Below are 114,701 nucleotides of genomic sequence, written 5' to 3'. Positions count from 1 at the left end.
GGTCATTGCTGGCGCCATCTGTCCCAACTTCAACTCCTACGCGGCGCAGGACGGCGCGCCCTCGCAGGACGGCAGCTATCTGGTGGCCAGTGGCCGCTGTGGTTGCCATGGTTACAAAGCCACCGCTGGCTGGCGTTTTGGCAACCTGATTGACGGCACACAGGCCGAGTACGTGCTGGTGCCCGACGCGCAGGCTAACCTGGCGCCGATTCCCGACGGTTTGACCGATGAGCAGGTGCTGATGTGCCCGGACATCATGTCCACCGGTTTCAAAGGGGCGGAGAACGCCAACATCCGTATCGGCGACACCGTGGTGGTGTTTGCCCAGGGCCCGATTGGCCTGTGCGCCACCGCCGGTGCCCGTTTGCTGGGGGCCAGCACCATCATCGCGGTCGACGGCAACGACCACCGCCTGGGCATCGCTCAAAAAATGGGTGCGGATGTGACGCTTAATTTCAGGAACTGCGATGTGGTGGCCGAGGTTTTGAAACTCACTGGCGGGCGCGGTGTGGATGCCTCGATTGAAGCGCTGGGCACCCAGCAGACGTTCGAGTCGGCGCTGCGCGTGCTCAAACCCGGTGGTACCTTGTCGAGCCTGGGCGTGTATTCCTGTGACCTGACCATCCCGCTGTCGGCGTTTGCTGCGGGCCTGGGGGATCACAAGATCAACACCGCGCTGTGCCCAGGGGGAAAAGAGCGTATGCGCCGCTTGATGAATGTGGTGCAGTCGGGCCGCATCGACCTGGGGGCGCTGGTCACCCACCAGTACCGGTTGGACGACATCGTTGCAGCCTACGAGTTGTTTGCCAACCAGCGTGATGGTGTGCTCAAGGTCGCCATCAAACCCTGATCGGTCGCAAGGGTGTTGCTCGGCGCATGGTAACGGTGTCAGAGTGGGTTAACCTCAGGCCATGAGTACCAACGATCCCAAAAAACCTTTTCAGATGATTCGCGAGTTCACGCTGGCCGACTGGTTCACGTTGGGCAACGCAATTTGTGGCACCGGGGCCATGTTTTCGATCATGACCTACCTGCAAACCGGCCTGGTCACCCATGTCTTCTACGCCTGCTGGCTGGTGCTGGCGGCCTTCATTTTTGACGTGCTGGATGGGCGTATTGCCCGTTGGCGCCAAAAAACCTCGGTGCTCGGGCGTGAGCTCGACTCTTTGGCCGACGTGATCTCGTTTGGGGTGGCCCCCGCCTTGATTGCTTATGGTTGTGGCATGCAGGGTCTGTACGACCGCGTCATCCTGACCGCGTTTGTGGCCTGCGGTGTGTCGCGTCTGGCGCGGTACAACGTGACGGCCGAGGCCTTTTCTCAGGAAGGGCAGGGCAAGGTCAAGTATTTTGAGGGCACACCGATCCCGACGTCCTTGCTGCTGGTGGGGGTGCTGGGGCTGGCCGGTTCGCAAGGCGCCTTGCACCAGGCGCTGTGGTTTGGCAGTGTCAGCATCGCGGGCTTCACCTTGCACCCCTTGGTGTTGATGTTTGCTGTGTCGGGCTCGCTGATGGTGAGCCGCATCCGTATCCCCAAATTCTGATCCTAGCTCCCGCGCCGCTGGCTCAAGAAAAAGCGCAGCATCTCGGCGCTGGAGTCCACACCTTGCGGGTTGGTGAACGAGCCCTCAGAGCGACCGCCCGACCAGGCGTGCCCACCGCCGTGTAACTGCCAGTATTCCACCGCCGCCTGGCCAGGTTGGGCTGGCCAGATCGAGCGGGTGTAGGCCTGACCCTGGGCACTGAGCCCGTGTTCCAGCTGGGGCTGGCCTGGGACCCGACCCCGGGCACTGGCCACCAGTTGTTCACCATTGTGGGGGTGCACGGTGCTGTCGGCATCCCCATGAAAAACGATGGTGGGCAGGCTGATGGCAGGTGTGTCCGATGTGCGACCACGTTTCATGACCATCAGCGCTTGCGCCACGTTGCTTGCCGCGCCCGCTGGCAGGCCCGAATGCACACCGACAGCGGCAAAAACGTCCGGGTAGGCCACTGCCAGCAACGCCGCCATGGCGCCACCGGCCGACAGCCCGGCCACATACACACGTTGGGCATCGATGTTGTATTGCTGGGTGATGGCCTGTGTCAGGCTGGCGATCAGGGCGGGTTCACCGGCGCCGCGTTGCTGGTGCTGGTGTTGGAACCAGTTCCAGCAGGCAGACGGGTTGGCATCAGCGGCCTGCTCGGGGTACAGCACAAAAAGGCCCAGGGCCTGGGCGCACTGGTTCATGCCGGTGCCTGCGGCAAAGTCGTCCGGGTTCTGTTTGCAGCCATGCAGCATCACCACCAAGGGCAGGGTTTTGCCAAGGTGTCCGGGTGGCACATAGAGTTTGTAGCGGCGGGTCAACTGCTGGTGGCTGTGGCTGCCGCTGATGAATTCGCCCTGGTTGAGCTTGGCCGTGCCAGCGGTGTTGACCTCAATCACACCGCCATCGCGCACATCGGGTGCGGCAGCCGGGCTGGCGCTGGGTGTGAGCGCGGCCCCGGCCCCGGGCTGTCGGCCGTGTAACAGGCGCTGGATGGCCGCAGTGGCTTCTGCCAGGCGGCCGGATTGGGTCAGTTGGCTGGCTTGGCGCAGCAGGTTTTGTAAGGTGTTGTTCATGCCCTCTTTCCAAAGTGGGTTGGCACAGGGCGGTTGCTTGTAGGCCCCGGTGGGTCAGATCAGGGCCGCTCGATCAGCACAGCAGCGGCTTTGCGTTCGTGGCGCACCACATACAGACCGCTGGCGATGATGATGGCACCGCCCAGCAGGGTGTAGTGGTCGGGCAGGGTGTCCCAGATCAGCCAGTCCACACCCAGTCCCCAGGCCAAGGCGGTGTATTCAAACGGTGCCACCGCCGAGGCCTGACCATGCCGGAAGGCCTCGGTGATCGCCAACTGGCCACCAAACCCCACCACCGCCAACGCCGCCAGCAGCCAGAGGTCGTCCGTGCGGATCGTGACCCAGTTTGGCGCCGCTAAAGCACCGGCGCCCAGCGCCAATATCACCATGATCCACAACATCATGCTCTCATTGGAGTCAGTGCGGCTCGACAACCGCGCCGCCACCGCTGCCACCGCGTAACACACTGCAGCACCTAACACCGCCAGCCCGCCCCAACTCACGAGCCCATCGGCGCCCGGTCGCAGCGCCACCAGCACCCCCACCATGCCGCCCGCCACCGACCACCAGTGTGCACGCGGCACTTTTTCACGCAACACCGGAGCCGACAGCAGCGTGATCAGAATCGGGGCGATAAAAAACAAGGTGTAGGCATTGGCCAGGGGCAGCTGTTTGACGCCGAAGGTGAACAGGCTCAGCATACAAATGCCCAACACACCGCGCAGCAGGTGCAGCGGCCAGCGGATGCGCAGCAGCGTGTGCCAGCTGCCACGCCACTGGATCCAGACAAGGATCAGCGGCAGCGCCACCCAGCCGCGCAACGCGGCAACCTGCAGGGCTGGGTAATGGGTGGACAACACCTTCAAGATGGTGTCCATGAAAGCAAAAAAGCCCACAGCCACCAGCATGGCCGAAATGCTGCGAAGGTTGCCGTGGTGGGAATGGGTATGAAGGGGTGTCGAAGTAGAGCTCACCACAGGACTGTAACGCCAGATCATGACCACTTGGGGGCCGGGTCGAGCCAGGTAGCCGCTTGGGGGCAGGCGGCTAGGACAACACACGCCGCCCATGAGGTATGGTAGAGGCATGTTATCGGTCACAACCACAAAAGGAGACACGTTCGTGCCCACGCCTAAGCCTTCCATCCGTCGTTTTCTGCTCTGCAGTGTGCTGTCGATGGGGTTTGTTTCACCCTCGTCGGCTGCAGATACTGACTTCCAGACCGTCGGCATCCAGAACAACATGCCGGCTTTTTTTGAGGCCATCAAGGCCAAGCTCGACTTCAAGCTGGCCTGGACCCCGCAGGTCAAGGACCTTGCTGCATGGCGCCAGGTCGGTCGCGACAAGATGTGGGAGCTCACCCTGCAGTCGCCCGATACAACGCCGTTCAACGCTGTTGTGCTGGACGAACAGGATCGTGGCAGCTACCTGGCCCGCAAGATTGTCTTCAACATCACGGCAGAGAGCCGTGTTCAGGCCCTGCTGCTGGTGCCCAAAGGCAGCGGTCCTTTCCCCGCCGCGCTGATGCTGCATGACCACGGCTCGAAGTTTGACATCGGCAAGGAAAAACTGATCCAGACCTGGAACAACGATGCGCGCCTGGAATCCTCCAAGGCCTGGGCAAAAAAGTTTTTCAGCGAGAGATTTCCCGGCGACGAACTGTCCAAACGCGGCTATGTTGTCCTGGCTACCGATGCGTTGGGCTGGGGTGACCGCGCCGCACTGACTTTTGAGATACAGCAGGCGGTGGCAGCCAACAGCTTCAATATCGGCACCTCGCTAGCGGGAATCATGGCGCTTGAAGATACACGCGCCGCCGAGTTCCTCGCCGCACAACCGGGCGTTGACAAGAAAAAGGTCGCAGCCATTGGTTTCTCGATGGGCGCTTTCCGTGCCTGGCAAGCCGCCGCGCTGTCTGACGCCGTCACCGCCAGCATCGCCGTCAACTGGATGGCCACCACGCAGGGCTTGATGGTGCCGGGCAACAACCAGCTCAAGGGCGCGTCGGCCTGGAACATGCTGCACCCGGGCATGCATCGCCACCTCGATTTCCCCGACGTTGCCAGCCTTGCCGCCCCCAAGCCCGCGCTGTTCTTTGCGGGGGAGAAGGACGGGCTGTTCCCTGTCGACTCGGTCAACGCCTCCTTTGACAAGATGCGCAAGGTGTGGGGAGCCTGGAAAGCCGAGAGCAAATTTGACGCGCGTTTGCTGCCCGGAACACACGAATTCCTCGCCAGCACGCAGGACGCTGCCTACGACTGGCTGGACCAGCAGTTCAACGGCAAGTAGGTCACCCCGAGTGGTGTGCCCAGGCGGCTAGCCAGCCGGTGTGTGCCAGCGATAATGGCGCCATGTCTACCCCCAAAGTTCTGTTCGGCTTCCATGCCGTGGGCGTGCGCCTGAAAACCGCGCCGCAATCCATCGTCGAAATCTATTTTGAGCCGACCCGGCGTGATGCCCGCATGCGCCAGTTCATCGACCGGGTCAATGAAGCCGGTGTGCGTCTGATCGAGGCCGACGGCATGCGCCTGGCCAAGCTGGCTGGCAGCCATGGCCACCAGGGTGTGGCCGCGCGTGTGCATGAGCTGGCGCAGGTGACTTCGCTCGACGAGTTGCTGGAGCAACTGGAAGCCGCCAACCTCGACAAACCGGTGGCTGAGCGTGAACAGCCGCTGATTTTGGTGTTGGACGGTGTGACCGACCCGCACAACCTGGGCGCCTGTCTGCGTGTGGCTGACGGCGCCGGTGTGCATGCGGTGATTGCGCCCAAGGACCACGCAGCGGGCATCAACGCCACGGTGGCCAAGGTGGCAAGCGGCGCGGCTGAGACCGTGCCGTATTTCATGGTGACCAACCTGGCGCGCACCCTGAACGAACTCAAAGAACGCAACATCTGGATCATCGGCACCAGCGACGTGGCACCACGCACGCTGTACCAGACCGATTTCAAAGGCCCGGTGGCCTTGGTGCTGGGCGCCGAGGGTGACGGCATGCGGGCGCTGACCGCCAAGACCTGCGACGAGCTGGTCAGCATCCCGATGCGTGGTGCGGTCGAGAGCTTGAACGTCTCGGTGGCCAGCGGTGTCTGCCTGTACGAGGCCTTGCGCCAGCGTTCAGCCTGAGCAGAGCACTATTTTATTGATAGCTACTAGCCTTTTCTGTATAAGGGCTGGTTGCCAATTTCCCTTGTAAAACCTATTTGACCGGAATCGGCTGGTTGGCTGGCACCGGCACCGCTGTGACGCTGTTTTTGGGGCTGCCGTCAATGATCTTGTCGGAGTACACCAGATACACCAGCGTGTTGCGTTTGACATCCACCATACGCACCACGCGCACGTGTTTGAACAGGAAGGACGAGCGGGCGTTGAACACCTCGTCTTGTTTGTCGATCTTCTCTTTGAAACTGATCGGGCCAACCTGGCGGCAGGCCACGGCCGCGTCCGAGGTGTCCTCAGCCAGGCCCAGCGCACCGGCATAACCGCCGGTTTTGGCGTGGGACAGGTAACACGACACACCGTCCACCACCGGGTCGTCAAACACATCGACCACCACCTTGTCATTGGGGCTGAGCAGCTTGAAGGTGGTGCTGACATCACCAATGGTTTCGGCGCTGGTCGCCAGTGTGGTGCAGCCCAGCAGAACCGACAAGAGTAATTTTTTCATAGCAGGGTGTCCTTGTTGTAAGGGGGCTTGAGGGTGATTTGGCATCAAACCTGGGCTTGGGCCAGGCTGGCGGGTGCAAGCGCCGGGCCGACCCATTGTTCCAGCACTCGGCGCAAGTGCTCGGGCTGGATCGGTTTGCTCAGGTAATCGTCCATGCCAGCGGCCAGACAGCGTTCGCGGTCACCCTGGATCGCATTGGCGGTCATCGCGATGATGGGCAAGTGAGACAGCCCGTCGGCCTGCAAGTTGCGGATCGCTGCGGTGGCTTCAAAACCGTCCATCAACGGCATCTGGCAGTCCATCAGCACCGCGGCATAACGTGGGCCGCTGCCCGCCAATGACTCGGTCACCGCCTGCACGGCCCACTGCCCGTTGTCCACGATGTCGAGCGGGTAGCCCAGCTTGCTGAGCAGCAGCTTGGCCACACGCTGGTTGACCAGGTTGTCCTCGGCCAGCAGCAGGTGCAGCGGCGCACTTGGGGTCTCTGTGGGGGGCTGGCCCAACTCAGGGGCTGCGTCCGTGCTGGGAATGAACAGCTGCGAGTCGACAAACTGCGGCGACTCGTGTGGGTTGACCGGGTCCAGGGTCAACAGCGGCAGGCTGAACCAGAAGGTCGCGCCATGGCCGAGTTGGCTGTTGACACCAATCTCGCCGCCCATCAGTTCCACCAGGCGTTTGCAGATGGCCAGGCCCAGGCCGGTGCCGCCGTATTTGCGGGTGGTGGAGCTGTCGGCCTGGGTGAAAGATTGGAACAACCTGGCCTGGGTACTGGGGCTGATGCCGATGCCGGTGTCGGTCACCTCGATGCGCAGCTGCTGGGTGTCTTTGTCGTGGACCGGCCGGGCCGTCAGGGTCACGCTGCCAGACTCGGTGAATTTGATGCCGTTGCCCACCAGGTTGAGCACAATCTGGCGCAGCCGGGTCGGGTCGCCCAGCAGCCGGGGCGGCAGGCCGGGGTCAATCTGGCAGGACAAGCTGAGGGACTTTTCCCGCGCCTTGATGCCGAGCATCTCCACCGAACTGGTCAACACCTGGCTCAGGTCGAAGCTGGTGAGTTCGATGTCGAGTTTGCCCGCCTCGATTTTTGAGAAATCCAGGATGTCGTTGATGATGTCCATCAGCGCCTGGGCCGACTCACGCAACATGCCGGTGAAGTCGCGCTGCTCCGCATCGAGTGGGGTGTCGAGCAGGAGCTCGGTCATGCCCACAATGCCGTTCATCGGGGTGCGGATCTCGTGGCTCATGGTGGAGAGGAACTCACTCTTGAGCCGGGAGTTCTCCAGCGCCTGGTCACGCGCCTCGCGCAGTGCGGCCTCGGCCTGTTTGCGCAGCCCGATGTCGGTCAACACACCGATGAAATGGCTGACCTGCGCCCGCTCGTTGTGCACCGGTGACAGGTGCAGCTCACCCACATAACTGGTGCCGTCCTGGCGTTGGTAGTTCACCTCCTGGGTCAGGCTCAGGCCCTGGTTGATGGCTTGGCGGATGGGTTCAAGCTCGGCTTCGGTGTTGTCCGGGCTGCGCAGAAAACTCAGGCGCCTGCCGATACATTGCTGTGCTGAATACCCGGTGATGCGGCAAAAACCCGCATTCACATACAGGATCAGCGGGCCTTCGGGGTGGGGCGTGGCATCCATGATGTGGATGCCCTGGTTGGTCTCGCCAATCGCCGACTCGATCAGCTTGAGCTGGGTGCGGGTATGGACCTCGTCGGAGATGTCGCGTTTGATCGCGACAAAGTGGGTGATCTGACCGTTTTCAGTGATGGGGGTCACCGTCATCTGTTCAAGGTAAAGCGCGCCATTTTTACGGCGGTTGCTCAGCTCACCCTCCCACGGCTTGCCGCTGAGCAGGGTCTGCCACATGTGGCTGTAGAAGGCTTCGTCATGCACGCCGGAGCGCAGCATGCTGGTGGGTTGGCCGATGGCCTCAAGCGCGCTGTAGCCGGTGATCTGGGTGAAAGCCAGGTTGACGTAGTTGATCACCCCCGCGCGGTTGGCAATCACGATGGCATTGGCCGCAGCATCCAGCGCGGCTTGCTGCAGCCGCAGCTGTGAGCGTGCCGCCAGCCGCTCGGTGACGTCCTGGAACGACAGCAGTGAGCCCGCCAGCTGGCCTTTGAGTTGCAGGGGTCTGGCGCCAAAAGACACCGGGATCACATGACCGTCACGGTGCACCAGGTGGTCTTCCCCGTGCAATGTGTTGCCTTGTGTCAGCGCGGCGTACAGCGGGCACTCTGAGGCCGGGTAGGCTGAACCATCGGGCCGGGTGTGATGTAACGCAGCATGGGCATTCTGGCCCAACAGGTCGGCCGCAGGCCAGCCCAGGAGACGAACGGCGGCGGCATTGACGTAGGTGATGTTGCCGTCCAGATCGGTGGTGTACACACCGTCGGCCAGGGTGTCCAGAATGGCCGCGTTCTGTGCGCGTTGCTCGTCGGTTTCCTTGCGGGCACGGTAGGTGTCTTTCAGCGCATGGGCCAGACGGCGCATGAACAGCAGCACCAGCGCGCCGCCCAGCACCACCACCAGGGCAATCAAGCTGGTTTCCATCTGCCGCAGTTGCTGGCTTTGCCGCACCAGATCGACCTGCAGGGTGCGCAGGCGCAGGTCACCCTCTTTGAGCAGCTGGTTGGCACCGACGTTGATGCGCTCGAACTGCGGGGAAATCTGTTTGAGTTCAGCCGCCAGCACTTTTTCGGTGCCCAGAAATTCGGCGGAACGACCGGCGTTTAACGCCAGCCAGCGCATCGACAGCAGCGGCAGCAGTGCATTGGTGCGTTCGCGGATCTGGTTGATCTGCGGCCGCAAGCTGGCCAGCGCCTCGGTCATCGGCTGGCTGCCGGGCTCAGGCTGGAACGTGGTCTGGTGCGTCATTTCACCCGGCATATCGAGGGCCAAACGCTGGGTTCGGCCGCCGTTTTGCAGCACATCCAGGTTGTGCAACAGCTCGTCTAGATGCTGGTCGATGTGGTTGAGGGTGTCGGCCACACCCGCTTCATCGGGTGTGATGGCGAGCCGGTAAAACTCTTTCTCGACCTGGCTGCTGCTGCGCACAATCTCCTCACCCACCATCAGGCGGGCCCGCTCGTTGTCACCCCGCTCACGGATCTGCGTTTCCAGGTGGTCAAAATAAGCGCGCAGCCCAAACACCAGCAGCAGGCACAGCAGCGTGATGCCCACCAGCCAGCGGGTGGAGGTGTTGATCGGTGATGCTGCCCCGGCCCCAGGCGGCTGCGCCTGGGTTGCTAGATACTTTGACGAAGAGCGCGGCTGGGTCATGGCCGGATGTTAGACCAGGCCCCACCAGCCCAGCAGGGCACCTGCACCCAGCAGCCACAACAAATGCAGTTTGGTGCGCCAGACCAACAACGCACAGCTGGCGGACAGCAGCCATAGCGGCCAATGGTCTGGCGTGTTGCCCGGATTCAGGGCCAGGATCGCGCCAGTGGCCAGCAGCAGCCCCACCACCACCGGCGCCATGCCTTGTTTGAAGGCCCGTACCGCGCGCAGATCGCGGTTGTGGTGGGCCCAGCGCGAGGCCATCAGCGTGAGTGTGGTGCTGGGCAGCAGCACTCCCAGCATGGCCAGTGCCATGCCTGCCAGACCATAGGCCCAGGCCAGCTGGCTGCCCGCTGCTGCACCACTGGCGTTGAGCCCTACGTTCCAGCCCAGCAGCGCCACAAACAACACGTTCGGGCCGGGCGCGGCCTGCGCCAACGCCACCGAGGCGTTGAACTGGCTGTCGAGCAACCAATGCTGATCGTTCACCAACATGCGGTGCATGTCGGGCAGGGTGCTGACCGCACCACCAATGGCCAGCAGCGAGAGCGACAAAAAATGGGTCAGCAGCAGCAACCAGTCGGCCGCCGTCAGGGTGATGCTCATGCTGTGTCTCCCGTCTGGGCGGGCTCGGAGCCCGAGTCCGGGTCAGGTTCGGCTTGGGCGGGGCGGGGCCGGTCCAGCAGCCGGTAAGCCCACAGCGCACCCAGCCCGCCCACAATCAACAGCACCCACAACAGGCGCACATGCAGCACCGTAATTGCTACAAAAGTGAAAGCTATCATGGCCCATTGCAAAAGGGCTGGAAGCACATTTGTTTTCAACGACGGCAACAACTTCAGGCCCACGGCGGCAATCATGCCTGCAGCCACCGCACTCATGCCACGCAGCGCTCCTTGCACCTGGGGCAGGTCTGAGACACCGGCAAACAGCACCGCAACCACCAGCACCATCAGCAGCGGAAAACACAGCAGCCCGGCCAGGGCCGTCAGCCCGCCACGCCAGCCAAAATAACGGTCACCGAGCATCAGCGACAGATTGACCACATTGGCACCGGGCAACACCTGGGCCACCGCCCATTCCTCGACAAACTCCTCGCGGCTCAGCCAGCGCCGTTTGTCCACCAGTTCACGCTGCACCACCGCCAGCACACCGCCAAAACCCTGCAGCGACAGCCAGGTGAAGGCCCAGAACAGCTGGCTCAGGGACAGCGGGCGCGAGCGGCCCAGCAGGGCCAGGTCGCCGTCTTTCATGTCCGAATAGTTGGTCATGCCCCTCACGCTGTCACTCCCTCGAGCGTCTGCTTGCTCAGCTGCTTGCAGGTCCAGTCGATCACACGCGGGTGGCGGCACATTTCCAGGTGGCCGATGCCACTGAATTCGGTGACTGCCACGCCCGGCAGCACCTGCGCGGTTTGTGGAAAACAGATGTTGTCGTTGAGGTTCAAGGCAATATGCATCAGCGCGTGCTGCGCAGCACCCTCGCTGGCTTGCAAGGTCTGAATCCAGGGGCTGTGCCAGTGCATCTGCACCCCGTTGGGGGTGGCCACCGGCTGCGGGATACGGGTGCCCTGGTGTGGTGTGCCCAGTGTGAGGATACGCGCCACACGGCCCAGTTGCACCGCGTTCTGGGTGCGCAGCCAGGCCCGGATCGCCAGACCGCCCATGCTGTGGCCCACCAACGCCACCTGCGGCGCACCGGTCTCGGCCTGCAGACGCTGGACTGCAGCCTCCAGCACCACCGCGTAGTCATCGATGGAGCCAAACAGCGGCTCCAGGTCCACAGCCAGCACCGGATGCCCGGCCTGGCGCAAGGCCAGCGTCATGTCATCCCAGACGCGGTGGTTACACAGGTAACCATGCACCAGCACCACGGGCACGGCGCCAGCGCCTAGTTCGCCAGGGGGAGTGGCCAATGGCATCTGCACACCGTTGGGGCGGCGTGGCCAAGGCTGGCGCAGCATGAAGACCAGCACCGCGGAGATGTATTCGGCCCACAACACCCGCCACCACAGTGCCGCTGGCCCCCCTGTACGCGACTGGATGAGGGAGGTCAGGATTACCAAAAACTGTAGCAGCAACGGCAGGCACAGCATGGTCAAGGGCAGCCAAATCAGGGACAAGGCGCCGCCGCTTTGCTGGGTTGCCTCGATGGCCAGCCAGCTGCCCAGCACGGCACCACACAGCAGTTGAAACAGGTAAATCGCACGCAGGAGGAGAGCTAGCATGGTCAGGCAAGGGGGTGGGATGGGTCACAATTGTCTGCGATAGAACCGCCGTTCCCTGCATCGCTCCCCCTGGTCGTCCCACAAACCTCTTTCAGAACCCAGCCGAAACATGCCCCAAGTCATCAGCCTCCAGACCGGCAACGCCCGGCGCGTCTTGATCAATGGCCGTACCGTGATGACAGCGATCCACAAACAACCCGTGGCGGGCCCGCTGCCAGTGTTGCCACTGGGCTTGTCGGGCGATGAGCAGGTCGACTTGTCGGTGCACGGTGGTCTCGACAAGGCGGTGTATGCCTACCCGTCAGAGCACTACCCGCTGTGGCAGGCCGCGCGCCAGGCGGCGGGGCTCACCGGCATTGACGAGACCTTGCCCTGGGGCAGCATGGGTGAAAACCTGACGCTCTCAGGCCTGCTGGAGTCCGAGGTGTGGATTGGTGATCTGCTGTCTTTTGCCAACTGTGTGCTGCGCGTGACCAAACCACGCGAGCCCTGTTACAAGTTCAACGCGGCCATGGGTTTCAACACCGCCGCCAAAACCATGGCAAATAACGGTTTCTGCGGCTTTTATCTGGCGGTGCAAGAGCCGGGCAGCCTGCAGGCGGGTGAGTCTTTTGAAGTCATTCCCGGCCCGCGCCAGATGGGCATCCCTGAGAGTTTTCGGCTCAAGATGCGCAAACACCAGCGTGATTAAGCGGGGTCAAGCCGAAGAAGGGCGTTGACCAGTCACTTGGCCCCAGCATCCACCGGGCGCCTGCTAAACCGGCGATAAAAGTCCGCCATGTGCACCAGCCCGGCAAACGCCAGGCAAGCCAGGCTTGGGCCATGCAAGCTGTTTGGCTCTGACACCCGAAACGCCAGCATCAGCAGAAAACCCGGCGCCAAACCCAGACTGAGCTCAACCCAGTTCAAGCCGCGGCGGGTGAGTTGGTAGCGCAGTCCCAGCGCAACAAACTCCAGCACGGTGAAAAGCAAAACCGCATCCAGCACCCAGGCGGGCAGGACCAATTCACTCATGGTGTGGGCTGTTGGTTTGTTGCCAGCAGGCGGGCAATCTGCGCGTCTTTCTCAGCCCACAGCTGGTTGACCCACTGCTGAACGGTCTCGCGCAGCGCCTGCTCGTGGCTTTGCCCCGGTGTGGGCGAGTCCTCAGGCACGAGCAGGGTACGCGCCTGCACCACCACCCGGTTCACGCGCCCCATCAGGAACTGGGTGAACGTTGGGCGGCCCTGTGGGTAGACGATGGTGATGTCGAGCACCGCGCCAAATTTTTCACCCATCGCGTCCAGCGCCAGTGTGACACCCCCAGCCTTGGGTTTGAGCAGGTGTTGGTAGGGCGATTTCTGGCGCTGCTGTTTGGCCGGCGTGAAACGGGTGCCTTCCAGGAAATTCATCACGCTGGTGGGCACCAGTGCGTATTTCTCGCAGGCTTTGCGGGTGGTGGCTGCGTCTTGTCCACGCGCCTCAGGGTGTTGTTTTAAATAGGCTTCGCTGTGACGGCGCATGAACGGGAACTCCAGCGCCCACCAGGCCAGGCCCATGATGGGCACCCAGATCAGTTCCTTTTTGAGGAAAAATTTCAGCAGCGGGATGCGCCGGTTCAGCACATGCTGCAGCACCAGTATGTCGACCCAGCTCTGGTGGTTACATACCACCAGGTACCACTGGCGCGGGCTCACATCCTGGATGCCGCTGACCTGCCAGTCGAGTTTTTGCGTCAGACGCATCCAGGCGCTGTTGCCGGCAATCCAGGCCTCGGCAATACGCAGCAACAGTGGGTCAATCAGCAGACGTACCGCCTTGAAGGGCAGCAGCAGTTTGATGACGGATGCGCCCAGCAAAATGGGCACCCACAACAGGATGTTGAGCAGCATCAGGATGCTGGCCAAGGTACCAATCAGCGGTGCAGGTAAAAAGTGGAGCATGGTGCCATCCCGTGTGACTGACGCCTGCGTCGGCGTCAGGACGTCCTTGTCAGGAGATTCTCTTGCTTAACCTGCTTTGTCGGCACGCCGAGCACAAGCACGGCGCGCAACACAGCCTGGCGCTCAGTAGGCAATTCTGGGGACGTCCAGGCTGCTGGCATGGGTCATGGGGGGCAGCTTGTATTTCTCAACCAGAGCCAACAGGCGGGTTGCCTGCTCGGTGAGTGAAATCGCCGCAGCGCTGGCCTCTTCGGCCATGGCTGCGTTTTGCTGGGCCAGGTCCTCCAGCCCTTGCATGGCTTCACGGGTTTCGGTGATGGTCTGCAGCTGGGTGGCCGCATCGTGGTGGATCACGCCCATCATCTGCGACACCTGGCCGATGGATTCACTGATCTTGTGGGTGGAATCACCGGCGATGACCACCTGTTGTGAGCCTTGTTCCACTTTGGCCTGAGAGTCCTGGATCAAAGCCCGGATGTCTTTGGCGGCCACCGCACTGCGACTGGCGAGTTGGCGCACTTCGGTGGCCACCACCGCAAACCCGCGCCCTTGCTCACCCGCCCGCGCAGCTTCTACCGCCGCATTGAGCGCGAGGATGTTGGTCTGGAACGACACGCCATCGATCAGGCCGATGATCTCGGCGATTTGACGCGAGGCGGCATTGACACTGGCCATGATGGCAACAGCCCCCGAGACCACCTGTTCACCTTGCGCCGCATCGTTGCGGGCTGAGTCGGCAAGCCGGTTGGCATTGCGGGCAGATTCTGTGGTTTGTTCGACCGAGGTCACCAAGGTTCGCATGGCATGGGCGGCGCGCTGCAAATTGCTGGCGGTGTCTTCGGTGCGTGAACCCAGTTGTGTGCTGCCCTGGGAAATTTCATTGGCGCCTTGCATGATGGAGCGTGAACTTTGCACCACGTCATAGGCCAGCTCACCCTGCTTCAAACGCAAATCCTCCAGCGCCAGCAGCAACTGCCCGATTTCGTCGCGACGCCCTGAAACCACCGGCTCAGACAGGTCGTGGTCGGCCATGCGTCTGGCAGCTTGCACCGCCTGTGCTACACCTTGTGTGACATTGTGGGTGATCCACCAACCCAGGCTGGCAGCGAGCACCAGCGCAATGGCCGCACCTGTTAGCAAAATCAGATGGGTGGAGGTGCTGAGCCCTGCAGAACTCTGGGCGGTCAAGAGGCTTTGTTCTTCGTCCCAGGCGGTCAGTCGCTCGGAGCTGACTTTCCATTCTTCGAGCAGGCCTGTCCACTTGGGCAACTCCGAGATGAACATCAGACGGACATTAAAACCAACGGCATCCGGGCCACGGTCCCCCCCCTCCTGGGCGGCGAGCTTTAGCAGTTCCTGCACAGCGGCGCTGCGTTTTTCAACATCGTCAATCAAGGCAATACCTGCCGGGTCGGAGATCATGGCGCGCGCCTTGGTGGCGCTCTCGCTGAAGCTCTTGTGGATGCCGGTCAGTTGCGCGTGCCCTTTGGCATTGGCATTTTCCATCGAGGTGCCAATCATGCGCAGGGTGGTGCCGTAGTTGCTGACACTGCGCTCAATGCCTCTGACTGCCTGGCTGCGTTGTGCCCCTGTGCCCGCCGCCGCGTCCAGTGCGCTGCCCATGGTCTGGACACGCTGCATGGCAATACCTGTCAGAAACAGCAGGATCAGCAGGATCAGCCCGAAGGCCAGCATCATGCGATGAGATAAACGTAAAGAACCAAATGAGCTTGTATTTGTCGTTGACATAGAAATTTTGCCTATCCTGGACCATACAACGTGTGTTGTTGGTATGTAAATCTCATGATCCAACCTCTTCGCGGGTGTGATGATCCCTTGTGGGAAATGTAACTCAACCGTGCTATGTGTCGACCATTGTGTTGTGCCAGAGAACGCAATGTCTCGTTGCGGATCGGTGTCACACACCTATCTACCATACCAGAACTGTGCGCATCGGCGCAAGGCTTGGCCGCAGGTAAGATGGGCGGCTTTTGGGGGCTCATGGGGTGGCTGTGTTGATGACGTCAATTCTTCCGATCAGTCTGGGCGCGGCGCTGGGCGCGGTGTTGCGCTGGTTACTCAGCACCCGGCTCAACAGTCTGTGGCCGTCTTTGCCACCGGGTACCCTGGTGGCCAACTTGGTGGGGGGATACCTGATTGGGGTAGCGCTGTCCTACTTTGCGCTGCACACCGAGCTCTCACCACAATGGCGATTGCTGGTGATCACCGGCTTTCTGGGCGGGCTGACGACGTTTTCGACCTTTTCCGCCGAGGTGGTGACACAGCTGCAGCAGGGCAACCTGTTCTGGGCTTTTGCCACGATCAGCACCCATGTGCTGGGTTCACTGGCCATGACGTTCCTGGGCATGGCCACGGTGGCGGCGCTGACCTGAGGCCCGCCATCTACCGGGGAGTTTCTGATGAACGGTTACCAAGTCACTTTCTTCACCCAGCAGGACCGCCGCAACCACGGCTTGCCGCTGGCCGACTGGTTGCTCAAGGCGGCGCGTGATCTGGGCATTGCCGGTGGCACCGTGCTGGCTGCGTCGGAAGGCCTGGGCCATGACCGGCGCCTGCACTCGGCCCATTTTTTTGAACTGGCTGATCAGCCGGTCGAGGTCACCTTTGCCCTGTCCGAAGCTGAAGTCAGCGCGCTGTTTGCGTTGCTGGCGCAGGAAAACATCCGCCTGTTTTACACCAAGGTGCCGGTGGAGTACGGCGTGATCGGCGCCGCCAGCCACTGAGTTGACTGCGGGTTTGGGCCACCCGCTTGCGGTCGTCAGCCCGTTGGACCTTGGGTTTCAGGCCCTGATGGCCGTGTTGACAAGCCCAAAACCTTACACTCGTGCGCTTCCCCATCCCCTGAAGTGTGCATGAACGCCCCTGTTGACGTGTCTTTTTTCCCGCGCGCCGCCAAGCCGCTGACCAGTTACCGCAAGTTCTGGGCGGCGCGTTTTGGCACGGTACCCCATTTGCCGATGAGCCGCGCCGAGATGGACAAACTGGGCTGGGACAGCTGCGACATCGTGCTGGTGACGGGTGACGCGTATGTGGACCACCCGAGTTTTGGCATGGCGGTGATTGGTCGTATGTTGGAGGCGCAAGGTTTTCGCGTGGGCATCATCGCCCAACCCGATTGGCAAAGCGCCGAGCCATTCCGGGTCTTGGGCAAGCCCAACCTGTTCTGGGGGGTGACGGCGGGCAACATGGACAGCATGATCAACCGCTACACGGCAGATCGCAAAATCCGCACCGACGACGCCTACACCCCCGGTGATGTGGGTGGCAAGCGCCCGGACCGCGCGGCCATTGTCTATAGCCAGCGCTGCCGCGAGGCGTTCAAGGACGTGCCCATCATCTTGGGCGGCATCGAAGGCAGTCTGCGGCGCATCGCTCACTACGATTATTGGAGCGACAAGGTCAGGCGCAGCATTGTGGTGGACGCCAAATGTGATTTGCTGCTGTACGGCAACGCCGAACGCGCTTTGGTCGAGGTGGCGCACCGCCTGGCGGCGCGCGAGCCGATTGAAGCCATCACCGATGTGCGCGGCACCGCTTTTGTGCGCCGCACCGATGACGACAGCCGCCTGGGCTGGTTCGAGATCACTTCGACCAGTGTGGACGAGCCCGGTCGCATCGAGTCACATATCAACCCGTACCAGACCACCTCCGAACAAGCGGCGGGGCAGGGCAGTAGCTGTGCCAAGGAAGACGGGCAAGGTGTTACAGATTCAGTAGCTACCGGCCCTGAAGATAAAAGGGCTGCAGGCCAATTTTCCTCAAACAGTCCAGTGGCCACCGCTGCCGCTCAGCCGCTAACCTTTTACGCCAACCCGGCGCTGACCAGTGGCCGGCTCAAACTGCCGCCGCGGGAGCGCTCGGTGATCCGCCTGCCCAGTTACGAGCAGGTCAAGGCCGACCCGGTGTTGTACGCCCACGCCAACCGGGTGCTGCACCTCGAAACAAACCCCGGCAACGCGCGTGCGCTGGTGCAGGCGCACGGCGAGGGCGCCACCGCCAGAGATGTGTGGATCAACCCGCCACCGATCCCTCTCACCACGGCCGAGATGGACTATGTGTTTGACCTGCCTTACGCGCGGGCACCACACCCGAGCTACGCGGACGAGAACGGCAGCCATGACGGCGCCACCAAGATCCCGGCCTGGGAGATGATCCGCTTTTCCGTCAACATCATGCGCGGCTGTTTTGGCGGCTGCACCTTTTGCTCGATCACCGAGCACGAAGGCCGCATCATCCAAAGCCGCTCGGAAGACTCGATCATCAAAGAGATCGAAGACATCCGCGACAAGGTCAAGGGTTTTACCGGCACCATTTCCGACCTGGGCGGCCCCACGGCCAACATGTACCGCCTGGGCTGCAAAAGCCCCGAGATCGAAGCCGCCTGCCGCAAACCCAGCTGCGTCTATCCGGGTGTCTGCCAGAACCTGGGCACCGACCACCACCCGCTGGTGCAGATTTACCGCCGTGGCCGCGCCCTCAAAGGCATCAAGAAGATATTGATTGGCTCGGGTGTGCGTTACGACCTGGCTGTATTGAGCCCCGAGTACGTCAAGGAACTGGTCCAGCACCATGTCGGTGGTTACCTCAAGATCGCACCGGAACACACCGAGCAGGGCCCGCTGTCGAAGATGATGAAGCCGGGCATCGGCACCTATGACAAGTTCAAGACCTTGTTTGACAAGTTCACCGCTGAGGCGGGCAAGAAGCAGTTCCTGATCCCGTACTTCATCGCGGCCCACCCCGGCACCACCGATGAAGACATGATGAACCTGGCGATCTGGCTCAAAAAGCACGGTTTCCGCGCCGACCAAGTGCAAACCTTCTACCCCAGCCCGATGGCCACCGCCACCACGATGTACCACACCGGGCGCAACCCGCTGCGCGGTGTGCGGCGCGAGGTGCAGAGCGACGACGACACGGTTGACGTGGTACGCGGTGAAAAACGCCGGCGCCTGCATAAAGCCTTTCTGCGCTATCACGATGCGAGCAACTGGCCCTTATTGCGAGAGGCCTTGAAGGCCATGGGGCGTTCAGACCTGATTGGCAACGGCAAACACCACCTGATCCCGACCTGGCAGCCGCTGGGTGATGACGGTTACCAGAGTGCTCGCAAAAAGAACTCGACCCCGTCGGGTGCCAAACCTCAGAGCGCCGTTGCGGCCAAACCGGTCAAAGGCAGGATGCTGACCCAGCACACCGGCTTGCCGCCACGAGATACCGGCACCAGCAGCGCCAAACCGTCGCGCCGCCCGCGCTGACAGGTCGGTGGGTGGGACGATGCTGAACGCTGCGTCTTAAGCCTCACAGAGCAAGCGATAGCCCACCCCGGTTTCTGTCAGCAAGTGTTGGGGCTGGGCCGGGTCCGCTTCGAGTTTTTGCCGCAGATGGCCCATGTAAATACGCAGGTAGTGGCTTTGCTCGGCATGGGACGGGCCCCACACATCGCGCAGCAGCTGTTTGTGCGTGATCACGCGCCCGACATTGGTCATCAGCACCGTGAGCAGACGGTATTCCAGCGGTGTCAGATGCACCTCCACCCCGGCGCGGCGCACCACGCGTTCCACCCGGTTCACCTCCACTTCACCAAACACAAAGACCGGGCTGGCTGAGGCATCGGCCTCACCCTGTGTCTCGGTTGACACGGTTCTGGGCCGACGCAGGTTGGCACGCACCCGCGCCATCAGTTCCCCCAGACCAAAGGGTTTGGTCAAGTAATCGTCGGCACCGGCATCCAGCGCGGCGATCTTGTCAGCCTCGTTGCTGCGGGCCGATAACACAATGATCGGCACGTTGGTCCAGCCGCGCACATCGCGGATCAGGTCCAGGCCATCACCGTCGGGCAGGCCCAGGTCGACGATCAGCAGATCCGGCTTGCGTGTGCCGGCATCGGCCAAACCCCGCCGGGCGGTGTCGGCCTCAAACACTTGCCAGCCCTCGGCCTCCAGCGCGGCACGCACAAAACGGCGGATCTGGATTTCGTCTTCGATCAGGATGACGACGGGCTGGGTCATGGCACTTCGGGTGGTGAGTTTCTGGGCAGGCTGAAGCTGAAGATGGCACCGGCGTCAGCCGCCTGCGCCGCGCTGATCTTGCCGCGATGGGCGTCGATGATAGCTTTGCAGATCGCCAGCCCCAGGCCCACCCCGCGGGTGGACGACTCATGGTGGCCGCGTGTGAATTTGGCAAACAGTTCATCTTCCCGGCCTCTCACGTGGTGCGGCAGGCCCGGGCCAAAATCACGCACACTGACCACCAGTGTGTTGGGTGTGACGCTGGCGCTGATGTGTATGGCCGGTTTGGCAGGTGGGGAGCTCACACCGTATTTGGCGGCGTTTTCTATCAGGTTGACCAACACCCGCTCGATCAGGTGGGCATCAAAGGCCACCAGGGGCAGGTCCAACGGCAACTCGGTGCGCACCTGCAGCTCACCCAGCGCATGGCGGGCTGAGCGGATGGCGCTGCCCACAATTTCCTCCACCGACTGCCAGTCTTTGCGCAACTCGACCTGGCCACTCTCCAGGCGGGCCATCTCCAGCATGTTGGTCACCAGGGAACTCAGTTCACGGGCTTCTTCACCGATGCTCCTGGCGGAACTGCGTTGCTCGGGTGTCAAGGGGGTGGAGGAGGCCAACACCTCGGCTTGCCCGACCAGCGCGGTCAAGGGTGTGCGGATGTCGTGCGACATCGCGGCCAGCAAGGTGTTGCGCAGCCGCTCCGACTCCATCTGCACCACCGCCGCCTGCGCTACCTCTACATAATGCACCCGCTCCAGCGCGATGGCGATCTGGCGGGCCATGGTTTCCAACTGCTGGATCTGTTCGGGAATCAGCAGCCAGCGCGGTTTGGGCACCCGCACAGCCAGCACACCACGGACACGCATCGGCGCCTGCAAGGGCACAAAATGCCAGGGACTGCCAGGCAAGGTGGTGGTGGCGGCACCAGCGCGTTGCCCATGGCGAAAGGCCCAGTCCGCCACGCTGGTGTCCAGCGTCTCGGGCAAATCGGCTGCCATATCCAGCTGGTCGTTGGCATCTGGCAGCAGCACCCGCACCTCACCACCAAAAACACGGCGCACCAGACTCTCGGCACTCTCCACCACCTGGGAGGTGAGCAAAGCGCCAGACAAATCACGCGTTAACTCAAACAGCGCTTGGGCACGTTGTTCACGGCTGGCCGCCACCTGCGCGGCAAAACGCAGGTTGGCGGTCAAACGGCCAATCAGCAGGCCCACCACCAGCATCACAAGGAAGGTCATCAGGTACTGGATGTCGGTCACCGCAAACGAGAAGCGCGGCTGCACAAAAAAGAAATCAAACACCGCCACCGACAACACCGCCGCCAGCATCGACGGCCCCCGGCCCAGCTTGACCGCCACCAGCACCACACACAACAGGAACAACATGACGATGTTGGCCAGGTCAAACAAACGCGCCAAGGGCAAGGCCAGCAAGGTGGTGAGCAGACACATGCCCGCCGCCCAGGCATAAGGTGGCGCACTCTGTGCCCAGCTGTTGTCGGGTGTGTCGTCCTGCACGGGGCGTGGCAAGGCCGGTGGCAATTTGCGCACACTCTCTGCGGCCCCGACCTCGATCAGATCGATGCCCGGGGTCAGGTTGGCCAACTGACGCGCCAATGTTGGGCGCCATGTCCTGCGCAGTTGCTGCCAGAGCGAGCTGCTGGGCCGACCCAGCACCAGGGTGGCGCAGTTCAAACCCTGCGCATGGGCGATCAAGGCCTGGGCCTTGTCCTCCCCGGTCAAGACAGCGGTGCTGGCACCGAGTTCCTCGGCCAGTTTGAGCACGGTCAACACCCGATCACGCTCGGGCGCAGGGCGCCGTTGCAAGGCCGGGGTTTCCACATAGGCAGCAAACCAACGCACATTGAGCTGGCCCGCCAAACGTGCAGCGCTGCGCACCGCGTGTTCGGCACCCGCTTGTGGCCCAACACACACCAGCATCGCACCTGAAGTGTTCCAGGCCGGTGTGCCGCTGGTCTGGTTGCTGAGGGTTTTCTGGGTGTGGCGTGTGCGGTAGGTGCGTACATCGTCACCCACGTGTTCGGCGGTGCGGCGCAGGGCGATTTCGCGCAAGGCGATCAAATTGCCTTTGCGAAAGAAGTTTTGGCTGGCCCGCTGCGCTTGCTGGGGAATGTAGACCTTGCCAGCCTTCAATCTGGCCAGCAATTCCTCGGCGGTGACATCCACCAGCACCAGTTCATCGGCGTCATCCAGCACGGTGTCGGGCACCGTCTCGTTGACCCGCACGCCGGTGATGGCCCCCACGGTGCCGTTCAGGCTCTCCAGATGTTGCACATTGAGTGCACTCCAGACGTTGATACCGGCATCCAGCAGCTCCTGCACATCCTGCCAGCGTTTCGGGTGCCGCGAGCCGGGGGCATTGCTGTGCGCCAGCTCGTCCACCAGCAAGATGTCAGGCTTGGCGGCCAGAGCAGCATCCAGGTCCAGTTCCAGCAGCACTTGACCCCGGTAGGGCAGCTTGCGCAAGGGCAACAGCTTCAGATCGGTCAACAAGGCCATGGTTTCCTGACGGCCATGGGTTTCCACCACACCCACCAAGACCTTGTGCCCGGCCTGCTGCGCCTGACGCGCCGCACCGAGCAAAGCGTAGGTCTTGCCCACCCCGGCGCTGGCGCCAAAGTAGATGCGCAATGTGCCGCGCTTGACCGTCTGCTCCTCCTCGCGCAGCTGCGCCAACAGCGCGTCGGGGTCGGGTCTGGCGTCAGTTGAGAGGGGCATGTCCAGAGTGTGCATCAAGCGCGATATTCAGTTGCAGGACGTTGACCACCGGTTCACCCAGCACGCCCAACACCGGGCGCTGGGTGGCCTGGTCGATCAGGCCCCGCACCACTTGGGTGGACAGTTGGCGCGCCTTGGCCACACGACCCAGCTGGTACTGTGCGGCGGCTTGACTGATGTGCGGGTCCAACCCGCTGGCAGAAGCCGTGACCAGGTCCACCGGAACCGCTGCTGTGCTGCTGGGGTCAGCCGCACGCAGCGCCGCCACCCGGGTGGTGACAGCGTCCACCAGGGCCGGGTTCATTGGCCCCAGGTTGGAGCCACCCGATGCTGCGGCGTTGTTGGCCATGGGGCTGGTGGCAGACGGGCGACCCCAGAAATAAGCCGGGTTGGTGAAGTGCTGCCCGATCAGCGTTGAACCCACGACCTGGCCGTCACGCAGGATGAGGCTGCCGTGGGCCTGGGTCGGGAACAGGCCTTGGGCCACCCCAGTGACCAGAAGCGGGTAGGCGATACCGGTCAAAAGAGACAGCGCAAAAAGTAGCACCAGTGCGGGTCTGAGTATGTTTTTCATGAAATTTCCTGTGAAATTAGTCTTGGTAGGGTCTGGACTTAACTTGTTAACAAATTGACCTCTAGACCTTATGAATAAAGGGCAGATAGCTATTTTTTGAATAGTATTTAGTCGGGTATGCCCTATGCCATGTGCAAGCCCACCAACAACATGTCAATGAGTTTGATACCCACAAAAGGGACCACCAAGCCACCCAAACCATAAATCGCCATGTTCCGGCGCAGCAGCGCCGCCGCACCCACCGGGCGGTAGGCCACACCCTTGAGGGCCAGCGGGATCAAAAACATGATGATCAGCGCGTTAAAAATCACCGCTGACAAAATCGCTGAATTCGGGCTGCCCAGCTGCATCACATTGAGCGCACCCAATTGCGGGTAGGTCGACACAAAAATGGCCGGGATGATGGCAAAGTACTTGGCCACGTCGTTGGCAATCGAGAAGGTGGTGAGTGAGCCGCGTGTCATCAACAGTGCCTTGCCGGTCTCGACAATTTCCAGCAGCTTGGTGGGGTTGGAGTCCAGGTCCACCATGTTGCCGGCTTCTTTGGCGGCCTGGGTGCCGCTGTTCATGGCCACCGCCACATCGGCTTGCGCCAGGGCGGGCGCGTCGTTGGTGCCGTCACCGGTCATCGCCACCAGGCGGCCTTCAGACTGGTATTGGCGAATCAGCTTGAGTTTGTCTTCGGGCGTGGCCTCGGCCAAAAAGTCGTCGACACCGGCCTCGGCCGCAATCGCCGCCGCCGTGAGTTTGTTGTCCCCGGTGATCATCACCGTTTTGATGCCCATACGACGCAGTTCACCAAAACGTTCCTTGATGCCACTTTTGACAATGTCTTTGAGCTCCACAATGCCCAGCACCCGGCTGCCATCAGCCACCGCCAGCGGTGTGCTGCCGCGCCGTGACACCTCGTCCGAGGCACGTAACACTTCGGCAGGCACATGGCTACCCAGCGCCTCCACATGTTTACGAATGGCGTCCACTGCCCCTTTGCGCAGTTGGCGCGTGCTGCCATCGTGCTGTTTGGCATCCATGCCGCTCATGCGGGTTTGCGCGGTGAAAGGCACTTCCAGCGCCTCACCCGTCAAAACCTCATTGGCACCCAGGCGCTGGGCCAGCACCACAATGCTGCGCCCCTCGGGGGTTTCGTCAGCCATGGAGGATTGCGTTGCACAGTTGGCCAGTTGCACCTCAGACACGCCTGGTGCGGGCAAAAAGGCTGAGGCCTGGCGGTTGCCGTGGGTGATGGTGCCGGTTTTGTCCAGCAGCAGCACGTCCACATCCCCTGCGGCCTCCACGGCCCGGCCCGAGGTGGCGATCACGTTGGCCTGCATCATGCGGCTCATGCCGGCCACACCCACGGCCGACAACAGGCCACCAATCGTGGTTGGGATCAGGCACACCAGCAAAGCAATCAAGGCGGTGAGGCTGACCACCGTGCCAGAACCCGAAGCTTCCACGCTGAAGATGGAGAACGGCAGCAGCGTGGCGGTGACCACCAAGAACACCATCGTCAGCGCCACCAGCAAAATGGTCAAGGCAATTTCATTCGGTGTTTTCTGGCGCTTGGCACCTTCCACCATGCTGATCATGCGGTCCAGAAAAGACTCGCCCGGGCTGACGGTGATACGCACCACCAGCCAATCCGACAACACCCGGGTACCGCCCGTGACCGAGCCAAAGTCACCGCCCGACTCACGCACCACGGGCGCCGATTCACCGGTGATGGCACTTTCATCCACGGTGGCCACACCTTGGATCACTTCACCGTCCAGCGGGATCATCTCGCCGGTGTCCACCAGCACCACGTCCCCTTTGCGCAGGTTTTCGGCTTGCTCAGGCAACCAGGTCGAGCCGTGCACCGGTTCCTTCAGCTTCTTGGCCCAGGTGCTGGTTTTGAGGCCACGCAGCGATGCGGCTTGCGCCTTGCTGCGGCCTTCGGCCAGACTCTCGGCAAAGTTGGCAAACAGCACGGTGAACCATAACCAGGCCGAAATGGCCAGGTTAAAGCCTGCGCCCTGCTGCGCCTGCAGTCCCAGCAGGGTGGTCACGATGCTGCCCAGGTAGACCACAAACATCACCGGGTTGCGCCACTGCACACGCGGGCTGAGTTTGGTGAAAGAAGCCAGAACAGCGGGCTTGAGCAGGGCAGCATCCAGCAGTTTCAGAGTTGTTGTTTTCATAAGAATGACTCGCTTTTTTTTTGTATCTGCTTCACGCAGCAGGCCACAACATCAGGTGCTCGACCACCGGCCCCAGCGCCAGTGCTGGCACATAGTTCAACAAACCCACCAGCAACACCGTGCCGATCAGCAGGAAGACAAACAAAGGGCCATGCGTCGGCATGGTGCCCACGGTCACCGGCAGCCGCTTTTTGGCCGCCAGTGCACCGGCTATTGCCAGCACCGGCACGATCACACCAAAGCGGCCCAGCCACATGGCAATGCCAAGCAGCGTGTTGTAGAACGGTGTGTTGGCCGACAGGCCAGCAAACGCGCTGCCGTTGTTGTTGGCCGCCGAGCTCAGGGCGTACAACACTTCTGAAAAACCATGCGGACCCGGATTGGCAATGCCCGCCGTTCCAGCGCCTGCCATGAGTGCAATGGCGGTACCTGCCAGCACCAGGATCGGTGTCACCAGGATCGTGATCGAGGTGAGTTTCATCTCATGCACCTCGATCTTTTTGCCCAGGTATTCGGGGGTGCGCCCAATCATCAGGCCCGCGATGAACACCGCCAGGATGGCAAATACCAGCATGCCATACAACCCGCTGCCGACCCCGCCAAACACCACCTCACCGAGTTGCATCAGCACCATCGGCACCATGCCCCCCAACGGGGTGAACGAATCGTGCATGGCATTCACCGCACCACACGAAGCGGCGGTGGTGATGACGGCAAACAGGGCCGAGGCGTTGATGCCAAAACGGGCTTCTTTGCCTTCCATGTTGCCACCGGCCTGCAACAGGCTACTGGTTTGGTCCACACCCAAGGCAGAGAGCAGCGGGTTGCCTGCCTGCTCGGCCGGGGTGATGGAGATCACGGCCAGAACAAACAGCATCGTCATCGCTGCCAACACAGCCCAGCCTTGGCGACGGTCACCCACTTCACGCCCGAATGCAAAACACAGCGCGGCCGGGATCAGGAAAATGGCCAGCATTTCCAGCAAGTTGCTCAGAGCAGTCGGGTTCTCAAAAGGATGCGCCGAGTTGGCGTTAAAAAAGCCACCACCATTGGTGCCCAGCATCTTGATGGCTTCCTGCGAGGCCACCGGCCCCATGGCCAGGGTTTGTGTGCTCGTTTGGGCGGTTTCCATCACCGACTGGCCCTTGTCATCCTTCAGGGCTTGGCCGTCTGTGCTCAGCTTGGCTTGTTGGAAGGTGTTGACCTCCAGCGTGGTGGCCTCCTTGTAGGCATCCAAGTTCTGCACCACACCCTGGCTCACCAGAGCCAGAGCCAACACCAGCGACAGCGGCAACAAAACCCAGGCCGTGATGCGGGTGATGTCCACCCAGAAGTTGCCAATGACCCCGGTGGCGCGAGCAGCAAACCCTCTGATCAACGCAAACACCACGGCGATGCCGGTGGCCGCTGACAAAAAGTTCTGCACCGCCAGCGCCAGCATCTGGGTCAGGTAACTCATGGTGGACTCACCGCCGTAACCTTGCCAGTTGGTGTTGGTGACAAAACTGATGGCGGTGTTGAAAGCAGAGTCTTGCGATACCGCGGCCATACCTGCCGGGTTCAGTGGCAGCCAGATCTGCAACCTTTGCAGCGCATACACCACGATCACCCCCAGTCCATTAAAAACCAGCAAGGCCAGCGCATACTGCGCCCAGCTCATGGAGCGATCAGCCGCTGTGCCAGCCAAGCGGTAGAGCGGTGCCTCCACCCGCTGCATCCAATGTGGCAACTGGCCAGAAGCGATACGCGCCAACCAGGTTCCCAGCGGCCAGGCCGCAACCAGCAACACTCCAAGAAAAAGAGCCAACAGGCCCCAGGCAGATGGGCCCATCAGAACTCCTCGGCGCACAGCAGCGCGTAAACCAGATACACCAGCAACAAGGCCACACACAGGCCCGCCGCGCCATACAGGGTAGACAGGCTGATCATGCTGGCTGCCCCTTGCCAACCTGACCCAGTCGCTCAAAACCTTGAACGAGTAGGGCGGTCACAGCCCATAACAAGGCCACACCGGCCAGAAACACCATATCCATGCTTTTTCTCCTGTCAACAACGATGGGAGAAGCTTATTTTTGTGAGCGTAAAAACGGGGAAGAAAGGGGGGATGGCGCCGTAAAAAAGGCGTAAAAATGAGGCCCTGGAGTGGCCTCCACGGGGGTTTGCTGGCCTGTATCTGTCAAGGCCGCTCAGCCGGTTTGAAGACCCGCTGTCAGACGGCTGCCGTGCTGCTATGGGCCCGGCGCAACACGATGTTGGCGCACAGGCCGCCGCCGTTGGCGTTGCTCAGGTCAAAGGAGCCCCCCATGCGTGAGATGGTTTGCTCCACAATCGCCAGCCCCAGCCCGGTGCTGTTGGCCGCCGAGCGGGCCGAGTCACCCCGGAAAAACGGTGTGGTGAGGTGTTTGAGTTGCTCGGGAGGCACACCGTTGCCATGGTCACGCAGGCGCAGCAGCACCTTGTCGTTGCTGTAACGTGCCGAGATGTCCACCCGCGCCAGCTCTGTGCCCTCGGACTTGCCATAACGGGCGGCGTTTTCCAGCAGGTTCACCAACGCGCGTTGCAACTCCACCGGGTCGGCCAACACCATCAGGCCGTCTTGTAAGGCCAGCTTGAAGTCGAGGTCGCTGCGTTTGCGCAGTGGCTCCAGACAGCTTTCTACCGTCTGGTTGAGTGACACCGGCACCAGCCGCATGTCGCCTGGACGGGCGTAATCCAAAAATTTGCCGATGATCGCGTCGAGTTGTGCGATGTCGCCCGACATCGCCTCACGCGCTTGGGCGTCGGGCACACTCATTTCTGCCTCCAGCCGCAGCCGCGCCAGCGGGGTGCGCAGATCGTGCGAGATGCCGGCCAGCATCACCGTGCGGTCCTGTTCGATCTGCGCGAGTTTGCGTGTCATGCGGTTAAAGCCAATGTTCACTGCCCTGATTTCCTGGGTGCTGACGGTCTCGTCCAGCGTACTGGCCTCAAAGTCACCTTCGTGTACCCGGCTGGCCGCCAGCGACAGGTCTTTGAGCGGCCGGTTGATCAGGCGTGCAATACCCGCCGCGCCAGCCAGTGACAGCACCGCCGCAGTCAGCAACCAGACGGTCCAGGTCTCGCTGGTTGGCTGGTCAAACCGGTTGCGCTCGGTCTGTAACCAATAACGGTCCTTGTCGATGGAGAAGCCCACCCACAGCCCCTGCACCTGGTTGACACTGCTGGCCACAATGGTGTCCGGCCCCAGCCGCGACTGCAGTTGTGCAACCACATGGCGGTTCAGGTCGGTGGCCGCAAACACCTCAAACTCATCCCTGGGCTCACGCAGGCGGATGGTCAGGTGCTCCTGGTCCTTCATGGTCTTGAACAAGGACACCCTGGCAATCGCGTCCGAGTGCATCACCGCAGCACGGCTCAGGTTCACCACCGAGGCAATCTGATCCGCCGTTTGCACCGCACGGGGCTCAAACTCCATCTGCAGCAGGGTCTGGGTCCAGGCAATCACGCTGCCCAGCAACAGCAGCGCCAGCAGAAAAAAGGTGCGCCAGAACAGGCTCAGGGCGGGTTTGCGGGCACGTTTTGGGCCGCTGTCTTGTGGCACAGACGGACTACTAACTGTTGTCATCAGGAATGAACACGTAACCCACGCCCCACACGGTCTGGATGTAACGCGGCACCGATGCGTCTTGCTCAATGAGTTTGCGCAGGCGCGAGACCTGCACGTCCAGGCTACGGTCAAAAGGCTCGAAGTCGCGCCCGCGCGCCAGCTGTGCCAGCTTTTCGCGCGACAGCGGTTGGCGCGGGTGCCGCACCAGGGCCTTGAGCATGGCAAATTCACCGGTGGTTAAGGCCAGCTCTTCGTCACCTTTGTGCAAGGTGCGCGCACCCATGTCGAAGCTGAACGGCCCAAAAGTGACCACCGCCTTGTCGGCCGACGGTGAGCCCGGCGCCTCCACCGGCGGGCGTCGGCGCAGCACCGCATGGATACGCGCCAGCAACTCGCGCGGGTTAAAGGGTTTGCCCAGGTAATCATCGGCGCCCACCTCCAGCCCGACGATGCGGTCAATGTCTTCACCCTTGGCGGTCAGCATGATGATCGGGGTGCGGTCATTGGCGCCACGCAGACGCCGACAGACCGACAAGCCGTCCTCACCTGGCATCATCAGGTCCAGCACAATCAGGTCCACCGGCTCGCGCCCCAGCACACGGGTCAGGGCCCGCCCGTCTTCGGCCAGCAGCACCTCAAAACCTTCTTGCGTCAGATAACGGCGCAGCAGGTCGCGGATGCGGGCATCATCATCAACCACCAGGATTTTGTCGACACGGGAATTTACAGCCATACTACGATCCACTTGATTTGTAACAGCCGCAATTGTTGCGTGCGTTGTCGCTGCTGAAGCCTTTTTTGGCGCCGGATTCACACGCTGTTACAAATTCGGCAGGCTTTTTACCCGTTTTGGGCCTCTTGTTTATTGGAAAATTTACCTTGAAAAAATTATCAAAATTAGTAGCATGCTGTGCTGTGTTGACATGGGCTAGCGCTTCTTTTTCTCAAGTAACTTCGGCACCTTTGCCGATGCAGCGGGTGAATTTGGCGGCACAGGCCAGCGTACAGGTGGCGCAAGACCTGCTGACCATGTCACTGAGCACCACCCGGGAAGGCAGCGACCCGCAGCTGGTGCAGTCTCAGCTCAAAAACGCCCTGGATACCGCCCTGACCCTGGCCAAAAAGGAGGTCCGCCCGGCCGAGATGACGGTGCGCACCGGTCGCTTTGGCCTGGCACCACGTTATGACCGCAATGGCAAGATCACCGGCTGGCAAGGCAGCACCGAGCTGGTGCTCGAAGGCCAGGACTTTGCCCGCATCAGCGAAACCGCCGGCAAACTCAGCACCCTGACGGTCTCTGGCGCCAGTTTTGGCCTGACCCAGGCGCAGCGCCAGAGTGCCCAGGCGCAGGCGCAAACCCAGGCGATTGCGCTGTTTCGCCAGCGTGCCACCGAGATCGCCAAGGCCTTTGACTTCAAGAGCTACAGCTTGGGGGAAGTCTCGGTCAACTATGACGAAGGTGGGCCGATCTTCCAGCCACAAATGAAGGCGGTGCGGGCCATGGCGGCTGAGGACGCGTCGGTGCCGGTGGAGGCAGGTATGGCCTCGGTGTCGGTCAATGTGTCTGGCTCGGTCCAGCTTCAATGAATGTGGCGATAGGCCGGTTTGAGCGCCGGCGCATGTTGGGCCAGGGTGCGCAGGCCGAGGTGTGGCTGTCGTTTGACCCACGGCTTGAGCGTGAGGTGGCGATCAAGCTCATGAAACCGGCGGCCCAACCCGACAGCGGACTGGTCACCCAGTGGCTGCAGGAGGCGCGCAGCGTCAGCCGCCTGACCCACGTCAACATCGTGCCGGTGTTTGAGGCCGACGTACAAGACAACCAGCCCTACCTGGTGTTTGAATATGTGCCGGGCCTGACGCTGGCCCAGCAACTGGCCCAGCACGGCGCCCTGGCGCCGGTGCAGGCGGTGGCGGTGATGCAGGATGTGCTGGCCGCCTTGGTGGCCGCCCATGCCAGTGGTGTGGTGCACCGCGACCTCAAACCCTCCAACGTGTTGCTGGACCGCGCTGGCCGCGCCCGCGTGATGGACTTTGGTATTGCGGCGCGCATCAGCCAGCCAACGCAGCCCCCGGACCGGGTTGAGGTCGCTGGCACACCCGCCTACATGGCGCCAGAGGCGGTGCGCGGTGAGTCCATCACCCCTTTGATGGACGTCTACAGCGCGGGCTTGCTGCTGGGTGAGTTGTTGTGGGGCAAACCGATCCGCGACAAAGCCAATTTGCAGCAGACCCTGCAAAAAATCAGCATCGAGCCGCAGGCTTTTCCGCCGGACCTGATGGCGCGCCTGGATGACGGCTTGCGCTCGGCCTTGCTGACAGCCACCGCCGTGGCGGTGGACCAGCGTTACCCCAGTGCCCAGGCTTTTCTGGATGATCTGCTGGTCTGGTCGGGCCAGCACAAAGACAGCGCCGACAGCGAGCTGCCCACCCCCACCGGCAAAACCAGCAGCACGCTGGACTTTTTGTTGCGCCGCATGCGCAACAAAAGCGATTTCCCGGCACTGTCCGAATCGATTGGCCGCATCCAGAGCATGGCCAGCTCGGACAAGGAAAGCATCAACAGCGTCACCAACGAGATCCTCAAGGACGTGGCACTGACCAACAAGCTGCTGCGCCTGGTCAACAGCGTGCATTATTCACGCGGCAGCAGTGTCGGCACGGTGTCGCGGGCGGTCAGCCTGGTGGGTTTTAACGGTATCCGCAATATGGCGCTGAGCTTGGTGCTGCTGGAGCACATGCAGGACAAGGCCAACGCCCATCTGCTCAAAGAAGAGTTTTTGCGTGCGCTGATGGCTGGCGCCATTGCGGCCGCGCTGTGCCCCACCCAGACCGAAGGGGAGGACGCTTTTATTGGTGCGCTGTTCCAGAACCTGGGGCGCATGTTGTCGCAGTTTTATTTTCCAGAGGAAGCGCTGGCGGTGCGCCAGCTGGTGAGTGCACCGCGTGACGCGATCAGCGAGGAGGCCGCCGCCACCCGGGTGCTGGGCCTGAGTTACGAGGCGCTGGGCCTGGGTGTGTGCAAAGCCTGGGGCCTGCCCGAGAGCATTCAGCGTTGTGTGGTCAAACCCACGGGCACACCGCCCAGCCTGCCCATCAAAGACAGCCAGAGCCGTTTGCGCTGGAGCACCCGTGTCGCCAACGAGATGGCCGATGCGGTGTTGCACACCGATGCCAAGGTGGTCGATGTGCGCCTGGGCCAGGTGGCCAAAACCTATGGCCGGGCCCTGGGTATGACCACCGAACAGCTCAACGCCGCCACAGCGGTGGCGCGCAAGAAGCTGCTGGAGCTGGCCCAGGCCATGGAGATCACCGTGCGACCCGACTCCTTGGCCGCACACCTGCTCGATCACAAGCTGGATGCTCGGCAGCAGGAGCCCAGCAGCCTGGTGGTCGACCCTGAGGCCGACACCCTGAACGCCAACGCCTTGCATGCCACTCAGATCATGACCCAGCCGATGCCCACGCAGGTCAGCTCGGAGCCCACCGGCGCCATCCTGACGCTGGCCCAGCCCGGCACCGACAGCCGGGCGCAAACCCTGACCGCCGGTGTGCAGGACATCACCAACGCCATGGTCGACGACTTCAAGCTCAGTGATGTGCTGCGCATGATCATGGAGGCCATGTTCCGTGCGCTGGACCTCCACCGCATCGTGTTCTGCATGCGCGACCCCAAGACCGACACCCTTACCGGTCGTTTCGGTCTGGGCGTGGGGGTGGAGGCGGTGGTCAAACAGTTCAATGTGCCGCTGCGCAGCAACGGCACACCCGACCTGTTTGCCACCATTTGTCTCAAGGCGGCCGACACCCTGATCAGTGACGCCGCCGACCCCCGCATCGTGCAGCGCCTGCCTGCCTGGTACATCCAGGCCTACAACGCACCGACGTTTCTGGTGTTGCCGCTGGTGCTCAAGGGCAAACCTTTTGGTCTGATCTATGCCGACATGGCGCACAAGGGCGGCCTGTTGGTGGACGAAAAAGAACTCTCTTTGTTGCGCACGTTGCGCAACCAGGCGGTGATGGCGTTCAAGCAGTCGGCTTGATTGCTAGTGATTTTGGCCTCTGGTCCTTTTGGAATAAGGGTCTATAGCTATGTATTTGAAAGTGATTTGTGGTGTTTTGACGGGCAAGTGCACCGGTGTAATGGTGCAGGTGGGGGTTTTTCGCGCAGCGGTGATGCGCTCACACAGGAGGTTGTACCGTGACATTCAAACTCTGGTCGATTGGCTCGGCCGCTGCCAAGCACGGTGAGACCGCCGCGCCGGTATGGCGTTTGCTGGCGTTTAACGATTTACGCGTGTACGAGTTATACGAGGTGCTGCGCCTGCGCAGCGAGGTGTTTGTGGTGGAGCAGCAGTGCCTGTTCCAGGACATGGACGGTGCCGACCGACAGGCGATGCATTTGCTGGGCGTGCAACATGGTGAGTTGCAGGCCTATGCGCGCTGTTTTGAAGCCGGGGTGAAATTTCCCGAGGCCAGTTTCGGGCGGGTGCTGACGCGCCCGAGCGCCCGTGGCGGCGGTTTGGGCCACGCCCTTGTCACCCAGGCGATTGCGGCTATCAGCCAGGTCTGGGGCCCGCAGCCCATTCGCATCGGCGCCCAGTTGCAACTCACGCACTTTTATGCCCAGCACGGTTTTGTCGACACCGGTACCCACTACCTGGAAGATGGCATACCGCACCTGGAGATGCTGCGCCCCGAGTGACGGCGCTTATACCGTCGGGTTGCGCGGGCAGGGCAGCAGGATGTCGAAACGGGTGCCGCTGGGGCCGGTGGTGAACTTGATGTGCCCGGCCATCTGTTCCATCAGCTGGTTCACCGTGGCTAGGCCAAAGCTCGGCTGGCCCCGGTTGCTGCGTGCTGCGTCCGGGGCGCTTTCATACAGCTGGGCTTGAATGGCTTCTTTGGTGCTGGTGGCGCTGTCTGCCACCGTGAGCACGGTGTAGACACCCCCATCGCGCTGCACCAGACCGCCGCCGTTGACCATGATTTGCCCGCCATCTGGCATGGTTTCGCAAGCGTTTTTGATCAGGATCAGCAGGATCTGCTTGATTTTCCCGGGTGTGCCTTGCACCCAGGCGGCGCGGTTGGGCATCTCGGCACTGACCTCGATGTTGCCGGGGATGAGCTGGCGGTGTTGCAGCAGCTGCACCGTGTCACGCACGGCCAGGCTCAGGTCAACCGGCACCATGGTGGTCGGCTGTGGGGGCTTTGACAAGGCCTCAACCAGCAGATCAACGGCCTGCGCCACGCGTTTGAGCTCCAAGTTTTGCGCCTCTTTGGCCGACAGGGTCTGGCCGGAGCGGTTTTTGTCGGACAGGCGTCGGCGCGACAGGGCCAGACCGGCATACACCCCAAAGGCCTGCAAGGTCGGCAGCTGGCTTTTGAGATGCTGGCTCAGCTCAGGTGGCACGCTGGCCGCCAGCACGCCCAGGCACTGCTGGGCGGTGAGCAAGGGCAGTAGCACAACTTCGTTGGTGTCCATGACATCGAGCAGGATGCTTGGCGACAGGCCCTGGCGTTTGGAAAACACCACCTTGCGCTGTGTCATACAGTGCGCCATCGGCGGGTCAAGCGCCACCTCGAACGCCAGCGGTGTGGCGGCCAGGTGGCGCTCGTTCATCGACACCGGCACCAGCGTGTGCTGGTTGTCACGTGTGAGCATCACCATCGCGTCTTCGAGCTGGAGCAGGGCGCTGGCGTGTTGGCGCATCGAGGTCAAGGCGGCGTTGGTGCTGGTCAGGTTGATCAGCGTCATGGCCATCTCGTTGAGCACACTGCGGTCCAGCACATCACGCGCCAGCGCGCTCTGGTCGGCATCGAGCGGCTGGGGCCGGGTGACGGCCAGGCTGGCGGCGCTGGGCTCACCGGCGTCCGAGATGTCCACCCCCAGATCGCGGGCGATCTGTGCCACCTGGGTGGCTGCGGTTTGCAACAGCTCACTGATGTCTTGCAGCGTCAGGCTGTGTTCACTGGCCCAGGCGGGGGCCACCTCGGGTGGCTCTGGCGGCAGCGCTTCGAGCAGGTGGGCCAAGTGGATCAGGCGCGTGAGTGGTTGGGGCTCTGCCAGTTGGGCCGTTGGGGTGTGGTGCGCCAGCACACTCTGCGTCATCGTTCGGCTCAGGTGCCAGTGCGTCAGCAACCAGGCGCCTGCTTCGGCGTGGGTGGTTCCAAGCTGTTGCTGCTCCTGGCTGCACAGGCTGGCGTCGTCGGGCCAACCAAACAGGGCGCCGTAACGCTCGGGCACCGCCACCAGCAGGGCCAGACGGCCCACGTCGTGCAACAAACCGGTCAGGTAAGCTTCTTCTGCCCCGACACGGTCCTGGCGCTCGGCCAGCGCACGCGCCAGCACCGCCACACTCAGGCTGTGTTTCCAGAATTTACGCAGGTCAGCGCTGGTGGTTTGCCGGAAGGCGTGGAAAGTTTGAAACACCGACTCACTGATCGCCAGCACCTTGATCAGCGCCATGCCCAGCGTGCTGGTGGCTTGCAACAGGGTCAGGGTTTTGGCACTGCTGCGGTAATAGGCGGCACTGTGGGCCACCGACAAGACCTTGGCCGACAGGCCGGGGTCACTGGCAATCAGCTCGGACAACTCACCCATGCCCGCGTCGTCCGACTGGCACAACACCATCAGCCGCATCAGCGTTTGCGGCGGGCTGGGCAGGCGTGCGACCAGCAGCCGTTGGTGGATGTCTTCAGGCGGTAGTTTCACAACAGGCCTTGGTTCAGACTAGCGAAAGCGCCGGGGAACTGGATGCATGTTCTGCCTGCAGGGGGTGGGTGTGTTGATGCAGCTTACCCCAGTATTTTCGGTGCAGCTCAGTGCATCCCCAAAATTTGTGTCTGACAAAAAAAGTAAGGGATTGTTAACAATGTTGGGGTTGTCCACCCAATTTGCAGGCTCAGTGAATTCTCTGGCTGTCCAGCAGCCCCATCAGGGCGCTTTGTGGCATCGGCCGGTGGTAGTAAAAACCTTGGAAAGTCTGGCAACCGGCCTGCTCCAGGTAACGTTGTTGCACCTCGGTCTCGACCCCTTCGGCCACCAGTTTGAGGCCCAGGCCTTTGGCGATGGAGATGATCGCCAGCACCACCGGGAACTGCAGGGTGTCGTCTTCAATCGGCATGACAAAGGAGCGGTCAATCTTCAGCACATGGATCGGGAACCGATGCAGATACGCCAGCGACGAGTAGCCGGTGCCAAAGTCATCAATCGCCACCCTGACCCCCAGCTGGCACAGCTTCTGGAGCTGGTCAATGGCCGCCTGCGGGTTGCGGATGCAGATGTTTTCGGTGATCTCGACCTCCAGCTGCGAGGGCGAAATCTGGTAACGCTCCAGTGTGTTCTTGAGCTTGTCGTAGAAGTCGCCCCGGTCCAGGTAATGGGGCGAGAGGTTGATCGAGAGGTAAGGGCGGTCTGCGCCCAGGGTGTTCCAGGCCAGCAGGTCCCGGCACACCGCCTCGAGCATCCAGTCGCTGATAGCAATGATCAGGCCACTTTCTTCGGCATAGGGCAAAAATGCACCCGCGCCCAGGAAGCCGCGCTGCGGATGGTTCCAGCGCATCAGTGCCTCGGCACCAATCACCTTGCCACTTTTGGCATCCACCTGCGGCTGGTAATACATCTCCAGTTCACCCGCCAACAGCGCCAGGCGCAAGCCACTTTCGACAGAGATCTGCTCAAAACTCTGGTTGAGCATCGACAGCTCAAAAAACTGGTAACCGTTGCGCCCGGAGGACTTCTTGGCATGCATCGCCAGATCGGCGTTGCGGATCAGCTCGTCGACACTTTCGCCGTCTTTGGGGTACACCGCCACACCAATGCTGGCGGTGATGTGCACGGTTTGGCCCCCCAGGGCAAAGGGTGCACGCAAGGCGTCCAGAAAAGCCTGTGCCACCCGCGTCGGGTCTTGCACCGAGTCCAGCTCGGGCAACACCACATTAAATTCGTCGCTGCCAAAACGCGACAGGGTGTCGCTGTGGCGCAGGCAGCCTTTGAGCCGAATCGTGGCTTGCTGCAACAGCTCGTCACCGAGCTGGTGGCCCAGGGAGTCGTTGATCACCTTGAAACGGTCTAGATCCACAAACATCACGGCCAGACCACCTTTTTTGCGTTTGGCCTGCAACAGCGCCAGGTTAAGCCGGTCTTTGAACAAGACCCGGTTGGGCAAATCGGTGAGGATGTCGTAATAGGCCTGGTAGGCGATCAACTCGTCGGCGCGCTTGCGGTCGGTGATGTCGCGTGCCACACCGTAAATGCCCATCTGCTCCAGGTTCTGCGGCACCCCTTCGGTGCGCATGACCTGGGTGGTGAACGACACACTCATGAGTTCAACGCTGAAGACCCGCCCCTCATCTTCCAGATGGCGCGACTTGAGCCTCAGTTCGATGTTGCGTGACCAGCGCTGCTGCTGTTGCCCGTCGCTGAACACGTAGTTGGCACGTTCCAGATCACGCGTATGCACCATGTCGGCATAGTGTTTGCCAATCAGTTCTTCGGCATTAAAACCCAGCAGCGGGTGAATCCGGTTGTTGACAAAGGTCAGCTTGCCCTGGTGGTCGAGGGTGAAGATGATGTCGGGTGAGCTGTCCACCAGGTAGCGGTAAATACGCTCCGAACTCTCCAGCCTGCCGGCAATCTGCTTGTTCTCGGCTTCCAGTTGACGCTGGTGCAGGGCGTTTTGCACCGCCTTGATCAATTCCTCGCGCGGGTAGGGCTTGCGCAGGTAATCGTAGGCGCCGCGTCGCAGCGCTCCAATGGCCGCCTCGATGCCGACGTCGCCGCTGGTGACGATCACGTTGGCGTCGATCTGGTGCAGGTTCATGTAGTCCATGACCTCATGCCCTGAGATGTCGGGCATGCGCAAGTCCAGGATGATCAGGTCGAAGCTATCGCTGCTGAGCCGCTCAATCGCCTCGGTGCCATTGTTGGCGGTGACCAGGATGAAGCCGCGGTTATTGAGCAGGTCACATAGGCTTTGCAGCAGCCTGGGTTCGTCATCCACCAGCAGCAGTTTGGCCGGTTTGTGCAGGATCTGGGTGGTTTGCAGCCCACGTGAGGCCAGCGTGAAATCCCATTGAAGTGGACTTAAGTTGCTCATTGAACCTGGCTTTTGGCATGCCGTGCTGGCAGCAAAATTTCAAAGACGGTTCCCAGTGCGGAGCTTTTGCAGGTGATTGACCCCTGCAGCTTTTGCACCAGACCATGGACGATGCTCAGGCCAAGGCCGCGGTTGTCGCCTGCCTTGCTACTGCGCACCGGTGAGAAGAGTTTGGCCAGCACCTCGTCGGGCAAACCGGGGCCGTTGTCCCGGACCTGCAGCGAAAAATACTCGGCGCCGCCACGTTGTGTGATGCCGTTGTTGATGACCTCGATGCGGCCCCCTTTGGACAAGGCCTCGACCGCGTTCTTGATGAGGTTGACAAAAATCTGTTTGACCACGCCGCTGGTGCCTGAAATGGTGCTGGCTTCGTCTGGCACCACCGCCGCAATTTGCACCGTGGGTGGCAAAAACCGGCTCTCACGGAACAGACGCACGATGTCGCTGATCAGCTTGTTGACATCGATCAGGGTGTCGGGCGCCGGAGGCGTTACCCGTGCGAACTCCTTGATGATGCTGCCCACGCGGTCGATTTCCTCGTTGAGGATCGACAACTCGGCGCCCACCGGCTCCTGGCGCGCCAGCTTGTCGTCCAGCACGCCCAGGTAGTTCTTGATGATCGACAGCGGGTTGCTGGCCTCGTGCACGATTTTGCGTGATTGTTTGATGTGTTCTTCCTGCAGCGTGGCGATGCGCCGGTCCATTTCACCGCGCTCTTTGGCGGCGGCCTCCATGGCGCTGGCGGCCTGGTTGCCAAACACCAACAGGAATTTTTCCTGGCGCTGCAAATCCGACACCCGCCAGGCTTCCAGCCCGGCGATCAGCAGGCCCAGACTGCGGTTGCCCGACACCAGCGGCAGACACAACAGGCAGGGGCTGTTGAAGCTGCGCAGCAGTTGCTCTTCGGTCAGCGTCAGGCTGCTGCGGCCGCGCTCCAGAAAAGCCAGATGTCTGCTGGTCACCGAGTCGGCGATACCACCACCGGCCAGGCTGATGGAAAAGTCCGCCAGGCGCTGGCGCTGTTCACCCACCGAGGCACTGATCAGCGAGCGGCCGTTGTTGCTGACCAGAAACACCGCGGTGTCATCCAGGTCAAACAGGATGCGGGCGTTTTGCCGCACGCTGTCGAGCAACTGGGTGCCGTCTTTCTGGCGGGCAAACACCTGGCTGAGTTCGGCGCTCAATGCGCGGTTGCGGATTTCTTCGGTCAGGCGCTGCTGCACCGGGTTCACGGCCACCGGTGCTGCTGGCACCGAGACCGAGGCCACCAGCTCCGGCAGGCCAGTCAGGTTGATGCCCAGATGCTCTGCGGCCACCATCACCTGCGCCTCGCAGCTCTGGTAAATATCCAGCAGCTTGGCGTCGTCGATGCCACACACCGCGCCCATGTCCTCGGGCAGCGGGGTGCCCACCGGGTGGTCACTGAGCAAATGCGCCAGATGGATGATGCGGATCAGCGGGTGCGCCATCATGACGCGTGCCGGATTTTCGTGGTGGTAGAGCACCGCGTCGGCCAGAAACGAGTCCATCTCCCAGCGTTCGATCAGCCAGGCGCCTGCTTCGGCGTGTGAGATGTGCAGGCTCTTTTGCTCGGTGGCGCACAAGTCGCCGTCATCGGCGGTATAAAAATTGAAGCTGTAGGTGTCGGGTGCCGCTGCCAGCAAGGCCAGTCGACCCACATCGTGCAACAGTCCAGCCAGGTAAGCCTCTTCAATCTGCGGGTACTGCATCGCCTTGGCCAGATCGCGGGCGATGACTGCGGCGGCCAGGGAATGTTTCCAGAACGGGCGCAGATCGGTGCCGCCGGTGTGTGGAAAACCGCTGAAGGTCTGGAACACCGACTCGCTGATCAGCAGCGACTTGACCAAGTCTGCACCCAGTGTGGTCAGCGCCTGGGGCAGGCCCAGTTTGCGGCCACTGCGCTGGTAGGCGGCGCTGTTGGCCACTCGCAGCACCCGGCTGGTCATGCCCGCGTCGTTGGCGATCAATTTGGCAAGCTCAGTGATCCCAACTTCATCGGCCTGGCACAGGTCAATGAGCTTGATCAGAATCTGCGGCATGGTGGGCAGGCGCGCCACCAGCAAGCGGTTCCGGATGTCATCAGGATGAACAGAATTCACAAATAAGGTGGTATGCGGGCCCAGCTGGGAGCCCTGGTTATGTTCCATGTCGCAACGACTAAGTCAATATAACAGCAAGGGGTGAATTTTTACCACTTAGATGCAATTTGTATAGCAGATATATTGATATAGATCATGTGTAACCCTAAATCCTTTCTGTATGAGATGCTATCAAAACATGGAACACCGCCCAGTTGCTGGTGCTAGCCGACGGTCGCCCATGGATTGCAGCAAACAGCGTGCCTGAATCCAGGTGTTGCTCATAAACGACGCTGCCTTGTCCCTTGTGGCACACTCCCGCACCTGTTTGTTTTGGGGCCGGTCACCAGGTCGGCTAGTTGGTAAGTTATGCAGAAAATCATCGCGCAATTGGCGCAAGAAATACGGGTGCAGGAACGCCAGGTGGCGGCTGCGGTGGAGTTGCTCGACGGTGGCGCCACCGTTCCCTTTATTGCCCGCTACCGCAAGGAAGTCACAGGCGGCCTGGACGACATCCAGCTGCGTGAACTGGAAGCCCGCCTGAGTTATTTGCGCGACCTGCGCGACCGCCGCGCTGCGGTGATCAAGAGCATCGACGAGCAGGGCAAGATGACTCCGGCCTTGCTGGCCGCACTGCTGGCCGCACCCACCAAGCAGGAGCTCGAAGACCTGTACCTGCCGTTCAAACAAAAACGCCGCACCAAGGGCCAGATCGCACGCGAGGCGGGCATCGAACCGCTGGCTGATGCTTTGTTTGCCGACCCGAGCCTGGACCCGGCGGCGCAGGCGCAGGCCTATGTGAAGACAGAGAAAACCGAAGCCGGTGACGACTTCACCACGGTGCAAGCGGTGCTCGATGGTGTGCGCGACATCTTGAGTGAGCGCTGGGCCGAGGACGCCGCGCTGGTGCAAGACCTGCGTGGCTGGTTGTGGGAGCAGGGCCTGTTCAAGAGCAGCCTGATGGCCGGCAAAAACGAGTCTGACCCCGAGGTGGCCAAGTTCCGTGATTATTTTGACTACGACGAGCCGATTGCCCGCGTGCCATCACACCGCGCGCTGGCGGTGTTTCGCGGCCGTAGCCTGGAGATTCTGGAGACCAAGCTGGTGTTGCCAGAACCACCGGTAGCCAGTGGTCAAGCATCAAATCAGCCTTCAGCCCTTATTGATAAAGGTCCTGTAGTTACAAAAACAAGAGCAAGCCAGGTGGTCTCGCTGGCTGAAGGCCGCATCGCGCTCAAACTGGGCTGGAGCCACAAAGGCCGTGCTGCCGACGATCTGATCCGCAAATGTGTCGCCTGGACTTGGCGCGTGAAGCTGAGCCTGTCGACCGAGCGCGATTTGTTTGCGCGGCTGCGTGAGGCCTCCGAGGCGGTGGCGATCAAGGTCTTTGCCGACAACCTGCGTGACCTGTTGCTGGCCGCACCGGCCGGCCCACGGGTGGTGCTGGGGCTGGACCCCGGCATCCGCACCGGCGTCAAGGTGGCGGTGGTGGACGCCACCGGCAAGCTGGTGGACACCAGCACCGTCTACCCGCACGAGCCACGCAAGGACTGGGACGGCTCATTGCACGTTCTGGCTGCGTTGTGCCAAAAACACGGCGTGAATCTGATTGCGATCGGCAACGGCACCGCCAGCCGCGAGACCGACAAATTGGCCGCCGACCTCATCAAATTGATGGCTAAATCGCCTGCAGCCCAGAATGGACAAGGGCAGGTAGCTATTGAAAAAGTAGTTGTGTCTGAGGCCGGTGCCTCGGTCTACTCGGCCAGCGAATTTGCCTCACAAGAAATGCCCGATGTGGATGTGAGCCTGCGGGGTGCTGCCAGCATCGCCCGGCGCCTGCAGGACCCGTTGGCCGAGCTGGTCAAGATCGACCCCAAGTCGATTGGTGTGGGCCAGTACCAGCACGATGTGAACCAGAGTGAACTCGCCAAAACACTGGAAGCCGTGGTGGAGGACTGTGTCAACTCGGTGGGTGTGGACCTGAACATGGCCAGTGTGCCGCTCTTGAGCCGCGTCTCGGGCCTGAGTGCCGGTGTGGCCAAGGCGGTGGTGCGCTGGCGTGAGGCCAATGGTGCCTTTGCCAGCCGCCAGGATTTGCTCAAGGTCACCGGCCTGGGCGCCAAGACCTTTGAGCAATGTGCGGGCTTTTTGCGCATCCGTGGTGGTGCCAACCCGTTGGACATGACCGGTGTGCACCCCGAAACCTACCCGGTGGTCGAGCAGATCCTGGCCAAGACCGGTAGAGAAGTGGCTGAGCTGATGGGCCGTGCCGAGATGCTCAAAACCTTGCGCCCCGAGTTGTTTGCCAACGAGCGGTTTGGGGTCATCACCGTCAAAGACATCCTGGCGGAACTCGAAAAACCGGGCCGCGATCCACGGCCGGATTTCAAGGTGGCGCGTTTTAACGACGGTGTGGAAGACATCCGCGACCTGAAAGAGGGCATGATTCTGGAGGGCACGGTCAGCAATGTGGCCGCGTTTGGCGCTTTTGTCGACCTGGGGGTGCACCAGGATGGCCTGGTGCATGTGAGCCAACTGGCGCACAAATTTGTCAATGACGCACGCGAGGTGGTCAAGACCGGTGACATCGTCAAGGTGCAGGTGGTCGAGGTGGATGTGGCGCGTAAACGCATCGCTCTGACCATGAAGCTCGGCACGCCACCCGCACGCAGCGGCGCGGGCGACAACCGCTTTCAGGGTGCCAGCGCACAGCAGCGTTCGCGTGGCGCGGGGGCTGCACCACATGCGCCACAATCCACGGCTATGTCATCCGCATTTGCCAAACTCAAAGGCTTGGGAAACTGACACCCCATGGAGCCCACCGCCCTGTTGTCGTCACGCTTTGTCATGCCCAGCAGGCCCCGGGCGGTGGCGCTGCTGCTGGTGGAGTTGGCCCGGCCCGAGCCGGATTTGCGGCGTATTGACCAGTTGGTGAGCTCCGACCCGGCGCTGGCCATGCGCCTGTTGCAAGCGGCCAATGCCAACTACTTCGGGCTGACCGGCCAGATCCACGGTGTGAGTGAGGCGCTGGCGGTATTGCGCCTGGGCCAGGTGCAGGCCATGGTGGCGTCGGCCGCCGCCGTGCCGGGCTACCCCAGCAGCCCCAGTTTCGACATCACCCAGTTCTGGGCCTACAGCCTGGACTGTGCCAAGGTGGCGCGTTCGCTGGCCGGGTTGTTACGACTCAACCAGCAGGCGGCGTTCACCTGCGGGCTGATCCATGCGGTGGGTGAGCTGGCGATGCGCTCCGGCATGAGCCAGGTGGTGGCGCTGGACGCCCGGTCCCGCCCGCTGGGCCTCAAACGCAGTCGGGTGGAGCGCCGCGTCTTTGGGTTTTGTTACACCGAGGTCAGTGCCTGGCTGGCGCGCCAGTGGCATTTACCGAGCTTGATCCATGATGCGCTGCTGTTTGCCCATGCGCCGTTTGACCATGAGCCCCACGAACCCATGGCCGGTGTGGTGCACCTGGCGATCTGGCGTGCCCGCGTCCGGCAAGCGCGCTTGAGCGAAAACGCAATGACGGTGAGTTTCCCGTCGCTGGTGGCTGAGGTGATGGGCCTGGACATTGACCTGGTGCTGCAGCAGGACCCGATCGACTGGTCGATGCAGGAGCCCGGGCGCCCGCTGATTTAAGTCTGGTGGACGGGCACCGGCAGTGAACCCTGCGTTTGCAGCTTGAACATCGCCACGGTCTGCACCAGGCCGTGCGCCTGAACCTTCAGGCTGCTGGCGGCGGCGGTCATTTCTTCGACCAGTGCGGCGTTTTGCTGGGTGACCTGGTCCATCTGCATCACGGCTTCACCAATCTGGGTCACCCCGTGGCTTTGTTCTTGGCTGGCAGCGCTGATCTCGCTCATGATGTTGGTCAGCCGCTGCACCGACTGCACCACCTCTTGCATGGTGCTGCCGGCTTGGTCCACCAGCGCATTGCCTTGGTCGATGCGTGCCACGCTGGCCTGGATCAGGGTCTTGATCTCGCGCGCGGCCTCGGCACTGCGCCCGGCCAGCAAACGCACCTCTGAGGCCACCACCGCAAAACCACGCCCTTGTTCGCCCGCGCGAGCGGCTTCCACGGCGGCGTTCAAGGCCAGGATGTTGGTCTGAAACGCAATGCCGTCGATCACGCTGATGATGTCGCTGATCTTGCGTGAGGCTTCGTTGATGCCACGCATGGTGTCCACCACCTGACTCACCACCACACCACCTTGCTGCGCCACCTGGCTGGCGTTTACCGCGAGCTGGTTGGCCTGCTGGGCGCTGTCGGCATTCTGTTTGACGCGCCCGCTGAGCTCTTCCATGCTGGCCGAGGTTTGCTCCAGTGCACTGGCTTGTGACTCGGTGCGTGCTGACAGGTCCAGGTTGCCCTGGGCGATCTCTGTGCTGGCGGCAGCGACTGCCTCGGCACCCTGGCGCACCCGGCTGACCACCTGCACCAAATTGTTTTGCATGCTGTGCATGGCGTCGATCAACTCACCCACCTCATCGGCCACCACCGCGGTGGCGGTGCTGGTGAGGTCACCCGCTGCCACCCGGCTGGCCAGGCCGGAAGCCGAGCTCAGGGGCACGATGGTTTGTTTCCAGGTCATCCAGATCACCGTCAGCACCGACAGCAGGGCCACCAGCAACATCACGCTGACCGACATCCAGGTGGCCTGTTGGGCATGGTCGTGTGCCAGCTGTCTTTCGGCAGCTTCTGCCGTGCTCAGAGCGGCCAGCACCTTGCCCAGTGTGGCGGCGGCGGCACGGTCCACCCCTTTGGCGGCGTTGTCTCCGGCGCTGGGTTCATGGTCGGCGGCCTGGAACGTGGCAAAGGCTTTTTGATAGCCCGCCTGGGCTGCGGCCATCTCGGGTTGCAATTGCGCCACCAGCGCTTTGGCTGCCGGGTCGTCGGCCACCAGATCTGCCAGTGTTGTGAGGTGGGTGTTGACCTGGCCCATGGCTTTTTGGTGTGCGGCCCAGTATTTGTCCAGATTGGCCGGGTCTTTGCCACGCAGCAGCACGTTTTTCCATTCCTGGATGGCCACCGCAAATTCCGAGGCCACCTCGGCGCCTTTTTTGCTGCCCGCCACATGCTGCAGCACATTGTTTTCAAACTTGGCCACCGCGCCGTTGAGCATCACAATGCCCAACAGCCCCGCGCAGAGGATCAGCACCGCACCAATGGCAAAAGTCAGGGGGATTCGGATACGCATCTTCATAGGCAACACCTGTTCAAGGATGGATCACACCGGGCGGGAACTGTCATACGCCACGGGGCAGGCCAGGGCGCCTGGGGCAACAGTCAAAGATGGACGGGTCATATTAGCCGGTGTGGCGTTTTGGCGATAGTCAAAGACACGCAGCTGTGGCCGATGTGTTGCCATCAGACCGACATCAGGGCGGTGTGTGCGGCCTTTGCCACGCTGTGGCTGGACAATCCCCGGGTCTTACCCCCTCTTTACCCACCTTGCCCATGACAAAAGCCCTGCATATTTACGCTGGCCCGCGCGCGCTGGCGCACCTGCGCCACCACGGCCTGCACAGCCAGGATATTGCCGCGATACCGGCCGCAGCGGGCGGCCCCAAGGGCCTGATCCTGGGGCCGCTGGACCAGTTCATTTTTGGTCACTGGTTGCCGCAGTCGAACCAAACGGTAGCGCTGGTGGGCGCCTCAATTGGTGCCTGGCGTATGGCTACCGCCTGCCTGAACGAGCCGGTGGCCGCACTCCAACGACTTGAGCACGACTACATCCACCAGAACTACGCATTGCTGCCCGGTGAAAAACGACCTGCCGCGACACGGGTCAGCGCGGTGTTTGGTCAGAACTTGCAGGCCTTTTATGGCGGGCGCATCACCGAGCTGCTGCAGCACCCGCGTTACCGGCTGCATCTGCTCACAGCGCACGGGCGTGGCCTGCTCAAGCGTGAAGCGGGCTGGTCCACCGCAGCCGGATATGGCGCGGCCTTTGCCAGCAACCTGCTGGCGCGGCGGGCGCTGGGCCTGTGGCTGCAACGCGTGGTGTTCTCCAGCCCGCTGCCGGGCGTGCCACATCAGCTGGCCAGCTTGCCGTTTGATGCGAGCGACTACCCGACACATCAGGTCGGCTTAACCGAGGCCAACTTCTTGCCCGCGATGCAGGCCAGCTGCTCGATCCCGTTTGTGCTGGAGGCGGTGCACAACATTGAAGGCGCCCCAACCGGTGCGTATTGGGACGGTGGTGTGACCGACTACCACCTGCATCTGAACTGGGCGGCAGCGTTGGGTACTACCAGAAACATAGCTGGTAGCCCAGGTGATACAAGGGCTACAGGTCAAAAAGATCCACAAAGCGGGGCGGCGCTGGTGTTGTACCCCCACTTCCAGCGCAGCGTGGTGCCGGGTTGGCTGGACAAACACCTGCGCTGGCGCCACCGTGCCACACCGTTTCTGGACAACCTGCTGCTGCTGGCCCCCAACCCCGAGTGGGTCAAAACCCTGCCCAACGGCAAACTGCCTGATCGCACCGATTTCACCCACTACGGCGCCGATCTGTCAGGCCGCGTCAAGGCCTGGACCACCGCCGTGTCAGCCAGTCAGCAGCTGGCTGAAGAGTTCGCGCAGTGGCTGGACCGCCCGGACATGGGGGTGGTGCGGGTGTTGTGAGGGAGTGCAGCAGGGTAGCTGGGGCGTTGGGGCTGCGTCCCGTATCTGCGCCACCGAATGGGCCATCAACACGCATAGTTACCCATGAGATGGGCATTGAGCTGGCCAAGCCCGCGGAAGTTTGGGCAGGGCACACAGCTTATGTACCCGTTCAACCGTCAAGGCCGCGCTGCCCAGTTCATCGCGGCCTTGCCAGCACCAGCCGACACAGCGCTGAGCACCGAACCCCAGCACATGTCGATCAACGTCAGTTTCACCGGCCAGTTCTTGAGTGTGGCGAGGTTGCTCAGGTCATAGGTGGCGTAAGCCACGAAGCCAAACAGGGCGCCAAAAAGCAGTGTGCGACCCCATTGGGTGTCGTTCACATGGGGCACCAACACAAAAACCATCAGACCCATGGCATAAACCACATAAAACACCGCTGCAGCAGCGATGCGGGGCTTATCAGCCATCAGGTGGCCGATGGACTCCTGGTACATCGATTTGGCCACCACACCCAACCACACCATGTCCAGCAACAGCATCACCGCCGCCACGGCGGCGTAGCCAGCAACATACTTGTTCATCGCACCACCCCCGGCCTGAGTTGGGCGGCAGCGCCTGACGTGCTGGGTGTCTTCATGCCGTTTCTCCCTGGGCACCTGCCGCAGCTGACAGTCCGGTGTGTGAACCGTGTTCGCCCATGGCAAGGGGTTTGCCTGTGACCGCTGACGCTATCAGGCTGAAGGCCCTGACCATCCGGCTGTTGGAGGCATCCCAATAGTCGGCGACGTTGGGCACAAACTTCAGCAAGGCCAGCGTGGGTGATGTCGGGCCCTCTGGAAACCAGGGCTTGGCCATGGGGGTCCACAGGCTGTCGATGCGCGCTTGGTCGTTGTCGATTTCTCCCCGGCCAGACAGCGACACGTAGGTCCCGCGCGCCACATCGGTGAACGTGAGGTTGGCGACGGTGAGGTGTTCAAGCGTGGAGGATCGCAGGTCGGTGAAGAACCAGATCGCACCCGTGGCGTCCATTTCCAGGGGCGCCATCGGGCGGCTCGCCAAGGTGCCGTCGGACTCGATGGTGGTCAGCATCGCAATGTGTGTGCCCTCGATCATTTGGGCAACGTGGGCGAGATCGGCGCTGGTCTGAGTTTCTGTTTTCATGGTTGTTTTGTGGGGTGAAAGTGACGTTGTCACATCCTCAGGTTGCGAGGTGTGGTCAAGTAAATTGGCGGTAGGACTGTTCAATGTAGGCGCCAGTGCGTCACCGGTCTGTGCGTTTACTAACGCATCACAAAACGGGCAGTGGTGCAGTACTAGGCTGACCGAGCGCTGCGCCGCCACTGCGAGAAGGCGGCCAGCAGACTCTCCCAACTCAGCGTTTTGGGTTTTTGCCGGGGTCGAGGCGGCGTTGTTGGGACAAACATCGCCCGACCGCTGATTTCCACCGCGTGTGCCGCGCGATCAAAGGCCATCGTGCCATGGGCTGTGGCTTGTTGGGTGTCACCGGACTCGTGAAACGCCGCCGCTTGCCGATGGTGTTTGAGTGACTTTTGGAGCTGAACCATCGCCTCACGGTGAAGGGTCTGCGGGCTGACCAAAGGCTCTGTGCCGTCTGAGGTAGTAGTGCAGTTCATGGTGTCACCTGGTCTTGGGATGAATCACTGTATGGCTTCAGTCACACCTGGTCAGTACGGCAACGAACAAAGCGCGGCCCGACTGTATGTTGGCTGGCAGACCGACAGCGCCAGCCGTGAGCGGTGCAATCACAGCCCGAATGGGGTGGCTTTTTTGCGTCAGGCGCGTTGGCCTTTGAACGCCAAGCCAAGTCGACCGGCCATGTTTGAACGCAACGGTGTACGGCAGCCGTGCCGTCGAAGATGAACCATCCCACACAACACAGCGAGGCGCCTCCTACATGATCAAGGACAAGCAACCAGTTCACCACCACCCACCCCAGGGTTTTCGTGATCGATTCGCCTACCGCTTGGTCAAGTTCATGCGGTTTTTTGCGGACGCATTTTTTGCAAAACGTTATGGCAACCGGGCGGTGGTGTTGGAAACTGTGGCAGCTGTACCTGGCATGGTGGCGGGCGCTTTGCAACATTTGCGGGCGCTGCGCCGGATGGAAAGTGACCGAGGGTGGATCCGCGTGTTGCTGGATGAGGCTGAAAACGAACGTATGCACCTGATGACGTTCATCGAGATTGCCCAACCCTCGCGTTTGGAGCGGCTGTTGGTGGTAGGGGTGCAGGGTGTGTTCTACAACTTGTTCTTTTTGCTGTATGTGTTTTCACCCAGAACGGCGCACCGCATCGTGGGTTATCTGGAGGAAGAGGCGGTTTACAGCTACACCGAGTACCTGGCAGGGGTCGACAACGGCAGCTACCCGAATGTGCCAGCGCCCCAGGTCGCGCTGGATTACTGGAAGCTGGCACCCGGCACCTTGTTGCGCGAGGTGATTGTGTTGATCCGGGCGGATGAAGCACACCACCGCGATGTGAACCACCAGTTTTCCGACGAACTGGCCCACGCCCAGGACTGAACAACCAGCCCAAGCGCGGCGTGTGTACCAGGGCGCTGGGTGTGACGCGCCCTGCCTGACTCAGTGTGTGGGTCTACCAGCCTCCCGCTCAGGATGGCGGTGTCTGCCCAGCGCGGTGATGAAGTCGACCACTGCCTGGTCCGCTTTGACTTTGAGTGGCATCACGATGCCCGGATCTGCGTCGCCGCTGGCCAGGGTGGCCGAGATACCAGCGCGTTCAATCAGGGTGCTGGCGGCCCCCAGTGCCAGAATGGTCTTACCATGCCGGTACTGGTTTGAGATGAAGTCCATCACCTCAACATAGTCCCCCAGAGCTGCCACACCGTCGGCACCGTCAGGCAATACCAGGCCATCAAATAAAACCGGGGGGGCGTTCTCAAACGTTGCGCTGGCCTCCAGCGTGCTGTTGTTCTCTGTCGTCACCCGTCCCAGCCGGGCCGCGATCAGATGCACCTCGGCACCTGCCGCCAGCAAAGCGTCAAGCACGACCGCAACCGACGGTCCAGCGACCCCATCGGCCAGCAGAATCGCCACTTTGCGGGTGCGAATCCCCCCATCACCTGGCAAAGCGGTGAGCGACAGCGCCGGCGAAGTGCTTACCTCGGGCGATGCTGGATCAACCAGCGCTTTTGGCATCGCGTCCGGCACGGCGATACCCAAGCCAGCGGCGACGGTGGCGGCGAGTTCGGGTGAGACGTTGACCAGCGACGACACCATGCGCTCGCGGATGGCAGGCACCGTGAGTTTGCTCAACTCGAAGCGAAAGCCGCCCGCGATATGTGCTTTCTCTTGCGCCGTCTGGCTCTCATAAAACAAGGTGGCCTGGGTGTAGTGGTCTGCAAATTTCTCGGGCTTGCCACGTAACTTGTCGCCTTGCCCCTCGTCCACTGGTTGCGGGAACGATACAAAACCTGCCGCGCCGGCCTGGAACGGGCAACCACCCCCCAGCGAGTTGGGTTCGTACGCGACACGGCCACGCGGGATGGCCTGGCGGTGTAATCCGTCGCGCTGGTTATTGGCCACGGTTGTCAGCGGCGCGTTGATCGGAAGCTCGTGGAAGTTGGCCCCACCCAGGCGGGTGATCTGGGTGTCCAGGTAGGAGTGGATGCGTCCCGCCAGCAAGGGGTCGTTGCTGAAGTCGATGCCGGGAATCACGTGGGCGGTGCAAAAGGCCACTTGCTCGGTTTCGGCAAAGAAGTTGTCCGGGTTGCGGTTGAGCACCATGCGACCCACCGGTGTCACCGGTACCAGCTCCTCAGGGATCAGCTTGGTGGCATCGAGCACATCGAAACTGAAGCTCTCGGCCTGGGCCTCGGTGAAGATTTGCAGCCCCAACTCCCACTCCGGGTACTCGCCCGACTCGATGGCGTCCCACAGATCGCGGCGGTGGAAGTCTGAATCAGCGCCCGATATCTTGACGGCTTCGTCCCACACCAGCGAATGGGTGCCCAGCTTGGGTTTCCAATGGAACTTGACGAAGTGTGACTCACCTGCCGCATTGACCAACCGGAAGGTGTGCACACCAAAACCCTGCATCATGCGCAGGCTGCGTGGGATGCCCCGGTCAGACATCACCCACATCAGCGTGTGGGTGGTCTCCGGGCTGAGCGAGGCAAAGTCCCAGAAGGTGTCGTGGGCCGACGCGGCTTGCGGCATGGCGTTGTGTGGTTCGGGTTTCACCGCGTGGATCAGGTCCGGGAACTTCATCGCGTCCTGGATAAAAAACACCGGGATGTTGTTGCCCACCAGGTCCCAGTTGCCTTCGTCGGTGTAGAACTTGACAGCAAACCCGCGCACGTCGCGCGCCGTGTCGGTGGAACCCCGTTCACCCGCCACGGTGGAGAAGCGTGCAAACACCGGTGTGATCTTGCCTGCGGCCTGGAACGGTGCGGCGCGTGTGAACGCGGTCATCGGCTCATAAGCTTCAAAATAGCCGTGGGCAGCGGAGCCGCGCGCATGCACGATGCGCTCGGGAATGCGTTCGTGGTCAAAGTGGGTGATCTTCTCGCGCAGGATGAAGTCTTCCATCAGGGTCGGCCCGCGCAGGCCCGCTTTGAGCGAATTCTGGTTGTCCCCAACCGCTACCCCCTGATTGGTGGTAAGCACCTGACCGGATGTCTCTGAGCGGGCACTGTTGAGTGCTTCAGCTTTGGAAGAGATATTGGATTCACTGAGCGTGCTGGCTGAGACCGTGGGCGAGTCGCTTGGCACATTGGCGCCGCGTGGCGGTGCGACGGCGTTCTCGCGGCCGAAGTCATCTGCCTTGTTGACGTTGTAAGGCATGGCCGCCACCAGGGCTTGCACGGCGGCCAGTTGCTCCGCCATCGGCAGGGCCTGGCGCTGTGGTTTGTCGGTATTTTTGGACTTGGGTGTGGTTTTCATGAGGGACCTTGTAATGTGGACGTTAAAAGCCGGATGGACCGTTTTCGCTGCAGGGATCAACCACCCGACGGTGGTGGCTTGCCGCCAGGGCCTGGAACCATGCGTTCGCGCAAGGCCGCGTTTTGGCCTGGGGTGGCATGCATGTCGGTGTCGACTTGGCCGGTAACAACGTCACGTTGGGCCTGGACCATCTTGGGGTCGGGCTTGGCGGGCGGGGCGTCGGGCGACTCGTCGCGTTCGTGAGGCAGTGCCAGACCAGGAGGCGACAGGGGTGCTTTGGCGTTACGCGGGGGTGTGGCCCGCTGGCGACCGACCGGGCGCTTGTTTGCAGGGTTCATCGGCATCTGGCAACCTCAAGCGGGTGCCTGTTATGCCGGGCCAAAACAGCCCTTTTGGCACCCGGATCGATCACACGCTCATGCTCAGGGTCGTCCGGGATGAAGGCGGGCACCGGTCCCTCGTCGGGCTCGACGGGTGGCGCACCCGGCTCGAACTCGTCAGGCACGTCGTTGTCCGGCAGATCAGGTTGGGGCGGCTGTGTTGGGTACATGGTGGAGCGTCTGAACGCGGTGTGGGGTTGGGGGCGCTACCGCGAGCCTGAACTCGCAGTACCGAACGGAAAGATGTTGACGACGCTGAAGATGGTCGGCGACGGCAGGGTTTGCGTCTGTGCGGCACCGAACGTCGCTGTGACTGGTTTGCTCAGAGGCGTTTTCAAAGACCTGATTCATAGCTGCGTGTCCAACAGGCTGGCCAGCGTCTCTTGCAGGAGCTCATAGGTTGGACGTGCAAGCCACTGGGCATGGGTCAGCTGTTGCGCGTTCGCGAGGTCGTCCTCAAAGGTGGCGGTCTGCAGCGTCGCAAAGGCCGGGTCAATGACATTCAGCGTCGCTTCGTCGTTTAACCGGAAAGAGCGGTTGTCAAAGTTGGTTGACCCCACCGAGACCAGTAAACCGTCGACGATCATCACCTTGCAGTGGTACATGGTGGGGCGGTATTCCGCAATCACCGCGCCGACGACCAGCAGCGGCCGCCAGGTGGCGCGTGACGCTTTGCGCACGGTCTCGCTGTCGATGTGTTTACCCGGCACGATGATGCGTAACCTGACGCCGCGCTGCATCGCCGCCACCAGGGTCTGCTGTGTCAATGCGTCGGGCACAAAGTACGCGGCGGACAGGTCAATCGAGCGTGATGCCGCCGTTACGGCCAACAGATACATCAGCTGCATGCTTTCGCTGCCACCGCTGGGTGAGCTGCTGAACATCTGCGCCGCCGCCTGGCCTGCAGGCGCCAACGCAGGAAAATAGTCCGGACCATGCAAGACATCGCCGGTGACAAAGGCGCCGATCAGCAGCGACACGAATAGCCACAGCGCGCTGTAGGCCGAGGCTTTGCGTGCTTTGTCGGCGGTGTCCCGGGCGGTCACTTCGGCGTCACGAGCCTTGGCCTGTGCCTTGGCATACACATGGGTCACCCGCTTTTCAGCGTCCTGCTGCGACAAGCCGGTGCGCTGGGCCACCAGTTGGCCCACGTAACGCATGTCTTCGGGTTGCAGGACTTCTGCCAGACTGGCCTGCATGAAGATCCGGCTGACCTCGGCGCTGTCTTGGTCAGAGCTGCGCGCCATCACATCGCTGCCGATGGTCGCTGCGCTGGGTGTGGCTGTGATTGCGCCTGTGGCAGGGGCTGGGGGTGCAAGCTCAGGTGCGGTAGCGCCGGGGCGTCTGAACAGCGAGTCCACAAAATAGCCCATTGGTTGCGCATCCTGGGTCGGCACCATCCCTGCCGAGACAGCGGCACTGGTTTTGTACCCCCACTTCCAGCGCAGCGTGGTGCCGGGTTGGCTGGACAAACACCTGCGTTGGCGCCGCCGTGTCAGCCGGTCAGCAGCTGGCTGACGAGTTTGCGCAGTGGCTGGCGCGACCGGAGATGGGGGTGGTGCGGAAATTGTGAGGAAGACCTGTGCCGTGTTTGCAGACCCAAGGCAAAACGCGTAAGCTTTCGGCGGCAAGGACAACCCAGTGGTTGACCGTTACCGAGACCCTGGTTCATGTCGTTGATGGCAAAGTGGGGCACCGGCAAGCACCGATGAAGATCGGGTGTCGACTGGCGTCACTGCCCACGTCAGCGCTAAAGGAGATGCGTCATGTACAAACGGATTTTGCTCGCTTACGATGGCTCCGTTACTGGACAGCAGGCCCTGTTGGACTGTCACGAAATCGCACAATGGAGTCGGTCAGAGTTGACCCTGATCGCGGTGATGCCACTGCCCCTGACAAGCATTGGGCCTGAGGGTGGTGTTTACAGCGAGACGGTGCATGAAAGCGAGAAGCAGCGCTACCAGGCCATTCTTGATACTGGCGTGCGCAAATTGGCAGAAAACGGGCTGGTCGCTCGTGGCGAATTGGTGATAGGGGATGCCGTGACTGAGATTGTTCGCTGTGCCCGTGCGATTGAGGCCAACCTGATCGTGGTGGGCCATAAACACCTGGATGGGTGGGCGGCTCGTTGGTGGCGCGGCTCTATCTCCAAATCACTGATTGAGCATGCGTCCTGCAGCGTGCTGGTGGTCATCACGCATTAAAAGGCGTAGGCATCCAGTGTGTATGGGCATTCGCACGGCAGGTCACATGAAATGCATGAATCATGCGTATATTGAGATGCGTCAACATCGACACGGAGACTTCCATGAAACCAGTTTCTGAATTGTTAACACAGCATGACTCCATGCTTTACCAAATTGCGCCAACGGCCAGCGTTTTTGATGCGCTGCAGTTGTTGGCTGAACTTGAGGTAGGCGCCTTGCTTGTGATGGAAGACGGCAAGCTGCAGGGGGTTGTGTCAGAGCGTGACTACACCCGCAAGGTCGCGTTGCAGGGCCGCAACTCCAAAGAGACGACGGTGGCCGATATCATGACCCGCGACGTGATCACCGTCACGCCGCAGACCGGTACACGTGATTGCATGAGCCTGATGAGCCACAAGAGAATTCGACATTTGCCAGTGATGGAATCTGGCAAAGTGCTTGGACTGATCTCGATCCGGGACATCATGGACGACATCATTGCCGTCAACGAACAAACCATTTCGCAGTTGACCAGCTACATCAATAGCTGAGTGTTGCAGGCGCAGCGAGCGCCTGATCTTGCCCGCACCCACAGTGGCATTGCGCCGCGTGTCTCGGACCAGTTGCCGCTTGACTCGGCACGGTAGCTGATTGGCACCCCATGTTCTGGTACCTTGATGCTGCTCAACATCACACCTTGCTTGCCGGCGAACTCTTGAGGGTGTTTGTGGGATACTTTAAAAAACATAGCTAATAGCCCAAGTGATACAAGGGCTACAGGCCAAAAATGCTTGTATCGCCGGTTTTTTGCCGCCATAGTCTGCGGCGCCAATCACTTTGGATTGAACAGTAGGGAGTGGGTCTGATGAGTTTCAAGCGATGTGCTGTGGTGATGGCCGTAAGGCTGCTGACGGGGAGTCGTTGATGTCCAGAGGCTCGCTGTGATGGACGCGCAACTGCATGAAGCCTTGGTGCCGGAGCCGCCCGGTGCGTCGATGTTGTCCGACACCGCTTTCTTGAGTGACTTGCGTCGCCAGATGTTGAAGTTTGCGACGCTGCAACTCGCCAGCAGCCATGCGGCGGAAGATGCTGTGCAAGAGGCGCTGGTTGGGGCGTTAAAAAATGCCAAAGCATTTGCCGGACGGGCCGCGTTAAAAACCTGGGTGTTTGCCATTTTGCGCAACAAGATTGCCGATGTTTTGCGGCACAAACAGCGCGTGGTTGAGGCGAGTTGCCTGTTGCGGGAACAGGAGGAAAGTGAAGACTTCTCGGAGCTGTTTGACCCGCAGGGGCATTGGCAGGCCGATGAAAGGCCCGCCCACTGGGGCAATCCACATGAAGCCCTGCATCAGCAGCAGTTCTGGAAAGTTTTCGAGATTTGCCTGGAGCGGCTACCCGGCAATCAGGCCAGGGTGTTCATGATGAAAGAATTTGTTGAACTGGATGCTGGTGAAATTTGTACCGCCGTCGGCGTCACCACCACCAATCTCAATGTGATGTTGCACCGGGCGCGCCTGCGCCTGCGTGAGTGTCTGGAGAACAATTGGTTTGTGAGGGGTGAACACGCATGATGAACTGTCAACACGCCACAAAACTGATTTCCGAGTCACAAGAACGCGCTTTGTTGCTGCCAGAAAAAGTGGGTCTGAAACTCCACTTGATGATGTGTTCCGGCTGTAAGAATTTCAGTGTGCAGCTGCCGTTTCTGAGTCAGGCCATGAAGGCCTATGCACAGGGCTACGACGAAGCCCCACCAAAAGAGCCGCCCAAATAGACGACTGGCCCTGCGGGTGTTGGTCAGACCTGTGACCTGGCCATTTGCAGCACACGCTGCTGCTCAGCGGTAACGCCGGGTTATCCAGTGGTCTACAGACAGCTGGCCCGGCCCATGCGCCGTCAGGTACAACAAGACAGCAGCCCAGGTGCCGTGGGTGGGGTAGGCATCGGGGTAGACAAGCAACTGGATGGTCAGCGTCATGCCCAGCAGTGCCAACGCCGACAGGCGGGTTGCGAGGCCCAGCAGGATCAGTACCGGGAAGACATGTTCAGCCGTTGCCGCCAGCATGGCGGCGATGTCTGGTGGCAGCAGGGGCAGGCGGTACTCATCACGGAACAGATCCACCACCGAATCCGACAGGCGTGGCCAACCCCAGATGAATTCACCGTTGACGATGTCCAGCTCAAAGCCTTGGATTTTGGTCTGCCCCGACTTCCAGAACACCGCAGCGATGGAAAAACGTGCCACAAACGCCAGCAAGCTGTTGGGGAAAGACTCAGTCAAACGGATGAACCGCCACATCAAGCCAGAGACCCCGCTGTCATGGGGTAGCGTCGGCGGTCTCAAGGGGTCTGGGTGTGTTGTCATGGCTTGGGTCTTTGCTGGTGAAGTGGGTGATGAGCTGCAAGCGCAGCAGCAACGCCAGGGTCTGGGTCAGGTCAAATGCCGCCTCACATTGGGCAGCCTGCTCGGCAGCCACCAGCAGCGTGTGCCCGGTGTGCAGGGCCTGGACAAACTGTGCTGTCCCCTTGAGCAGTTCCAGCATGTCCACAGCCAGGCCGTGTCTGAACACCAGCACCGTCTGGGCTGGGGTGGGGTCGAATGCCGACGGGTTGTCCTTGTCCTGATGCGCAGCCCAAATGGACAACACAGCAAAGGGTGAGGCCATGATCTGAGCCGAGGGGTGTAAGACCAGCTGTGCCGAGGCCAGTTGTTGTGGGTCAGTCAGCACGTTTTGTAATGTCTGCGGGGAGATCGGCGCCACATCGGCTGCATGGTAGGCCAACACCCGGGCCATTTCCAGCCGGGCCACATCCGCCAGATAGGGCACGCTGGTTGCTGGCGCAAAGCTGTCGATGAACGCGGCAAAGTCTTGTCCGTAATACGCCAAAACGGCTGAGCGAGGCGGCTTGGCTTGGGCAAAAACACGCGCCATGGCGCTGAAAAAATCGTTGCCCACCAGCGCTTGCACGACCGGGTAGGTGTCAGCCAGGGCGTCGACCAAAGACACCATCACGTTGTTGCGGTACACCGCAAAACGTGTGGCCGGGTTGCTGCCGTTCCAGCTGTGCAGACCACCCGGGCAAGCCAATTCGGGGTCGAGCAGCGCGCGTGCGAAGTCGGCCTGGTTGCTCATGCGCTCACCTCAGCTGGGCAAGGTCGTTGGCTGGGTTGATGTTTGCCCGCCGCTGCGCGCAAATGGTCTTCGGCCAGCCCGGCCTCGGCCAGCAACACCGGCCAAGGCGGAATGTGGTTGTCGCGTTCCAGCAGGGTGGCCACTGGGCCGGTCAACGCCAGGGTGAAGGTGTACAAGTCCCACACGGCTTGCGCCACCGGGGTGCCATGGCTGTCAATCAGCAGCAGATCACCGTTGCTGTCTTGAGACTCGGCAAAACCGGCCACATGGATCTCACCGACCTGGGCCAAGGGCAAGGCGCGGATGACGGCCTGTGCGTTGCGCTGGTGGTTGATGCTGCTGACATACACGTTGTTCACGTCCAGCAGCAGCCCGCAGCCAGTACGCCGAATCACCTCGGATAAAAACGCGGCTTCGCTCCAGGTGGATGATGCAAATTCAAGGTAGGTGGCCGGGTTTTCCAGCAACATACGCCGACCCAGGTGCAACTGCACCTGGTCAATGTGGTCGCATACACCCTGCAGTGTGGTGGTGGTGTAAGGTAGCGGCAGCAAGTCGTTCAAGAAGCTTGTGCCGTGTGTTGACCAGGCCAGATGTTCCGAGAACGATTGCGGCTGATAACGGTCCAGCAAGTGCTTCAGGTTTTGCAGATGATCCAGGTTCAGCGGCCCATCGGCGCCGATGGACAGCCCCACACCGTGGATCGAGAGTGCATAACGTTCCCTGATGCAGGTGAGGTAATGGTGAAACGGCCCCCCGGGCACCATGTAATTTTCGGCATGGATTTCAAAGAAGCCGATGTCTGGCTGCGTGCTCAAGACGTCCTGAAAGTGTTCAGGCTTGAGCCCCACCCCCGCCCGGGTGGGCAGGGGGTGGGTGGGAGCAAGCTGGGTCTGAAGCTCTGTGTTGGTCAGGTTCAACATGCCAGGTGCTCCGTTCCTTAAGGGCCGATCAGGCTTTGACTTCCTTGAACTCTTGCAGTTGTCCAAAACCTGTGGGCGAGGTTTTGGACATGGTTTTTTCGCAGGTACCCTTGGGAACCATCGACCAGGCATTGCCTTGGTAGTCCATCTTGGAGGTGCCTGCGCAGGTGGTACCCGCACCTGCTTTGCAGTCGTTTTTGCCTTTGAGGGCCACGCCAAAACACTTCTCCATGTCGGCCGCTTGGGCGGCGATAGGGGTTGCCGCAATGGTCAGGGCCGCGCTCATGGCCAGCGCCAGGCCAGCAGTTGTGGTGTAACGTGAAGTGGTGGTTTGGGTTGTCATGTGACTGTCCTTTAAAAAGTTGACATAGGGGAAGTAGGGGAACCGCACGAAACACTTTTTGTACCGTGCTGATGGTTTAGTCGGTGGGGCGGTCGATTTCTTACACAACACGGCAAAAAAACTTGCAGGTGTCTGGTACATCGTGGGCTGATGCATCACGCAGCACTTGGCCACTTCCTTGGCATGCAACTGCTGACGAGGAGAGGGATGCACCCAAGGGCCCAGCCCTTCCCCCTGGCGGACGCAGGTCACACAGGTCAACCCTAAAATCCCCGCGCTGTCGCCACCGTGGTGATGGCCCAATGCAGGGACGACTTTGCTTGGTGACATTCATCGGGGACGGCCCCACTCGACTGTGGAGCGTCTATGAACTGGTTGGTTCTTCTTGTTGCCGGATTGTTTGAAGTGGGCTGGGCTGTGGGCTTGAAATACACCGAAGGTGTTAGCCGCTTTTGGCCGTCTGTGGGAACCGTTGCCGCCATGGCCATCAGCGTGGGTTTGCTGGGCTGGGCCATGCGTGACTTGCCGGTGGGGACGGCCTATGCGGTTTGGGTGGGTGTTGGCGCGGTGGGCACAGCCATTGTTGGCATGATCCTGTTGAGTGAGCCTGTCTCGGCAGCGCGGCTCTTCAGTCTGGGCCTGGTGGTGGCAGGCATTGTGGGTTTGAAGCTGTCGTCTGCGGCCTGAGTGTTATTGCATGGCTTGGTGGACCAGCAGGGTGTCGGTGAACTGCTCGAAAGCCACCACCTCCCCACCGTGTAATTTCCAGACATGGGTGACACGCGCCTGCATGGGTTTGCCCGTGCTGCGGCAAGTGCCGTAGTAGGTGCCGATGCCGACGATGTGGTTACCTCCATCAATGAGTTGCTCCAGTTCAAAGTGAAAACCGTCCCAATCCCGGCCCAGCGCGACAAAGACGTTGTCGATCACGGCCCGTGGCCCGATCCAGGTGCCAGCGCAGGGGAATCCGGCCATTTCTGTCCAGCGCACTTGGGGTGACACATGGGCCATCATCGCTTGAATGTCGCCCTTGGCCGACGCGGCGTAATGTGCGCGGACGATGTTGATTGGGGTTGTGTTGGTGTCCATAGGTGCCTTTTGTTTGTAGCTCAAGCCGTGATCGCCGCCAGCAGGGCCTCGATGTTGCCAAATAGCAGCTCACTGCGCAGCAAGCGCAGGGAGCCGCCTTGGCTCAGTACCAAGGCGGGCACACCTTGTGCGCCCAGGCTGTGCATCAGCTGTTGTGCTTGTTGTACACGCGAGTTGTTGGCTGTTTTCAGTTGGCTGTCACCGGCCAGCAGAAGCTCAGCGGCAAGGGCCAGGTCGTGTTCGCGCAGGATATCGACCACGGTGGACAGTGCGCTGGTGTCCTGCCCCTGCACATAACGGGCTTCCTGCAGTAGCTTCAAGGCTGCCAGTTCACGATGCGGTTCGGTCAGTGACACCGCCGTCAAGGCCAGTGTGACCGCATCAGAGTCAAAACGGCTACCGGTTTTGCCCAGAACCTGCGCCCTATAGGCCTCGGTAAAACGCTGGCCGGTGAGTTTTTGGATGCGTTGGTCGTTGGACCAGGCATAGGCCGCAAACCCTGCATCCATGACGCGCCCACCCGCTCCGCTGAACAGGCCCGTGGGGGCCAGTTCCAGGTGAATGTGGCTGTGTTGCGCCAGCTGCTGGAGCACGGGTGAGGCGCCATAACACCAGCCACACAGCGGGTCAAACAGGTAGGTGAGGGTGTTTGGCATGCTGCTTACCACTTCATTTCACCGGTGTTGACCTTGGCGCCGATGTCGAGCGACATGGCACCATCGGTGAGATGTGGGTAGGCCTGTTTCATGGCACCAATCAGCTCGGCGCTGGTCTTGCTGGCCGCCAGATTTTTCTCAAAGCTCAGCAGGTAGTCCTTGGTGAAGCTGATCGCGCTGGCATCCACCGCGCTGCCTGCCTTCATGTGGCCGGGTACCACCAAGGCGGGCTTCAGCGCGGCCATCTCATCGAGTTGCGCGACCCAGGCGGCGCGTTCAGCGGCAGTCTGGGTATCAGCGGTCCACACATGCATGTTGCCAAACACACCGATGTTGCCAGCGATGGCCTTGATGGACGGAATCCAGGCATAGGGGCGGTGCGCCAACAGGCCCTGGGTGCCACGGATCTCAATCGTTTGGCCTTCCAGCGTCAGGGTGTTGCCCTCCAATGCATGAGGCACCACTGGCGTGTGCGGCGCATTGGCACCCATCTTGGGGCCCCAGAAGGTGACCTTGCCTGCCAGCTTGGCGGTGAGTTTGGCCAGCACGGCGGGTGTGCTCACCACATCGGCCTGGGGGAAGAACGTTTTCAGGGTTTCCACGCCAAAGTAGTAGTCCGGGTCGGCTTGGCTGACGTAAATGGTGGTGAGCTGTTTGCCGCTGTCGAGCACATTGGCGGCGATACGCAGGGCGTCGGCCCGGGTGAAGCCCGCGTCAATGACTACAGCGTCTTTTTCGCCATAGACCAAGGTGGCGTTGACATTGAAGCTGTTGCCGTCAGCGTTGTAGACCTTGACGCTCAAGGGCTGGGCGGCTTGGGCGGTGAAAGCAATGGCGAGAGAGGCGGCGATAACGGTGGTGCGGATCATGGAAAACTCCTAGTATGTGGTTCAAAGAATGGCTACTCTGTAGCGCTGAAATGAACTGTAATTGCAATAATCGCGCAGATAAACAGCATAATCCGGCCGTTACTGTTTCAAAATTTGATCAAATATGGACCGTTTAAGCGCCATGCAGGTGTTTGTGGACGTGGCCAGCAGTGGCAGCTTCAGCGCCACGGCCGACAAGCTGGACATGTCCCGCGCCATGGTGACGCGGTATGTGGCTGAGCTGGAGCAGTGGCTCGGCGCGCGCCTGTTGCAGCGCACCACCCGCAGCGTGAGACTCACCGATGCCGGTGAACACTGCCTGCGCCGCAGCCAGCAAATGCTGGCGCTGATGGCTGACGTGGAGGAAGAAACCAGCAGCCCTGACAGTGCCCTGCGTGGGCAGTTGCGCATCACCTGCAGTGTGTCGTTTGCCTACGCGCAGCTGGCGGCGGCTGTGGCCGACTTTCTGGTGCAGTACCCGCAGCTCAAGATCGACCTCAATGCCAGCGAAGGGGCGCTCAATTTGGTGGACGCGCGCATTGACCTGGCCATCCGTATCAGCGCCGAGCCTGACCCGGCGCTGATTGGCCGCGTGTTGGCACCGTGTGCTTCGGTGCTGGTGGCCTCCAGGTCTTACCTGGCGACACACGGTCTGCCTGAGGGCCCGGCCGACCTGGCCAAACACCGCTGCCTGAGTTACGCCAACTTTGGTAAAAGTGTCTGGACACTGCGCCGTGGGGAAGAGCAAGCCCAAGTCAGCGTGGGCAGCCACCTCAGCGCCAACGAAGCCACCGCCTTGTTGAGCGCCGCGCTGGCCAGTGGTGGCATTGCGCTGCAGCCGACTTATCTGGCCAACCGCCATCTGGCCGACGGCAGTCTGCAACAGGTGTTGCCCGAATGGACACTGCCCGACATGGTGATCTACGCGCTGTACCCCTCACGCAAGAATTTGTCCCCGGCGGTGCGCGCTTTGCTGGACTATCTGGTGGCGCGTTTTGCCACGGTGCCGTGGTAACGCACAAAAAGAAAAACGCGCTTGCCCCGAAGCCGGGACAAGCGCGTTGGCGCTAGCTTTTTTTTATCAGCCGATTTGTGCGATACGCATCAAATTGGTGGTGCCTGAAGTGTTGAAGGGAACACCAGCCGACACCACGATGGTGTCGCCCGTTTTGCCCAAGCCTTCTTTTTTGGCAGTTTCGCAGGCCCAGTCGCTCATCTCCAGCACGTCTTGAACGTCATGGCACAACACTGGGTAGACGCCCCAGGTCAGGGCCAACTGACGTGCAACGGCACGCTTTGGTGTCATGCCAATGATGGGTGCCTGAGGGCGTTCGCGTGCCATACGCAGCGCGGAATAACCCGAGCTGGTGTAGGCTACAACAGCTGCCACATTCAGTAGCTCAGCCACGTTGCGCACCGCCACACCGATGGCGTCAGACGGTACCGGGATGTGGGTGGTCTGAGAGGCTTTGATCGCCTCACGGTAGTAGGGGTCAGCTTCGGTTTGCGCAATGATGGAGTTCATCATGCTCACGGCTTCGACTGGGTATTTGCCGGAGGCGGACTCGGCGGACAACATCACGGCATCGGCGCCGTCGTAAATCGCGGTGGCCACGTCGGAGGCTTCGGCACGGGTGGGCACCGGTGCGGTGACCATGGATTCGAGCATCTGTGTGGCCACAATCACCGGTTTGCCGGCTTCGCGGCACGCACGGACGATGCGTTTCTGAATGGCTGGCACTTGTTCTGGCGGCATTTCCACACCCAGATCACCACGCGCCACCATCACCGCATCCGTTTCAGCCACGATGGCATCGAGGCTCAGGATGGCTGCCGGTTTTTCAAGCTTGGCCACAATACGTGCCCGGCCTTTGACGATGGCTTTGATTTCGACGATGTCTTCTGGGCGCTGAACAAATGACAGCGCAATCCAGTCGATACCCAGTGTCAGTCCGTAGTCCAAGTCTGAACGGTCTTTTTCTGTCAGGGCCGACAGCGGCAGGACGACACCCGGCACATTGACACCTTTGCGGTCAGACACAGCACCACCGGCGATCACGCGGGTTTCTGCAAAGTCGGGGCCAAAACTCTCCACCCGCAGGCGCACCCGGCCGTCGTCGACCAACAAGTCGGTGCCAATTTCCAAGGCATTAAAAATTTCAGGGTGGGGCATCGGCGCCCGGGTTTGATCACCGGGTTTGTCGGTGTTCAAGTCCAGACGGAAAGACGCGCCTTCGGCCAGCATGATCGGTCCCTTGGCAAACGTGCCCAGGCGCAACTTGGGGCCTTGCAGATCGAGCAGCACGCCAATCGGGCGGCCGGCATGGCGTTCGATGGCGCGGATGGTGTCCAGGCGCTGTTTGTGGTCTTCTTGTGTGCCGTGGCTGAAATTCAGACGGAAAACGTCGGCGCCAGCTTCAAACAGGGCTTGAATGGTTTCACGGTCAGCACTGGCTGGTCCGAGGGTAGCGACGATTTTGGCGTTACGGTTACGGTGCATTTTTTTCAATTCCTTAGTCATTTTAAAAATCTCGCTCTGTGAGTCATTAACGTTCACTCGATGTTCCGCTAGGGAGCATCGAGCCAGGTGGAACCTGTTCACGCTCGGTGCCATCGATGGTCGACTTGCGCTAGATCGTGTATGTGGTCATTGTGGATAGTCAGTTTTCTGTTAGCTTGTTGATGTAAAGCGCAGGAACCTGTATTTTGCCTTCTTCACGGGTTCACAGCGCGCTCATGGCTGACTTGATACCGATCTCCTTGATCCGGATCAAAGCGTTGGTCGTCTGCTGCGCCAAGCCGGGAACCTGGGTCAGGTCCTCGCCCCACAGGCGGATGTCTGCAAGCAGAGATGTGGCGACTTGGCCCATGTCCGTGGCGCCATGCCACGCAGCGTGCATGATGACCAGGATGTCGGCGTTGTCTTTGATCGGATAACTTTGTCCCTGGCGCAGACCCTGGTAGTCCCCGTTGGCAGCGAACTGTCCGTCATAAAAAGTGAGCAACGCAGCCAATGAAAACGAGAGCCCGGCGGGTGAATTGCCGTGTTTGGCGGCGTAATCCTTGATGGTGGGCAACACGCGCACCTGCCACTTGGAGACCGAATTCAAGGCAATCGAGATCAGTTCGTGGCGGATGTGTGGGTTGGCAAAACGCTCCACAATGGTTTCTGCATAAGCCTTGCGCTCGGCCTCAGGCAGCGGCACAAAGGGAACAATCTCCTCGAACATCACCTTGTTCAGGAACTTGGACACCACAGCGTCTTCGGTCATCTCACGCACGGTGTCCAGCCCGGCGCAGTAGGCAGCCAGCGAGCTCGCGGTATGGGCACCATTGAGAATGCGCACCTTGCGTGTGCGGTAGGGCTGCAAGTCCTCTGTCCACACCACATCCAGGCCAGCCTTGTGCAGCGGCAGTTCGTCGGCGATCTTGGCCGGCCCTTCGATGACCCACAGCAGGAACGGCTCGGCCGCCACGGTCAAGGGGTCCTTGTAGCCAAAGTCGGCAAACAGTGCTTCTGCTTCAGCAGCAGGAAAGCCCGGGACGATGCGGTCCACCAGGGTGTTGCAGAACACGTTATGTGCCTGCACCCAGTTGATGAACTCTGCGGGCAAGTCCCAGGCTTGTGCAAACTGCAGCAAGTAGTTTTTGAGCTTGGTGCCGTTGGCCTCGATCAGCTCAGCGGGCAGGAACACCAAGCCCGACTCAGGAGAGCCTCCAAATGCTTTGAAACGGGCCAACAGCAGCGCCGTCACTTTGGCCGGGAAGTTGGCAGGGCATTTGCCCTCGACCATGGCTTCTGGGACATAGGCGATACCGGCCTCGGTGGTGTTGGAGACGACAAAACGCAGCGCCGGGTCCTGCATGGTGGCTAGCATGGCATCCCATTGGGTGTAGGGGTTGAGGGTGTCTTTGACACAGCTCACCAAGCGCTTGGACTGGACCGGTTGGCCGTTTTGCACGCCGCGCAGCAAAACCGTGAACAGCTGGTCCTGGGCTTTCATCAGGTCGGCGATACCGCGGTCGATGGGCTGCGCCATGATCACTTCGGCGTTCATCAGGCCGGCACCATTGGTCACATCGACCATCCAGTCGACAAAGGCGCGCAGAAAATTGCCGTCACCAATTTGCAGAATGCGCACGGGTTTCAGGGACGACGGGGCTGTTGATTCAACGCTCAGTTTGCCCTCGGCAAGCCTTTGGCGGTTCAGTTCATACATGTCTTGATCCTTTCTGGTCATTTGTTCCGGTGCGTCTCCAAGAGCGCAGCTCACTTCAGGTGTTTGTCAGAATGTGCCGTCAAAGCGGCCAATGGGGTAAGGCTTGGCCTGGGCAGGCGCTTGATCGCTTGATTCACACTTGTGTGTGTTTGACAGGCGCGGACTCTACACCAAATTGGATCAAAATCCAAGAAACATGAAACAGTGTTTTGTTTGTGATGACTTTTTTCACAAATAATTGAAACAACGTTTCATAAAATGCAAACTTTGTCGTATATTCTCGGCTTCAGCCTGAGGTGACTTGATGTCCATTGGGCGTTGTTCAACCAACACAGTGAAAAGTGAACATGACCAAGCACAAAGCCTATCTGGTTCTCAACGCCGGTTCTTCGAGTCTGAAGTTTTCGGTATTTCGGCAAGTGACAGACTCCACCGAGTTGCAGACTGTTCTGTCCGGGCAGATTGCGGGAATTGGCAGTCTTGCCACCTTTGAAGCCAAAGACGCCAGTCGCCGCGTTTTGGCCAAACACAGCTGGAGCGAAAGCGACTCGAACAGTCGCGACATCATGCTCCAGTATTTGCTGGACTGGATCAGCACCACCCTGGTGGATGATCAGATTGTTGCTGCTGGCCACCGTGTTGTTCATGGCGGGCGCTTCCTGGGTCGGCCAATGAAAGTCACGCCTGAGTTGTTGAACGATCTGGAGCAGTTGGTTCCGCTGGCGCCGCTGCATCAGCCACACAATTTGGCGCCCATCCACATCCTGGCACGCAATCACCCTGAGCTGGATCAGGTAGCTTGTTTTGACACCGCTTTCCATAGCACCCAACCCAAGCAGGCTAAGACCTATGCGCTGCCACGTGCACTCAGCGACGAAGGTGTTTGCAAATACGGTTTTCACGGCCTGTCTTACGAATACGTCAGCAAACAACTGCTGGCCACACGACCGGAATTGGCCACGGGCCACATCGTGATCTGTCATTTGGGCAATGGATCCAGTCTGTGTGCCGTCAAGGACGGTCTCAGCATGGACACCACCATGGGCTTCACGGCGCTGGACGGTGTGCCGATGGGCACCCGCACGGGCAGCATTGATCCGGGTGTGCTGCTGTATTTGATGCGTGAGAAAAAGATGGACCTGGAAGCCATTGAGGATCTGTTGTATCGGCGCTCGGGTTTGCTGGGTGTGTCGGGCCTGTCCAATGACATGAAGGTGCTCGAGGAATCGGACGACCCCCATGCCAAAGAAGCTGTGGACTTGTTCTGCTTTCGCGTAGCCAAGGAAGTCGCTGCGATGGCCGCCTCCATGGGCGGACTTGATGCCCTGGTGTTTACGGCAGGTATTGGAGAAAACTCGCCGTACATCCGCAATATGATTGCCCAACGTCTGGCCTGGCTCGGTGTCAAGCTGGATGCTGATGCCAACTCTTCGCGTCAATTCAACATTTCGGCCGCAGAAGCACGCGTTCCCACTTTTGTTGTGCCGACCAACGAAGAAATGATGATTGCCAAACACGCGATGAACCTGCTTGCGGCGGCCTAAATCCTTTGGGTGCCAACACCTGGTGTTGGGTATCTTTGGTAACGCTGTCTAGTTCATGACAATACGGGGGCCGCAGCCACCGTTTGCCTATGCGGCGTAGCGAGTTGCCAACCTTGCGCTGATCCGGTTATTGGCTTATGGCCCTGGATGGCATACCTGTGAAGGCCGTCTTGGTGTGCATCACGAGGGGCGACGTCGTGCCAGATACAATCATTGGCGCCTGAGCCAGAAGCTTGGTTTAGGCATAAGCCTATGATTTATATTAAAAAAATACCCATGTTGCGCTGTCTGTGGCAGGCTGTTGAGGCTTCCACGGTGGGTGCGGGTGAGTGGCGCTTTGAGTGATCAGCCCTTGGCAGCGCTGTCGCTGGCCGCGTTTGACCAGATGGTCGCCAGCACCTCGGCGTTTCGGTCCCGGCCCGGCCAGCGTGAGATGGCCCAACGTATTGCCACCGCCTTGCACAACGTCACCCTCGGTGAGCATGCTGACCCCGAAAAAGCCATTGCGGTGATCCAGGCTGGTACTGGCGTCGGTAAATCGGCGGCGTACCTGTCCACCACGGTGGCGATGGCGCTGGCACGCAAAACCCGGGTGGTTGTGTCCACCGCCACGGTGGCGCTGCAAGAGCAGCTCATGACCAAAGATCTGCCCGCGCTGGCGGCAGCGCTGGACACGCCTTTTGTCTACGCGCTGGCCAAAGGCCGAGGCCGTTATGTCTGCAAACTCAAGCTCGAGCGCCTGGCAGGTGCCGGAGAGGACGACAGCAGCGAGTTATTTGGGGTGGACGAAGACGCGCCACCACCACCCACCGCGTACGCCAAACAGCTCAAAGGCCAAGACTGGCAAGCTCCCGAAGAGCGGCGTATGGCCCTGTACGACACCCTGGCCAATGCGCTGGCCGCTGGCCGCTGGGATGGTGACCGCGACAGCCTGGCCGAACAACCCGACCCGCGCGACTGGTCCACGGTGGCGGCCGAGCGCCACACCTGCACCGCACGCCACTGCCCGCTGTTTCGCAACTGCAGTTACTACAACGCGCGCACCTTGCTCGCACAGGCCCAGGTGATTGTGGCCAACCATGACCTGGTGCTGGCCTCGCTCGGCATGAAAGCGCTGCCCGAACTTGACAACTGCCTGGTGGTGTTTGACGAAGGCCACCATCTGCCTGCGGTGGCCCTCGACCAGTTCTCTGGTGCGATGGACCTGACCGGTCTGCGCTGGCTCGACAAGCTGCCCAAAATCCTGCACGAAGTGGCTGAAAAAATGGGTGTGGCGGTCGAGCAGGATGTGACCACCCTGGCCCAGCAACTCAAGACCGCGCTGCTGGACGCAGGCCGCATTGCGATGGATTTGCTGCGTGGTGTGACTGCCAGTTACGACATCGTGCACCGATTTCCGGACGGTATCCTACCCGACGCCTTTGTGGAACCGATGACCCTGATCCACGGCCACGCCAAGGGGTTGTCGGACGTGCTTGAAGCGCTCGGTGCCGAACTCAAACTCCGCGCCAAGGAAGACCCGACACAGGCCGCGCAGAACTCGGTGCAGTACGCCAAGCTGGGCCAGATGGCACCCAAGCTCAACAGTGTGCTGGGCACCTCCGCCATGCTGTTGGCGCATGAAGCACAGCCGATGGCCAAGTGGCTCAAGTCCGACACCAGCAGCGGCCTGGTGTCGCTGAGTGCCCATGCCTGCCCGATCGTGCCCGGTAGCCTGCTGCGCCAACATTTATGGCGGCAGGTGCGTGGTGCGGTGGTGACCTCGGCGTCCCTCACCAGTTGTGGAAGTTTTGACTATTTTTTGGCAGAAACAGGGCTCGATCAACTCGACCACGTCAGTACGCTGGCGGTGGACAGTCCGTTTGACTACCGCCAGCAGGGCCAGTTGCTGGTGGTCGACACCGTGGCCGACCCGCGCCAGGTGGAGAGTTTCACACGCGAGATGGTGGCCGCCTTGCAGGCAGATCTGCATGAGGTGACGCACGGGGCATTGGTGTTGTTCACCTCACGCGTGCAGATGAAAGCCGCAGTGGACGCGCTGGACGCTGCGCTGTTGGGTGTAGTGCTGGTGCAGGGCCAGTTGTCGCGCGCGCGCTTGCTGGGCACCCATACGGCGCGCGTGGAGTCGGGCCAGCCCTCGGTGATTTTTGGGATGCAGTCGTTTGGTGAGGGGCTGGATTTACCCGGACAGTTGTGTGAAACGGTGTTCATCACCAAGCTGCCGTTTGCGTCGCCGTCTGACCCGGTGGAAGAGGCTCGCTCTGAGTGGCTCAAACGCGAAGGGCGTGACCCGTTTTCTGAACTGGTCGTGCCCGCCACCGGCATCCGCCTGCTGCAGTGGACGGGGCGCGCCATCCGCACCGAAGACGATCAAGCGAGGGTGGTGTGTTACGACAAACGCCTGCTGTCCACCGCCTATGGCAGGCGCATGTTGCAGGGCTTGCCGCCCTATGCGGTGCTGCGCCGGGTGCGCGGGCAGACGCAAGCCGTTGCCGGGTCGCTTTGAAGAAAAAAGCGCTTGTGCCACAGAGTGTGGTGGCTTGTATCGGCGAGGTAAAGTGGCTTGCAAAAGGGGATGAGCGCCCCAACTGAACGGTTCACAAGGAGCAATGTTTTGAGTGATGTGTTGTTGAAACTACTGGGTTTTATTGTGCGTGTGGGTTTGCTGCTGGCCGGTCTGGTGTTTTTTGCCAGCCTGCTGGCCGCTGGCTTTTTGTTCCTGATCCTGTGGCTGTTGCGTGCGTTGTGGGCCAAGTTGACCGGCCAGCCGGTGAGCCCATGGACGTTTCAGATGAATCGGCAGGCCATGTGGCAACGCTTTAACCAGGGCGGCTTTGGTCAGCCTGGCGGGGCGGCAGCCAGAGCGGACAACGTGGTCGATGCTGAGGTGACGGATGTGACGGCAGTCACGGATGTCGAGCCCAAACGTATCACGCCGCGTTGATACGGCTTTGGCCCATCGTTTTTTTGTCGCAGTTGTTAGGTGTTCTCGGTAGGCGTGCAAAAACATGCGGGTCTGCATAGGCACTGTGTTGTCCTCACAGCGGGGCCATCGAAAGTTAATGGCCCTGTCTCGCTTTGGGATTCAAGCGCGCCGCATTTTGACCGTGACGTGATGTTATAATTTTGGGCACGGTGGCTGTAGCTCAGTTGGTAGAGTCCAGGATTGTGATTCCTGTTGTCGTGGGTTCGAGCCCCATCAGCCACCCCAAGTCATTCAAAAAACCTGCTGTTTTAAAACTAGCAGGTTTTTTTTTGCACCGGTGGTGGCCTGTGTCGTCATGGGTACATGGTTTGAAGAAGTAATCTGTGTTGCTGCGTGTGGTCGGCATGTTTCCCCTTGGCCACCATGGAGCATCGAGATGACGTGATAAGGGTTGCAGAGATAGAGAGGAGGACGTGGCGCCAGGGGTTTTATCCTGGGGCTTCAGACTGTCATTTGTTGTGGTCTGCCGCTGGCAACCAAAACCTGGTCCTGGGCCGTGTGAGCTTTGCACGAAGCCCTGAGCGTTATTTCTTTTTGCAGCACCTTTGCGGTGTGTCTCTATGTCACGTCATAAAAATAGCCATTTGATCACGCCCGATGGGGCAGCCCCCAGTTCTGCTCTGGTTTCCAAGTCTGGGCTTGCGCGTGTTGGTTTCAGCACCGGCTTTGGTGTGCTGGCGGCCACGCTGGGTTCGGCGGTGGGTCTGGGCAACATCTGGAAGTTCCCGTACCTGACTGGCGCCAATGGGGGGGCTGGCTTTTTGCTGGTGTATGTGCTGGCCACCCTGCTGGTTGGCTTGCCGGTGATGATGGCCGAGATCTCACTCGGGCGTGTGGGCAAGGCCAACCCGATTTCCACCTTGCAGGCTTTGGCACCCAAAGGTCAGCCCTGGTGGTTGATTGGTGCGGCGGGTATGTTGGGCGCCTTTTTGATTTTGTCGTTTTATTCCGAAGTGGTCGCCTGGGTTTTTGCCTATGTGGTCAAGGCGTTGAGTGGCGCCATCCTCAGCAGTGACCCGAAGGTGACCGAGGCCGCGTTTGGCGCCTTGATCAGTGACCCGCTGCAATCGCTGTTGTGGCAGTGGGCGGTGCTGGTGTTTATTGGTGGCATCTTGCTGATGGGGGTCACCAAGGGCATTGAGGCCATGACCAAGAAGCTGATGCCGATCCTGTTGCTGCTGCTGGTGTTGTTGTGTGCCGTCAGTCTGACCCTGGACAAGGCGTTGGAGGGCCTGGCCTTTTTGTTCCAGCCCGATTTCAGCAAAATCACCGCCTCGGTGGTGCTGACCGCCATGGGGCTGGCCTTTTTCAAGCTGTCGATTGGCATGGGCACCATGATGACCTATGGCAGTTATTTCCGTGACGATCAGAACATCCCGCTCACCACGGTGCGTGTTATGGCGGCGGATTTGTGTATCTCGATGCTGGCTGGTATCGCCATTTTTCCGGCGGTGTTCACCTTTGGTTTTGAACCCACGGCCGGACCCGCCTTGGTGTTCATCACGATTCCGGCGGTGTTTTCCCAGATTCCGATGGGGCAGGGCTTGATGGTGGTTTTCTTTGTGCTGGCCTCCATTGCTGCCACCGGTGCCATGTTGTCGCTGATGGAGGTGCCGGTGGTGATTCTGCATGAGCGTATGGGGTTGTCGCGCCCGAAAGCCACGCTGTTGACCATTGCTTTGCTGGTGGTTCTGGGCTCGGCCAGTGCCCTGAGCAACAGCACGCTGGCTGATTTCAAGCTGTTTGGTTTGACGGCGTTTGATTTGGCTGACTTTGTCTCGTCCAACATCATCCTGCCGATTGGCGGCATTTTCATTGCCTTGTTTGTCGGCTGGGCCTGGGGGTTGGACAAGTTCAGCCAAGCTATGAGCAACCAAGGCCAGTTGCACAACCAACAACTGGTCCGCGTGGTGTTTTTCTTGCTGCGTTATGTGTCGCCAGCCTTGATCTTGATCGTGATGCTCAAGGGGCTAAAGCTGTTTTAACGCAGGCCGGGCGTTAGCATCTTGGCATGCCCGAGCTTCATGGCCCTTCTCACCACACGACAGCGCAGCGTCTGCCGGGCTTGACGCCTGCGCTCTTGGGGATCCTGGCGGGCAGCGCCCTGCAGCTGCAGCAGGCGGCACTGTGGCCGTCTGCCATTTATATGCTTTTTGTGCTTCTGGCTCTTATAGGATATGGGCTGATAGCTATATATTTAAAAGCATATGGGCGCGCGGTGGCGCTCGCCACTTGCCTGGCTTTTGCGGTGTTGGCGGTGGGTGTCACCGGCTGGCGTGCCACGCTGTTTGTCGACTCGGCCTTGGCGCCAGCGCTGGAGGGACGTGACATCGCGCTCACCGGTGTGGTGGCCGGTTTGCCGCAGCCTTTTGAAGGGGGTTTGCGTTTTCGTTTTGAGCAGGACGCAGCCCGGCTCGATGGGCAGCCGGTGGCGCTGCCGCAGCGCCTAGAGCTGGCCTGGTACAGCGGTGTGTTTGGCCAGGGGGATGGCGCGAGTGATCCGTCGGGGGAGGTGCAACGCACACCGTCTGAGGTGCAGGCGGGTGAGCGTTGGCAGTTCAATGTGCGGCTCAAAGCGCCCCATGGTGGCCTCAACCCGCATGGCTTTGACTACGAGCTGTGGCAGTGGGAGCGGGGGGTGCAGGCCATCGGTTATGTGCGCGCTGGCCGCCGTGACCCGCCGCCCCAGCGTCTGGGGCAAACCTGGCAGCACCCGGTGGACCGTTTGCGTCAACAGGTGCGGTCGTCCATTTTTTCCAGGGTGCCCGACCCACGCGCTGCCGGTGTGTTGGCGGCCTTGGTCACGGGTGACCAAGGCGCGATTGAGCGCTCTGACTGGGATGTGTTTCGCGCCACCGGTGTGGCCCATTTGATGAGCATTTCTGGCCTGCATATCACGATGTTTGCCTGGTTGGCCGCCGCGCTGGTGGGTGGTGTGTGGCGGCGCTCCACGCGCTTGTGCCTGTGGCTGAGTGCACCGAGCGCGGCCTTGCTCGGTGGCTTGGTGCTGGCGGCGTTGTACGCCCTGTTCAGCGGCTGGGGGGTGCCCGCCCAACGCACGGTGCTGATGCTGGCCACCGTGGGTGTCTTGCGTTTGCTGGGTCTGCGCTGGCCATGGCCGCAGGTCTGGCTGCTGGCCTGTTTGATGGTGGTGGTGCTCGACCCGTGGGCCCTGTTGCAGGCGGGCTTCTGGCTGAGTTTTGTGGCGGTGGGTGTGTTGTTTGCTTCAGATTCGGGAGCTACCAGCCCAATCGATAAAAGGGCTAGAGACCGATTTGTTGCGATGTTGCGGGAGCAATGGGTGATCACGCTGGCGCTCACACCCTTGAGCCTGTTGTTGTTTGGTCAGGTCTCTCTGGTGGGTTTGCTGGCGAATGTGTTGGCGATTCCGCTGGTGACGCTGCTGGTGACACCGCTGGCCATGGTCGGGGTGGTGGTGCCCGGCTTGTGGACCTGGGCTGCTGGAGTGATTGACCTGTTGGGCGAGGTGTTGCGCTGGCTTGCGGCCTGGCCGTGGGCGGTGCTCTGGGTGGCCAAGGCACCGTGGTGGGCTGGCGCGGCAGCGGTCTTGGGAGGTGTGTTGCTGGCCTTGCGTCTGCCTTGGAGCCTGCGTCTGGCCGCACTGCCGCTGGTGCTGCCGGTGCTGTTGTGGCAGGCACCCAGGCCGCCACTTGGTCAGTTTGAGCTGTTGGCTGCAGACATCGGGCAGGGCAGTGCGGTGCTGGTGCGCACCCAGCACCATACTTTGTTGTACGACGCGGGCCCACGCTTCAGCAGCGAGAGTGATGCCGGCCAGCGTGTGCTGGTGCCATTGCTGCGGGCTTTGGGAGTGCGGCTCGACACCGTGATGCTGAGCCACCGCGACAGCGATCACAGCGGTGGCGCCCAGGCGGTGTTGACGATGCAGCCGCAGGCCCAGCTGATCAGTTCGATGGCCGGTGAGGACGGCCTGGTCACACCAGACCCGGCCCAGCGCTGTGTGGCAGGCCAGCGCTGGCAGTGGGACAGGGTGGACTTTGAGGTGTTGCACCCGCAGGCCGCCGACTATGGTCGGCTCACCAAGCCCAACGCCCTGAGTTGTGTGCTGCGCATCACCAACGGCCAGCAGACGGCCTTGCTGGCGGGAGACATTGAGCAGCCGCAGGAGGCCCAATTGGTGCAGGCGCTGGCCAGTGGCCCGCCCGGTGCCGTGTCCACATTGCGCGCCGATGTGCTGCTGGTGCCGCACCACGGCAGCAAGTCCTCCAGCAGTTTGGCCTTTCTGACAGCCGTGCAACCGCGCATTGCGCTGGTGCAAGCGGGTTACAGAAACCGCTTTGGTCATCCGGCGCACCCTGTTTTGGTGCGTTATCAAACGCTTGATGTCCAGCTGTTTGATACGCCCCATTGTGGTGCTGCGACATGGCGGTCGTGGGTGGCGCAGGTTGTGCGCTGTCAGCGTCAGGTGGATCGGCATTATTGGCACCACCCGGTGCCCTGAGATGCTGCATGGCTGACTTGCCAACACCTTGCTTTTTTTGAGACTTGCCAGGTTTGGAGCCCGCGCCTGGGAAAGCCTGACGACAGGATCAAGGGGCATAAATAAACCTGTGCCGCTGGGGCAACTGCCCCGGTGATTGGCCCAAAGCTTGCTATCGTTTGCTCAGGAGAAGAAATTCATGCAGAAATTCGACGAGATGTACACGCAATTGCCCTATGAGTTCTTCACCCATGGCGCGCAAATCCGCGATCACTACAAAATTTACGACGAATGGCTAGCCCGCCAGCCGGGCGACATGATGGCCAAACGCCGTGAAGAAGCTGAGATGATCTTCCGCCGTGTCGGCATCACCTTTGCGGTGTATGGCGACAAGGATGAAGACGGTGCGGGCACCGAGCGCCTGATCCCGTTTGACCTGATTCCGCGCATTGTCCCAGCCAACGAGTGGCGCATGCTGGAGGCGGGTCTGGCCCAACGTGTCAACGCGCTGAACCGCTTTCTGCATGACATCTACCACGACCAAGACATTCTGAAAGCCGGGCACATTCCGCGCGAGCAGATTGAACAAAACGCCCAGTTCCGCCCACAGATGATGGGTGTGGATGTGCCCAACCAGGTGTATTCACAGATTTCGGGCATCGACATGGTGCGTGCACCTGACGCCCAGGGCAAAGGTGAGTACTACGTGCTCGAAGACAACCTGCGGGTGCCCAGCGGTGTGAGTTACATGCTCGAAGACCGCAAAATGATGATGCGGCTTTTTCCCGACCTGTTCAACAAACACCGGGTGGCGCCGATTGCCCACTATCCTGACTTGCTGCTGGAAACCCTGCGTGAAAGCAGCCCGGCCACCACGGCCGAGCCCACCGTGGTGGTGCTCACCCCCGGCATGTACAACAGCGCCTATTTTGAACACGCCTTCCTGGCGCAGCAGATGGGGGTCGAGCTGGTGGAAGGCCAGGACTTGTTCTGCAAGGACAACTTTTGCTACATGCGCACCACCCGGGGCCCGCAGCGGGTGGATGTGATCTACCGCCGTGTGGATGACGACTTTTTGGACCCCACCGTGTTTCGACCCAAGTCCACCTTGGGCTGCGCCGGCCTGCTTGATGTGTACAAGGCCGGCCATGTGAGCATCTGCAACGGGGTCGGCACGGGTGTCGCCGACGACAAGTCGATCTACCCCTATGTGCCCAAGATGATCGAGTTTTACCTGGGTGAAAAGCCGATCCTCAACAATGTGCCCACCTACATGTGCCGCAACAAGGACGACCTGGCTTATGTGCTGGCCAACATGAAGGACCTGGTGGTCAAAGAGGTGCACGGTGCGGGCGGCTACGGCATGCTGGTGGGCCCCGCCTCGACCAAGGCCGAGGTCGAAGACTTCAAAAAAGCGGTGATGGCCAACCCCTCGGGGTACATCGCCCAGCCCACGCTGAGTCTGTCGAGCTGCCCGACCTTTGTCGAGAGCGGCATTGCCCCACGCCACATTGACCTGCGCCCCTATGTGCTGAGCGGCAAATCTGTGCAGATGGTGCCGGGTGGCCTGACCCGTGTGGCGCTGAAAGAAGGCTCGCTGGTGGTCAACTCCTCGCAAGGTGGTGGCACCAAGGACACCTGGGTGTTGGAGGACGACCGTTCTGCCGCCGCCCATGCGGCGCAGGCACAGTCGCAGACCCAGTCCAGCGGCGAGCCCGACCCGAGCTGACCACCCAGATCACCCAAGAAAGCCACTTATGTTGTCACGAACCGCCGACCACCTGTTCTGGATGAACCGTTACACCGAGCGAGCTGAAAACACCGCGCGCCTGCTGGATGTCAATTACCAGACTTCGCTGCTGCCGCAGTCCGAGGCGGTCGCACTGTCGGGTTGGCAGGGCTTGCTGTCGATCAGCGAGCTGATGTTCAGCTACAAGGAAAAACACGGTGAGATCAATGCCAAAAAGGTCATGGACTTCATGGTCAAGGACGAGAGTAACCCATCCAGCATCCTGTCTTGCCTGACCGCCGCGCGTGAAAACGCCCGCGCGGTGCGGGGTGCCCTCACCACCGAAGTCTGGGAAACCCTCAACCAGACCTGGCTGGAAGTCAAACGCAAGGTCAAGGCCGGTGAGTTTGAGGACGACCCCGCGCAGTTTTTTGACTGGGTCAAGTTCCGCTCCCACCTGTCGCGTGGTGTCACCGTGGGCACCATGTTGATGGACGAGGCGCTGTATTTCATGCGCCTGGGCACTTTTCTGGAGCGTGCTGACAACACCGCGCGCTTGGTGGATGTGAAGTTTCATGCGGTCGAGAGCGACTTCTATGGCACCGCCAACCTCAAGAAAGACCAAGAGTACGACTTCTACCACTGGAGCGCCATTTTGCGTAGCGTCAGCGGTTTTGAGGTGTACCGCAAGGTCTACCGCGATGTGATCAAACCCGAGCGTGTGGCTGAGTTGCTGATCTTGCGTCCGGACATGCCGCGCAGCCTTCACTCCAGCCTCAACGAGGTGGTGAGTAACCTCAAGATGGTGGCCAACGACCAAAGCACCGAGACCCAGCGCCGGGCTGGCAAGTTGCGCGCTGAGCTGGAATATGGCCGCATCGACGAAATTCTGGCAACCGGCCTGCACGCCTACCTGACGCAGTTTCTGGACCGGGTCAATGACCTGGGCGCCCACATCAGCCGGGACTTTCTGATTCCGACCCCGGTGTGAGGCGCCTGCGACAGGCGATGTATTCGCAGATCAGCCGGCTGTTCAGGCCGGTGGCGGCTTGGCTGGGGCGCTTGAGCGTGAGCCGCAAGCTGACGCTGATTTACCTCCTGGACTTGACGGCGGTGATTTTTGTCTCCGGCATCCTGATCAACGAAAAATACCTGGCCATCGATTTTGCTCGCAAGGAAATGGTGGGCATCAGCTACACCAACGCGGTGCGTGATATGTTGATGCCCCAGGTGGGCACACCCAGTCTGGCGCAGGTGGATGTGACCGCCGCGCGTTATCGTTTGGCGTCCCAACGTGCTTTGTTCGATGTCCAGCTCAACGCCCAGGCCGACAGCCAGGCCTTTGTGGCCAGTTTTGACGCGCCAGGCGCCGCCTCGGCGGCGACACCTGCCTCGTTCAAGCCAGTGATCAGCAGCGCCCGTGCGCTGATCACCACCGTGGGCAACCAGTCCAACCTGATCCTCGACCCCGATCTGGACAGTTACTACAACATGTCGCTGGTGGTGCTGCGTTTTCCGGAACTGGTGGATGTGCTGCTGGATACCGCGCAGGCGGTTGGCAAACAGACCCCGCGCTCGGTGGTGGCGTCCTCGTTACACAGCACCACCTTGCTGATTCTGGCGGGGCGGCTTGACGCGATCCGCCAGGGCATTGCCTCGGACTACGCCCAGGCGCTGGCGGCTGGTAGCCCGGCCCTCAAGGCGGCTTTACAACCGCAGCGGGAAAAGCTGGATGCCCAGTTGGCAGATCTGCTCAGCCAGGTGCAACGGGCGTCCGAGCAAGGCACCACCGAACACGAACGTCAGATTTTTGCCAGCAGCCATGGTGACGCACTGGACAGACTGAACCAGGCCTGGGTGGCCTCGTCCCAGGCGCTGAGCGGTTTGTTGCAGGCCCGGGTCGAGGCCCAGTTCCACAAGATGTGGCTGCATCTGGGCACCGCCTTGGCCTTGTTGCTGGCCATTCTGAGCCTGGTGTTCACCGTGGCGCGGCTGATTGCCCGGCCCTTGAAACAACTTGCGGGTGTGGCCAACGATGTGCGCCAGAGTGGCAACTACAACCTGCGGGCGCAGTGGGACAGCCAGGACGAGATTGGCCACCTGGTGAATACGTTCAACGGCATGCTGGCCCAGCTGGACCAGGACCGCTCGGCCCGTGAGGAACTGGCCGCCAACGCCCGTGCCGCGCTGGCCCAGGCTGAGTTGCTGGAGTCAATCCCGGTGGCGATGATGGTCACCTCAATCCCCGATCACCGGGTCTTGCATGCCAACGAAACAGCCCAGCCCTGGCTGGCCGGCTGCACCACCGACCCCTGGCACAAGGGCCTGGAGCCCGGTGTGCGTTCGCGTTTTTTCCAGCAACTCTCAGACCGCGAGCAGATTGACGAGTTTGAGGTGCGTTGGCTCGGTGGTGTGGAGAGCGCGTGGGCAGTCTTGTCGGCGCGGCGCCTGAGTTTTCAGGGCCAGGACGCTGTGTTGACCACGTTCACCCCGATCAATGTGCTCAAGCTCATGGAACAGCGTATGGAGTTGTGGGCCAAGGTGTTTGAGGCCTCCAGCGAAGGCATCATCATTCTGGACAGTCAGCAAAAGGTGCTCAGCGTCAACCGGGCCTATTGCCGCGCCACTTCTTACGATTTTTATGAGGTGGTGGGTGAACATCTGGGGCGCCTGCTTGGGCACGAGCAGCACAACTCGGCCGACGATGCCTCCGACGCGATGGATGCGCTTGTGCTGGCCGACATCATCCGCGCCATCCACAAGCGCAACGAGTGGCAGGGCGAGGTGTTGCTGCGCAAGCGTACCGGTGAAACCTACCCGGCCTGGATGATGATTTCGGCGGTGCGTGAGTCCTCGCTGCAGGAAGACATTTCTCACTACATTTGTATCGCGGTAGACATCACCGACCGCAAACGCACCGAAGCACGTGTCAAGTTCCTGGCCCACCACGATGTGCTGACCGAGTTGCCCAACCGCGCCATGTGTGTCGAGATGTTGGAGGCCGCCCTCCAGCAGGCCAGCGCCAGCGGTGAATGCCTGGCGGTGCTGTTCATTGACCTGGACCGCTTCAAGGTCATCAACGACACCCTGGGTCACCACATTGGTGACGGTTTGCTGCAGTCGGTGGCGCAGCGTCTGCAACAGGCGGTGCGCTCTGGTGATCTGGTCAGCCGCCTGGGCGGGGACGAGTTTGTGGTGATTTTGCGCCAGCTGCAAGACGGTGCCCAGGCGCGCTGGCAGGCCGAGCAGCGCCTGATCCCGCTGATCCGCCAACCGCACCAGGTGCACGGTCATGAGCTGCGGGTGTCGTGCAGTGTGGGCATCGCGATCTTCCCGAACGATGGCCACGACCTGGTGGAGCTGATGCGCCGCGCCGACGCTGCCATGTACGAGGCCAAAACCTCTGGCCGTGATGCCGCCCGGGTGTTTGATGTATCGATTGACCTGGCCATCCGTGAGCGCCAGTCGCTCGAGCAGCATCTGCGCCTGGCGCTGGAGCGCGGTGAGTTCTGCCTGCACTACCAACCCCAGGTGGACGCACAGAGCCAGCAGGTGGTGGGTGTCGAAGCTTTGTTGCGCTGGAACAGCGCCGAGCTGGGCGAGATTTCTCCGACCCGCTTTATCCCGGTGGCCGAAGAGTGTGGCCTGATCCAGCCGATAGGCCGCTGGGTGATGAACGAGGCGTTTCGGCAAAAAGCCGCCTGGCAGGCTTTGGGTCTGGATGCGCTGGACCTGTCGATCAACCTGTCAGCGGCGCAGCTGGCCGACCCCGAGCTGGTCGGCCTGGTGCAGCACTGCATTGAACGCCACGGCTGCGACCCCCAACGGATGGTGCTGGAAATCACCGAGTCTCATCTGATGGCCGACCCGGTGGCCGCCAGCGCCAAGCTCTCTGCCATCAAGGCGCTTGGCCTGCAGCTGTCAATTGACGACTTCGGTACCGGCTACTCCAGCCTGGCCTACCTCAAACGCTTTCCGATTGATGAGTTGAAAATCGACCAGTCTTTTGTGCAAAGTATGCTCGATGACGACGCCGACCTGGCCATCGTGCGCTCCATCATTGCGCTGGGCCATGCGCTGGGTCTGCGCCTGGTGGGTGAAGGGGTGGAGCATCAGCAACAGGCCATTCAGCTCAAGGCCCTGGGTTGTGACGAGTTGCAGGGTTATTATTTCTCGCGGCCGCTGAGCGCGCGCGCACTGGAGCAGCATGTGTTCCAGGGGCAAAAGAAGCTGGAGCACAGACACGCCTGTGTTTGATCTGACTGGGGGGCCGGTCAGGGTTTCGTGGCAATAATCGGCATCAGGAGTTTTTTGCATGTCCATCCGAGCCTTGAACCGTGAACTGGATGCCGCGCGTGACGCGGGTCCGGTCAAAGATATTGTCATTCCACCCTGTCCGCAGCTGCTGGTGCAATTGCAAGACGAGCTGGCCCAGGCTGACCCCAACCCGCAACGGGTGGCCGAGATTGCAGGTGCCGACGTGGCGATGGCCGCCGCGTTGATCAAGGTGGCCAACAGCTCTTTGTACGCGCGCCGCGAGCCGGTGCATTCGGTGGCGCAGGCGATCAGCATGCTGGGTGTCAAACCCACGGCCAGCATCCTGACCGGTTTTTTGCTGCGCAACGCGATTCGCATTGACCCGACACTGATCGAGCATTTTTGGGAGTCGTCCACCCGTCGATCGTTGGCTATGGCCCACATTGCCGGGCAGATGTACGGGCTGGACCTGGATGTGTGCAAAACCTGCGGCCTGTTTTTCCATGTGGGCATCCCGGTGATGCTGCAAGGTGTGCGCGGCTACAGCGGCACCTTGGTAGAGGCCATGGCGCGCCAGGACCGCACCTTTGTCCAGACCGAAAACGCTGCCCACCGCACCGACCACGCGGTGGTGGGTGCGATTGTGGCTAAAACCTGGCGCCTGCCCGCCGAGGTGGTCTATGCGGTGCGGCTGCACCATGATTTTTCGTCACTGACCGACGCCCGTGTGCCGCTGCAGGTGCGCCAGCTGGTGGCCATCGCGGCCATCGCCGACCACCTGGTGGCTCATCACGAAGGTGTCCAGAACCAGCGTGAGTGGGAAAAATCGGGAGCGCAGTGTCTGGCGTTTCTGCAGATTGGCGCCGAAGAGGTCGAAACCTGGGTTGACGAGTTGTTTCCGGTGTTTGAGGGTGTGATTGTCACCTAGCCCTTATTTCATAAGGGTATCTAGCTACGTTTGATGTAGCAAATTCACGGCGTGCTGGTCGGTTTGATGGCTTCAAAGCTGTTGGCTGCATCCAGCTGGGTGGCCACTTTCAAGACCGCTTGACCCAGTTCAATCACGGCCATCGCGTAATAACTGCTCCAGTTGTAGCGGGTGATCACGTAAAAGTTTTCGGTGCCTGCCAGGTAGCTCGCCGGTGCATCACCGTTTTGCAGCTCGATCAGCGCCAGTTTACCGGGGTAGGACTGGGCAGCCGCCTCCAGCACTATACCTTTGGCCTGAAATTCCGCCACACTGAAGGTCGGCAGGATGTCTGGCGCCATCAGCGCGGGCAGGTCGAGCCGGGTGCTGTCAAAACTCAGAGCAAAGTGGGTCGGCTGCCCGGGCTGCCAGCCAAAAGCGGCGAGGTAGTTGGCCACCGAGCCAATCGCATCCCCGGGGCTGGTGAACAGGTCGACCTTGCCGTCCGCGTCAAAGTCCACCGCATGTTTGTGCCAGCTGCTGGGCATGAACTGCGGTAGGCCCAGCGCCCCGGCATAACTGCCGCGCCACAACGTCGGGTCGATGTCACCACGTTGCATCATGCTCAGAAACTGCGCGAGTTCCCCTTTGAAGTATTGGCTGCGTGTGGCGGCGCGTGGGTGGCTTTGGGGAAAGTCAAAGGCCAGCGTGGCCAGCGCATCCAGCACCCGGTAAGTGCCCATTTGCTGGCCATAGATGGTTTCCACACCAATGATGCCCAGCAGGATGTCCACCGGCACACCGGTATGGGCTTGCGCCCGCAGCAGGGTGTCGCGGTGCAATTGCCAGAAGACGACACCCGCGCGGATGCGTTTGGGCTCGACAAAACGGCTGCGGTACAGCTGCCAGTTTTTGGCCACACCCACGGCGGGTGGTGTCACCGCCTGGGCAATGGCGGGGATGTAGCGTGCCTGGGCCAGCGTCTGGCGCACCCAGGCCGGGTCCAGGTCGCGCTGCTGGGCGATCTCGTCGGCGGCTGCCATTGCGTCACTGCGCTGGGCGTAACTCGGGCCGGGCACCGGAGCGCTGGCCACCGTTTTGGCAGCTTTTTTCGGATGATGTGGGTGTTTTTTGGCCTCAGCCCTGATGGGTAAAGCGGTGACAGCTATCAAAAGCAGTGCAAGTAAAGGTCTCAAGGCTGGCAAAGGCATGGTCAATTGTTGTTTCAATCACCCCAGCGTAGGCGCCGGAGTTCGTGTTGCAGTGTAGTGAGCTGGCGCTTGTGGCCGCTGTGCCCATTTGGTGGGGCGTAGCGCAGCGCTTCCAGGCGCAGCAGCCAGTCCATCAGTGCCTGGACCTCGGTGGCGGTGCCGCCTCGGGCCCGCAGCTGCTCGGCCAGTTCACGCGGTGTGCTGTTGTCTGGTGCGGGCAGTCCGGCGCGTAACAGCCGCACACGGGCTTGGCCCAGCAGACGCAGCCAGGGGTCCTGCCGCTGCCGCTCCCAGGCACTCCAGCCCGCGCCGAGCAGGCTCACCGTCACCACGATGGCACACAGCAAGAGAATCAGGTCTTCCCAACTGGGCGCCTCAAAACCGATGCTTTTGAGTAAATCGAGCTGCTTGGCCTGGGTGTAGTTCAGCACCCACTGGTTCCAGCGGTTGTTGAGGGCGTCCCAGCTGGCACGTATGTTCAGCGCAAAACGCGGGTTGACATTGCCCAGAATCGCATTGGCAATCACCCCGCGTGGTGTTTCCAGTCGGGCAAAACTGCCGGTACGCATGGGTGCCACCATGGACGTTGGGTCAACCCGCTGCCAGCCCTGGCCAGGCAACCAGACCTCGGCCCAGGCGTGGGCATCACTCTGGCGTACCGTCCAGAAACCATCCACGTTATTGCGCTCACCTCCCTGGTAACCGGTCACCACCCGTGCGGGCACCCCGGCGCCGCGCATCAGGATCACAAAACCCGCCGCAAAGTGTTCACAAAACCCGGCCTTGCGGTCAAACCAGAACTCGTCGGCACTGTCGCGACCATACAGACCAGGTTCCAGCGTGTAGACAAAACCACCGGTGCGCAAACGCTCCAGCGCGGCCTGCACCAGGTGGCTGTTGGCACCCTCACCAGCGGGGGCCTCACGTTGCAGGGCCTGCGCGAGTGCCAGCGTGCGCGGGTTGAAGCCGCTCGGCAAGGCCAGGTAGGGCGCAAGTCGCGCCGGACTCTGGTTTTTGCCGTAGCTGAACTGGGGGTAGCTGGTGGCCTGGTAACGCAGCAGCGCGGTGGCTTGGCGGTCTTGTTGCCATTGCAGCTCAGCCGACATGCGCGCGCGGCCCTGCGGCAGCTCAGGCGCGCTGGGGGTGGCGTCCAGCGTGAGCAGCCAGGGCCGCTGGTTGGGCTCCAGCGTGACCTGGTAGGCTACCGCCTGGCCCTGCACCTGCAGAGCGGCTTCGGCAGCGCGCCACACGCCCGCTGCCTCGCTGGGCCGCCAGCGCACACCGTCAAAGTTGGACAGCACAGGGCCACGAAAGTACAGGTCTTTTTGCGCAGGTGGTGTGCCACTGAAGTTGATACGCATGGCCACGCTGTCGTCCAGCGCCAGGCTGGCGATGTTGCCCACCGTCATGTCGTTGGACAAACCACTGCGCCCGGTCATCGCGTCCCCCGGCAGGCCCCACAGCGGCGCCATGCGCGGGAACAGCAGGAACAGCACCAGCATGATCGGCGCCCCCAACAGCGCCATGCCACCCGCAGTGCGTGCCGACTGCCACAGCGGCGGTCGTCCCACTGGCAAATGGGCGTTGACCAGCGCCGTCAACAAGCCCCACAGCGCGATCAGCATGACGGCGGCGGTCAGCAACGACTGTGAGTAGAAGAAGTTGGTCAACATCAAGAAGAAGCTGAGGAAAAACACCACATAGGCGTCGCGCTGGGCACGTAACTCAAGGGTTTTGAGTGCCAGCAAGACCACCACCAGGGTCACCCCGGCGTCACGCCCGAGCAGGGTTCTGAACGACAGCAGCGTGGCACCGACCGCCACCACCAGCAGGCCCAGGCGCCACCAGCGTGAGGGCAGCGCCTGACCACGCCAGGCCAGCACCCCGCGCCACAACATCAGCACCCCAGTCAGTGGCCCACACCACAGCGGCAACTCAGAGAGCATGGGCGCCACCACCCAGCCGATCACTGCCAGCACAAACAGCGTGTCGCGGGTGTCGCGCGGCAAGTGGCTCAGGGTGTCGGGCAGCTTCATGCGAGAGCCAGCGCACGCAGGCAGCGTTGCAGGTGTTGTGGGCCGTGGTCGGGGCCGATGTCCTGGCCGTTCAAGCGCAGGCCGTAACGCAGGCCCAGCTGGTCGGCCCGCAGCACCCATGCACACAGGCGGTTGAGCTGCTGCTCAGGATGCGCCAGCCCGGTCAGCGGGCGGCTGAGCCAGAGGTCATGCTGCTGCGCCGCCACACTGTCGCGGCTGACCAGCGCGCCGGTTTTGGCCACCTGTTTCCACAGGATGTTTTTTAAGGGGTCTCCACGCCGGTAGGGCCGGATGCTGTCTGGCTCGCCGTGGTGATGCGGTGCGGTACGGGTCGGGCCGTGGCCGGTCTCGGATGACCCGCCGGGCAGGGGCGGCGGCTGGGTTTCAGGGAGCGGGTAGACCAGTAACTGGCTGGCTGGTCGCCACAGGGTCCAGACACAAAAACTGCCCAGCGGAAACAGGGTCTGGGCACGCACCGTAGGCAGCGGGTGCAGGCCACGCTGGCCCGGTAAACAGGCCAGTTGCACGCGTGCCTGCGACAGCGGCGCCAGATCGGTATACACCCACTGCTGGCTGCCCTGGATGGCCAGCGCCAGGGCCGGTCGGGTGCGCTGGCTGGGGTTCAGCAGTTGGATGTCAAAAACGGCTCTAGCCCCCGCAAATACTGGGTCAGGTGCTATCAAGCTCATGGTGATGCCACGCAAGTTGGCATGGCTCACATGCATGGCCACCAGTGAACAACCGGCCAGCAAAAAGGTCAGCAGGTAACCCAGGTTGAGCTGGTAGTTGATGGAGGCCAGCAGCAGCACCAGCAGGGTCAGGGCCAGCATCCAGCCTGCGCGGGTGGGCAGGATGTAGACCGTGCGCTGGGTCAGAGTCACGCTGTCGGATGCTGGCAAACGTGCCTGCCACCAACGCTCAAACCTTGCTCGTAGCGACGCAACCGGGCTCCAGGTCAGCTCAGCTGTGGCACTGGTGATGCCAGACCACCAGATGCGCCACTTGGCGCGGGAGGCCTGTGAGGTGCTTCGGTCGGGAGCCATTCAGGTGTCGCTACCGGCCTTCAGGCCAGAGCACCCGTGGCACTGGCTTGGCCAGGCCACTGGGTGCGCCCCCTTGAGGGGGAGGCTTCTGAAGCGCTTCGGGGTGCAGTCATAGTCGGAGACAGGTGTCGCTGCCGCGCTTTAAGCCAGGGCACCCGTGGAACTGGCTTTGCCAGGCCAGTGGGTGCGCCCCCTTGAGGGGGAGGCGCCGAAGGCGATTCGGGGGGGAACTTCATTGCAGCGGCACCGCGTCCAGCAAAGCCTGGACCTGCGCACGCGCGCCGCGGTTGGCGTCGGTGCTGGGAATCAGCCGGTGCGCGATGGTTTGCGGCAGGATGGCGCGCACATCGTCGGGTGCCACATAGTCGCGCCCGCTCAGCAGGGCGCGTGCCTTGGCGGCGCGTACCACCGCAATGCCGGCGCGTGGGCTCAGGCCCTGCACAAACCAGCGGCCAGAGCGGGTGGCAGCCAGCAGGTCTTGCACATAGTCCAGCAAGGGCTCGCTGGTGTGCACCGCCAACACCTGGTTTTGCAGCAACAGCAACTCGGCCGGGCTCAGCAGGCTGGGCAGGGCATCGACCAGCTCGCGTCGGTCGGCACCACCGAGCAACTGGCGCTCGGCCTCGCGGCTCGGATAACCGAGCGAGAGACACATCAGGAACCGATCCAGCTGCGACTCGGGGAGGGCATAGGTGCCCACCTGGTCCATCGGGTTTTGGGTGGCGATGACAAAAAAAGGAGAGGGCAGGGGCCGGGTCTGGCCGTCTATGCTGACCTGTTTTTCTTCCATCGCTTCCAGCAAGGCGCTTTGGGTCTTGGGGCTGGCGCGGTTGATCTCGTCGGCCAGCAGCACCTGGGTAAACAGCGGGCCGGGGTGGAACACAAAAGCTTCCTGGCTGCGCTCGAACACCGAGACCCCGAGCAGGTCGCTGGGCATCAGGTCGGAGGTGAACTGCACCCGTGAGAAATCCAGACCAAAGGTGCGTGCCAACGCATGGGCCAGCGTGGTTTTGCCGACCCCCGGCACGTCTTCAATCAGCAGGTGCCCCCCTGCCAGCAAACACGCCACACAATCTTGTGTTTGGTCAAATTTGCCCACAATCACCGTGTTAAGCTGATTGACCAGGGCTGTAAGCTTAGCTTGTATATCCATCAGGTAACCTTACCAAAAAAATCATTCCAGGAGACAAACCTGTATGTCAATGACCGGATACTTTACACACCCGAGCTTTCGCAAACATGAAATGGGTCCGGGGCACCCTGAATGCCCTGAGCGGCTGGACGCGATTGATGACCGGCTGCTGATCAGCGGGTTGGATGTGGCGCTGGACCGGCGCGAAGCCACACCCGCATCCACCTCCGACATCGAACTGGCCCATGGCCGCATGTATGTCGCCGCCATTCGCGGGCTCAACGCCGAACTCAAGGAAGACATCGCTGCCGGTGGTGCCGACCACCTGCAGATCGACCCCGACACCAGCATCAACATCCACACCTGGACTGCGGCCCTGCATGCGGTGGGTGCGGCCACCGACGCGGTCGACGCGGTGCTGGCCGGTGAGATGAACACCGCCTTTTGTGCGGTGCGCCCGCCCGGGCACCACGCCTGTCGCGACAAGGCCGGTGGTTTTTGCTTTTTCAACAACGTGGCGATTGCCGCCAAATACGCACTGGAGCGGCACAACCTGCAGCGCGTGGCGATTGTTGACTTTGATGTGCACCACGGCAACGGCACCGAGGACATTGTCAAGGGGGATGACCGGATTTTGATGGTGAGCTTTTACCAGCACCCGTTTTACCCGTTGGACTGGCAACACTCCAGCGCGCCCAACCTGGTCAACCTGCCGGTACCCGCCTACACCAAGGGTATGGAAATCCGCGAGATGATCGAAGCCGCCTGGATGCCGCGCCTGGAGGAGTTCCAGCCCGAGCTGATCCTGATCAGCGCCGGCTTTGATGCCCACCGTGAGGACGACATGGGTCAGCTTGGCCTGGTGGAAAGCGACTACGCCTGGATGACTGGCCGCATCATGGATGTGGCGCGGCGTCATGCGCAGGGGCGGGTGATCAGCTGCCTGGAAGGTGGTTATGTGATGAGCCCGCTGGCGCGCAGTGTGGAGGCGCATATCCGGGTGATGGCCGATGTCTGAGGTGCAACCCGACGACCTGCAAAACTGGCTGGCGGCGCTGGCGCAGACCAGCACTCTGATCGAACTGGCGGTGCTGCTCGGCTGCGCCTTGCTGGCCTGGCTGCTGGCGCACCTGGCCGCCAAGGCCTTTGTGGGCCGCGACGCCAACAGCATCACCTTTGGTCGGCGCATTGTGGATGGTGTGTTGTTTCCGGCGCTGTGGCTGGCACTGGCTTATCTGGCGCGTCAGCTGTTGGGCCATACCTTGCCACTGGCGGCGTTCAAGATTGCGATACCGGTGCTGATGTCGCTGCTGGTGATCCGCCTGGGTGTCAAGGTGCTTCAGGCGGCGTTCAGCGAAACACCCTTGATCCGTTTTCTGGAGCGCACCATCTCCTGGGTGGCTTGGCTGGCCATGGTGCTGTGGGTCAGTGGTTTGTTGCCGGTGGTGATGGAAGAGCTCGACCAGATCAGCTGGAAAGTGGGCTCCAGCCAGCTGTCGGTGCGCAAGATCATTGAGGGCTCACTCACCGCCGGTCTGGTGCTGATCATCACCTTGTGGATTTCTTCGGCACTGGAGTCCAAGCTGCTGCGCCATGTCACCGGTGGTGAGCTGAGCCTGCGCAAGGCCTTTAGCAACGCAGCCAAGGCGCTGTTGATGTTTGTCGGCCTGTTGCTGGCGATGTCGGCGGTGGGCATCGACATGTCGGCGCTGTCGGTGCTGGGTGGTGCGGTGGGGGTCGGTATTGGTTTTGGCCTGCAGAAGCTTGCCGCCAATTACGTCTCGGGTTTTGTCATTCTGGCTGAGCGCAGCATGCGTATTGGTGACACGGTGCAGGTGGATAACTTCAGCGGTGTTATCACCGAGATCAATGCACGCTACACGGTGATACGTTCGCTCAGCGGCCGTGAATCGATTGTGCCCAACGAGATGCTGATCACCAGCCGGGTCGAAAACCTCTCGCTGGCCGACCCCAAGGTCTGGCAGTCCACCACGGTGTCGGTGGGTTATGAGAGTGATGTGGACCTGGTCACGCGGCTGCTGCTGCAGGCCGCGTCGATGCAAGAGCGGGTGCTGCAGGAGCCTGGCCCGGCGGTGGCACTGATGAACTTTGGTGCCGACGGGCTGGAGTTCCGCCTGGGCTACTGGATTCGCGACCCCGAAAACGGCAGCGACAATCTGCGCTCCTTGATCAATCTGGCGATTTTGCAGCTGCTGCGCGAGAACCGGATCGAAATTCCTTTCCCACAACGTGTCATTCATCAACGCGCCGCTTGAGCACAAGCCAAGCAGTGGGTATACTTAAAAAAGAACGGTCGTTCTATTATTGGTTTTCTGGCGGATTGTCTGTGGTTTGACCAGGCTGGCTGGTGTGCCCGCATAAAATGCCCAGGTTGACGTGCACGTCAATGGAATTGACCGGTGCACGGTGTGTTTTGCCATTCATTTTTACTTTGGAGAGACGTTTTTATGAAAGTCCTGGTCGCAGTCAAACGCGTGGTGGACTACAACGTGAAGGTCCGGGTCAAGTCGGACAACACCGGTGTAGATATTGCCAACGTCAAAATGAGCATGAACCCGTTTGACGAGATTGGCATCGAAGAAGCGGTGCGTCTCAAAGAAAAAGGCATCGCCACCGAAATCATCGCGGTGTCCTGTGGTGTCACCCAGTGCCAGGAAACCCTGCGCACCGCCATGGCCATTGGTGCTGACCGCGCCATCCTGGTCGAGACCGCAGCCGAGTTGCAGCCATTGGCGGTGGCCAAGATCCTCAAGGCGATTGTGGACAAGGAACAACCCGGCCTGGTGATCCTGGGCAAACAAGCCATCGACGACGATTGCAACCAGACTGGCCAGATGCTCGCGGCCCTGACCGACCTGCCTCAAGTCACCTGCGCCAGCAAAATCGAAGTGACCGACGGCAAAGCCAGCATCACCCGCGAAATCGACGGTGGTTCTGAAATCCTCAGCGTCACTTTGCCAGCGGTCATGACCGCTGACCTGCGCCTCAACGAGCCGCGCTACGTCACCCTGCCCAACATCATGAAGGCCAAGAAAAAGCCGCTCGACATCATCAAGGTGGAAGACCTCGGTGTCGATGTGATCGCCCGCATCAAGACCCTCAAAGTCTCCGAGCCGCCCAAACGCAGCGCCGGCATCAAGGTGCCTGACGTGGCCACGCTGGTCGCCAAACTCAAAACCGAAGCCAAGGTCATCTGACCCAGCGCCTGAGCCCACAGATTGAAGGAAGACACATGAGCTCTCTTGTTATTGCCGAACACGACAACACCCATCTCAAGCCCGCCACCTTGAACACCATCAGCGCAGCCAGCCAACTCGGTGGTGACGTGCATGTGCTGGTGGCTGGCGCCAACGCCGCTGCTGTTGCCGCTGCCGCCGCCCAGGTCGCCGGTGTGGCCAAAGTGATCCACATCGATGCTGACAGCCTGGCCCATGGTGTGGCCGAAAACGTCACGGCCCAGGTGGTGGCGCTGGCGCCCAGCTACAGCCACATCCTGTTTGCAGCCACCGCATCGGGCAAAAACATCGCCCCACGTGTGGCCGCCAAGCTCGATGTCGGTCAGATTTCTGACCTGAGCAAAGTCATCAGCCCCGACACCTTTGAGCGTCCAATCTACGCTGGCAACGCGATTGCCACCGTGCAGAGCCTGGATACGATCAAGGTGATCACCGTGCGTACCACAGCTTTTGATGCTGCAGCCCAAGCAGTACAAGGGTCAGTAGCTATTGAAACGGTAGCTGCTGTGGCTGTTACGGGTGGCAGCACCTATTTGGGCAGCGAGATCGCCAAGAACGACCGCCCCGAACTCACCGCCGCCAAGGTCATCGTCAGCGGTGGCCGCGCTCTGGGTTCTCAGGAAAAGTTCAACGAAGTGATGGTGCCGCTGGCCGACAAGCTCGGTGCCGCCATTGGTGCCAGCCGCGCCGCAGTGGATGCCGGGTATGCACCGAACGACTGGCAAGTGGGCCAGACCGGCAAGATCGTCGCTCCCCAGCTCTACATTGCAGCGGGCATCAGCGGTGCCATCCAGCACTTGGCAGGCATGAAGGACAGCAAGGTGATCGTTGCCATTAACAAAGACCCCGAGGCACCAATTTTCAGCGTGGCCGACTACGGGCTGGAGGCTGACCTGTTCGTTGCGGTGCCGGAACTGGTGGCTGCCCTGTAAGGCAAGCCGGTTACCAGGGCATCCATGTGATGCCCTTTTTTTTCGCCAGAGCATGGGCACTGGTGCGCTCAAGCCTCAAAAAAACCAGGAGACAAGCATGAGTTATATCGCCCCCCTCAAAGACATGTTGTTCAACATCCGCTACCTGGCGGGTATTGATCAGATCGCGCAGTTGCCGGGCATGGAGGATACCGGCCTCGAGACCGCGCAGGCAGTGCTCGAAGAAGCCGCCAAATTTAATGAAACTGTGCTGGCACCCCTGAACTGGGTCGGTGACCAGAACCCCACCAGCTGGAAAGACGGTGTGGTCACCGCCACACCCGGCTTCAAGGAAGCGTTCAAGGCCTACACCGAAGCCGGCTGGCAGGGCCTGCAACACCCGGTGGCTTACGGCGGTCAGGGCCTGCCCAAAACCATCGGTTCGGCCGTCGGGGAAATGCAAAACTCGGCCAACATGAGTTTTGCCTTGTTGCCGCTGTTGTCCGACGGTGCCATCGAGGCGCTGCTGACAGCAGGCTCCAGTGAACTCAATGCCATCTACCTGGAAAAACTGGTCAGCGGTTTGTGGACCGGCACCATGAACCTGACCGAGCCACAGGCAGGCAGCGATCTGGCGGCGGTGCGCACCAAAGCCGAACCCCAGCCCGATGGCAGCTACAAGATCGCCGGCACCAAGATTTTCATCACCTGGGGCGAACACGACCTGGCCGAGAACATCGTGCACCTGGTGCTGGCACGCGTGAATGGCGCGCCTGCTGGCGTCAAAGGCATCAGCCTGTTTGTGGTGCCGAAGTTTTTGGTCAAAACCGACGGCTCGATCGGTGTGCGCAATGATGTGGCTTGCGTCAGCATCGAGCACAAGTTGGGGATCAAGGCCAGCCCCACCTGTGTGCTGCAGTTTGGCGATAAGGGCGGTGCCGTGGGGTATCTGGTGGGGCAGGAAAACCGGGGCCTGGAGTACATGTTCATCATGATGAACGCCGCCCGCTACGGTGTGGGGGTGCAGGGTATTGCGATTGCTCAGATGGCGTACCAGAAGGCGGTTGAGTTTGCCAGGGAGCGCATCCAGAGCCGCCCGGTGGATGGCTCCTTGCCCACAGCGGGGCCGATCATTCACCACCCCGATGTCAAACGCATGTTGATGACCATGCGTGCCTACACCGAGGGTTGCCGTGCCTTGTCGAGTGTGGCGGCTGCGGCTTACGACGCGGCGCACCACCACCCCGATGCCCAGACGCGTGAGCAGAACGAAACCTTCTACGAGTTCATGGTGCCGCTGATCAAAGGCTTTTCCACCGAGATGAGCCAGGAGGTCACTTCATTGGGTGTGCAGGTGCATGGTGGCATGGGCTTCATCGAGGAAACCGGCTGCGCCCAGTACTACCGCGACTCGAAGATACTTACCATCTACGAAGGCACCACCGCGATCCAGGCCAATGACCTGGTCGGTCGCAAAACCGCGCGTGATGGTGGCCAGACCGCCAAGGCACTCGCCGCTCAGATCGCCCATACCGAAGCTGATCTGACTGCCAGCGCTACGCCAGATGCCCTGGCCATGGCCAAGCGCCTGGCGGCGGCGCGCCTGGCCTTCATCGAGGTGGTGGACTTTGTGTCGGGCAACACCAAGGTCCACCCCAATGTTGTGTTTGCCGGTAGCGTGCCCTACCTGATGCTCGCGGGTAATTTGATGGCGGGCTGGCAGATGGGCCGTGCCCTGCTGGTGGCGCAAGAGGCACTGGCACGGGGTGAGGACGTGGCTTTTATGCAGTCCAAGGTCACAACCGCGCGCTTTTACGCCGATCACATCCTGACCAAGGTGCCCGGCCTGCGCGACAGCATTGTGGACGGTGCAGGTAGCGTGACCGCACTGGCGCTGGACGCGTTTTGAGCCGCTGGCCAGACTCGGCCCTGCGCTGGGTCTTTGGTGCGCTGTTGGCCTGCTTGGCTGCGACCTCGGCCATGGCACAGGACGGACTGGTGGTCCTGAGCTCGCGTGGTGATGTGGGCATCAGTTACTGGTGGATGCCGCGTGACGGTGCCGTGGCCACGGTGCTGTTGTTTGCGGGTGGCCATGGTGGTATCGGGCTCAAGGGCGGTGTGCCCCAATCAGGCAACTTTCTGATCCGCTCGCGCGACGATTTCGCGCGTGCTGGCTTCAATGTTGCCCTGGTTGGCAACCCGAACGACGCCAGACAAATGACCCCGGCGTTTCGCCGCTCGGGCGAACATCAGGCCGATGTGCGCACCATCTTGGATGACATTGGCCAGCGCAGCAACGTTCCGGTGTGGCTGGTCGGCACCAGCCAGGGCACCCTCAGCGCGGCTGCCAACAGCGTGGCACTGGGCGCCCGGATTGCCGGTGTGGTGCTGAGTTCCACCGTCACTGGATCGCAGCCGGGTGGCTCCGTGGTCGACATTGCGCTGGAGGACATCACGGTGCCTGTTCTGATCTTTCAGCACAAGCACGACGCCTGCCGCATCACCCCACCCGCTGCGGCGCAGCGTTTGATCAGCCGACTGGTGTCTGCACCGGTCAAACAGTACATCGAAGTCGATGGTGGAACCGAACCCAGCAGCGGCCCCTGCGAGGCTTTCCATCACCACGGTTATGTCGGTATGGAAGCCCAGGCGGTGGACCAGATCAGCGGCTGGATCAAGCACCCAAGTCACTGACCCGCTGTGGTCATTCAGAAAAGTCATCCTATGTCCAGACTCCCCACGCCCCTTGACCGTTTGCCGTTCCCGGTGATTGGCTCACCACTGTTCATCATCAGCAACCCGCAGCTGGTGATCGCCCAATGTATCGCCGGTGTGGTGGGCAGCATGCCTGCGCTGAACGCCCGACCCGCCGAGCAGTTGGAGGACTGGCTGATCGAGATCACCGAGGCGCTGGCTGCCCACAACCGGGCGCACCCGCTGCAACCCGCTGCACCCTTTGCCATCAACCAGATCGTGCACAAAAGCAATGAGCGGCTTGAACACGACATGGCGCTGTGTGTCAAATACAAGGTGCCGATCATCATCACCAGTCTGGGTGCGCGCGAAGACATCAACGCTGCCGCCCACAGCTACGGCGGCGTGGTGTTGCACGATGTGATCAACAACAAACACGCCCACAAAGCCATCGAGAAAGGTGCCGACGGCCTGATTGCGGTGGCCGCAGGTGCCGGTGGGCACGCTGGCGTCAAAAGCCCGTTTGCCTTGGTGCAGGAAATCCGCCAGTGGTTTGACGGTCCGCTGGTGCTCAGCGGCTCAATCGCCAGCGGTGGTGCGGTGCTGGCGGCCCAAGCTTGTGGGGCGGACTTTGCCTACATTGGCTCGGCCTTCATCGCCACCCACGAGGCGCGTGCGTCAGAGGCCTACAAACAGGCGATTGTGGCCAGCAACTCCGACGACATCATCTACAGCAACCTGTTCACCGGTGTGCACGGCAACTACCTGGCGCCCAGCATCCGCGCCGCCGGTCTGGACCCTGAGAACCTGCCCGAGAGCGACCCGAGCGCGATGAATTTTGGCGGTGACAAGGCCAAAGCCTGGAAAGACATCTGGGGCTGTGGCCAAGGCATCGGCGCCGTCAGCCAGGTGCAGAGCACGGCTGATTTTGTGGCGCAGCTCAAACGCGAGTACGCGGCAGCGCGTGAGCGTTTGCTAGGTGTTGTATAAGAAATTGGCCTCTAGCCCTTTATTGAAAAGGGCAGGTAGCTATTCTTACCGTAGCAAGTGAATCGTCTGATGTGTTCAGGTGGGCCAGGTGGACCCGGCCTCTGGCACCAGCGCACGCCAGCCCAGCTCGTGTTTGATGCGCGCGCGCAGGGTGTCGGACGGACCCGCTTCACCATGCACGATGTAGACCTGATCGGGCGCCTGCGGCATCGTGCGCAGCCAGCTGATCAGCTGGTTGGCATCGGCGTGGGCCGAGGCCGATTGCAGTTGCACCACCTCCGCATTCACGACCACATCGCGGCCATGGATACGCACGGTTTTCGCACCGCTGGCAAAGCTGGCGCCCCGAGTGCCGGGCGCCTGATAACCGGTCAGGATGACCATGTTGCGGTGGTCACCCGCGTAGTGCGCCAAGTGGTGTAACACCCGCCCGCCGGTGGCCATGCCGCTGGCCGACAGGATCACCATCGGGCCGTGGCGGCTGGCCAGGGCGCGTGACTCGTCGGTGCTGTTGACCATGGTGGCGCCATGGGTCAGGGCGCGGCTGTCTTGCTGGCTCAGGCGGTGTTCACCCAGGTGTGCCTCAAACAAATGGGTGGTGTGCACCGCCATCGGGCTGTCCAGAAACACCGGCAACGAGCTTGGCAAATCACCCCGGAGTTTGAGCAGATGGATCGCATGCAGCAGTGCCTGGGCACGGCCCACCGCAAAGACTGGCACCACCGCCACACCGCCGCGTTTGGCCACACGTTGCAATGGCGCCGCCAGTTCGGCCAGGATGTCGTCCACCGGGTGGGTGCGGTCGCCGTAGGTGGACTCGATCAGCACCGTGTCGGCCTGCGGCGCATCGTCCGGCGGGCTCATGATCAGGTCGTCCGGGCGGCCCAGATCGCCGGAGAACAGGATGCGCCGCCCGGCGACTTCCAGCAGGATGCTGCTGGCGCCCAGAATATGACCCGCCGCAGAGAAGGTGGCCTTCCAGCCGGGAATCGGGCTGAAGGGGCGGCCAGTCTCATGGGTTTTGATGTGTGGCAGGGCGTCCAAAGCGTCTTGCCGGGTGTACAGGGGCAGGGCAGTCTCGTGTTTGGAGAGTTTGTGTCGGTTTGCAAATTCGGCGTCTTCTTCCTGAATGTGGCCGCTGTCGGGCAGCAGGATTTTGCACAGGTCGCGCGTGGCGGGGGTGGCATAGACGTGCCCAGTAAATCCCTCTTTCACCAGCAGTGGCAGGTAACCACTGTGGTCCAGATGCGCGTGGGTGAGTAACACCGCGTTGATCTGGTCGGGTGCCACTGGCAGCGGGTTCCAGTTGCGCAGACGCAGCTGTTTGTAGCCCTGGAACAGGCCGCAGTCCACCAACAGCGCTTTGCCGTCGTGGCGCACCAGGTATTTGGAGCCAGTGACGGTACCGGCGCCGCCGAGAAAGGTGATGGTGACAGACATGGCTGATGCTCCTGAGTGATGAGATGATGAAAAAAAGCCACGCAGTTTTTGAAGGACTGCGTGGCTTTTTTGTAGCAGGGATGGGCTCCCGGTAGAAGGCGGTTAGATCAGCTGAAGAAACTCTTCAGCCGGTCGGTCCAACTGTCACCGGTGGGTGAGTGTTTGCTGCCGCCCTTTTTCAGAGACTCATCAAGCTCACGCAGCAGCTTGCGCTGGTGTTCGGTGAGTTTGACCGGGGTTTCGATCAGGATGTGGCAATACAGGTCACCGGGGTAGCTGGAGCGCACACCCTTGATGCCCTTGCCACGCAGACGGAACTGTTTGCCGGTTTGTGTGCCTTCGGGGATGTCGATGGCGGCTTTGCCCGCCAAGGTGGGCACATCAATTTCACCACCGAGCGTGGCAGTGACGATGCTGATAGGCACCGAGCAATGCAAGTCATCTCCATCGCGCTCAAAAATGTCGTGTTTCTTGAGGCGGATCTCGATGTACAGGTCACCCGGCGGGCCACCATTGGTGCCAGGTTCACCATTGCCCGCGCTGCGGATGCGCATGCCACCGTCGATACCGGCCGGGATTTTGACTTCGAGTGTTTTTTGTTTCTTGATCTTGCCCTGTCCATGGCAGGCTGGGCAGGGTTCGGGAATGACCTTGCCGGTGCCGCGACAGGTCGGGCAGGTTTGCTGCACGCTGAAGAAACCTTGGCGCATCTGCACCGAACCGGTACCGCCACAGGTGCCGCAGGACTTGACCTGGGTGCCGGGTTTGGCGCCGCTGCCGTGGCAGCTGTCGCAGTTGTCCCAGCTCGGGATGCGAATCTGTGCGTCCTTGCCCTTAGCGGCTTCTTCCAGCGTCACTTCCATGGCGTAGCTCAGGTCGCTGCCACGGTAGACCTGGCGGCCACCACCGGCACGACCGCGTTGCTGGCCAAACATGTCACCAAAAATGTCACCAAAGGCTTCGGCAAAACCACCATAGGCTTCTGCACCGCCTGCGCCACCGCGCATGTTCGGGTCCACACCGGCAAAGCCGTGCTGGTCGTAGGCTGCCCGTTTTTGCGGGTCCGACAGCATCTCGTAGGCTTCTTTGGATTCCTTGAATTTTTCTTCGGCCACTTTGGCGGAGTCACCCTGGTTGCGGTCAGGGTGGTGCTTCATCGCGTGTTTGCGATAAGCCTTCTTAATCTCGTCGTCTGTGGCGTTTTTGGGAACACCCAGAACCTCGTAGTAATCTCTTTTTGACATGGTCTACTCGTGCCTGGTTTCAATACAAACGCCGCGTTGCTCCCTTGCGGTGATCAACGCGGCGCGTGCTGCCTGTGTCAACAACAGTGTTGAAGTGCCAAGCGTTTAGGGCTTCTTGACTTCTTTCACTTCGGCGTCAACCACATTGTCATCTTGTGCTGCGCTGCCACCTTGGGGTGCGGCCTGCTCGGCTGCGCCATCGGGTTGCGCCGCAGCGGCCTCCTTGGCTTGCATGTCAGCATACATTTTTTCGCCGAGTTTCTGGCTCACCGTCATCAGGGCCGTGCTCTTTTCTTCGATGGTCGCCTTGTTGTCACCCTTGAGGGCTTCTTCCAGGTCTTTCACCGCAGCTTCGATTTTTTCCTTCTCAGCGGCGTCGATCTTGTCGCCGTACTCGGTCAGGCTCTTCTTCACGCTGTGCAGGCTGGCTTCAGCGGTGTTTTTGGCTTGCACCAGTTCGAGTTTTTTCTTGTCGTCGGCGGCGTTGAGCTCGGCGTCTTTCACCATTTGCTGGATCTCGGCTTCAGACAGACCCGAGTTGGCCTTGATGGTGATCTTGTTTTCCTTGCCGGTGCCCTTGTCTTTGGCGCCCACGTGCAGAATACCGTTGGCGTCGATGTCAAACGACACTTCAATTTGCGGCAGGCCACGTGGTGACGGCGGGATGCCTTCCAGGTTGAACTCACCCAGCAGCTTGTTGCCAGCGGCAATTTCACGTTCACCCTGGAACACCTTGATGGTCACTGCAGGCTGGTTGTCATCAGCGGTCGAGAAAGTTTGCGCAAACTTGGTCGGGATGGTGGTGTTTTTGGCGATCATCTTGGTCATGACACCACCCAGGGTTTCAATACCCAGGGACAGCGGTGTCACGTCCAGCAACAACACGTCGGTGCGGTCGCCCGACAACACCTGGCCCTGAATGGCCGCACCCACGGCGACAGCTTCGTCAGGGTTCACGTCTTTGCGTGGTTCGCGGCCAAACAGCTCTTTGACCTTTTCCTGTACCTTGGGCATGCGGGTCATGCCGCCGACCAGGATCACGTCATGGATGTCGCTGGCGCTCACGCCAGCGTCCTTCAGGGCGGTGCGGCAGGGTGCGATGGTACGTTCGATCAGCTCGTCCACCAGCGACTCGAGCTTGGCGCGGGTCAGTTTGATGTTCAGATGTTTCGGGCCCGAGGCGTCAGCGGTCACATACGGCAGGTTGATGTCGGTCTGGGCGCTGCTGGAGAGTTCAATCTTGGCCTTTTCAGCGGCTTCTTTCAGGCGCTGCAGGGCCAGCACGTCCTTGCCCAGGTCCACACCTTGTTCCTTCTTGAACTCGGCAATGATGAAGTCGATGACACGTTGGTCAAAATCTTCACCGCCCAGGAAGGTGTCGCCGTTGGTGGAGAGAACTTCAAACTGCTTTTCACCATCTACGTCAGCGATTTCGATGATGGAGATGTCAAAGGTGCCACCACCCAGGTCATACACCGCAATCTTGCGGTCACCCTTTTCGTTTTTGTCCAGGCCAAACGCCAGAGCAGCTGCGGTGGGTTCGTTGATGATGCGCTTAACTTCCAGACCGGCAATGCGGCCAGCATCTTTGGTGGCTTGACGTTGTGCGTCGTTGAAGTAGGCAGGCACGGTGATCACCGCTTCGGTCACGGCTTCACCCAGGTAGTCTTCGGCCGTTTTCTTCATCTTGCGCAACACATCAGCACTGATCTGCTGCGGTGCCATGCGGGTGCCACGCACTTCCACCCAGGCGTCGCCGTTGTCGGCTGCGGCAATGGTGTAGGGCATCAGGTCGATGTCCTTTTGCACTTCTTTTTCTGTGAATTTGCGACCAATCAGGCGCTTGACCGCGTACAACGTGTTGCGCGGGTTGGTCACAGCCTGGCGCTTGGCCGAGGCACCGACCAGCACTTCGCCGTCTTCCTGGTACGCAATGATCGACGGGGTGGTGCGCGCGCCTTCGGCGTTCTCAATCACCTTGGGGGTGTTGCCTTCCATGATGGCCACGCAGCTGTTGGTAGTGCCCAGATCGATACCGATGATTCTTCCCATGGTGAACTCCTAAATAGTCAGATGTTTGTAACTTGCGGACAGCTTGTTTGATTTCAAGCTGGATGAATGTTTTATTTGGGTGCCGAGACAGTGACCAGTGCTGGCCGCAGAACGCGTTCGGAAATCAGGTAACCCTTTTGCAGCACGGTCACCACCGAGTTGGCTTCGTGCTCGGACGGCACCACACTGATGGCTTGGTGTTGGTGGGGGTCGAACTTGCTGCCCGGCGCGGGGTCGACTGCCACGACCTTGTTGCGCTCCAGGGCTGCCAGCAATTGCCGCAAGGTGGCTTGGGCACCTTCACGAATTTGCTCGATCTTGGCGTCTTTGATGGACAGACCAGCTTCCAGGCTGTCGATCACCGGCAGCAGGCTGTCGGCAAAACCTTCCAGAGCAAATTTGCGTGACTTGGCGACTTCGTCCTCGGCGCGGCGGCGGGCGTTTTCCACATCGGCCTTGGCACGCAGGTACTGGTCAGCCAGTTCGGCGCTTTTGGCTTGTAAATCAGCCAAGTCGGCCTGGCACTTGGTCAGAAGCTCTGACTCGTAGTTGGCCAAAGTTTCCTGGGTGTTTTGCCCATCAACCGCAGGGGCTGGGGCGGCGGAATGGTCCGCAGAAGTAGGTTGAGGTGTTGAGTCAGACATGCGGTGAGGCGGGTTTTGAATGAACGATGCTGTGAGATGGTGATGTGTCTTGCTTTTTCAAGAGTCATATCCACAAAAATTTTGTTGTCAGCGCTGACTGGCAACAGAACAGCATGTCACAAATAAAACGGGCACCTGTTGCAGGTGCCCGGAGTCAGCCAAACGGAGATGCTCAGGACAGCTTGAGCAATTCAACTTCAAATTTCAGGGTGGCGTTCGGCGGGATCACGCCACCGGCGCCGCGCGCACCATAACCCAGGCCTGGGGGAATGATCAATGTGCGGGTGCCGCCGACTTGCATGCCCGCCACACCTTCGTCCCAGCCACGGATGACAGAGCCAGCACCCAGGTTGAACACAAAAGGTGTGCCCCGATCTTTGCTGGAGTCGAATTTGGCGCCTTGGACACCGTCCTGGAACAACCAGCCGGTGTAATGGACCGTGACGCGTTGGCCATCGGTGGCGACATCACCAACACCGGTGATGCTGTCTTCGTATTGGAGTCCTGAGGGAGTTGTGATCATGGCAGCAGAGAGATAGACAGGTTGGATACGGCTGAAAACGGCTGTCTTCAGGCTTTCTTTTTGGCTTGGGTCGAGACCCATTTGGTGGCAAAGGCGGAGAGATCACCCATGCGCTTAAGCAGGTCAGCACCCAATGGGGTCACCAGATAGCCGCTGCTGCCGTGGTCGAGCAGACCGGCTTCACGCATTTCCTTGATCCGCGTGTTCAGGGTGTTGGGGGTGATGCCGCCGACGCTGTCTTGTAGCAGCCGGAAGGTCTGGGGGTGGCCGTCTTTGAGTGCCCAAAGCACACGAATGGCATAACGTGATTCAAGAAGGCTTAACAGCTGGCCAATGGCAGCGGTTTCTTTTGTACTCATGGGGCATCTCCTTAGGACATGAAATTTCTGCCAAGGGCGTCACGGCAGTGGGCTGTGCTAACCCAGGCGTGCCCTTTTGTGTCGGCGCGAAAAGTGGACTATATCGCAAATTGCCGAATTGCTACATGTTTTGTAGCTTGGGAACATCAGTTGTCAGCACAAAATTCATGTACAGTTGAAAAAGTGCCACTTTTTTACCAGGGCGGTCTGGCTGCTTTGGCACGCTGGTCTTGACGGGTCAAACACCTTTTAAAGTCACTTTATGATCATCAACTTTGAGCAGATTCACAACTATTTTGAGCCGGTTGTGTTTGAGGCGGTGGCCAAAATGTCTGGCTCTCACCCTGGCTTCAGCGCCGATATGCTGGCCGATGTGGCCTGTGTCGCGCTCAACCGACTGCCTGCGCGTTATTTGCGCCACGACGTCGACATGATGTTCTACCTGACCGAGCCGGAGCGCCACGCCATGGAAGACTCCTTGCAAGAAGCACTGAGTTTTGCCTTTGGTTTTGTGAAAGACCGCTCGGGCGGGCAAAACAGCGCTGTTTAAGTTGGTCGGTGAGGGGTGCCGCCGTTGACAGCCCAGGCGATTGGGGATAATCCGGCATCTTGAAAAAACGCAGCACACAACTCCCCGAAGTCAATTTCTCTGACGACGGCAACATTCGGCATTTGCATCTGGGCAGCGAGTGGATCCAAGGCTCCATGTTTCTGGAGGATTCCATTGGGCTTGTGCACGAGTATGTGCAGCGCATGATGGCTTGGCTGTTGTTCGTCGACCCGGAGACGGTGACAGACCGCCAAGCCATGCAATTGGGCCTGGGTGCAGGCTCCCTGACCAAGTTCTGCGCCAAGGAACTGCGCATCAAAACCACGGCCATAGAACTGAACCCACAAGTTCTCGCCATGTGTCGCAACCATTTCAAATTGCCCGCCGACAACCCGACGATGCGGGTGGTGCTGGCCGATGCCGCTCAGGAAATACTCAACCCCAAGTGGTGGGGCACGGTGGACGCTTTGCAGGTGGACCTGTACGACCGCGAGGCCGCCGCGCCAGTGCTGGATAGCCTGCCGTTTTACAACCACTGTCGGCGTTTGTTGACGCCGGAGGGCTGCATGACGGTCAACCTGTTTGGCCGGGCTTCGAGTTTTGAGCGCAGTGTCGAAAAAATGTCGGCGGCCTTTGGCAAGGATGCTATTTGGGCCTTCAAACCCACCCGTGAGGGCAATACCGTGGTGCTGGCACAACACACACCCACGCGGCCCAAACGCGAGGTTTTGATGGCGCGTGCCGCTGTGATTGAGGCACGCTGGGGTTTGCCGGCCGCCAAATGGGTGCGGGTGTTCAAGCCGATGTTGTCATGACCCCCACGCCGTCTGCCAAACACCGCGCTGAGGCCCACACCGGCCCGCTGGACTGGCGCAGCCTGGTGTCTTGGCTCAAGGCGGATGGCACCATCTCGACGCAGGAAGCCCAGCGCATCCACACCCGCTGCGCCCAGGCCGAAAGTGCGCAGCACCCCTTGTTGCGTCTGGCCAGCGTGGCAGTGCATCGCGCTGCAGACGACAAACCGATGGATCTGGAGTCGCTGACCCAGTGGCTGGCCGGTCATGTGAAGCTCGCTTATTTGCGGATTGATCCGCTCAAGGTGGATGTGGGCAAAGTGGCCGACACCATGAGCCCGGCCTACGCCGAGCGCCACAAAATTTTGCCAGTGCAGGTCAGTGCCCACGAGATCGTCGTGGCCACCGCCGAGCCCTACATGATCGACTGGGTCGGGGAAGTGGAACGCCAGTCACGGCGCAGCGTGCGCCGTGTGGTGGCGAATCCGCAGGACATCCACCGCTACACGGTGGAGTTTTTTGCGCTGGCCAAGTCGGTACGCGCCGCAGCCAAGTCGGGCGCCAATGTGGGCTCCAGTTTTGAGCAACTGGTTGAGCTTGGTAAAAGCAACAAACAACTCGACGCCAACGACCAGAGTGTGGTGCAGGTGGTGGACTGGTTGTGGCAATACGCGTTTGACCAGCGTGCCAGTGACATCCACTTGGAGCCGCGCCGTGAGCAAGGTGTGATCCGTTTCCGCATCGACGGTGTGTTGCACCCGGTCTACCAGATGCCGATGGGTGTGTTAACCGCGATGACGGCGCGTATCAAGCTGCTCAGCCGGATGGATGTGGTGGAAAAACGCCGCCCGCAGGATGGCCGGATCAAAACCCGCAACCCCGGCGGGGCTGAGGTCGAAATGCGGATCTCGACCCTGCCCACCGCTTTTGGTGAAAAGATGGTGATGCGGATTTTTGACCCGGAGACCACGGTCAAGGAGCTCGATGCGCTGGGTTTTTCAAAACACGACGCCGAACGCTGGGAGGCGCTGGTCAAACGTCCCAACGGCATCATCCTGGTCACTGGTCCCACGGGTTCGGGCAAGACGACCACCCTGTATTCAACCCTCAAGCGCGTCGCCACCGAAGAGGTGAATGTGAGTACCGTGGAAGACCCGATCGAGATGATCGAGGCCTCGTTCAACCAGACCCAGGTGCAGACCCAGCTCGACTTTGGTTTCCCCGAAGGCCTGCGCGCCCTGATGCGCCAGGACCCCGACATCATCATGGTCGGTGAAATCCGCGACCAGGCCACCGCTGAGATGGCGGTGCAGGCGGCGCTGACCGGGCATCTGGTGTTCTCCACCCTGCACACCAACGACGCACCCTCGGCCATCACGCGTTTGATGGAGCTGGGTGTGCCTGCGTACCTGATCAACGCCACGCTGCTGGGCGTGCTGGCGCAGCGCCTGGTGCGCACCTTGTGCCCGCTGTGCAAGGCGCCTGATGCAGCGACCTCGCGTGAGACGCTGGAGCAAGCGGTCAAACCCTGGCAGCTCAGTGGCAGTTACAAACCGTTCAAACCGGTGGGTTGTGTTGATTGCCGCATGACGGGTTTCAGGGGGCGCATGGGGCTGTACGAGTTGCTGGTGGTGTCTGAGGCCTTCAAGTCCCAGATCAACCGTGAGCCCAACTCGGATGCACTCAAGCGCCAGGCCATCAGTGATGGCATGCGCCCACTGCGTCTGGCGGGGGCTTTGCGGGTGGCAGAAGGACTGACGGTGCTGGAGGAGGTGCTGTCCAGCACCCCGTCACCAGAGTATTGAAGAGATCACAGGAGTCGTTGGGATGTCGGTTGTGTTGGACAAAGATGTGTATGCGGGTGGTTTGCTGGCGCTGGTGGGCTCGGCCTTTGCCTGGGGCGCGACTTCGTACACCGTGGGCACCAGCGCCCGCATGGGGCCGGGTTATTTCCCGATGGTGTTGGGGGTGCTGCTGGCGGTGCTGGGTGTGTTGATCTTGCTGCGCGGTTTGCGCAAATCGCCGGGCCAGCGGCTGGCGGTGGGGCCCTGGGCCTGGAAGCCGCTGTTTTTCATCGTCGCAGCCAACCTCTTGTTCGGGGTGCTGCTGGGTGGGCTGCCCAGCCTGAACTGGCCTGCCATGGGTTTCATCGTGGCGATTTTTGGCCTGACCCTGGTGGCGGGTCTGGCCGGTGAACGATTCAATTTAAGAGAAAGCCTGTTGCTGGCCACTGCGTTGGCGGTGGGCTGTTACCTGGCCTTTGTGCTGTTGTTGCAGTTGCAGCTCCCGGTCTGGCCGGTTTTGCACATGGGTCAGGGGGCGTAATGGACTTGATCACCAACTTGTCCATGGGTTTTGGTGTGGCGGTCACACCGATCAACCTGCTCTACGCTTTTGTTGGTTGCCTGCTCGGTACCCTGATTGGGGTGCTGCCCGGTATTGGCCCGGTGGCCACGATTGCGATGCTGCTGCCAGCTACCTATGCGTTGCCGCCAGTGTCGGCGTTGATCATGCTGGCGGGCATTTATTACGGTGCGCAGTATGGTGGCTCGACCACCGCGATCCTGGTGAATCTGCCGGGGGAGGCGTCCTCGGTGGTCACCGTCATTGATGGTTACCAGATGGCGCGCAAAGGTCGGGCCGGGCCCGCGCTGGCTGCGGCCGGGCTCGGGTCCTTTTTTGCCGGCAGTGTCGGTACGTTGATTCTGGCGGCCTTTGCCGGTCCGCTGACCGAGGTGGCGTTCAAATTTGGCCCGGCTGAGTATTTTTCACTGATGGTGTTGGGGCTGATTGGTGCGGTGGTGCTGGCCTCGGGCTCGCTGCTCAAGGCGGTGGCGATGATTGTGCTGGGCCTGCTGCTGGGCCTGGTGGGCACCGATGTGAACTCGGGTGTGGCGCGGTTTGCGTTTGACATCCCCGAGTTGACCGATGGTATTGGTTTCATCGTGATCGCCATGGGGGTGTTTGGGTACGGCGAAATCATTGCTAACCTGTCGGTCAAGGAGGCCCACCGCGAGGTGTTTACCTCGAAGGTGCATGGCCTGATGCCCACGCGCGAAGACTTCAAACGCATGTTGCCAGCGGTGTTACGTGGCACCAGCATCGGTTCGATCTTGGGGATTTTGCCGGGAGGCGGTGCTTTGCTAGCGGCGTTTGCGGCCTACAGTGTCGAGAAAAAAACCAAGTTGCACCCCGGCGAGGTGCCGTTTGGTGAGGGCAATATCCGGGGTGTTGCTGCGCCAGAGTCGGCCAACAACGCGGGTGCCCAGACCTCGTTCATCCCGCTGCTGACCCTGGGCATCCCGCCCAATGCGGTGATGGCGTTGATGGTGGGCGCCATGACCATCCACAACATCCAGCCCGGCCCGCAGGTGATGAGCAGCAACCCCGAGTTGTTCTGGGGACTGATTGCCTCGATGTGGATTGGCAACGCGATGCTGGTGGTGCTGAACCTGCCGCTGATTGGCATCTGGATCAAGCTGCTCTCCGTACCCTACCGCTGGCTGTTCCCCGCGATCGTTTTGTTTTGCGCGATTGGGGTGTACAGCACCAACAACAACACCTGGGACATCTGGATGGTGGGTCTGTTTGGGGTGATTGGTTATGTGTTCATCAAACTCGGGCTGGAGCCTGCGCCGCTGCTGCTGGGTTTTATCCTAGGCCCGATGATGGAAGAAAACCTGCGCCGCGCCTTGCTGCTATCGCGTGGTGACTGGAGTGTGCTGGTGACACGGCCGCTGTCGGCAGGCTTGCTAGCTGCCGCAGCAGCGATGTTGTTGGTGGTCTTGCTGCCGGCCATCAAACGCCAGCGCGAAGTTGCTTTTGTGGAAGACTGAGGGTCTCCCATGCTGTCCCCGGGAATTTATAAGAAATCGACCTCTGGCCCTTATGTCTAAAGGGCAGGAAGCTCCAGAAAACATAGCGTTTGGTTTGCTGCTGGCCACCCTGGGTGCCATTGCGTTCAGCGGCAAAGCGATCATTGTCAAGCTAGCCTACCGCTACGGTGTCGATGCGGTCACGCTGATCATGTACCGCATGTTGTTTGCGCTGCCGATCTTTGCGCTGATGGCCTGGTGGGCCAGCCGGGGCAAACCACCCTTAACGCGGCGCGACTGGTGGGGTGTGTTGGGCCTGGGTTTTTCGGGGTATTACCTGGCCAGTTATCTGGACTTTGCCGGGCTGGCCTACGTCAGCGCCTCGCTGGAACGGCTGATTTTGTACCTGAACCCGACCCTGGTGCTGATCCTCGGGCGGCTGCTGTACCAGCGCCACATCACCCGTTTTCAGGCGCTGGGCATGGGCATCAGTTACCTGGGCGTTCTCCTGGTGTTTGGCCATGAAATCGGGCTGGAAGGCCGCAACGCGGCGCTGGGTGCAGCGCTGGTGTTTGGCAGCGCCATCAGTTATGCGATTTACCTGAGTTTCAGTGGTGAGCTGGTCAAACGCCTGGGTTCCCTGCGCCTGGTCGGCCTGGCCACGCTGGTGGCCTGTGTCTTGTGTATTGCCCAGTTTGTGCTGCTGCGCCCCTGGAGTGCGGCCTTGGTCGCACCCGAGGTGATCTGGCTGTCGGTGCTCAACGCCACCCTGTGCACTGCGGCACCGGTGCTGATGGTGATGATGGCCATCGAGCGCATCGGCGCCTCGCTGGCGGCGCAGACTGGCATGGTTGGCCCGATGTCGACCATCGCCATGGGGGCGCTGCTGCTGGGCGAGCCCTTCACCGGCTGGGTGGCGGCAGGTACGCTGCTGGTGATTGCGGGCATTTTTGTCTTCATGCGGGGTCGCTGACAAAGCTGTTGGCAGGGAAAATGCATGCCTGTTTGGGCGAGGGTATCAGTCACTTTTTTTATTCTTCAGGAGTCACAGATGGTTCAGAGTTCTTTGGGGGATCGGTTTCGCAAATTGGCACACGCCGTGCTGGTGGGTTCACTGTTGACAGCAGGTCTGGCCCAGGCACAGACCGGCCCGGTCAAGCTGATGGTGGGTTTCCCGCCCGGTGGCGGCACCGACGCGATTGCCCGCATCCTGGCCGACAAGCTCAAGGACCAGCTGGGTGTCTCAGTGGTGGTGGACAACAAGGCCGGGGCCGGTGGTCAGATCGCCGCCCAGGCGCTCAAAGCCGCAGCACCGGATGGCAACACGCTGTTTTTGTCGCATGACCACAGCATTTCGATCCTGCCCCTGGTGGTCAAGAACCCCGGTTTTGATCCGCACAAGGACTTTGTCGCGGTGGCGGGTTTCGCCACTTTTGTCAACACCTTGGCGGTCTCTGGCGGCACACCGGCCAAAACCATGGCCGAGTATGTGAGTTTTGTGCAAAAACAAAAAAGTGGCCAAGACTCGGTGGGTGTGCCCGCGCCAGCGTCGGTGCCCGAGTTTCTGGTCAAGCTGATTGGCCAGAAATACAAGCTCGATCTGCAGGCCGCACCCTACCGGGGTAGCGCGCCGATGATGGGGGACATGCTGGGCAACCAAATCAATGCGGGAGTCGGTTCAGTGCCTGACTTTATTGAGAACCACAAGGCGGGCAAGATCCGCGTGGTGGCGGTGCTGGGCTCCGCGCGCCAGGCCTCCTTGCCCGATGTGCCGACTTTTGCCGAACTGGGTTTGGCCGGGTTTGAGGATGTGCCGTATTACGGCATTTTTGCGCCCAAGGGCACGCCCCAGCCGGTGCTTGACAAACTGTCAGCCGCCGTGGCCAAGGTGGTGGCGTTGCCCGATGTGCACGAACGTTTGAGCGCGATGGGCCTCTCTGTGGGCTACATGACCCAGGCCCAGCTGACGAACCGCGAACTGGCCTACTCAAAAACTTGGGCCCGCATCATTCACGACAGCGGGTTCAAGGCGCAGTAATCAGGCAGGCTTGCCCGCAACGGGCAAGTTTCTCCGGGTGGCATCCAGCGCGGTGTGTTGGCGCTGGTCTCAGCGTCTGGATGACACCACAATGCCGCCCGCAATCAGCACAAAAGCCAGTGCGTGGTAGAGGTGTGGCACCTCACCCAGGAACAGGCCGGACAAGACGGCGGTGAAGAGCGGAATCAGGTTGATGAAAAACCCCGCCACCGAGGGCCCGCTGCGCGCCACACCGGCGCCCCAGGCGCGGTAGGCCAGCAGCGCCGGACCTACCGCGATGAACAGCAGCATGCCAGCCAAGGTCCAGCTCAGGTGCAGGCGGCCCCAGCCCAGACCCCATTCGGCCCCGGCAAATAACGCTGACCAGACCAGCCCAAAGGCCACCTGGCCCATCAGAAACGCCGACCAGTTGGTTCGGATGCTGGCAGGCTCGGTGGTTGGGTGCCCCAGCATCCAGCTGTAATAGGCCCAGGCGGCGGAGGCCAGCAGGATGTAGAAGTCACCCGGCACCAGGCGCACATTCAGCAGCACGTCAAGTTCGCCACGGCTCATCACCAGCATCACACCAAAAATCGACATGGCCGCACCGAGCCACTGTCGGCGTGAAATGGCCGCACCAAAAAACACCCGGCCAATCAGCAACATCCACACCGGGGTGATCGAGCCCACCAGCGTCACATTGATCGCGCTGGAGGTGTTGAGCGCCAGATAGAGCAGGGCGTTGTAACCCCCAATGCTCAGCAGCGAGAGCCCGGTGAAGCGCCGCCAGCTCGGCCACAGAGGGCTGCCGGGGCGCAGCACCGATCCGGCCAGTGGCAGCAAGAGCACAAAGGCCAGGCACCAGCGCACCAGATTGAGCGTCATCGGCGAGGCCATGTCGGCAATCATGCGGCCTAGCACCGCGTTACACGCCCACAACACCGGTGGCACAGTCAGCAGCAGCGCTGCGGTGGGGGTCACGCGGGGATGGTTCATAGGCACCAGCCAGTGGGCAAACGCGGGGTGAAAAGGGGGAGGTGCATGCGGGCGGCGGGGAGTGTTTGACCATTCTCGCAGCAAAACACCCAGCCCTGATTCATGGCAAGATGGACCCGCATTGAACAACCCAGAGAGCACTTTGTATGAGCATTCACACCTCACGCGCCATCCAGATCGACCAGCATGGCGGCCCCGAACAACTCAAACTGGTCCAGATCACCGTGGGTGAGCCCGGCCCCGGCGAGGTTCGCATTCGCCACCACGTGGTGGGCCTGAACTTCATCGACGTTTACCACCGCACCGGCTTGTACCCGATGCCGATGCCGGCCCGCCTGGGCATGGAGGCAGCGGGCGTGGTTGAAGCCGTGGGTGAGGGCGTGACCCACCTGCAGGTGGGTGACCGCGCTGCCTACGCCAGCCCGCCACCTGGCAGTTATTGTGAGCTGCGTGTGATGCCGGCCAAATGTGTCTGCAAGCTGCCCGATGCGATCAGTTTTGAGACCGGTGCCGCGATGATGCTCAAGGGCCTGACCGCGCAATACCTGCTCAAACGCACCCTGCCGGTGGGTGGATTACACGCGGGTGACTTTGTGCTGTTTCATGCCGCCGCCGGTGGTGTGGGGCTGATCGCCTGCCAGTGGGCTCGGGCCTTGGGCCTGCGCCTGATCGGCACCGCTGGTTCAGCACAAAAATGTGCTCTGGCCCTTGCCAATGGAGCGGAGTTTGCTATCAATTACGCAGAAGAGGATTTTCTGGCTCGGGTCAAGGAGATCACCGCAGGCCAGGGCGTCAAGGTGGTCTACGACTCGGTGGGCAAGGACACCTGGGACAAGTCGCTCGACTGCCTGGCGCCCTTGGGCCTGATGGCCAGCTTTGGCAATGCCTCGGGCCCGGTGCCACCGTTTGCGCCGGGCATCCTGGGCCCCAAAGGCTCCTTGTATGTGACGCGGCAAACGCTGTTCACCCACATGAACACGCGCGAAAGCACCCAGGCCATGGCGGATGAGTTGTTTGCGGTGGTGAGCAGTGGCCAGGTCCAGATCCACATCGCGCAGCGTTACCGGCTGGAAGATGTGCAGCAGGCACACCGCGACCTGGAGGCACGCAAAACAACCGGCTGCACGGTGTTGACCCTGTAGCCGGTTGGGGTGGCGGTCTGGTGCAGGGCTACAAGGTTTTTTGGCCTGTAGCCCTTGTTCTATATGGACCAGTTGCTATGGAGTCTGATGCATTTGGTGCCTCGTTCCGTGGCCCGGCGCTCAATTGAAGAAACCACGTGCCTTCATCATGTTGCAGCCGTTTTGGCGCGGCACATTGAGCGTCACACCTTTTTCTTTGGCGCGTTCTTGCATCAGCTGGTGTTGTGCATCTTGAAGTTGTGTGCATTCTTCAAAGGTTCTGGCCGCACGCATTTGGGCCATGTGATCGGTTCGTTCCTGCTGGGTCATCAGCGTCCAGCCAGGGGTGTTGGTTTGGCTAAAACGCATGCCGCCCCGGCCTTGCCCCATGCCGGGTCCGTTGCCCATTTGTGCCAGAACTGACGTCGACAAAGCGGCTGTCAATAACGTGGCGAGGCTGATGCTTTTGATCAGGGTGGATGTTTTCATGATGTAACTCCTTGGGGTGAACGGTGGTGGGGTGCTGGTCTGGCCTGCATCCCTGAGCTGTATTTGAGTCCCATCGTGTCAAGAGAAAGTGTGGCCGCAAGTGCCAAATTGCATCGCTGTGTTGCGTAGTTGGCCCGCGATACAGTGGGTTACAAAACTTCTTGCAACAGCGCTTGGTGCAGCCGTCAGGATTGGATGTAGGCTTGCCAACACCAGACTTTGACACCCATCATGGAAAAACGCGACTGCATTCTGATCGTTGATGACGAACCCGACATCCGCCGTCTGCTGGTGGACTACCTGGTGCGCAACGGTTTTGAGGCGCTGGCCGCGCGCGACGGGCGCGAGATGTGGCAGTTGCTGGCGCGCCATGCGGTCGACCTGCTGGTACTGGACCTGATGCTGCCCGACACCGATGGCTTGACGCTGTGCCGCGACCTGCGCGCCAGCTCCAGCCTGCCGGTGATCATGCTCACCGCGCGGGGTGAGGAAACCGACCGCATTGTGGGCATCGAGATGGGGGCCGACGACTACCTGGTCAAACCCTTCAACCCGCGTGAACTGTTGGCCCGTATCAAGTCCATCCTGCGCCGCACCCGCGCCTTGCCACCCAACCTCAAGCCCGAGCCGGTGCGCTGTCTGCTGTTTGGCGGCTGGTGTCTGGACACCGCCGAGCGCCTGCTGACCGCGCCGGACGGCGTGGCCACACCCTTGTCGGGCGCCGAGTTCCGGCTGCTGCGCATCTTGCTGGAGCACCCCAACCGGGTGCTGACCCGCGACCAACTGACCGAGCTGATCCACGGTCACGAGGCCGAGGCCTATGACCGTGCCATCGATGTGCAGGTCAGCCGTTTGCGCCAGCGCCTGCGTGATGACAGCCGCGAACCCCAGCTGATCAAGACGGTGCGTGGTGAAGGTTATGTTCTGGCCGCCTCAGTGCAGGCGTCTGACACATGCCCCTGATGCTGCAAGCCCCCGTGCGCCCGAACTGGCGCCGCCTGCGCTCGACCCTGGCGGCCCGGCTGGCGCTGATTGTGCTGGTGGGCCTGCTGGTGGCCCAGGGGGTGAGTTTTTGGCTGCAATGGCAAGAGCGGTCTGTGGCGGTCAACCAGGTCCGCGGGGTCAATTTGGCAGACCGCCTCGCCCCGGCGGTGCGGGTGCTGGAAGCCAGCCCACCGACCCAGCGCGCTTTGGCCCTGGCTGCCTTACAGGGTGGTGGCGTTCAGTTCGAGATGATCACTGCCGACCAGGTTTTTGCGGTTGTGCCACGCGGCGCTTTGCCGGGCATGCTCAGTGCGCGACTGGGCCGGTCAGTCAACATCCGCACCGACGGCCTGGGCCGTGGTCCGGGTGCCGGTCAAGCGCGTGCTGGTCTGGCCCACCGGCTGGACCTGCAGCTCATGGATGGCCAGTGGGTCCGTGTCAGTCTGGCGCCCGAGCTGGACGCCCAAGCACCGGCCTTGCCCACCAGTTTGCTCACCGAGCTGCTCATCACCCTGGGCCTGGTGATGGCGGTGGTGGTGCTGGCCGTGCAACAGGCCACCCGGCCACTGCGTCAGCTGGCCCAGGCGGCGGACACACTGGGCAGTGACCTGGATGCCCCACCCCTGCCCGAAGACGGTCCCACCGAGACCCGGCACGCGGCCCAGGCGTTCAACCGTATGCAGGCCAGAATCAAACGCCTGGTCAACGAACGGGCCCGGGCGCTGGCGGCGGTCTCACACGATTTACGCACGCCGCTCACGCGCCTGCGTTTGCGCACCGAACTGATCGACGACGAGCGCTTGCGCGAGCAGATGAGCAAGGACCTGGAGGCCATGGCCGCCATGATTGACGGCACACTGGCCTACCTGCGTGGCCTGCAGGCCAATGAGCAGGTGCGCAGCCTGGACATCAATGCTTTGCTGGAGAGCATGGCCGACGATGCCCGCGTGCTGGGGCGCAGCATCCAGATCCACGGGCAGGCGCAACAGGCCTTCCAAGGCCGACTGACCGCCTTGCGCAGGGCGCTGCAAAACCTGATCGACAACGCCTTCAAATACGGTTTGGGCGCCAGTATCCGTGTGGAAGACAGCTCAGCCCTGTTGAAAATCACCGTTGAGGACGATGGGCCCGGTCTGGTACCTGCGGAACTCACCAAGGTCACCGAGCCCTATTACCGCGTCGACAGCGCGCGCAGTGCCTCTGGCGATGGTGTGGGGCTAGGGCTTTCCATTGTGAAAGACGTGGCCCTGTTGCATGGCGGTCAGCTGATCCTGGCCAACCGGCCTCAAGGTGGCCTGGCTGCCACTCTGCTGCTGCCACGCGCTGTCACACCCACACTGTCATGAGCACTGCCAGTTTTGGCATGGCTGGTTGTGTCGCTGGTTGTGCAAGCCCGCTTGTGCGTCTGTCTGAACAGATGAATCAATGACTTAGCGGATTGGCTGGGGCTGGCACGGCGGTTGCGGTGGACAGGGGGTCGTCAACTTTTTTTGTCAGTCCATCCACTGACCCCTTCCCCATGATCATGAAAATCGCCGTCACCAGCCAGAACCGCACCAGCATCACCGAACACGCTGGCAAATGCCGCAAGTTCTGGGTCTACGAGGTGGCCAACCGCCAGGTCAGCGGCAAGCAGCTGCTGGAACTGCCTTTGGCGCAAAGTTTTCACGAAAGTGCCCACGCGCCTGAGCCGCAGGCACCCCATCCGCTGGAGGGTGTCTCACTCCTGATCACTGGCAGCGCGGGTGTTGGCCTCAAGGCACGTCTGCGCCAAAAAGGCATGACCGTGTGTGTCACCAGCGAAACCAACCCCGATCACGCGGTGGCGGCTTGGCTCCAAGGCACGCTGCCAGAGGTGGCCAGTGCACCCCAGGACTGCGACTGTGGCCACAACCATGACCACGCACACGGCCATTCGGCTTGAGTGAGCCGGTGGCAAACGCCCTGCAGATACCGGTTCACACTGCCACATTTATACCCTATGGGGTATTATTCCTCTCTGTTTTAACACCTCTGAAAGACAAGTCTCCATGAGCACGTTTGACCACATCGGCCTGATCCAGAACATCAATAACAACCTGGCGCCCCTGCGCAAAACCCAGCCTGAGGCCATGCAGGCTTTCGGGCAACTGGCCCGCGCTGCCATGACCGAAGGCGCTCTCAGCACCAAACACAAAGAGCTGATGGCGCTGGCCATTGGCATCACCCAGCATTGCTCGGGCTGTATCGGCTTTCATGTCAAGGCACTGATCAAGCTGCAATGCACCCGCCAGGAACTCGAAGAAATGCTCAGCGTGTGTGTTTACATGGGCGGCGGCCCGGCCCTGATGTATACCGCCGAAGCCCTGAGCGCCTGGGACAGCATGACCGCCCCGGCTTGAGTCGGCTGCAGGCCGCCAAGCTCACTGGCCGTTTGCATTCAGACGCTGTGCGTTGACCCCTGCTGAACTGGGGGCAGGGTGGTGATCTGGCTGTTTCTGCTGGTAGGGGTGGCCCTGGTGGCGTTATTGCGCCAGGTTGTTCACCGGGCCATCCTGCGCAGCCTGCGCGCCCCCCGGGTGGCGCACCTGCGCACCCCTGCAGATCTGGGTTTTCAGGCCCATGCACTGCGTCTGCCGTTGGCCCATGGCAAGTCCCTGTTTGCCTGGTTTGTTCCGGTGCCGGGTGCGCGGCAGGCCCCCGCCGTGCTGCTGATGCATGGCTGGGGCGCCAATGCCAGCCTGATGCTGCCCGCTCTGGTCCCGTTACATGCCGTCGGCTATTCGGTGATGCTGCTGGACGCGCGTTGCCACGGCAACAGTGATGACGAGGCTTTCACCTCGCTGCCCCGGTTTGCCCAGGACATCGACGCTGGCCTGGACTGGCTGCGTTGGCAGCCCGAGGTGGACGACCAGCGCCTGGCGGTGCTGGGCCACTCGGTGGGTGCCGGTGCCGCATTGTTGTGCGCCACCCATCGGCAGGATGTGAAAGCGGTGGTGTGCCTGGGTGCGTTTGCCCATCCGCAAGAGGTGATGCGCCGCTGGCTGGCCGAGGTGCATCTGCCTTACCTGGTGATTGGCTGGTATCTGCTGCGCCATGTGCAACACGTCATTGGGGCCCGTTTTGACGAGATTGCGCCCATCCACAGCATGGCGCGGGTGTCTTGCCCGGTGTTGCTGGTGCACGGCAGCGAGGACGA

Annotated in this window: 100 protein-coding genes and 1 tRNA gene (2 of these 101 only partly in view); 51 read left to right on the top strand and 50 right to left on the bottom strand. The window is 61.1% G+C overall.

Features of this window, described 5'->3' with window-relative positions:
- Positions 1 to 850, top strand: partial view of an NAD(P)-dependent alcohol dehydrogenase gene (locus FDG13_RS16995; RefSeq protein WP_180130921.1) — the 3' portion only. The gene continues 248 nt to the left of window position 1, outside the view; only the last 850 of its 1,098 coding nucleotides appear in the window; its start codon lies off the left edge, out of view; the stop codon is at positions 848 to 850.
- A gap of 61 nt (positions 851 to 911) precedes the next feature.
- Entirely contained in the window at positions 912 to 1,541 is a 630-nt protein-coding gene (gene pssA, locus FDG13_RS16990; protein ID WP_180130918.1) for a CDP-diacylglycerol--serine O-phosphatidyltransferase, read from the top strand.
- Between the two features lie 2 nt (positions 1,542 to 1,543).
- Here the strand turns inward: pssA and FDG13_RS16985 are convergent, their stop codons facing one another.
- Complete coding sequence (locus FDG13_RS16985; RefSeq protein WP_180130914.1) at positions 1,544 to 2,599, bottom strand: PHB depolymerase family esterase; 1,056 nt, start codon at positions 2,597 to 2,599, stop codon at positions 1,544 to 1,546.
- Between the two features lie 59 nt (positions 2,600 to 2,658).
- Positions 2,659 to 3,507 carry a DMT family transporter gene (locus FDG13_RS16980; protein ID WP_180132549.1) on the bottom strand — a complete coding sequence of 283 codons (849 nt, stop codon included), beginning with the start codon at positions 3,505 to 3,507 and terminating at the stop codon, positions 2,659 to 2,661.
- A 214-nt stretch (positions 3,508 to 3,721) separates the two neighbouring features.
- Here FDG13_RS16980 and FDG13_RS16975 point away from each other — a divergent pair, with 214 nt between their 5' ends.
- A complete protein-coding gene (locus tag FDG13_RS16975) occupies positions 3,722 to 4,888 on the top strand; it encodes an alpha/beta fold hydrolase (RefSeq protein ID WP_218942775.1) in 1,167 nt (388 codons plus the stop codon).
- Between the two features lie 62 nt (positions 4,889 to 4,950).
- Positions 4,951 to 5,721, top strand: coding sequence for a 23S rRNA (guanosine(2251)-2'-O)-methyltransferase RlmB (gene rlmB, locus FDG13_RS16970; protein WP_180130911.1), 771 nt, complete (start codon positions 4,951 to 4,953; stop codon positions 5,719 to 5,721).
- A gap of 73 nt (positions 5,722 to 5,794) precedes the next feature.
- Here the strand turns inward: rlmB and FDG13_RS16965 are convergent, their stop codons facing one another.
- Genes FDG13_RS16965 through FDG13_RS16945 form a run of 5 tightly spaced genes read right to left on the bottom strand, consistent with a single transcriptional unit; the run spans position 5,795 to position 11,770 of the window.
- The gene (locus FDG13_RS16965; RefSeq protein ID WP_180130908.1) at positions 5,795 to 6,262 is read right to left on the bottom strand and encodes a CreA family protein; all 468 of its coding nucleotides are present in this window, start codon (positions 6,260 to 6,262) and stop codon (positions 5,795 to 5,797) included.
- A gap of 44 nt (positions 6,263 to 6,306) precedes the next feature.
- Positions 6,307 to 9,543 (bottom strand): PAS domain-containing hybrid sensor histidine kinase/response regulator, encoded by a 3,237-nt coding sequence (locus FDG13_RS16960; RefSeq protein WP_180130905.1) that lies wholly within the window; start codon positions 9,541 to 9,543, stop codon positions 6,307 to 6,309.
- Between the two features lie 9 nt (positions 9,544 to 9,552).
- The gene (locus FDG13_RS16955; protein ID WP_180130902.1) at positions 9,553 to 10,149 is read right to left on the bottom strand and encodes a chromate transporter; all 597 of its coding nucleotides are present in this window, start codon (positions 10,147 to 10,149) and stop codon (positions 9,553 to 9,555) included.
- Positions 10,146 to 10,814 (bottom strand): chromate transporter, encoded by a 669-nt coding sequence (locus tag FDG13_RS16950; protein ID WP_255435301.1) that lies wholly within the window; start codon positions 10,812 to 10,814, stop codon positions 10,146 to 10,148. Before FDG13_RS16950 ends, FDG13_RS16955 begins: the two co-directional genes overlap by 4 nt.
- A 5-nt stretch (positions 10,815 to 10,819) precedes the next feature.
- Positions 10,820 to 11,770: a triacylglycerol lipase gene (locus FDG13_RS16945; protein ID WP_180130899.1), complete on the bottom strand. Its 951-nt coding sequence runs from the start codon at positions 11,768 to 11,770 to the stop codon at positions 10,820 to 10,822.
- Between the two features lie 109 nt (positions 11,771 to 11,879).
- Here FDG13_RS16945 and FDG13_RS16940 point away from each other — a divergent pair, with 109 nt between their 5' ends.
- Positions 11,880 to 12,461: an MOSC domain-containing protein gene (locus tag FDG13_RS16940; protein ID WP_180130896.1), complete on the top strand. Its 582-nt coding sequence runs from the start codon at positions 11,880 to 11,882 to the stop codon at positions 12,459 to 12,461.
- Positions 12,462 to 12,493: 32 nt separating this feature from the next.
- On the opposite strand, the gene FDG13_RS16935 is transcribed toward FDG13_RS16940, so the two are convergent.
- From FDG13_RS16935 to FDG13_RS16925, 3 genes are all read right to left on the bottom strand, one after another.
- Positions 12,494 to 12,784, bottom strand: coding sequence for a hypothetical protein (locus FDG13_RS16935; protein ID WP_180130893.1), 291 nt, complete (start codon positions 12,782 to 12,784; stop codon positions 12,494 to 12,496).
- Positions 12,781 to 13,692 (bottom strand): acyltransferase, encoded by a 912-nt coding sequence (locus FDG13_RS16930; protein ID WP_180130890.1) that lies wholly within the window; start codon positions 13,690 to 13,692, stop codon positions 12,781 to 12,783. The genes FDG13_RS16935 and FDG13_RS16930 overlap by 4 nt, the downstream gene beginning before the upstream one ends.
- A 123-nt stretch (positions 13,693 to 13,815) precedes the next feature.
- The gene (locus tag FDG13_RS16925; protein WP_180130886.1) at positions 13,816 to 15,390 is read right to left on the bottom strand and encodes a methyl-accepting chemotaxis protein; all 1,575 of its coding nucleotides are present in this window, start codon (positions 15,388 to 15,390) and stop codon (positions 13,816 to 13,818) included.
- A 317-nt stretch (positions 15,391 to 15,707) separates the two neighbouring features.
- Between FDG13_RS16925 and crcB the strand changes: the two genes are divergently transcribed.
- From crcB to FDG13_RS16910, 3 genes are all read left to right on the top strand, one after another.
- Positions 15,708 to 16,085: a fluoride efflux transporter CrcB gene (gene crcB, locus FDG13_RS16920; RefSeq protein ID WP_180132546.1), complete on the top strand. Its 378-nt coding sequence runs from the start codon at positions 15,708 to 15,710 to the stop codon at positions 16,083 to 16,085.
- A gap of 27 nt (positions 16,086 to 16,112) precedes the next feature.
- Entirely contained in the window at positions 16,113 to 16,436 is a 324-nt protein-coding gene (locus FDG13_RS16915; RefSeq protein ID WP_180130882.1) for a DUF190 domain-containing protein, read from the top strand.
- A 129-nt stretch (positions 16,437 to 16,565) separates the two neighbouring features.
- Positions 16,566 to 18,971, top strand: a complete 2,406-nt coding sequence (locus FDG13_RS16910; RefSeq protein WP_180130879.1) for a YgiQ family radical SAM protein — start codon at positions 16,566 to 16,568, stop codon at positions 18,969 to 18,971.
- A gap of 36 nt (positions 18,972 to 19,007) precedes the next feature.
- Here FDG13_RS16910 and kdpE read toward each other — a convergent pair whose 3' ends face one another.
- The 8 genes from kdpE to ompR all read right to left on the bottom strand — a co-directional run bounded on the left by kdpE (position 19,008) and on the right by ompR (position 29,541).
- The gene (gene kdpE, locus FDG13_RS16905) at positions 19,008 to 19,724 is read right to left on the bottom strand and encodes a two-component system response regulator KdpE (protein ID WP_180130876.1); all 717 of its coding nucleotides are present in this window, start codon (positions 19,722 to 19,724) and stop codon (positions 19,008 to 19,010) included.
- Positions 19,721 to 22,468, bottom strand: coding sequence for a DUF4118 domain-containing protein (locus FDG13_RS16900; protein WP_180130873.1), 2,748 nt, complete (start codon positions 22,466 to 22,468; stop codon positions 19,721 to 19,723). Before FDG13_RS16900 ends, kdpE begins: the two co-directional genes overlap by 4 nt.
- Entirely contained in the window at positions 22,452 to 23,042 is a 591-nt protein-coding gene (gene kdpC / locus FDG13_RS16895; RefSeq protein WP_180130870.1) for a potassium-transporting ATPase subunit KdpC, read from the bottom strand. Before kdpC ends, FDG13_RS16900 begins: the two co-directional genes overlap by 17 nt.
- A gap of 122 nt (positions 23,043 to 23,164) precedes the next feature.
- A complete protein-coding gene (gene kdpB, locus FDG13_RS16890) occupies positions 23,165 to 25,222 on the bottom strand; it encodes a potassium-transporting ATPase subunit KdpB (RefSeq protein ID WP_180130867.1) in 2,058 nt (685 codons plus the stop codon).
- Positions 25,223 to 25,253: 31 nt separating this feature from the next.
- Entirely contained in the window at positions 25,254 to 27,053 is a 1,800-nt protein-coding gene (kdpA, locus tag FDG13_RS16885; protein ID WP_180130863.1) for a potassium-transporting ATPase subunit KdpA, read from the bottom strand.
- Positions 27,053 to 27,151 carry a potassium-transporting ATPase subunit F gene (locus FDG13_RS16880; RefSeq protein WP_180130859.1) on the bottom strand — a complete coding sequence of 33 codons (99 nt, stop codon included), beginning with the start codon at positions 27,149 to 27,151 and terminating at the stop codon, positions 27,053 to 27,055. Before FDG13_RS16880 ends, kdpA begins: the two co-directional genes overlap by 1 nt.
- Before the next feature lie 280 nt (positions 27,152 to 27,431).
- Positions 27,432 to 28,826, bottom strand: coding sequence for a sensor histidine kinase (locus tag FDG13_RS16875; protein ID WP_180130856.1), 1,395 nt, complete (start codon positions 28,824 to 28,826; stop codon positions 27,432 to 27,434).
- Positions 28,813 to 29,541 carry a two-component system response regulator OmpR gene (gene ompR, locus FDG13_RS16870; protein WP_180130851.1) on the bottom strand — a complete coding sequence of 243 codons (729 nt, stop codon included), beginning with the start codon at positions 29,539 to 29,541 and terminating at the stop codon, positions 28,813 to 28,815. Before ompR ends, FDG13_RS16875 begins: the two co-directional genes overlap by 14 nt.
- Before the next feature lie 296 nt (positions 29,542 to 29,837).
- Between ompR and FDG13_RS16865 the strand changes: the two genes are divergently transcribed.
- The 3 genes from FDG13_RS16865 (at position 29,838) to FDG13_RS16855 (ending at position 33,510) form a co-directional block, all read left to right on the top strand.
- Positions 29,838 to 30,395: an SIMPL domain-containing protein gene (locus FDG13_RS16865; protein WP_370528245.1), complete on the top strand. Its 558-nt coding sequence runs from the start codon at positions 29,838 to 29,840 to the stop codon at positions 30,393 to 30,395.
- Positions 30,392 to 32,848, top strand: coding sequence for an HDOD domain-containing protein (locus FDG13_RS16860; protein ID WP_180130828.1), 2,457 nt, complete (start codon positions 30,392 to 30,394; stop codon positions 32,846 to 32,848). The genes FDG13_RS16865 and FDG13_RS16860 overlap by 4 nt, the downstream gene beginning before the upstream one ends.
- Positions 32,849 to 33,006: 158 nt before the next feature.
- The gene (locus tag FDG13_RS16855; RefSeq protein ID WP_370528244.1) at positions 33,007 to 33,510 is read left to right on the top strand and encodes a GNAT family N-acetyltransferase; all 504 of its coding nucleotides are present in this window, start codon (positions 33,007 to 33,009) and stop codon (positions 33,508 to 33,510) included.
- A gap of 6 nt (positions 33,511 to 33,516) precedes the next feature.
- Here the strand turns inward: FDG13_RS16855 and FDG13_RS16850 are convergent, their stop codons facing one another.
- The 3 genes from FDG13_RS16850 to FDG13_RS16840 all read right to left on the bottom strand — a co-directional run bounded on the left by FDG13_RS16850 (position 33,517) and on the right by FDG13_RS16840 (position 40,026).
- Positions 33,517 to 35,520 carry an HDOD domain-containing protein gene (locus FDG13_RS16850; protein WP_180130825.1) on the bottom strand — a complete coding sequence of 668 codons (2,004 nt, stop codon included), beginning with the start codon at positions 35,518 to 35,520 and terminating at the stop codon, positions 33,517 to 33,519.
- A gap of 190 nt (positions 35,521 to 35,710) precedes the next feature.
- On the bottom strand, positions 35,711 to 37,906 hold the full coding sequence (locus tag FDG13_RS16845) for an EAL domain-containing protein (protein WP_180130822.1): 2,196 nt from the start codon (positions 37,904 to 37,906) through the stop codon (positions 35,711 to 35,713).
- A complete protein-coding gene (locus FDG13_RS16840; protein ID WP_370528243.1) occupies positions 37,903 to 40,026 on the bottom strand; it encodes an HDOD domain-containing protein in 2,124 nt (707 codons plus the stop codon). Before FDG13_RS16840 ends, FDG13_RS16845 begins: the two co-directional genes overlap by 4 nt.
- A gap of 348 nt (positions 40,027 to 40,374) precedes the next feature.
- On the opposite strand from FDG13_RS16840, the gene FDG13_RS16835 reads away from it, so the two are divergent.
- Positions 40,375 to 42,813 (top strand): Tex family protein, encoded by a 2,439-nt coding sequence (locus FDG13_RS16835; protein ID WP_180130819.1) that lies wholly within the window; start codon positions 40,375 to 40,377, stop codon positions 42,811 to 42,813.
- A 6-nt stretch (positions 42,814 to 42,819) separates the two neighbouring features.
- On the top strand, positions 42,820 to 43,641 hold the full coding sequence (locus tag FDG13_RS16830) for an HDOD domain-containing protein (protein ID WP_180130816.1): 822 nt from the start codon (positions 42,820 to 42,822) through the stop codon (positions 43,639 to 43,641).
- Here the strand turns inward: FDG13_RS16830 and FDG13_RS21320 are convergent.
- Positions 43,638 to 45,206 carry a methyl-accepting chemotaxis protein gene (locus FDG13_RS21320; protein ID WP_180130813.1) on the bottom strand — a complete coding sequence of 523 codons (1,569 nt, stop codon included), beginning with the start codon at positions 45,204 to 45,206 and terminating at the stop codon, positions 43,638 to 43,640. The two genes, FDG13_RS16830 and FDG13_RS21320, sit on opposite strands and share 4 nt — an antisense overlap.
- A 254-nt stretch (positions 45,207 to 45,460) precedes the next feature.
- On the opposite strand from FDG13_RS21320, the gene FDG13_RS16820 reads away from it, so the two are divergent.
- On the top strand, positions 45,461 to 46,630 hold the full coding sequence (locus FDG13_RS16820; RefSeq protein ID WP_180130810.1) for a phospholipase: 1,170 nt from the start codon (positions 45,461 to 45,463) through the stop codon (positions 46,628 to 46,630).
- Between the two features lie 158 nt (positions 46,631 to 46,788).
- On the opposite strand, the gene FDG13_RS16815 is transcribed toward FDG13_RS16820, so the two are convergent.
- From FDG13_RS16815 to FDG13_RS16805, 3 genes are all read right to left on the bottom strand, one after another.
- Positions 46,789 to 47,196, bottom strand: a complete 408-nt coding sequence (locus tag FDG13_RS16815; protein ID WP_180130807.1) for a DUF2177 family protein — start codon at positions 47,194 to 47,196, stop codon at positions 46,789 to 46,791.
- 52 nt (positions 47,197 to 47,248) lie between these two features.
- Positions 47,249 to 47,776 (bottom strand): pyridoxamine 5'-phosphate oxidase family protein, encoded by a 528-nt coding sequence (locus tag FDG13_RS16810; protein ID WP_180130803.1) that lies wholly within the window; start codon positions 47,774 to 47,776, stop codon positions 47,249 to 47,251.
- A 152-nt stretch (positions 47,777 to 47,928) separates the two neighbouring features.
- Entirely contained in the window at positions 47,929 to 48,249 is a 321-nt protein-coding gene (locus FDG13_RS16805; protein ID WP_180130797.1) for a hypothetical protein, read from the bottom strand.
- Between the two features lie 281 nt (positions 48,250 to 48,530).
- Here FDG13_RS16805 and FDG13_RS16800 point away from each other — a divergent pair, with 281 nt between their 5' ends.
- On the top strand, positions 48,531 to 49,157 hold the full coding sequence (locus tag FDG13_RS16800; RefSeq protein ID WP_180130795.1) for an alternative oxidase: 627 nt from the start codon (positions 48,531 to 48,533) through the stop codon (positions 49,155 to 49,157).
- Positions 49,158 to 49,217: 60 nt separating this feature from the next.
- Here FDG13_RS16800 and FDG13_RS16795 read toward each other — a convergent pair whose 3' ends face one another.
- The 4 genes from FDG13_RS16795 to FDG13_RS16780 all read right to left on the bottom strand — a co-directional run bounded on the left by FDG13_RS16795 (position 49,218) and on the right by FDG13_RS16780 (position 53,391).
- A complete protein-coding gene (locus FDG13_RS16795; RefSeq protein WP_180130792.1) occupies positions 49,218 to 51,539 on the bottom strand; it encodes a catalase in 2,322 nt (773 codons plus the stop codon).
- Positions 51,540 to 51,595: 56 nt separating this feature from the next.
- Positions 51,596 to 51,877: a hypothetical protein gene (locus FDG13_RS16790; RefSeq protein WP_180130788.1), complete on the bottom strand. Its 282-nt coding sequence runs from the start codon at positions 51,875 to 51,877 to the stop codon at positions 51,596 to 51,598.
- Positions 51,874 to 52,089, bottom strand: coding sequence for a hypothetical protein (locus FDG13_RS16785; RefSeq protein WP_180130785.1), 216 nt, complete (start codon positions 52,087 to 52,089; stop codon positions 51,874 to 51,876). Before FDG13_RS16785 ends, FDG13_RS16790 begins: the two co-directional genes overlap by 4 nt.
- Before the next feature lie 177 nt (positions 52,090 to 52,266).
- Positions 52,267 to 53,391: a phospholipase D-like domain-containing protein gene (locus tag FDG13_RS16780; protein ID WP_255435300.1), complete on the bottom strand. Its 1,125-nt coding sequence runs from the start codon at positions 53,389 to 53,391 to the stop codon at positions 52,267 to 52,269.
- 294 nt (positions 53,392 to 53,685) lie between these two features.
- On the opposite strand from FDG13_RS16780, the gene FDG13_RS16775 reads away from it, so the two are divergent.
- The 4 genes from FDG13_RS16775 to FDG13_RS16760 all read left to right on the top strand — a co-directional run bounded on the left by FDG13_RS16775 (position 53,686) and on the right by FDG13_RS16760 (position 55,879).
- The gene (locus FDG13_RS16775; protein ID WP_180130781.1) at positions 53,686 to 54,123 is read left to right on the top strand and encodes a universal stress protein; all 438 of its coding nucleotides are present in this window, start codon (positions 53,686 to 53,688) and stop codon (positions 54,121 to 54,123) included.
- Between the two features lie 104 nt (positions 54,124 to 54,227).
- The gene (locus tag FDG13_RS16770; protein ID WP_180130778.1) at positions 54,228 to 54,656 is read left to right on the top strand and encodes a CBS domain-containing protein; all 429 of its coding nucleotides are present in this window, start codon (positions 54,228 to 54,230) and stop codon (positions 54,654 to 54,656) included.
- Positions 54,657 to 55,049: 393 nt separating this feature from the next.
- Positions 55,050 to 55,676, top strand: coding sequence for an RNA polymerase factor sigma-70 (locus FDG13_RS16765; RefSeq protein WP_180130774.1), 627 nt, complete (start codon positions 55,050 to 55,052; stop codon positions 55,674 to 55,676).
- On the top strand, positions 55,673 to 55,879 hold the full coding sequence (locus FDG13_RS16760; RefSeq protein ID WP_255435299.1) for a zf-HC2 domain-containing protein: 207 nt from the start codon (positions 55,673 to 55,675) through the stop codon (positions 55,877 to 55,879). The genes FDG13_RS16765 and FDG13_RS16760 overlap by 4 nt, the downstream gene beginning before the upstream one ends.
- 63 nt (positions 55,880 to 55,942) lie before the next feature.
- Here FDG13_RS16760 and FDG13_RS16755 read toward each other — a convergent pair whose 3' ends face one another.
- From FDG13_RS16755 to FDG13_RS16740, 4 genes are read right to left on the bottom strand one after another with little or no spacing between them, the layout of a single operon-like run.
- The gene (locus FDG13_RS16755; protein WP_180130769.1) at positions 55,943 to 56,470 is read right to left on the bottom strand and encodes a DoxX family protein; all 528 of its coding nucleotides are present in this window, start codon (positions 56,468 to 56,470) and stop codon (positions 55,943 to 55,945) included.
- Complete coding sequence (locus FDG13_RS16750; protein ID WP_180130766.1) at positions 56,424 to 57,239, bottom strand: DUF2063 domain-containing protein; 816 nt, start codon at positions 57,237 to 57,239, stop codon at positions 56,424 to 56,426. Before FDG13_RS16750 ends, FDG13_RS16755 begins: the two co-directional genes overlap by 47 nt.
- Positions 57,236 to 58,162 (bottom strand): DUF692 domain-containing protein, encoded by a 927-nt coding sequence (locus tag FDG13_RS16745; RefSeq protein ID WP_180130761.1) that lies wholly within the window; start codon positions 58,160 to 58,162, stop codon positions 57,236 to 57,238. The genes FDG13_RS16750 and FDG13_RS16745 overlap by 4 nt, the downstream gene beginning before the upstream one ends.
- A 28-nt stretch (positions 58,163 to 58,190) precedes the next feature.
- Positions 58,191 to 58,505 (bottom strand): DUF2282 domain-containing protein, encoded by a 315-nt coding sequence (locus FDG13_RS16740; RefSeq protein ID WP_180130759.1) that lies wholly within the window; start codon positions 58,503 to 58,505, stop codon positions 58,191 to 58,193.
- A gap of 366 nt (positions 58,506 to 58,871) precedes the next feature.
- On the opposite strand from FDG13_RS16740, the gene sugE reads away from it, so the two are divergent.
- Positions 58,872 to 59,192 (top strand): quaternary ammonium compound efflux SMR transporter SugE, encoded by a 321-nt coding sequence (sugE, locus tag FDG13_RS16735; RefSeq protein ID WP_180130756.1) that lies wholly within the window; start codon positions 58,872 to 58,874, stop codon positions 59,190 to 59,192.
- A gap of 3 nt (positions 59,193 to 59,195) precedes the next feature.
- Here sugE and FDG13_RS16730 read toward each other — a convergent pair whose 3' ends face one another.
- From FDG13_RS16730 to FDG13_RS16720, 3 genes are read right to left on the bottom strand one after another with little or no spacing between them, the layout of a single operon-like run.
- The gene (locus tag FDG13_RS16730) at positions 59,196 to 59,594 is read right to left on the bottom strand and encodes a nuclear transport factor 2 family protein (protein ID WP_180130753.1); all 399 of its coding nucleotides are present in this window, start codon (positions 59,592 to 59,594) and stop codon (positions 59,196 to 59,198) included.
- A gap of 20 nt (positions 59,595 to 59,614) precedes the next feature.
- Positions 59,615 to 60,250, bottom strand: coding sequence for a DsbA family protein (locus FDG13_RS16725; protein WP_180130751.1), 636 nt, complete (start codon positions 60,248 to 60,250; stop codon positions 59,615 to 59,617).
- Positions 60,251 to 60,255: 5 nt separating this feature from the next.
- A complete protein-coding gene (locus tag FDG13_RS16720) occupies positions 60,256 to 61,119 on the bottom strand; it encodes an MBL fold metallo-hydrolase (RefSeq protein ID WP_180130748.1) in 864 nt (287 codons plus the stop codon).
- A gap of 124 nt (positions 61,120 to 61,243) precedes the next feature.
- Here FDG13_RS16720 and FDG13_RS16715 point away from each other — a divergent pair, with 124 nt between their 5' ends.
- The gene (locus tag FDG13_RS16715; protein ID WP_180130746.1) at positions 61,244 to 62,134 is read left to right on the top strand and encodes a LysR family transcriptional regulator; all 891 of its coding nucleotides are present in this window, start codon (positions 61,244 to 61,246) and stop codon (positions 62,132 to 62,134) included.
- A gap of 66 nt (positions 62,135 to 62,200) precedes the next feature.
- Here the strand turns inward: FDG13_RS16715 and pyk are convergent, their stop codons facing one another.
- Together pyk and FDG13_RS16705 are read right to left on the bottom strand one after the other, a co-directional pair.
- Complete coding sequence (pyk, locus tag FDG13_RS16710; protein WP_180130744.1) at positions 62,201 to 63,619, bottom strand: pyruvate kinase; 1,419 nt, start codon at positions 63,617 to 63,619, stop codon at positions 62,201 to 62,203.
- Positions 63,620 to 63,842: 223 nt separating this feature from the next.
- Positions 63,843 to 65,339, bottom strand: coding sequence for a tagaturonate reductase (locus tag FDG13_RS16705; RefSeq protein WP_180130742.1), 1,497 nt, complete (start codon positions 65,337 to 65,339; stop codon positions 63,843 to 63,845).
- Between the two features lie 347 nt (positions 65,340 to 65,686).
- On the opposite strand from FDG13_RS16705, the gene FDG13_RS16700 reads away from it, so the two are divergent.
- The 10 genes from FDG13_RS16700 (at position 65,687) to FDG13_RS16655 (ending at position 81,242) form a co-directional block, all read left to right on the top strand.
- The gene (locus FDG13_RS16700) at positions 65,687 to 66,883 is read left to right on the top strand and encodes an acetate/propionate family kinase (protein ID WP_180130740.1); all 1,197 of its coding nucleotides are present in this window, start codon (positions 65,687 to 65,689) and stop codon (positions 66,881 to 66,883) included.
- 337 nt (positions 66,884 to 67,220) lie between these two features.
- Positions 67,221 to 69,389 (top strand): ATP-dependent DNA helicase DinG, encoded by a 2,169-nt coding sequence (gene dinG / locus FDG13_RS16695; protein WP_180130734.1) that lies wholly within the window; start codon positions 67,221 to 67,223, stop codon positions 69,387 to 69,389.
- Positions 69,390 to 69,497: 108 nt separating this feature from the next.
- Positions 69,498 to 69,827, top strand: coding sequence for a hypothetical protein (locus FDG13_RS16690; protein ID WP_180130731.1), 330 nt, complete (start codon positions 69,498 to 69,500; stop codon positions 69,825 to 69,827).
- A gap of 191 nt (positions 69,828 to 70,018) precedes the next feature.
- Positions 70,019 to 70,094 (top strand) — tRNA-His (locus tag FDG13_RS16685).
- Positions 70,095 to 70,429: 335 nt separating this feature from the next.
- Positions 70,430 to 71,854, top strand: coding sequence for a sodium-dependent transporter (locus tag FDG13_RS16680; protein ID WP_180130727.1), 1,425 nt, complete (start codon positions 70,430 to 70,432; stop codon positions 71,852 to 71,854).
- 26 nt (positions 71,855 to 71,880) lie between these two features.
- A complete protein-coding gene (locus FDG13_RS16675; protein WP_180130723.1) occupies positions 71,881 to 74,349 on the top strand; it encodes a DNA internalization-related competence protein ComEC/Rec2 in 2,469 nt (822 codons plus the stop codon).
- A gap of 178 nt (positions 74,350 to 74,527) precedes the next feature.
- Positions 74,528 to 76,057 (top strand): circularly permuted type 2 ATP-grasp protein, encoded by a 1,530-nt coding sequence (locus tag FDG13_RS16670; protein WP_180130720.1) that lies wholly within the window; start codon positions 74,528 to 74,530, stop codon positions 76,055 to 76,057.
- Between the two features lie 28 nt (positions 76,058 to 76,085).
- Positions 76,086 to 77,048, top strand: a complete 963-nt coding sequence (locus FDG13_RS16665) for an alpha-E domain-containing protein (RefSeq protein WP_180130717.1) — start codon at positions 76,086 to 76,088, stop codon at positions 77,046 to 77,048.
- Positions 77,045 to 80,314, top strand: a complete 3,270-nt coding sequence (locus FDG13_RS16660; protein ID WP_370528242.1) for an EAL domain-containing protein — start codon at positions 77,045 to 77,047, stop codon at positions 80,312 to 80,314. The genes FDG13_RS16665 and FDG13_RS16660 overlap by 4 nt, the downstream gene beginning before the upstream one ends.
- 58 nt (positions 80,315 to 80,372) lie before the next feature.
- A complete protein-coding gene (locus FDG13_RS16655) occupies positions 80,373 to 81,242 on the top strand; it encodes an HDOD domain-containing protein (protein WP_180130714.1) in 870 nt (289 codons plus the stop codon).
- A gap of 44 nt (positions 81,243 to 81,286) precedes the next feature.
- Here FDG13_RS16655 and mltB read toward each other — a convergent pair whose 3' ends face one another.
- The 4 genes from mltB to FDG13_RS16635 form a co-directional block, all read right to left on the bottom strand.
- Positions 81,287 to 82,432 (bottom strand): lytic murein transglycosylase B, encoded by a 1,146-nt coding sequence (gene mltB, locus FDG13_RS16650; RefSeq protein WP_180130711.1) that lies wholly within the window; start codon positions 82,430 to 82,432, stop codon positions 81,287 to 81,289.
- Positions 82,433 to 82,446: 14 nt separating this feature from the next.
- Positions 82,447 to 84,468: a DUF3488 and transglutaminase-like domain-containing protein gene (locus tag FDG13_RS16645; protein WP_180130708.1), complete on the bottom strand. Its 2,022-nt coding sequence runs from the start codon at positions 84,466 to 84,468 to the stop codon at positions 82,447 to 82,449.
- Positions 84,465 to 85,511 (bottom strand): DUF58 domain-containing protein, encoded by a 1,047-nt coding sequence (locus FDG13_RS16640; protein ID WP_180130705.1) that lies wholly within the window; start codon positions 85,509 to 85,511, stop codon positions 84,465 to 84,467. Before FDG13_RS16640 ends, FDG13_RS16645 begins: the two co-directional genes overlap by 4 nt.
- A gap of 232 nt (positions 85,512 to 85,743) precedes the next feature.
- On the bottom strand, positions 85,744 to 86,664 hold the full coding sequence (locus tag FDG13_RS16635; protein WP_180130702.1) for a MoxR family ATPase: 921 nt from the start codon (positions 86,662 to 86,664) through the stop codon (positions 85,744 to 85,746).
- A 43-nt stretch (positions 86,665 to 86,707) separates the two neighbouring features.
- Between FDG13_RS16635 and FDG13_RS16630 the strand changes: the two genes are divergently transcribed.
- From FDG13_RS16630 to FDG13_RS16600, 7 genes are all read left to right on the top strand, one after another.
- Positions 86,708 to 87,661, top strand: a complete 954-nt coding sequence (locus FDG13_RS16630) for a histone deacetylase family protein (protein ID WP_180130699.1) — start codon at positions 86,708 to 86,710, stop codon at positions 87,659 to 87,661.
- Positions 87,654 to 88,919, top strand: coding sequence for a mechanosensitive ion channel family protein (locus FDG13_RS16625; protein ID WP_180130696.1), 1,266 nt, complete (start codon positions 87,654 to 87,656; stop codon positions 88,917 to 88,919). Before FDG13_RS16630 ends, FDG13_RS16625 begins: the two co-directional genes overlap by 8 nt.
- Before the next feature lie 192 nt (positions 88,920 to 89,111).
- Positions 89,112 to 89,861 carry an electron transfer flavoprotein subunit beta/FixA family protein gene (locus tag FDG13_RS16620; protein ID WP_180130693.1) on the top strand — a complete coding sequence of 250 codons (750 nt, stop codon included), beginning with the start codon at positions 89,112 to 89,114 and terminating at the stop codon, positions 89,859 to 89,861.
- Positions 89,862 to 89,896: 35 nt separating this feature from the next.
- A complete protein-coding gene (locus FDG13_RS16615) occupies positions 89,897 to 90,832 on the top strand; it encodes an electron transfer flavoprotein subunit alpha/FixB family protein (protein ID WP_180130689.1) in 936 nt (311 codons plus the stop codon).
- A 97-nt stretch (positions 90,833 to 90,929) separates the two neighbouring features.
- Positions 90,930 to 92,720 carry an acyl-CoA dehydrogenase gene (locus tag FDG13_RS16610; RefSeq protein ID WP_180130686.1) on the top strand — a complete coding sequence of 597 codons (1,791 nt, stop codon included), beginning with the start codon at positions 90,930 to 90,932 and terminating at the stop codon, positions 92,718 to 92,720.
- Positions 92,717 to 93,505 carry an alpha/beta hydrolase gene (locus FDG13_RS16605; protein WP_180130683.1) on the top strand — a complete coding sequence of 263 codons (789 nt, stop codon included), beginning with the start codon at positions 92,717 to 92,719 and terminating at the stop codon, positions 93,503 to 93,505. Before FDG13_RS16610 ends, FDG13_RS16605 begins: the two co-directional genes overlap by 4 nt.
- Positions 93,506 to 93,535: 30 nt before the next feature.
- Positions 93,536 to 94,495: a nitronate monooxygenase family protein gene (locus FDG13_RS16600; protein WP_180130678.1), complete on the top strand. Its 960-nt coding sequence runs from the start codon at positions 93,536 to 93,538 to the stop codon at positions 94,493 to 94,495.
- Positions 94,496 to 94,570: 75 nt separating this feature from the next.
- Here FDG13_RS16600 and FDG13_RS16595 read toward each other — a convergent pair whose 3' ends face one another.
- The 6 genes from FDG13_RS16595 to FDG13_RS16570 all read right to left on the bottom strand — a co-directional run bounded on the left by FDG13_RS16595 (position 94,571) and on the right by FDG13_RS16570 (position 100,757).
- Positions 94,571 to 95,935, bottom strand: a complete 1,365-nt coding sequence (locus FDG13_RS16595) for an MBL fold metallo-hydrolase (RefSeq protein ID WP_180130675.1) — start codon at positions 95,933 to 95,935, stop codon at positions 94,571 to 94,573.
- A 107-nt stretch (positions 95,936 to 96,042) separates the two neighbouring features.
- Complete coding sequence (dnaJ, locus tag FDG13_RS16590) at positions 96,043 to 97,179, bottom strand: molecular chaperone DnaJ (protein ID WP_078365810.1); 1,137 nt, start codon at positions 97,177 to 97,179, stop codon at positions 96,043 to 96,045.
- Between the two features lie 105 nt (positions 97,180 to 97,284).
- A complete protein-coding gene (dnaK, locus tag FDG13_RS16585) occupies positions 97,285 to 99,231 on the bottom strand; it encodes a molecular chaperone DnaK (RefSeq protein WP_180130670.1) in 1,947 nt (648 codons plus the stop codon).
- A gap of 71 nt (positions 99,232 to 99,302) precedes the next feature.
- Complete coding sequence (gene grpE, locus FDG13_RS16580; protein ID WP_180130665.1) at positions 99,303 to 99,875, bottom strand: nucleotide exchange factor GrpE; 573 nt, start codon at positions 99,873 to 99,875, stop codon at positions 99,303 to 99,305.
- 172 nt (positions 99,876 to 100,047) lie between these two features.
- On the bottom strand, positions 100,048 to 100,398 hold the full coding sequence (locus FDG13_RS16575; protein ID WP_180130662.1) for an FKBP-type peptidyl-prolyl cis-trans isomerase: 351 nt from the start codon (positions 100,396 to 100,398) through the stop codon (positions 100,048 to 100,050).
- A gap of 47 nt (positions 100,399 to 100,445) precedes the next feature.
- Positions 100,446 to 100,757: a helix-turn-helix domain-containing protein gene (locus FDG13_RS16570; RefSeq protein WP_078365806.1), complete on the bottom strand. Its 312-nt coding sequence runs from the start codon at positions 100,755 to 100,757 to the stop codon at positions 100,446 to 100,448.
- Between the two features lie 262 nt (positions 100,758 to 101,019).
- Between FDG13_RS16570 and FDG13_RS16565 the strand changes: the two genes are divergently transcribed.
- From FDG13_RS16565 to FDG13_RS16535, 7 genes are all read left to right on the top strand, one after another.
- Positions 101,020 to 101,307 (top strand): late competence development ComFB family protein, encoded by a 288-nt coding sequence (locus FDG13_RS16565; protein ID WP_180130661.1) that lies wholly within the window; start codon positions 101,020 to 101,022, stop codon positions 101,305 to 101,307.
- A 59-nt stretch (positions 101,308 to 101,366) separates the two neighbouring features.
- Positions 101,367 to 102,122 carry a spermidine synthase gene (locus tag FDG13_RS16560; protein WP_218942773.1) on the top strand — a complete coding sequence of 252 codons (756 nt, stop codon included), beginning with the start codon at positions 101,367 to 101,369 and terminating at the stop codon, positions 102,120 to 102,122.
- Positions 102,119 to 103,906, top strand: a complete 1,788-nt coding sequence (locus FDG13_RS16555; RefSeq protein WP_255435298.1) for a GspE/PulE family protein — start codon at positions 102,119 to 102,121, stop codon at positions 103,904 to 103,906. Before FDG13_RS16560 ends, FDG13_RS16555 begins: the two co-directional genes overlap by 4 nt.
- 22 nt (positions 103,907 to 103,928) lie before the next feature.
- Positions 103,929 to 104,426 carry a tripartite tricarboxylate transporter TctB family protein gene (locus tag FDG13_RS16550; RefSeq protein WP_180130651.1) on the top strand — a complete coding sequence of 166 codons (498 nt, stop codon included), beginning with the start codon at positions 103,929 to 103,931 and terminating at the stop codon, positions 104,424 to 104,426.
- The gene (locus FDG13_RS16545) at positions 104,426 to 105,937 is read left to right on the top strand and encodes a tripartite tricarboxylate transporter permease (protein WP_180130647.1); all 1,512 of its coding nucleotides are present in this window, start codon (positions 104,426 to 104,428) and stop codon (positions 105,935 to 105,937) included. The genes FDG13_RS16550 and FDG13_RS16545 overlap by 1 nt, the downstream gene beginning before the upstream one ends.
- A gap of 52 nt (positions 105,938 to 105,989) precedes the next feature.
- On the top strand, positions 105,990 to 106,889 hold the full coding sequence (locus tag FDG13_RS16540) for a DMT family transporter (protein ID WP_180130644.1): 900 nt from the start codon (positions 105,990 to 105,992) through the stop codon (positions 106,887 to 106,889).
- Positions 106,890 to 106,967: 78 nt separating this feature from the next.
- Positions 106,968 to 107,954 (top strand): Bug family tripartite tricarboxylate transporter substrate binding protein, encoded by a 987-nt coding sequence (locus FDG13_RS16535; RefSeq protein WP_180130641.1) that lies wholly within the window; start codon positions 106,968 to 106,970, stop codon positions 107,952 to 107,954.
- Between the two features lie 69 nt (positions 107,955 to 108,023).
- Here FDG13_RS16535 and FDG13_RS16530 read toward each other — a convergent pair whose 3' ends face one another.
- Positions 108,024 to 108,929 carry a DMT family transporter gene (locus tag FDG13_RS16530; protein WP_180130638.1) on the bottom strand — a complete coding sequence of 302 codons (906 nt, stop codon included), beginning with the start codon at positions 108,927 to 108,929 and terminating at the stop codon, positions 108,024 to 108,026.
- A gap of 146 nt (positions 108,930 to 109,075) precedes the next feature.
- Between FDG13_RS16530 and FDG13_RS16525 the strand changes: the two genes are divergently transcribed.
- Entirely contained in the window at positions 109,076 to 110,071 is a 996-nt protein-coding gene (locus FDG13_RS16525; RefSeq protein ID WP_180130635.1) for a quinone oxidoreductase, read from the top strand.
- A gap of 120 nt (positions 110,072 to 110,191) precedes the next feature.
- Here the strand turns inward: FDG13_RS16525 and FDG13_RS16520 are convergent, their stop codons facing one another.
- Entirely contained in the window at positions 110,192 to 110,539 is a 348-nt protein-coding gene (locus FDG13_RS16520; RefSeq protein ID WP_180130631.1) for a hypothetical protein, read from the bottom strand.
- 231 nt (positions 110,540 to 110,770) lie between these two features.
- Here FDG13_RS16520 and FDG13_RS16515 point away from each other — a divergent pair, with 231 nt between their 5' ends.
- From FDG13_RS16515 to FDG13_RS16495, 5 genes are all read left to right on the top strand, one after another.
- Positions 110,771 to 111,502 carry a response regulator gene (locus FDG13_RS16515; RefSeq protein ID WP_180130626.1) on the top strand — a complete coding sequence of 244 codons (732 nt, stop codon included), beginning with the start codon at positions 110,771 to 110,773 and terminating at the stop codon, positions 111,500 to 111,502.
- Complete coding sequence (locus FDG13_RS16510; RefSeq protein WP_180130622.1) at positions 111,502 to 112,869, top strand: ATP-binding protein; 1,368 nt, start codon at positions 111,502 to 111,504, stop codon at positions 112,867 to 112,869. Before FDG13_RS16515 ends, FDG13_RS16510 begins: the two co-directional genes overlap by 1 nt.
- A gap of 173 nt (positions 112,870 to 113,042) precedes the next feature.
- Positions 113,043 to 113,447, top strand: coding sequence for a NifB/NifX family molybdenum-iron cluster-binding protein (locus FDG13_RS16505; protein WP_180130617.1), 405 nt, complete (start codon positions 113,043 to 113,045; stop codon positions 113,445 to 113,447).
- A gap of 106 nt (positions 113,448 to 113,553) precedes the next feature.
- Positions 113,554 to 113,904 (top strand): carboxymuconolactone decarboxylase family protein, encoded by a 351-nt coding sequence (locus tag FDG13_RS16500; protein WP_180130614.1) that lies wholly within the window; start codon positions 113,554 to 113,556, stop codon positions 113,902 to 113,904.
- A gap of 81 nt (positions 113,905 to 113,985) precedes the next feature.
- Positions 113,986 to 114,701: the 5' portion of an alpha/beta hydrolase gene (locus tag FDG13_RS16495; RefSeq protein WP_370528241.1), read on the top strand. The gene runs 190 nt beyond the window's last position; the window shows 716 of its 906 coding nt (coding positions 1-716); the start codon lies at positions 113,986 to 113,988; the stop codon falls past the right edge of the window.

The organism is Rhodoferax sp. BLA1 (assembly GCF_013416775.1).
GTDB lineage: Bacteria > Pseudomonadota > Gammaproteobacteria > Burkholderiales > Burkholderiaceae_C > Rhodoferax.
This window is presented reverse-complemented; position numbering and strand designations above follow the sequence as displayed.

Bases quoted from the DNA above. Each gene is read 5' to 3' on its own strand.
- FDG13_RS16820 (WP_180130810.1), top strand. From the start codon at position 45,461: ATGACAAAAGCCCTGCATATTTACGCTGGCCCGCGCGCGCTGGCGCAC.
- FDG13_RS16955 (WP_180130902.1), bottom strand. From the start codon at position 10,149: ATGAGCATCACCCTGACGGCGGCCGACTGGTTGCTGCTGCTGACCCAT.
- FDG13_RS16740 (WP_180130759.1), bottom strand. From the start codon at position 58,505: ATGACAACCCAAACCACCACTTCACGTTACACCACAACTGCTGGCCTG.
- FDG13_RS16565 (WP_180130661.1), top strand. From the start codon at position 101,020: ATGATCATCAACTTTGAGCAGATTCACAACTATTTTGAGCCGGTTGTG.
- FDG13_RS16770 (WP_180130778.1), top strand. From the start codon at position 54,228: ATGAAACCAGTTTCTGAATTGTTAACACAGCATGACTCCATGCTTTAC.
- FDG13_RS16520 (WP_180130631.1), bottom strand. From the start codon at position 110,539: ATGAAAACATCCACCCTGATCAAAAGCATCAGCCTCGCCACGTTATTG.
- FDG13_RS16785 (WP_180130785.1), bottom strand. From the start codon at position 52,089: ATGTACCCAACACAGCCGCCCCAACCTGATCTGCCGGACAACGACGTG.
- FDG13_RS16500 (WP_180130614.1), top strand. From the start codon at position 113,554: ATGAGCACGTTTGACCACATCGGCCTGATCCAGAACATCAATAACAAC.
- FDG13_RS16875 (WP_180130856.1), bottom strand. From the start codon at position 28,826: ATGACAACAGTTAGTAGTCCGTCTGTGCCACAAGACAGCGGCCCAAAA.
- FDG13_RS16545 (WP_180130647.1), top strand. From the start codon at position 104,426: ATGGACTTGATCACCAACTTGTCCATGGGTTTTGGTGTGGCGGTCACA.
- FDG13_RS16665 (WP_180130717.1), top strand. From the start codon at position 76,086: ATGTTGTCACGAACCGCCGACCACCTGTTCTGGATGAACCGTTACACC.
- dnaK (WP_180130670.1), bottom strand. From the start codon at position 99,231: ATGGGAAGAATCATCGGTATCGATCTGGGCACTACCAACAGCTGCGTG.
- FDG13_RS16910 (WP_180130879.1), top strand. From the start codon at position 16,566: ATGAACGCCCCTGTTGACGTGTCTTTTTTCCCGCGCGCCGCCAAGCCG.
- FDG13_RS16525 (WP_180130635.1), top strand. From the start codon at position 109,076: ATGAGCATTCACACCTCACGCGCCATCCAGATCGACCAGCATGGCGGC.
- FDG13_RS16930 (WP_180130890.1), bottom strand. From the start codon at position 13,692: ATGCTCCACTTTTTACCTGCACCGCTGATTGGTACCTTGGCCAGCATC.
- kdpA (WP_180130863.1), bottom strand. From the start codon at position 27,053: ATGGGCCCATCTGCCTGGGGCCTGTTGGCTCTTTTTCTTGGAGTGTTG.
- FDG13_RS16750 (WP_180130766.1), bottom strand. From the start codon at position 57,239: ATGAGCAACCAGGCCGACTTCGCACGCGCGCTGCTCGACCCCGAATTG.
- FDG13_RS16535 (WP_180130641.1), top strand. From the start codon at position 106,968: ATGGTTCAGAGTTCTTTGGGGGATCGGTTTCGCAAATTGGCACACGCC.
- FDG13_RS16755 (WP_180130769.1), bottom strand. From the start codon at position 56,470: ATGACAACACACCCAGACCCCTTGAGACCGCCGACGCTACCCCATGAC.
- FDG13_RS16645 (WP_180130708.1), bottom strand. From the start codon at position 84,468: ATGAAGCTGCCCGACACCCTGAGCCACTTGCCGCGCGACACCCGCGAC.
- pyk (WP_180130744.1), bottom strand. From the start codon at position 63,619: ATGCACCGTAACCGTAACGCCAAAATCGTCGCTACCCTCGGACCAGCC.
- FDG13_RS16510 (WP_180130622.1), top strand. From the start codon at position 111,502: ATGCTGCAAGCCCCCGTGCGCCCGAACTGGCGCCGCCTGCGCTCGACC.
- FDG13_RS16745 (WP_180130761.1), bottom strand. From the start codon at position 58,162: ATGTTGAACCTGACCAACACAGAGCTTCAGACCCAGCTTGCTCCCACC.
- FDG13_RS16715 (WP_180130746.1), top strand. From the start codon at position 61,244: ATGGACCGTTTAAGCGCCATGCAGGTGTTTGTGGACGTGGCCAGCAGT.
- FDG13_RS16620 (WP_180130693.1), top strand. From the start codon at position 89,112: ATGAAAGTCCTGGTCGCAGTCAAACGCGTGGTGGACTACAACGTGAAG.
- FDG13_RS16540 (WP_180130644.1), top strand. From the start codon at position 105,990: ATGTCTAAAGGGCAGGAAGCTCCAGAAAACATAGCGTTTGGTTTGCTG.
- FDG13_RS16880 (WP_180130859.1), bottom strand. From the start codon at position 27,151: ATGATCAGCCTGTCTACCCTGTATGGCGCGGCGGGCCTGTGTGTGGCC.
- FDG13_RS16675 (WP_180130723.1), top strand. From the start codon at position 71,881: ATGCCCGAGCTTCATGGCCCTTCTCACCACACGACAGCGCAGCGTCTG.
- FDG13_RS16950 (WP_255435301.1), bottom strand. From the start codon at position 10,814: ATGACCAACTATTCGGACATGAAAGACGGCGACCTGGCCCTGCTGGGC.
- FDG13_RS16795 (WP_180130792.1), bottom strand. From the start codon at position 51,539: ATGAAAACCACACCCAAGTCCAAAAATACCGACAAACCACAGCGCCAG.
- FDG13_RS16730 (WP_180130753.1), bottom strand. From the start codon at position 59,594: ATGGACACCAACACAACCCCAATCAACATCGTCCGCGCACATTACGCC.
- FDG13_RS16945 (WP_180130899.1), bottom strand. From the start codon at position 11,770: ATGCTAGCTCTCCTCCTGCGTGCGATTTACCTGTTTCAACTGCTGTGT.
- FDG13_RS16765 (WP_180130774.1), top strand. From the start codon at position 55,050: ATGGACGCGCAACTGCATGAAGCCTTGGTGCCGGAGCCGCCCGGTGCG.
- FDG13_RS21320 (WP_180130813.1), bottom strand. From the start codon at position 45,206: ATGAAGATGCGTATCCGAATCCCCCTGACTTTTGCCATTGGTGCGGTG.
- rlmB (WP_180130911.1), top strand. From the start codon at position 4,951: ATGTCTACCCCCAAAGTTCTGTTCGGCTTCCATGCCGTGGGCGTGCGC.
- FDG13_RS16810 (WP_180130803.1), bottom strand. From the start codon at position 47,776: ATGAAAACAGAAACTCAGACCAGCGCCGATCTCGCCCACGTTGCCCAA.
- FDG13_RS16655 (WP_180130714.1), top strand. From the start codon at position 80,373: ATGTCCATCCGAGCCTTGAACCGTGAACTGGATGCCGCGCGTGACGCG.
- kdpE (WP_180130876.1), bottom strand. From the start codon at position 19,724: ATGACCCAGCCCGTCGTCATCCTGATCGAAGACGAAATCCAGATCCGC.
- FDG13_RS16680 (WP_180130727.1), top strand. From the start codon at position 70,430: ATGTCACGTCATAAAAATAGCCATTTGATCACGCCCGATGGGGCAGCC.
- kdpB (WP_180130867.1), bottom strand. From the start codon at position 25,222: ATGAAAACAACAACTCTGAAACTGCTGGATGCTGCCCTGCTCAAGCCC.
- FDG13_RS16630 (WP_180130699.1), top strand. From the start codon at position 86,708: ATGTCAATGACCGGATACTTTACACACCCGAGCTTTCGCAAACATGAA.
- ompR (WP_180130851.1), bottom strand. From the start codon at position 29,541: ATGGCTGTAAATTCCCGTGTCGACAAAATCCTGGTGGTTGATGATGAT.
- FDG13_RS16505 (WP_180130617.1), top strand. From the start codon at position 113,043: ATGATCATGAAAATCGCCGTCACCAGCCAGAACCGCACCAGCATCACC.
- FDG13_RS16845 (WP_180130822.1), bottom strand. From the start codon at position 37,906: ATGAGCAACTTAAGTCCACTTCAATGGGATTTCACGCTGGCCTCACGT.
- FDG13_RS16725 (WP_180130751.1), bottom strand. From the start codon at position 60,250: ATGCCAAACACCCTCACCTACCTGTTTGACCCGCTGTGTGGCTGGTGT.
- FDG13_RS16705 (WP_180130742.1), bottom strand. From the start codon at position 65,339: ATGTATGAACTGAACCGCCAAAGGCTTGCCGAGGGCAAACTGAGCGTT.
- FDG13_RS16775 (WP_180130781.1), top strand. From the start codon at position 53,686: ATGTACAAACGGATTTTGCTCGCTTACGATGGCTCCGTTACTGGACAG.
- FDG13_RS16570 (WP_078365806.1), bottom strand. From the start codon at position 100,757: ATGAGTACAAAAGAAACCGCTGCCATTGGCCAGCTGTTAAGCCTTCTT.
- FDG13_RS16790 (WP_180130788.1), bottom strand. From the start codon at position 51,877: ATGAACCCTGCAAACAAGCGCCCGGTCGGTCGCCAGCGGGCCACACCC.
- sugE (WP_180130756.1), top strand. From the start codon at position 58,872: ATGAACTGGTTGGTTCTTCTTGTTGCCGGATTGTTTGAAGTGGGCTGG.
- FDG13_RS16985 (WP_180130914.1), bottom strand. From the start codon at position 2,599: ATGAACAACACCTTACAAAACCTGCTGCGCCAAGCCAGCCAACTGACC.
- FDG13_RS16530 (WP_180130638.1), bottom strand. From the start codon at position 108,929: ATGAACCATCCCCGCGTGACCCCCACCGCAGCGCTGCTGCTGACTGTG.
- FDG13_RS16610 (WP_180130686.1), top strand. From the start codon at position 90,930: ATGAGTTATATCGCCCCCCTCAAAGACATGTTGTTCAACATCCGCTAC.
- FDG13_RS16515 (WP_180130626.1), top strand. From the start codon at position 110,771: ATGGAAAAACGCGACTGCATTCTGATCGTTGATGACGAACCCGACATC.
- FDG13_RS16960 (WP_180130905.1), bottom strand. From the start codon at position 9,543: ATGACCCAGCCGCGCTCTTCGTCAAAGTATCTAGCAACCCAGGCGCAG.
- FDG13_RS16860 (WP_180130828.1), top strand. From the start codon at position 30,392: ATGAATGTGGCGATAGGCCGGTTTGAGCGCCGGCGCATGTTGGGCCAG.
- FDG13_RS16925 (WP_180130886.1), bottom strand. From the start codon at position 15,390: ATGATGCTGGCCTTCGGGCTGATCCTGCTGATCCTGCTGTTTCTGACA.
- FDG13_RS16550 (WP_180130651.1), top strand. From the start codon at position 103,929: ATGTCGGTTGTGTTGGACAAAGATGTGTATGCGGGTGGTTTGCTGGCG.
- FDG13_RS16865 (WP_370528245.1), top strand. From the start codon at position 29,838: ATGTCACTGAGCACCACCCGGGAAGGCAGCGACCCGCAGCTGGTGCAG.
- pssA (WP_180130918.1), top strand. From the start codon at position 912: ATGAGTACCAACGATCCCAAAAAACCTTTTCAGATGATTCGCGAGTTC.
- FDG13_RS16600 (WP_180130678.1), top strand. From the start codon at position 93,536: ATGTCCAGACTCCCCACGCCCCTTGACCGTTTGCCGTTCCCGGTGATT.
- FDG13_RS16760 (WP_255435299.1), top strand. From the start codon at position 55,673: ATGATGAACTGTCAACACGCCACAAAACTGATTTCCGAGTCACAAGAA.
- FDG13_RS16800 (WP_180130795.1), top strand. From the start codon at position 48,531: ATGATCAAGGACAAGCAACCAGTTCACCACCACCCACCCCAGGGTTTT.
- FDG13_RS16835 (WP_180130819.1), top strand. From the start codon at position 40,375: ATGCAGAAAATCATCGCGCAATTGGCGCAAGAAATACGGGTGCAGGAA.
- FDG13_RS16805 (WP_180130797.1), bottom strand. From the start codon at position 48,249: ATGAACTGCACTACTACCTCAGACGGCACAGAGCCTTTGGTCAGCCCG.
- FDG13_RS16900 (WP_180130873.1), bottom strand. From the start codon at position 22,468: ATGCCCCTCTCAACTGACGCCAGACCCGACCCCGACGCGCTGTTGGCG.
- FDG13_RS16670 (WP_180130720.1), top strand. From the start codon at position 74,528: ATGCAGAAATTCGACGAGATGTACACGCAATTGCCCTATGAGTTCTTC.
- FDG13_RS16555 (WP_255435298.1), top strand. From the start codon at position 102,119: ATGACCCCCACGCCGTCTGCCAAACACCGCGCTGAGGCCCACACCGGC.
- mltB (WP_180130711.1), bottom strand. From the start codon at position 82,432: ATGCCTTTGCCAGCCTTGAGACCTTTACTTGCACTGCTTTTGATAGCT.
- FDG13_RS16595 (WP_180130675.1), bottom strand. From the start codon at position 95,935: ATGTCTGTCACCATCACCTTTCTCGGCGGCGCCGGTACCGTCACTGGC.
- FDG13_RS16640 (WP_180130705.1), bottom strand. From the start codon at position 85,511: ATGGCTCCCGACCGAAGCACCTCACAGGCCTCCCGCGCCAAGTGGCGC.
- FDG13_RS16915 (WP_180130882.1), top strand. From the start codon at position 16,113: ATGAACGGTTACCAAGTCACTTTCTTCACCCAGCAGGACCGCCGCAAC.
- FDG13_RS16935 (WP_180130893.1), bottom strand. From the start codon at position 12,784: ATGAGTGAATTGGTCCTGCCCGCCTGGGTGCTGGATGCGGTTTTGCTT.
- FDG13_RS16575 (WP_180130662.1), bottom strand. From the start codon at position 100,398: ATGATCACAACTCCCTCAGGACTCCAATACGAAGACAGCATCACCGGT.
- FDG13_RS16815 (WP_180130807.1), bottom strand. From the start codon at position 47,196: ATGAACAAGTATGTTGCTGGCTACGCCGCCGTGGCGGCGGTGATGCTG.
- FDG13_RS16980 (WP_180132549.1), bottom strand. From the start codon at position 3,507: ATGCTGGTGGCTGTGGGCTTTTTTGCTTTCATGGACACCATCTTGAAG.
- FDG13_RS16830 (WP_180130816.1), top strand. From the start codon at position 42,820: ATGGAGCCCACCGCCCTGTTGTCGTCACGCTTTGTCATGCCCAGCAGG.
- FDG13_RS16635 (WP_180130702.1), bottom strand. From the start codon at position 86,664: ATGGATATACAAGCTAAGCTTACAGCCCTGGTCAATCAGCTTAACACG.
- kdpC (WP_180130870.1), bottom strand. From the start codon at position 23,042: ATGAAAAACATACTCAGACCCGCACTGGTGCTACTTTTTGCGCTGTCT.
- FDG13_RS16615 (WP_180130689.1), top strand. From the start codon at position 89,897: ATGAGCTCTCTTGTTATTGCCGAACACGACAACACCCATCTCAAGCCC.
- grpE (WP_180130665.1), bottom strand. From the start codon at position 99,875: ATGTCTGACTCAACACCTCAACCTACTTCTGCGGACCATTCCGCCGCC.
- FDG13_RS16940 (WP_180130896.1), top strand. From the start codon at position 11,880: ATGCCCCAAGTCATCAGCCTCCAGACCGGCAACGCCCGGCGCGTCTTG.
- FDG13_RS16965 (WP_180130908.1), bottom strand. From the start codon at position 6,262: ATGAAAAAATTACTCTTGTCGGTTCTGCTGGGCTGCACCACACTGGCG.
- FDG13_RS16700 (WP_180130740.1), top strand. From the start codon at position 65,687: ATGACCAAGCACAAAGCCTATCTGGTTCTCAACGCCGGTTCTTCGAGT.
- FDG13_RS16720 (WP_180130748.1), bottom strand. From the start codon at position 61,119: ATGATCCGCACCACCGTTATCGCCGCCTCTCTCGCCATTGCTTTCACC.
- dnaJ (WP_078365810.1), bottom strand. From the start codon at position 97,179: ATGTCAAAAAGAGATTACTACGAGGTTCTGGGTGTTCCCAAAAACGCC.
- FDG13_RS16625 (WP_180130696.1), top strand. From the start codon at position 87,654: ATGTCTGAGGTGCAACCCGACGACCTGCAAAACTGGCTGGCGGCGCTG.